The 113964-nt window shown below is 69.2% G+C and carries 98 protein-coding genes and 1 pseudogene (2 of these 99 cut by a window edge); 54 read left to right on the forward strand and 45 right to left on the reverse strand.

Annotated elements, in window-relative coordinates:
- Positions 1-582, reverse strand: partial view of a hypothetical protein gene (locus FHR56_RS07750; RefSeq protein ID WP_237473357.1) — the 5' portion only. It extends 489 nt beyond the left edge of the window; the window shows 582 of its 1071 coding nt (coding positions 1-582); its start codon is at positions 580-582; the stop codon falls past the left edge of the window.
- Positions 583-765: 183 nt separating this feature from the next.
- Between FHR56_RS07750 and FHR56_RS07755 the strand changes: the two genes are divergently transcribed.
- The 4 genes from FHR56_RS07755 (at position 766) to FHR56_RS07770 (ending at position 5816) form a co-directional block, all read left to right on the forward strand.
- Entirely contained in the window at positions 766-2238 is a 1473-nt protein-coding gene (locus FHR56_RS07755; RefSeq protein ID WP_160948181.1) for a DNA-3-methyladenine glycosylase 2, read from the forward strand.
- Positions 2235-2762, forward strand: a complete 528-nt coding sequence (locus tag FHR56_RS07760; RefSeq protein WP_160948182.1) for a methylated-DNA--[protein]-cysteine S-methyltransferase — start codon at positions 2235-2237, stop codon at positions 2760-2762. The genes FHR56_RS07755 and FHR56_RS07760 overlap by 4 nt, the downstream gene beginning before the upstream one ends.
- Positions 2763-2883: 121 nt before the next feature.
- The gene (locus tag FHR56_RS07765; protein WP_160948229.1) at positions 2884-4146 is read left to right on the forward strand and encodes an ectonucleotide pyrophosphatase/phosphodiesterase; all 1263 of its coding nucleotides are present in this window, start codon (positions 2884-2886) and stop codon (positions 4144-4146) included.
- 248 nt (positions 4147-4394) lie between these two features.
- Positions 4395-5816 (forward strand): chloride channel protein, encoded by a 1422-nt coding sequence (locus FHR56_RS07770; protein WP_160948183.1) that lies wholly within the window; start codon positions 4395-4397, stop codon positions 5814-5816.
- A gap of 156 nt (positions 5817-5972) precedes the next feature.
- Here FHR56_RS07770 and FHR56_RS07775 read toward each other — a convergent pair whose 3' ends face one another.
- Complete coding sequence (locus FHR56_RS07775) at positions 5973-6158, reverse strand: 30S ribosomal protein THX (RefSeq protein ID WP_160948184.1); 186 nt, start codon at positions 6156-6158, stop codon at positions 5973-5975.
- A 111-nt stretch (positions 6159-6269) separates the two neighbouring features.
- Positions 6270-6683, reverse strand: coding sequence for a MerC domain-containing protein (locus FHR56_RS07780; protein ID WP_160948185.1), 414 nt, complete (start codon positions 6681-6683; stop codon positions 6270-6272).
- 154 nt (positions 6684-6837) lie between these two features.
- Between FHR56_RS07780 and FHR56_RS07785 the strand changes: the two genes are divergently transcribed.
- Positions 6838-8910 carry a TonB-dependent receptor gene (locus FHR56_RS07785; RefSeq protein ID WP_160948186.1) on the forward strand — a complete coding sequence of 691 codons (2073 nt, stop codon included), beginning with the start codon at positions 6838-6840 and terminating at the stop codon, positions 8908-8910.
- Between the two features lie 55 nt (positions 8911-8965).
- Here FHR56_RS07785 and FHR56_RS07790 read toward each other — a convergent pair whose 3' ends face one another.
- Positions 8966-9298, reverse strand: coding sequence for an SMR family transporter (locus FHR56_RS07790; protein ID WP_010343489.1), 333 nt, complete (start codon positions 9296-9298; stop codon positions 8966-8968).
- A gap of 356 nt (positions 9299-9654) precedes the next feature.
- On the opposite strand from FHR56_RS07790, the gene FHR56_RS07795 reads away from it, so the two are divergent.
- The 4 genes from FHR56_RS07795 (at position 9655) to FHR56_RS07810 (ending at position 16438) form a co-directional block, all read left to right on the forward strand.
- The gene (locus FHR56_RS07795) at positions 9655-12045 is read left to right on the forward strand and encodes a TonB-dependent receptor (RefSeq protein ID WP_160948187.1); all 2391 of its coding nucleotides are present in this window, start codon (positions 9655-9657) and stop codon (positions 12043-12045) included.
- A gap of 353 nt (positions 12046-12398) precedes the next feature.
- Entirely contained in the window at positions 12399-13232 is an 834-nt protein-coding gene (locus tag FHR56_RS07800) for a 2Fe-2S iron-sulfur cluster-binding protein (RefSeq protein WP_160948188.1), read from the forward strand.
- Positions 13219-14220, forward strand: coding sequence for a xanthine dehydrogenase family protein subunit M (locus tag FHR56_RS07805; RefSeq protein ID WP_160948189.1), 1002 nt, complete (start codon positions 13219-13221; stop codon positions 14218-14220). Before FHR56_RS07800 ends, FHR56_RS07805 begins: the two co-directional genes overlap by 14 nt.
- A gap of 22 nt (positions 14221-14242) precedes the next feature.
- On the forward strand, positions 14243-16438 hold the full coding sequence (locus FHR56_RS07810; protein WP_160948190.1) for a xanthine dehydrogenase family protein molybdopterin-binding subunit: 2196 nt from the start codon (positions 14243-14245) through the stop codon (positions 16436-16438).
- A 290-nt stretch (positions 16439-16728) separates the two neighbouring features.
- Here the strand turns inward: FHR56_RS07810 and FHR56_RS07815 are convergent, their stop codons facing one another.
- From FHR56_RS07815 to FHR56_RS07870, 13 genes are all read right to left on the reverse strand, one after another.
- The gene (locus FHR56_RS07815) at positions 16729-17334 is read right to left on the reverse strand and encodes a nucleotidyltransferase family protein (protein ID WP_160948191.1); all 606 of its coding nucleotides are present in this window, start codon (positions 17332-17334) and stop codon (positions 16729-16731) included.
- Positions 17334-18386, reverse strand: a complete 1053-nt coding sequence (locus FHR56_RS07820) for an XdhC family protein (protein ID WP_160948192.1) — start codon at positions 18384-18386, stop codon at positions 17334-17336. Before FHR56_RS07820 ends, FHR56_RS07815 begins: the two co-directional genes overlap by 1 nt.
- Positions 18387-18600: 214 nt before the next feature.
- Positions 18601-18762, reverse strand: coding sequence for a crosslink repair DNA glycosylase YcaQ family protein (locus FHR56_RS20600; protein ID WP_237473358.1), 162 nt, complete (start codon positions 18760-18762; stop codon positions 18601-18603).
- A complete protein-coding gene (locus tag FHR56_RS07825; protein ID WP_237473359.1) occupies positions 18726-19763 on the reverse strand; it encodes a crosslink repair DNA glycosylase YcaQ family protein in 1038 nt (345 codons plus the stop codon). The genes FHR56_RS20600 and FHR56_RS07825 overlap by 37 nt, the downstream gene beginning before the upstream one ends.
- 294 nt (positions 19764-20057) lie before the next feature.
- A complete protein-coding gene (locus FHR56_RS07830; protein WP_017907264.1) occupies positions 20058-20546 on the reverse strand; it encodes a transcriptional repressor in 489 nt (162 codons plus the stop codon).
- 16 nt (positions 20547-20562) lie between these two features.
- Positions 20563-21969, reverse strand: coding sequence for a glutamate--tRNA ligase (gltX, locus tag FHR56_RS07835; RefSeq protein WP_160948193.1), 1407 nt, complete (start codon positions 21967-21969; stop codon positions 20563-20565).
- 166 nt (positions 21970-22135) lie between these two features.
- On the reverse strand, positions 22136-23020 hold the full coding sequence (locus FHR56_RS07840; RefSeq protein ID WP_160948194.1) for a carbon-nitrogen hydrolase family protein: 885 nt from the start codon (positions 23018-23020) through the stop codon (positions 22136-22138).
- Entirely contained in the window at positions 23017-23622 is a 606-nt protein-coding gene (locus FHR56_RS07845; protein WP_160948195.1) for a GNAT family N-acetyltransferase, read from the reverse strand. The genes FHR56_RS07840 and FHR56_RS07845 overlap by 4 nt, the downstream gene beginning before the upstream one ends.
- A 497-nt stretch (positions 23623-24119) precedes the next feature.
- Complete coding sequence (locus tag FHR56_RS07850) at positions 24120-24551, reverse strand: hypothetical protein (RefSeq protein ID WP_160948196.1); 432 nt, start codon at positions 24549-24551, stop codon at positions 24120-24122.
- Between the two features lie 22 nt (positions 24552-24573).
- Positions 24574-25932, reverse strand: a complete 1359-nt coding sequence (gene creD, locus FHR56_RS07855) for a cell envelope integrity protein CreD (RefSeq protein WP_160948197.1) — start codon at positions 25930-25932, stop codon at positions 24574-24576.
- A gap of 229 nt (positions 25933-26161) precedes the next feature.
- Positions 26162-27604, reverse strand: a complete 1443-nt coding sequence (creC, locus tag FHR56_RS07860; RefSeq protein ID WP_160948198.1) for a two-component system sensor histidine kinase CreC — start codon at positions 27602-27604, stop codon at positions 26162-26164.
- Position 27605: 1 nt separating this feature from the next.
- Complete coding sequence (gene creB, locus FHR56_RS07865) at positions 27606-28316, reverse strand: two-component system response regulator CreB (RefSeq protein WP_160948199.1); 711 nt, start codon at positions 28314-28316, stop codon at positions 27606-27608.
- Between the two features lie 61 nt (positions 28317-28377).
- Complete coding sequence (locus FHR56_RS07870; RefSeq protein ID WP_160948200.1) at positions 28378-28905, reverse strand: hypothetical protein; 528 nt, start codon at positions 28903-28905, stop codon at positions 28378-28380.
- Between the two features lie 472 nt (positions 28906-29377).
- Here FHR56_RS07870 and rlmJ point away from each other — a divergent pair, with 472 nt between their 5' ends.
- On the forward strand, positions 29378-30235 hold the full coding sequence (gene rlmJ, locus FHR56_RS07875; RefSeq protein WP_160948201.1) for a 23S rRNA (adenine(2030)-N(6))-methyltransferase RlmJ: 858 nt from the start codon (positions 29378-29380) through the stop codon (positions 30233-30235).
- 33 nt (positions 30236-30268) lie between these two features.
- Here the strand turns inward: rlmJ and FHR56_RS07880 are convergent, their stop codons facing one another.
- The gene (locus FHR56_RS07880; protein WP_160948202.1) at positions 30269-31240 is read right to left on the reverse strand and encodes a YwqG family protein; all 972 of its coding nucleotides are present in this window, start codon (positions 31238-31240) and stop codon (positions 30269-30271) included.
- Between the two features lie 132 nt (positions 31241-31372).
- Between FHR56_RS07880 and FHR56_RS07885 the strand changes: the two genes are divergently transcribed.
- From FHR56_RS07885 to FHR56_RS07935, 11 genes are all read left to right on the forward strand, one after another.
- Positions 31373-31915, forward strand: a complete 543-nt coding sequence (locus FHR56_RS07885) for a GNAT family N-acetyltransferase (protein WP_019797389.1) — start codon at positions 31373-31375, stop codon at positions 31913-31915.
- 121 nt (positions 31916-32036) lie between these two features.
- Positions 32037-35696 carry a transcription-repair coupling factor gene (gene mfd / locus FHR56_RS07890; RefSeq protein WP_160948203.1) on the forward strand — a complete coding sequence of 1220 codons (3660 nt, stop codon included), beginning with the start codon at positions 32037-32039 and terminating at the stop codon, positions 35694-35696.
- A gap of 445 nt (positions 35697-36141) precedes the next feature.
- The gene (locus FHR56_RS07895; RefSeq protein ID WP_019798878.1) at positions 36142-36462 is read left to right on the forward strand and encodes an STAS domain-containing protein; all 321 of its coding nucleotides are present in this window, start codon (positions 36142-36144) and stop codon (positions 36460-36462) included.
- A 13-nt stretch (positions 36463-36475) separates the two neighbouring features.
- Positions 36476-38578 (forward strand): chemotaxis protein CheA, encoded by a 2103-nt coding sequence (locus FHR56_RS07900; RefSeq protein ID WP_184502462.1) that lies wholly within the window; start codon positions 36476-36478, stop codon positions 38576-38578.
- A 52-nt stretch (positions 38579-38630) separates the two neighbouring features.
- Positions 38631-40772, forward strand: coding sequence for a methyl-accepting chemotaxis protein (locus FHR56_RS07905; protein WP_160948205.1), 2142 nt, complete (start codon positions 38631-38633; stop codon positions 40770-40772).
- Positions 40773-40830: 58 nt separating this feature from the next.
- Positions 40831-42825 carry a methyl-accepting chemotaxis protein gene (locus tag FHR56_RS07910; RefSeq protein WP_160948206.1) on the forward strand — a complete coding sequence of 665 codons (1995 nt, stop codon included), beginning with the start codon at positions 40831-40833 and terminating at the stop codon, positions 42823-42825.
- 58 nt (positions 42826-42883) lie between these two features.
- On the forward strand, positions 42884-44800 hold the full coding sequence (locus tag FHR56_RS07915; protein ID WP_237473360.1) for a methyl-accepting chemotaxis protein: 1917 nt from the start codon (positions 42884-42886) through the stop codon (positions 44798-44800).
- Positions 44801-44809: 9 nt separating this feature from the next.
- On the forward strand, positions 44810-45343 hold the full coding sequence (locus FHR56_RS07920; protein ID WP_184502463.1) for a chemotaxis protein CheW: 534 nt from the start codon (positions 44810-44812) through the stop codon (positions 45341-45343).
- Positions 45344-45392: 49 nt separating this feature from the next.
- Positions 45393-46664 carry an EAL domain-containing response regulator gene (locus FHR56_RS07925; protein WP_160948209.1) on the forward strand — a complete coding sequence of 424 codons (1272 nt, stop codon included), beginning with the start codon at positions 45393-45395 and terminating at the stop codon, positions 46662-46664.
- A gap of 12 nt (positions 46665-46676) precedes the next feature.
- Positions 46677-47483, forward strand: a complete 807-nt coding sequence (locus FHR56_RS07930; RefSeq protein WP_160948210.1) for a protein-glutamate O-methyltransferase CheR — start codon at positions 46677-46679, stop codon at positions 47481-47483.
- 28 nt (positions 47484-47511) lie between these two features.
- Positions 47512-48588, forward strand: a complete 1077-nt coding sequence (locus tag FHR56_RS07935) for a chemotaxis response regulator protein-glutamate methylesterase (RefSeq protein ID WP_160948211.1) — start codon at positions 47512-47514, stop codon at positions 48586-48588.
- 269 nt (positions 48589-48857) lie between these two features.
- On the opposite strand, the gene FHR56_RS07940 is transcribed toward FHR56_RS07935, so the two are convergent.
- Positions 48858-49676 (reverse strand): AraC family transcriptional regulator, encoded by an 819-nt coding sequence (locus tag FHR56_RS07940; RefSeq protein WP_160948212.1) that lies wholly within the window; start codon positions 49674-49676, stop codon positions 48858-48860.
- A 187-nt stretch (positions 49677-49863) separates the two neighbouring features.
- Here FHR56_RS07940 and FHR56_RS07945 point away from each other — a divergent pair, with 187 nt between their 5' ends.
- Both FHR56_RS07945 and FHR56_RS07950 read left to right on the forward strand, forming a co-directional pair.
- Positions 49864-51267, forward strand: a complete 1404-nt coding sequence (locus FHR56_RS07945; protein WP_160948213.1) for an MFS transporter — start codon at positions 49864-49866, stop codon at positions 51265-51267.
- Positions 51268-51296: 29 nt separating this feature from the next.
- Complete coding sequence (locus FHR56_RS07950) at positions 51297-53282, forward strand: beta-L-arabinofuranosidase domain-containing protein (RefSeq protein WP_160948214.1); 1986 nt, start codon at positions 51297-51299, stop codon at positions 53280-53282.
- A 148-nt stretch (positions 53283-53430) separates the two neighbouring features.
- Here FHR56_RS07950 and FHR56_RS07955 read toward each other — a convergent pair whose 3' ends face one another.
- Both FHR56_RS07955 and gpmA read right to left on the reverse strand, forming a co-directional pair.
- Positions 53431-53682, reverse strand: coding sequence for an SHOCT domain-containing protein (locus FHR56_RS07955; RefSeq protein WP_160948215.1), 252 nt, complete (start codon positions 53680-53682; stop codon positions 53431-53433).
- Between the two features lie 36 nt (positions 53683-53718).
- Positions 53719-54468, reverse strand: a complete 750-nt coding sequence (gpmA, locus tag FHR56_RS07960; protein WP_019798779.1) for a 2,3-diphosphoglycerate-dependent phosphoglycerate mutase — start codon at positions 54466-54468, stop codon at positions 53719-53721.
- A gap of 231 nt (positions 54469-54699) precedes the next feature.
- Here gpmA and nfi point away from each other — a divergent pair, with 231 nt between their 5' ends.
- Positions 54700-55416: a deoxyribonuclease V gene (gene nfi, locus FHR56_RS07965; protein ID WP_160948216.1), complete on the forward strand. Its 717-nt coding sequence runs from the start codon at positions 54700-54702 to the stop codon at positions 55414-55416.
- Positions 55417-55446: 30 nt separating this feature from the next.
- Here the strand turns inward: nfi and FHR56_RS07970 are convergent, their stop codons facing one another.
- Positions 55447-55839, reverse strand: a complete 393-nt coding sequence (locus FHR56_RS07970) for a hypothetical protein (RefSeq protein ID WP_160948217.1) — start codon at positions 55837-55839, stop codon at positions 55447-55449.
- Between the two features lie 302 nt (positions 55840-56141).
- Here FHR56_RS07970 and FHR56_RS07975 point away from each other — a divergent pair, with 302 nt between their 5' ends.
- Both FHR56_RS07975 and FHR56_RS07980 read left to right on the forward strand, forming a co-directional pair.
- Positions 56142-57011, forward strand: coding sequence for a pirin family protein (locus FHR56_RS07975; protein WP_160948218.1), 870 nt, complete (start codon positions 56142-56144; stop codon positions 57009-57011).
- 354 nt (positions 57012-57365) lie between these two features.
- Positions 57366-57833, forward strand: coding sequence for a hypothetical protein (locus FHR56_RS07980; RefSeq protein ID WP_160948219.1), 468 nt, complete (start codon positions 57366-57368; stop codon positions 57831-57833).
- Positions 57834-57964: 131 nt separating this feature from the next.
- On the opposite strand, the gene FHR56_RS07985 is transcribed toward FHR56_RS07980, so the two are convergent.
- Positions 57965-58825 carry a pirin family protein gene (locus FHR56_RS07985; RefSeq protein WP_160948220.1) on the reverse strand — a complete coding sequence of 287 codons (861 nt, stop codon included), beginning with the start codon at positions 58823-58825 and terminating at the stop codon, positions 57965-57967.
- 536 nt (positions 58826-59361) lie between these two features.
- On the opposite strand from FHR56_RS07985, the gene FHR56_RS07990 reads away from it, so the two are divergent.
- Together FHR56_RS07990 and FHR56_RS07995 are read left to right on the forward strand one after the other, a co-directional pair.
- On the forward strand, positions 59362-61443 hold the full coding sequence (locus tag FHR56_RS07990; RefSeq protein ID WP_184502464.1) for a carbon starvation CstA family protein: 2082 nt from the start codon (positions 59362-59364) through the stop codon (positions 61441-61443).
- Positions 61443-61667 carry a CstA-like transporter-associated (seleno)protein gene (locus FHR56_RS07995; RefSeq protein ID WP_019797654.1) on the forward strand — a complete coding sequence of 75 codons (225 nt, stop codon included), beginning with the start codon at positions 61443-61445 and terminating at the stop codon, positions 61665-61667. The genes FHR56_RS07990 and FHR56_RS07995 overlap by 1 nt, the downstream gene beginning before the upstream one ends.
- Positions 61668-61938: 271 nt before the next feature.
- Here the strand turns inward: FHR56_RS07995 and FHR56_RS08000 are convergent, their stop codons facing one another.
- Positions 61939-62625: an HAD-IA family hydrolase gene (locus FHR56_RS08000; RefSeq protein WP_160948222.1), complete on the reverse strand. Its 687-nt coding sequence runs from the start codon at positions 62623-62625 to the stop codon at positions 61939-61941.
- 371 nt (positions 62626-62996) lie between these two features.
- On the opposite strand from FHR56_RS08000, the gene FHR56_RS08005 reads away from it, so the two are divergent.
- Positions 62997-63764: an ankyrin repeat domain-containing protein gene (locus tag FHR56_RS08005; protein WP_160948223.1), complete on the forward strand. Its 768-nt coding sequence runs from the start codon at positions 62997-62999 to the stop codon at positions 63762-63764.
- Positions 63765-63798: 34 nt separating this feature from the next.
- Complete coding sequence (locus FHR56_RS08010; protein ID WP_160948224.1) at positions 63799-64992, forward strand: XVIPCD domain-containing protein; 1194 nt, start codon at positions 63799-63801, stop codon at positions 64990-64992.
- A gap of 298 nt (positions 64993-65290) precedes the next feature.
- On the opposite strand, the gene FHR56_RS08015 is transcribed toward FHR56_RS08010, so the two are convergent.
- The 5 genes from FHR56_RS08015 to FHR56_RS08035 all read right to left on the reverse strand — a co-directional run bounded on the left by FHR56_RS08015 (position 65291) and on the right by FHR56_RS08035 (position 72592).
- On the reverse strand, positions 65291-65947 hold the full coding sequence (locus FHR56_RS08015; RefSeq protein ID WP_160948225.1) for a hypothetical protein: 657 nt from the start codon (positions 65945-65947) through the stop codon (positions 65291-65293).
- 10 nt (positions 65948-65957) lie between these two features.
- Positions 65958-66455, reverse strand: a complete 498-nt coding sequence (locus FHR56_RS08020; RefSeq protein ID WP_160948226.1) for a sigma-70 family RNA polymerase sigma factor — start codon at positions 66453-66455, stop codon at positions 65958-65960.
- Between the two features lie 111 nt (positions 66456-66566).
- Entirely contained in the window at positions 66567-67811 is a 1245-nt protein-coding gene (locus FHR56_RS08025) for a DUF819 family protein (RefSeq protein WP_160948227.1), read from the reverse strand.
- Between the two features lie 322 nt (positions 67812-68133).
- Complete coding sequence (locus tag FHR56_RS08030; RefSeq protein ID WP_160948497.1) at positions 68134-70203, reverse strand: S9 family peptidase; 2070 nt, start codon at positions 70201-70203, stop codon at positions 68134-68136.
- A 430-nt stretch (positions 70204-70633) separates the two neighbouring features.
- Positions 70634-72592 carry an oligopeptide transporter, OPT family gene (locus tag FHR56_RS08035; protein ID WP_160948498.1) on the reverse strand — a complete coding sequence of 653 codons (1959 nt, stop codon included), beginning with the start codon at positions 72590-72592 and terminating at the stop codon, positions 70634-70636.
- A 423-nt stretch (positions 72593-73015) separates the two neighbouring features.
- Here FHR56_RS08035 and FHR56_RS08040 point away from each other — a divergent pair, with 423 nt between their 5' ends.
- The 3 genes from FHR56_RS08040 to FHR56_RS08050 all read left to right on the forward strand — a co-directional run bounded on the left by FHR56_RS08040 (position 73016) and on the right by FHR56_RS08050 (position 77141).
- Complete coding sequence (locus tag FHR56_RS08040) at positions 73016-74776, forward strand: oligopeptide:H+ symporter (RefSeq protein WP_184502607.1); 1761 nt, start codon at positions 73016-73018, stop codon at positions 74774-74776.
- 521 nt (positions 74777-75297) lie between these two features.
- Positions 75298-75462, forward strand: a complete 165-nt coding sequence (locus FHR56_RS08045) for a hypothetical protein (RefSeq protein WP_160947022.1) — start codon at positions 75298-75300, stop codon at positions 75460-75462.
- A gap of 113 nt (positions 75463-75575) precedes the next feature.
- Positions 75576-77141, forward strand: a complete 1566-nt coding sequence (locus FHR56_RS08050) for an asparagine synthase-related protein (protein WP_160947023.1) — start codon at positions 75576-75578, stop codon at positions 77139-77141.
- Positions 77142-77482: 341 nt separating this feature from the next.
- On the opposite strand, the gene FHR56_RS08055 is transcribed toward FHR56_RS08050, so the two are convergent.
- Together FHR56_RS08055 and FHR56_RS08060 are read right to left on the reverse strand one after the other, a co-directional pair.
- Positions 77483-79465: a S9 family peptidase gene (locus FHR56_RS08055; protein ID WP_184502465.1), complete on the reverse strand. Its 1983-nt coding sequence runs from the start codon at positions 79463-79465 to the stop codon at positions 77483-77485.
- A gap of 218 nt (positions 79466-79683) precedes the next feature.
- A complete protein-coding gene (locus tag FHR56_RS08060) occupies positions 79684-80691 on the reverse strand; it encodes a LacI family DNA-binding transcriptional regulator (protein ID WP_160947024.1) in 1008 nt (335 codons plus the stop codon).
- Positions 80692-80789: 98 nt separating this feature from the next.
- Here FHR56_RS08060 and FHR56_RS08065 point away from each other — a divergent pair, with 98 nt between their 5' ends.
- Genes FHR56_RS08065 through FHR56_RS08085 form a run of 5 tightly spaced genes read left to right on the forward strand, consistent with a single transcriptional unit; the run spans position 80790 to position 85411 of the window.
- Positions 80790-81842, forward strand: a complete 1053-nt coding sequence (locus FHR56_RS08065) for a sugar phosphate isomerase/epimerase family protein (protein ID WP_160947025.1) — start codon at positions 80790-80792, stop codon at positions 81840-81842.
- Between the two features lie 27 nt (positions 81843-81869).
- Complete coding sequence (locus FHR56_RS08070) at positions 81870-83087, forward strand: nucleoside permease (RefSeq protein WP_160947026.1); 1218 nt, start codon at positions 81870-81872, stop codon at positions 83085-83087.
- Between the two features lie 11 nt (positions 83088-83098).
- Complete coding sequence (locus FHR56_RS08075) at positions 83099-84223, forward strand: Gfo/Idh/MocA family oxidoreductase (protein WP_160947027.1); 1125 nt, start codon at positions 83099-83101, stop codon at positions 84221-84223.
- A 19-nt stretch (positions 84224-84242) separates the two neighbouring features.
- Positions 84243-85097 (forward strand): sugar phosphate isomerase/epimerase, encoded by an 855-nt coding sequence (locus FHR56_RS08080; protein ID WP_160947028.1) that lies wholly within the window; start codon positions 84243-84245, stop codon positions 85095-85097.
- A 17-nt stretch (positions 85098-85114) separates the two neighbouring features.
- Positions 85115-85411, forward strand: coding sequence for a cytochrome c (locus tag FHR56_RS08085; RefSeq protein WP_237473147.1), 297 nt, complete (start codon positions 85115-85117; stop codon positions 85409-85411).
- A gap of 100 nt (positions 85412-85511) precedes the next feature.
- Here FHR56_RS08085 and FHR56_RS08090 read toward each other — a convergent pair whose 3' ends face one another.
- The 5 genes from FHR56_RS08090 to FHR56_RS08110 form a co-directional block, all read right to left on the reverse strand.
- Complete coding sequence (locus FHR56_RS08090) at positions 85512-86255, reverse strand: DUF1080 domain-containing protein (protein ID WP_184502466.1); 744 nt, start codon at positions 86253-86255, stop codon at positions 85512-85514.
- Between the two features lie 43 nt (positions 86256-86298).
- Positions 86299-86871, reverse strand: a complete 573-nt coding sequence (locus FHR56_RS08095; RefSeq protein ID WP_160947029.1) for a gluconate 2-dehydrogenase subunit 3 family protein — start codon at positions 86869-86871, stop codon at positions 86299-86301.
- A complete protein-coding gene (locus FHR56_RS08100) occupies positions 86871-88556 on the reverse strand; it encodes a GMC family oxidoreductase (protein ID WP_160947030.1) in 1686 nt (561 codons plus the stop codon). The genes FHR56_RS08095 and FHR56_RS08100 overlap by 1 nt, the downstream gene beginning before the upstream one ends.
- A gap of 30 nt (positions 88557-88586) precedes the next feature.
- Positions 88587-89483, reverse strand: coding sequence for a TIM barrel protein (locus tag FHR56_RS08105; protein WP_160947031.1), 897 nt, complete (start codon positions 89481-89483; stop codon positions 88587-88589).
- Between the two features lie 808 nt (positions 89484-90291).
- The gene (locus FHR56_RS08110; RefSeq protein WP_160947032.1) at positions 90292-90834 is read right to left on the reverse strand and encodes a single-stranded DNA-binding protein; all 543 of its coding nucleotides are present in this window, start codon (positions 90832-90834) and stop codon (positions 90292-90294) included.
- A gap of 279 nt (positions 90835-91113) precedes the next feature.
- Between FHR56_RS08110 and FHR56_RS08115 the strand changes: the two genes are divergently transcribed.
- Entirely contained in the window at positions 91114-92112 is a 999-nt protein-coding gene (locus tag FHR56_RS08115) for a polyprenyl synthetase family protein (RefSeq protein WP_160947033.1), read from the forward strand.
- 239 nt (positions 92113-92351) lie between these two features.
- Here FHR56_RS08115 and FHR56_RS08120 read toward each other — a convergent pair whose 3' ends face one another.
- From FHR56_RS08120 to FHR56_RS08140, 5 genes are all read right to left on the reverse strand, one after another.
- Complete coding sequence (locus tag FHR56_RS08120) at positions 92352-93155, reverse strand: dienelactone hydrolase family protein (protein ID WP_160947034.1); 804 nt, start codon at positions 93153-93155, stop codon at positions 92352-92354.
- A gap of 79 nt (positions 93156-93234) precedes the next feature.
- Entirely contained in the window at positions 93235-94671 is a 1437-nt protein-coding gene (gene murD / locus FHR56_RS08125; RefSeq protein WP_160947035.1) for a UDP-N-acetylmuramoyl-L-alanine--D-glutamate ligase, read from the reverse strand.
- Positions 94652-96007 (reverse strand): UDP-N-acetyl-alpha-D-muramoyl-L-alanyl-L-glutamate epimerase, encoded by a 1356-nt coding sequence (gene murL / locus FHR56_RS08130; protein WP_160947036.1) that lies wholly within the window; start codon positions 96005-96007, stop codon positions 94652-94654. The genes murD and murL overlap by 20 nt, the downstream gene beginning before the upstream one ends.
- Entirely contained in the window at positions 96004-96456 is a 453-nt protein-coding gene (locus FHR56_RS08135) for a hypothetical protein (RefSeq protein WP_160947037.1), read from the reverse strand. Before FHR56_RS08135 ends, murL begins: the two co-directional genes overlap by 4 nt.
- Entirely contained in the window at positions 96440-99049 is a 2610-nt protein-coding gene (locus FHR56_RS08140; RefSeq protein WP_160947038.1) for a bifunctional aspartate kinase/diaminopimelate decarboxylase, read from the reverse strand. Before FHR56_RS08140 ends, FHR56_RS08135 begins: the two co-directional genes overlap by 17 nt.
- A 260-nt stretch (positions 99050-99309) precedes the next feature.
- Between FHR56_RS08140 and FHR56_RS08145 the strand changes: the two are divergent.
- Together FHR56_RS08145 and FHR56_RS08150 are read left to right on the forward strand one after the other, a co-directional pair.
- Positions 99310-99551, forward strand: a pseudogene (locus FHR56_RS08145) (PhzF family phenazine biosynthesis protein); the annotation flags it as partial.
- A 41-nt stretch (positions 99552-99592) separates the two neighbouring features.
- On the forward strand, positions 99593-100471 hold the full coding sequence (locus FHR56_RS08150) for a PhzF family phenazine biosynthesis protein (protein WP_160947039.1): 879 nt from the start codon (positions 99593-99595) through the stop codon (positions 100469-100471).
- 98 nt (positions 100472-100569) lie between these two features.
- Here the strand turns inward: FHR56_RS08150 and FHR56_RS08155 are convergent, their stop codons facing one another.
- Together FHR56_RS08155 and FHR56_RS08160 are read right to left on the reverse strand one after the other, a co-directional pair.
- Entirely contained in the window at positions 100570-101175 is a 606-nt protein-coding gene (locus FHR56_RS08155) for a glycine zipper 2TM domain-containing protein (protein ID WP_160947040.1), read from the reverse strand.
- A gap of 235 nt (positions 101176-101410) precedes the next feature.
- A complete protein-coding gene (locus FHR56_RS08160; RefSeq protein WP_019796894.1) occupies positions 101411-101842 on the reverse strand; it encodes an OsmC family protein in 432 nt (143 codons plus the stop codon).
- Positions 101843-102131: 289 nt separating this feature from the next.
- Here FHR56_RS08160 and FHR56_RS08165 point away from each other — a divergent pair, with 289 nt between their 5' ends.
- The 5 genes from FHR56_RS08165 to FHR56_RS08185 all read left to right on the forward strand — a co-directional run bounded on the left by FHR56_RS08165 (position 102132) and on the right by FHR56_RS08185 (position 105035).
- Entirely contained in the window at positions 102132-102530 is a 399-nt protein-coding gene (locus tag FHR56_RS08165; protein ID WP_026143706.1) for an HU family DNA-binding protein, read from the forward strand.
- A 142-nt stretch (positions 102531-102672) separates the two neighbouring features.
- Positions 102673-103377: a tellurite resistance TerB family protein gene (locus FHR56_RS08170; RefSeq protein ID WP_160947041.1), complete on the forward strand. Its 705-nt coding sequence runs from the start codon at positions 102673-102675 to the stop codon at positions 103375-103377.
- A gap of 4 nt (positions 103378-103381) precedes the next feature.
- The gene (locus FHR56_RS08175) at positions 103382-103948 is read left to right on the forward strand and encodes a M23 family metallopeptidase (protein WP_160947042.1); all 567 of its coding nucleotides are present in this window, start codon (positions 103382-103384) and stop codon (positions 103946-103948) included.
- Between the two features lie 94 nt (positions 103949-104042).
- Positions 104043-104345: a DUF3861 family protein gene (locus FHR56_RS08180; RefSeq protein ID WP_160947043.1), complete on the forward strand. Its 303-nt coding sequence runs from the start codon at positions 104043-104045 to the stop codon at positions 104343-104345.
- 93 nt (positions 104346-104438) lie between these two features.
- Positions 104439-105035, forward strand: a complete 597-nt coding sequence (locus FHR56_RS08185) for a DUF1439 domain-containing protein (RefSeq protein ID WP_160947044.1) — start codon at positions 104439-104441, stop codon at positions 105033-105035.
- 132 nt (positions 105036-105167) lie between these two features.
- On the opposite strand, the gene FHR56_RS08190 is transcribed toward FHR56_RS08185, so the two are convergent.
- Both FHR56_RS08190 and FHR56_RS08195 read right to left on the reverse strand, forming a co-directional pair.
- Entirely contained in the window at positions 105168-105713 is a 546-nt protein-coding gene (locus FHR56_RS08190; RefSeq protein WP_160947045.1) for a type 1 glutamine amidotransferase domain-containing protein, read from the reverse strand.
- Positions 105714-105811: 98 nt separating this feature from the next.
- Positions 105812-106279, reverse strand: coding sequence for an SET domain-containing protein-lysine N-methyltransferase (locus FHR56_RS08195; RefSeq protein WP_160947046.1), 468 nt, complete (start codon positions 106277-106279; stop codon positions 105812-105814).
- 195 nt (positions 106280-106474) lie between these two features.
- Here FHR56_RS08195 and FHR56_RS08200 point away from each other — a divergent pair, with 195 nt between their 5' ends.
- The 8 genes from FHR56_RS08200 to FHR56_RS08235 all read left to right on the forward strand — a co-directional run.
- Entirely contained in the window at positions 106475-106933 is a 459-nt protein-coding gene (locus FHR56_RS08200; RefSeq protein WP_019796608.1) for an SUF system Fe-S cluster assembly regulator, read from the forward strand.
- Between the two features lie 15 nt (positions 106934-106948).
- Entirely contained in the window at positions 106949-108391 is a 1443-nt protein-coding gene (sufB, locus tag FHR56_RS08205) for a Fe-S cluster assembly protein SufB (RefSeq protein ID WP_160947047.1), read from the forward strand.
- Positions 108392-108512: 121 nt separating this feature from the next.
- The gene (sufC, locus tag FHR56_RS08210) at positions 108513-109280 is read left to right on the forward strand and encodes a Fe-S cluster assembly ATPase SufC (RefSeq protein ID WP_019797168.1); all 768 of its coding nucleotides are present in this window, start codon (positions 108513-108515) and stop codon (positions 109278-109280) included.
- Positions 109277-110539, forward strand: a complete 1263-nt coding sequence (sufD, locus tag FHR56_RS08215) for a Fe-S cluster assembly protein SufD (protein WP_160947048.1) — start codon at positions 109277-109279, stop codon at positions 110537-110539. The genes sufC and sufD overlap by 4 nt, the downstream gene beginning before the upstream one ends.
- Positions 110536-111786 carry a cysteine desulfurase gene (locus FHR56_RS08220; RefSeq protein ID WP_160947049.1) on the forward strand — a complete coding sequence of 417 codons (1251 nt, stop codon included), beginning with the start codon at positions 110536-110538 and terminating at the stop codon, positions 111784-111786. Before sufD ends, FHR56_RS08220 begins: the two co-directional genes overlap by 4 nt.
- A gap of 146 nt (positions 111787-111932) precedes the next feature.
- On the forward strand, positions 111933-112469 hold the full coding sequence (locus tag FHR56_RS08225; RefSeq protein WP_160947050.1) for a GNAT family N-acetyltransferase: 537 nt from the start codon (positions 111933-111935) through the stop codon (positions 112467-112469).
- The gene (locus FHR56_RS08230) at positions 112466-112798 is read left to right on the forward strand and encodes a non-heme iron oxygenase ferredoxin subunit (RefSeq protein WP_017915885.1); all 333 of its coding nucleotides are present in this window, start codon (positions 112466-112468) and stop codon (positions 112796-112798) included. Before FHR56_RS08225 ends, FHR56_RS08230 begins: the two co-directional genes overlap by 4 nt.
- A 277-nt stretch (positions 112799-113075) precedes the next feature.
- On the forward strand, positions 113076-113964 hold the 5' portion of the coding sequence (locus FHR56_RS08235) for a methyl-accepting chemotaxis protein (RefSeq protein WP_160947051.1). It continues 1292 nt past the right edge of the window; 889 of the gene's 2181 nt are visible here — the first part of the coding sequence; it begins with the start codon at positions 113076-113078; its stop codon lies beyond the right edge, outside the window.

Consider the following 113964-nt stretch of genomic DNA (forward strand, 5'->3'; position numbering starts at 1 on the left):
GTTGTCGCCGGCGGCCAGCACGAACACGCAGGCGCTGTGGCAGACCGAGCCCTCGCGCACCCACACGGTCCAGCCGGACTCGCCGATCGCATCGCCGGCGCGAATCGCCGCCTCGACCTGGCCACCGCTGGAATCGAGGTCGAGCACGCGCTTGCCGATGCCGGTCTGTTTGGCCACCTCGGCCAGGCGTCGCACCATCTCGGCGAAGCCGGCGTTGATCTTGCCGACATAGCGCACCCGCATCAGCCCGCGCTCGCGGCACGGCGCCAGCGCCGCTTCCACCGCGGGCCGGTCCAGCCCGGCCAGCGGCTGGCCGTCGCCGGCCTCGGCGGCATAGTCGGTATCGCAGCTGATGAACGCCTCGCCGTTCTCCAGGGTCGCCTCGTCCCAGGCTTGCGGATCGCGTTTGGGGACGGCCGCGTGCGGTGGCGGTGCCGGCGGCGCGCCGATCGAGACCATGTGCTCGCCGTCGGCGGAGGGGCTGTCGGCGACGGTCCGCGGCGCCGACGCCGGCTGCTGCCCGCAGGCCAACAGGCCCAGGCAACACAACGACAACCAGCAGAGTCTGAACGTAGCGGCCAAGCAGGGATCCAGGGCGAACACGAAAACGCCAGGCGCCAGGCGCCCGTGGACACTAGTCTAGTGCGGCAGCGCGGAGCCTCCCCAACTGCGCCTAAACCGCGGGCGCCGCGGCCATGCGCGCGCGGCGGCATTGCTGTCCGAAAACGGCCAGTGCGCCGCGCCGGGGCCGACTAGACTGGCGCCATGCCCGCCCTCGCCGCCACCGACCACGCCCTCTACGACCGCGCCCGCCAGTCGCGCGATGCGCGCTTCGACGGCGTGTTCTTCACCGCCGTGCGCAGCACCGGCATCTACTGCCGGCCGGTGTGCCCGGCGCCACCGCCCAAGCGCAGCAACGTGCGCTACTACCCAAGCGCCGCGGCCGCCGCAGCGGCCGGCTACCGGCCGTGCCTGCGCTGCCGCCCCGAACTGTCGCCGGAGGCGCAGCAGCACCTGGGCGAAGAGGTCGTGCGGCGTGCGCTGGCGCTGATCGCCGAAGGCGCCCTGCAGGACGCCAGCGTCGCCGCGCTGGCCGCCGAACTGGGGATCAGCGCGCGCCAGCTGCAGCGCCTGTTCGTCGCCCAGCTCGGCGCCACCCCGGCGGCGGTGCACGCCACCCGGCGCCTGTTGCTGGCCAAGCAACTGCTGACCGAGACCGCACTGCCGATCACCCAGGTGGCGCTGGCGGCCGGCTTCAACAGCCTGCGCCGCTTCAACGCCGCCTTCCTCGACGGCTGCGGCATGCCGCCGTCGGCGATCCGCAAGCAGCGCGCCGAGAGCCCCGGCGGCGACCTGGTGCTGCGCCTGGGCTATCGGCCGCCGCTGGACTTCCCGGCGATGCTGGCGTTCCTGCGCAAACGCGCGATCCCTGGGATCGAGCGCATCGGCGAGACCAGCTACGAACGCGTGCTCGGTCCCTGCGAAGCCTCCACCCGCATCCATGTCGAAGCCGATCCGCAGCGCCACGAACTGCGCCTGCACATCGCCGCGGCCGATCCGCGCGCCATTCCCGACATCGTGCGCCGGGTGCGCCGCGTGTTCGACCTGGATGCCGACCTGCGCGCGGTGCACGCCACGCTCGGCGAGGATCCGCTGCTGGCGCGGGCCATCGCCCGGCGCCCCGGGCTGCGCGTGCCGGGCGGCTGGGACGGCTTCGAAGTGGCGGTGCGCGCGGTGCTCGGCCAGCAGGTCAGCGTGGCCGGCGCCGCAACCCTGGCCGCACGTTTGGTCGATCGCCATGGCGCCGCGCGGCCCGGCCAGCCACCGGGGCTGGATCGCGCCTTCCCGACCCCGCAGGCCTTGCGCGATGCGCCGCTGGAAGCGATCGGCCTGCCACGCTCGCGGGCGGCGACGATCCGTGCGCTGGCGCAGGCGGTGCTGGACGGCCGCCTGTCCTTCCGCGCCGGCCAGCGCCTGGACGACTTCGTCGCCCACGCCATCACCTTGCCCGGCATCGGCGCCTGGACCGCGCAGTACATCGCCCTGCGCGCGCTCGGCCAGCCCGACGCCTTCCCGGCCGGCGACCTGGTGCTGCAACGCATGCTCGGCGCAGGCGGCGCGCGCCTGAGCGAACGCGCCACCGAGGCGCGCGCGCAGGCCTGGCGGCCTTGGCGCGCCTACGCGGTGCTGCACCTGTGGCACCTGGCCAACGATCCTCCCGAGGAGACCCGCACATGACCACGTCCCCGCTGTCCTACGACCGCTTCGCCACCCCGATCGGCGAGCTGACCGTCGCCGTCGGCGCCGATGGCGTGCGCCACATCCTGTTCCCGGAGAACCGTTACGACGCCCGCGGGCGCGCCGACTGGATCCACGATCCGGCCCCGGTACGCCCCGCGCGCGAGCAACTGCTGGCCTACTTCGCCGGCGAGCGCGACCACTTCGACCTGCCGCTGGCCCCGCACGGCACCGAGTTCCAGCGGCGGGTGTGGCTGGCGCTGGCCGAAATCCCGTTCGGCGCGACCTGGAGCTACGCGCAGTTGGCGCAGCACCTCGGCCAGCCGCGTGCGGTGCGCGCGGTCGGTGCCGCCAACGGCCGCAACCCGCTGCCGATCGTGCTGCCCTGCCACCGGGTGATCGGCGCCAACGGCGCGCTCACCGGCTTCGGCGGCGGCCTGCCGACCAAGGCCGCGCTGCTGGCGCTGGAGCGGCGCGGCGGCGGCGGCGCGGCCGCCGGCACCACGGCCTCGCTGTTCGGCTGAGCGCCGCGGCACGCGGTGGACCTGCCGCCAACGCCGCGGCCTTGCCGCATCCGTCAGCCGCTGGGCGCGCGGCGGCGCTGTCTTCGCCACGTCACCGTGCGCGCTTTATGATGCGGCGATGATGTCCTCCGTCCTGCGCTCCACGCTCGTCTGCGCCACCCTGCTGCTCGGTGCCTGCGCCTCCGCCCCCTCCACGTCCCCGCACGCGACCGCCGCGGCCAGCGCCGCCGCGCCGGCGGCGCTGCCCACGCCGGTGCTGTTGATCTCGATCGACGGCCTGCGCGCGGACATGCTCGATCGCGGCATCACCCCGAACCTGAGCCGCCTGGTCCACGACGGCGTGCGCGCGCAGTGGATGACGCCCTCCTATCCATCGCTGACCTTCCCCAACCACTACACCATCGCCACCGGCCTGCGTCCGGACCATCACGGCATCGTCCACAACAGCATGCAGGACCCGCTGCTGGGCACGTTCCAGATCAGCGATCGCGCCGCGGTCGGCGATGGCCGCTGGTGGGGGGGCGAGCCGATCTGGGTCGGCGTCGAGAAGGCAGGCCTGCACGCGGCGACCTGGGCCTGGCCGGGCAGCGAGGCGGCCATCCAGGGCGTGCGCCCCAGCCGCCGCCAGGCCTTCGACGCGGACATGCCGCCGAACACGCGGGTGGATCAGGTGCTGGGCTGGCTCGACGATGCCAGCGCGCCGCGGCCGCAGCTGCTGACGCTGTACTTCGAACAGGTGGACGAAGCCGGCCACGACCACGGCCCGGAGTCGCGGGAATACGCGCAGGCCATCGCCAGCATCGATGCCGCGATCGGGCATCTGCTCGACGGCCTGGCGCAGCGTGGCGAACTGGACCGGATCAACCTGGTACTGGTCTCCGACCACGGCATGGCCGCGGTGCCGCCCAGGCAGGTGCTGGCGGTGGAAGAGATGGTGTCGCCGCAGCAGGCCACGGTGATCAGCTACGGGCAATCGGTGGGCATCGCCCCGCGCCCGGGCAAGGAGGCCGCGGCCGAGGCGCGGCTGCTCGGCGCGCACCCGCAGTACGACTGCTGGCGCAAGGGCGAGCTGCCGGCGCGCTGGCATTACGGCAGCAACCCGCGCATCCCGCCGATCGTGTGCCAGATGCACGAGGGCTGGGATGCGCTGCCGCGTGCGCGCATCGCCGAGAAGCCGCGCAGCCTGCGCGGTTCGCACGGCTACGACCCGGCGCTGCCGTCGATGCGCGCGGTCTTCGTCGCCCGCGGTCCGGCGTTCCGCCGCGGTGTCACCCTGCCGCCGATCGACAACGTCGACGTCTACCCCTTGCTGACCCGCCTGCTCGGCATCCCCGCCGCGCCCAACGACGGCGATCCGCAGGCCCTGCTGCCGGCGCTGCGCTAGGGCGGGTCACCAATCCCCGAGCATGCCGCGCCGCGATTGCGCGTGCCTGTGGCAAGGAAGAGCAAGGAAGTGGACGCCCGTCCACGCCCGAGCGATGACGCGGCCACAGGCGGGCGCAATCGCAGCCCTTCGGGTTGGGCCTGGCAGGCGCGCGGCATACTCGGGAATGGGTGACACGCCCTAAGCGCCAGGGCAACGGCGTCGGCGCGCCGACGCCCGCCCGGGGCAACGCGTGCGACAATGGCCGCATGCACTCGCCCGACTCCGCGCAACCACCGCGCCTGCGCCAACTGATCTCGCAGGAGAGCTGGAAGCAGCGCGCCGTGCTGTGGGGCGGCGCGGTGGCGGTGGCACTGGTATCCATCGTCTTCGCCAAGGCCAGCGACGCCGCCTTCCACGTGTTCCAGCGCATCACCGCGCATTCGCCGTGGTGGGCGCTGCTGCTGACCCCGAGCGTGTTCGCCCTGCTCGCCTGGCTGACCAACGGCGCGCTGCGCCCCACCCGCGGCAGCGGCATTCCGCAGGTGATCGCCGCGCTGGACCGCACCGACGACGGCTTCCGCCAGTCCAACCTGTCGCTGCGCGTGTCCGCCGGCAAGCTGATGCTGACCACCATGGCCTTGTTCGGTGGCGCCTCGATCGGCCGCGAGGGCCCGACCGTGCACGTCGGCGCCAGCCTGATGTATGTGTTCGGGCGCTGGTTCGGCTTCCGCGACGCACGCCAGGCCAGCCATTTCCTGCTGGCCGGCGGCGCCGCCGGCATCGCTGCCGCGTTCAATACGCCACTGGCCGGCGTGGTGTTCGCCATCGAGGAACTGAGCGGGCGCTTCGAGCACCACTTCTCCGGCACCCTGCTGACCGCGGTGATCGTCGGCGGCGTGATCTCGCTGGGCCTGCTCGGCGACTACACCTACTTCGGCCGGGTCGCCACCGCCGGCCTGCCGCTGGGCAAGGCGTGGCTGGCGATCCTGCTGTGCGGCGTGGTCGCCGGCCTGCTCGGCGGCGCCTTCTCGCGCATGGTGCTGGCCAGCGCCGCCGGCCGGCCGCGCTGGCTGGGCGACCTGCGCCGGCGGCAGCCGGTGCTGCTGGCCGCGCTGTGCGGCCTGGCGCTGGTGCTGCTGGGCCTGATCTTCGGCGCCGGCGCATTCGGCACCGGCTACGAGCAGGCGCGCAGCCTGGTGCAGGGGCACGCCAGCGTCGGCCACGAGTTCGGCCTGATGAAGCTGCTGGCGAACCTGGTCTCCTACGTCGCCGGCATCCCCGGCGGCCTGTTCTCGCCGGCCCTGGCGGTCGGCGCCGGACTCGGCCACAACCTGGCCGTGCTGATGCCGGGCGTGGACCCGCGCATCTTCGTGCTGCTGGGCATGTGCGCCTATCTCACCGGGGTGACCCAGGCGCCACTGACCTCGGCGGTGATCTCGCTGGAACTCACCGACAGCAGCGACATGCTGCTGCCGATCCTGGCCACGGTGCTGATCGCCCGCGGCGCCTCGGCGCTGGTGTGCCGCACGCCGATCTATCGCGGCCTGGCCGAGCTGTTGCTGGTGGCACCGCCACCGGCGTCGGCGCCGCCCGCCGAAGAGGAAGCGCCGACCTCGCTGGTCGCCGACCTGGCCGGCAGCGACCACGACGACCGCGACGACGGCCCGACCGCGCCACGCCCGCACTGATTGCCGGCGCGTCCCCGGCGCTGGCGCGATCGGCAAGCGCGCCGCCACTCCCGCTTTCGCCGCAAGGCCGCTGCCTGGCGGCGGCCGGGCAGCAAAAAACAGACATAAAAAAACGCGGCGCAAGCGCCGCGTTCTTCGTCGCAACCGGTGGCTGGCTCAGCCGGCCTTGGCGACCGTCTTCTTGGCCACGGCCTTCTTGGCCGCCGGCGCCTTGACCACCGACTTCTTCGCGACCGGCGCACCAGCGCCCACGGCCACCTTGCTCACGCTGTGCGAGCGCGCATTGCCGTAGCTGGCGTTGTAGCGCTTGCCCTTGGCGGTCTTGCGGTCACCCTTACCCATGCTCATCGACTCCTGAATGTATGTGCGAAAACCCCCGCGCGACGCACGGGGTTTGGCGAGGCCAACGCGGTCGGCGCCCTCGCGCAAGGGCGGCAAGCCTACCACGTGCGCTCAGTGGGCGCAGCTTGCGTCGTGCACGTGGCCGTGATTGAGGCGCAGGTTGAGCAGGTGGGCGAGGCCGACCAGGGTGCCGCCGAAGGTCATGATCGCCGCATGCGGCGCCACCGCGTGGTGCAGCGCCGGCACCAGCAGGCCGGCCCACAACGCCAGCAGACCGAGCACCAGCAGGCCCAGCGCCTGCCAGGCGCGGTGCCGGCGATAACCGAGCACCAGGCTGAACAGCCCCAGGCAGGTCACGAACAGCACCAGGCTGCGCTCCACGCCCTCGCCCAGCCACATCGCCAGACCCAGCGACGGCAGCACCGCCAGCGCCAGCGGCAGCACCGCGCAATGCACCGCGCACAGCAGCGAACCGGTGGCGCCGAGGCGGTCGAGCGTGGCGCGCAGATCGAACGGTGAGGACATGACGAGCGGCACGGGTTGAAAGTGTTACGGAATAATATAACATTCGGCCGCCGGCGACCAGCGCGTCCCGTGCCCCTTCCCCGACCGTCCACCGCCGCTGTGCGGTGTCGGCAGCGCGCACGTCGCCCCGACTGTCCCTCCTGATGGAATGCCCATGTCCTCTCACCGTCCCGCCCTGCTCCGCCGTTCCGCCCTGTCCCTGGCCCTGCTTGGCCTGTTGAGCCCGTCACTGGCCCTGGCCGCCGACCCCACCACGGCGACCGCCGCGGCCGACGCCACGCCGCCGGCCAGCGACAGTCGCCACGGCGCGGGCCACACGCACGACCGGCACGTGAAGGACATGGACCAGGTGGTCGTCACCGCCAGCCCGCTGCGCGATGCGGCCGGCGCGCTGAGCCAGCCGGTGGACGTGCTGGCCGGCGAGCGCCTGGACGAAAACCGCGGCGCCAGCATCGGCGAGACCGTGGCCAGCCTGCCGGGCGTGCAGAGCTCCAACTTCGGCCCCGGCGTGGGCCGGCCGATCATCCGCGGCCTCGACGGCCCGCGCGTGGCGGTGCTCAACGACGGCCTGTCCTCGCAGGACGTGTCCACGGTCAGCCAGGACCATTCGCCGGCGGTGGAGCCGTTCCTGGCCGACCAGATCGAAGTGCTGAAGGGCCCGTCGACGCTGCTGTACGGCTCCGGCGCCATCGGCGGCGTGGTCAACGTGGTCGACGGGCGCATCGCCGAGACCCCGGTCGACGGCGTGCACGGCCGTGCCGAAGCGCGCTGGGAAGGCGGCGACAAGAGCGGCAACACCGACATGTTCCGCGTCGATGCCGGCAACGGCAGCGGCCTGTCGATCCACGCCGATGGCGTGTATCGCAACCTGAAGGACTACGACACGCCGCAGGGCCCGCAGCTCAACTCGTTCGTCAAGTCCAAGGTCGGCTCGATCGGCAGCTCGCTGGCCGGCGACTGGGGCTTCGTCGGCGTGTCGATCTCGCGCTTCCGCGACAACTACGGCAACCCGGGCGAACCCGGCGACCCGGCCGCCGGCGAGCGCGGCGTGTCGCTGCAGCTGCACCAGGACCGTTTCGAGCTCAAGGGCGCGCTGAACGACCCGTGGGGCGACGGCAGCGCGCTGCGCTACAGCTTCGGCCACACCGCCTACACCCACACCGAGTTCGAAGGCGCGGAAGTGGGCACCAAGTTCGACAAGCGCGCCAACGAGGGCCGCGTGGAGGCCTCTTTCGGTTTGGGCGGCGGCTGGCAGACCGCGGTTGGCGTGCAGGGCAGCGATTCCACCTTCCAGGCGGTCGGCGAAGAAGCCTTCGTGCCGAAGACCGACACCCGCGCCCTCGGCGTGTTCGCGCTGGCGCGCAACAGCTGGGACCGCGTGCAGGCCGAGGTCGGTGCACGCGTGGACAAGACCAAGTACGAGACCGACACCGGCGTGGACCGCGACTTCACCCCGAAGAGCCTGTCGCTCAGCGGCGGCTTCCGCTTCAATGAACAGTGGCGCCTGACCGCCAACCTCGACCACGCCGAGCGCGCCCCGGCCGAGGAAGAGCTGTTCGCCAACGGCCCGCACATCGCCACCCTCGCCTACGAGATCGGCAACCCCGACCTGAAGACCGAGAAGGCCAACCAGGCCGAACTGGGCCTGATCTTCAAGAACGACTGGGTCGACGCCAAGGTGGCCGGCTACTACAACCGCTACGACGACTTCATCTACATCGTCGACACCGGCGGCCAGTGGTACCACGAGGAAGACAACGACTTCCTGCCGATCCGCCAGTGGACCCAGGCCGATGCGATCTTCCACGGCTTCGAGGGCGAAGCCACCTTCCACCTGGCCAACAACGACAGCGGCGCCTGGGACCTGCGCGTGTTCGGCGACACCGTGCGTGCGCGGCTGAAGGACGGCGGCAACCTGCCGCGCATCGCGCCGGCGCGCTACGGCGCGCAGCTGCGCTGGGACGCCAGCAACTGGCGCGCCGCGCTGGGCGCCACCCGCTACCAGAAGCAGGACAAGGTGGCGGTCAACGAGACCCCGACCGCCGGCTACACCCTGGTCGATGCGCACCTGGCCTATCACATCGACAGCGGCAGCACCGCCTGGGAAGTGTTCCTGGACGGCAACAACCTGACCAACCAGGATGCCCGCGTGCACACCTCGTTCCTCAAGGACGACGTCATGCTGCCCGGCCGCAGCGCCTCGTTCGGCGTGCGCCTGTTCTTCTGATCGGGCACGCTCGCCGCAGCGTGAGGAGGCCGCCTTCGGGCGGCCTTTTCTTTGGCTAATGCGGCGCGCTGCGCGAGAACACGTTGATCACCACCACGCCAGCGACGATCAGCGCCATGCCGACGATCGCCGGCGGATCCAGCGCCTGGCCGAACCGCCACCATGCCAGCAGCGAGATCAACACGATGCCGATGCCCGACCAGAGCGCGTAGGCCACGCCCACCGGCACGCTGCGCAGGGTCAGCGACAGCAGGTAGAAGGCGATGCCATAGCCGCACAGCGCCAGCAGCGTCGGCCACAGCCGGGTGAAGCCCTCGCTGGCCTTCAGTGCCGAGGTCGCGACCACCTCGGCGAGGATGGCCACCAGCAGGAACAACCAGTTCTTCATTGCAGGACGCTCTTGGAAATACGCGCGCGACCATAGCAAGTGCGGCGTGGCGACGATGGCGACGGCGCGTCTGCCAGAGGCATCCGCGCCACCGCACCTGCCCTGGTCGCGCGACACCGTACTGCGCAGCGCAGGCCGTGCATGGCCGTGCGATGGCGGCCTGCGTGGGCAACCTGTCACGCAAACCTGGCGCGTACCGCGCTGCACAACAGCCCGCTCGCTGGACAGGGGTACAAAGAGCGCCGCGCGTTGCCCTCTGTCTCGCGCCGTCGCGGCCGCTGCGACGTGGCCACGCGCTGCACGCGTGCGCCCGCCTGCCGGCCGACCGTTCCGGATGAAGAAAGGAGAGATTCTTCATGCAATTTGCCCCGCTCCGCCAGCTGCTGCCCCTGTCCGTCGCCGCCGCCCTGCTCGCGCCCCCCGCGCTGGCGCAGACCGCCGATGCCCCCGCTGCGCCTGTCGCACAACCCGACGCCACCACCCTGGATACCGTGGTCGTCAGCGGCACTGCGCGCTTCAGCGGCCTGCGCAAGCGCGATGCGAGCTTTTCGATCACCACCGCCACACCCGAACAGATCCAGCAGGCGGTGCCACAGAGCAGCGCCGACCTGCTGAAGATCGTGCCCGGGGTGTGGGCCGAGCCCAGCGGCGGCGGCACCGGCGCCAACATCTTCGTGCGCGGCATGCCGTCCGAAGGCGATGCGCCGTTCGTCACCTTCCAGCTCGACGGCGCACCGCTGTTCCCGCCGCCGACCCTGTCGTTCCTGGAAAACTCCACGCTGTTCCGCACCGACGACACCATCGAACGCATGGAGGTGCTGCGCGGCGGCTCCAGTCCGATCTTCTCCAACGGCCAGGCCGGCATCACCGTCAACTTCATCCAGAAGAAGGGCCAGGACGAGCCGGAAGGCAGCGTGCGCCTCACCGGCGGCAGCGACGCCCTGCGCCGCATCGACCTGTTCGACAGCGGGCCGATGGGCAATGGCTGGTACTACAGCGTCGGGGGCTTCTTCCGCGAGACCGACGGCGTGCGCGACCCGCAGTTCCCCGCCGACAAGGGCGGCCAGTTCAGCGCCACCCTGAGCAAGCGCTGGGACAGCGGCGAACTGTCGTTCTATGCGCGCCACACCGACGACAACAACGCCTTCTACACCGCGATCCCGCTGCTGTCGCGCAACAACGGCCGCGATCTGTCCAGCTTCCCCGGCCTCAATGCGCAGCGTGGCACGCTGCTGAGCGACGATTTCCGCAACGTCACCCTGCCGGTCGGCCCGAACGGCCAGACCATCCAGCGCGACCTCGGCGACGGCCGCGGCGTCAACATCGACGTGTTCGGCGGCGAGCTGAACTGGCAGCTGGGCGACTGGACCATCGCCGACCGCTTCAACGTGATGGGCGGCACCGCGCCGACCTATGCGCTGTTCACAGGCGACGCGCCGCAGCGGCTGGGCGACTTCATCGCCGGCTACGGCAGCACCGGCAGCGCGCGCTATACCAATGGCGGCGGTGCGGCCGATCCGAACCAGCAGGTGCTGGAAGCCGGCTGGTGGTCGGTGGACAAGCGCCTGAACTCCTTCACCAACGACCTGCGCCTGAGCCGCGCACTGTTCGCCGGCAACACGCTCACCGTGGGCAGCTACTACGCCAGGTATACCTCCAACGACACCTGGTACCTTGGCAACACCATGCTGCTGACCGCGCGCAACCATGCGCGGCGCATCGACGTGACGCTGGACGACGGCCGCCAGCCCACCCGCGACGGCTTCACCAGCACCGCCTTCCTGGCCCTGCGGGCGCACTACGAGGGCGAGAACGCGGCGGTGTTCGTCGCCGACGAATGGGAGCTGGACGAGCGCCTGCGCCTGGACCTGGGCGTGCGCTACGAGCGTCAGCACGTCACCGGCACCGTGCACGACACCGCCACCGTCGACCTGGACGGCAATCCGGCCACGCTGTACGACAATGCCACCTCGATCTCGCTGCCGAGCGCGCGGCGCATCGACCAGGACGACAATGCGCTGTCGTGGACCGCCGGATTGAACGTCAAGCTCGACGCGCACAACAGCGTATTCGCGCGGGTCAATTCCGGGGTCAAGTTCCCAGGCTTCGACAACCTGCGCGACGGGCAGACCAAGGTGCAGGACATCCGGCAGTACGAACTGGGATTGAAGTCGGGTGCGGCCAACTACGATCTGTACCTGACCGCGTTCTACAACACCTTCAAGAATTCGCCGTTCCAGGCCTTCCTGGCCAACGGCAGCAACTTCACCACGGTCGGCGATTCGCGCGCCTACGGCCTGGAGGTGGAAGGCGCGATCCGCCCGTTCGGCGGCTTCGAGCTGGCCGGCACGGGGGTGTGGCTGGACGCGAAATACCGCAACTACCGCGAGTACACCGGCAACCAGGTCATGCGCCAGCCCAAGCGCCAGTTCCGGCTGACGCCGAGCTACTACTGGATGCTGCCGTTCGGCGACCTGCGCGTGTTCGCCACCTACTCCTACATCGGCGAGCGCTACGCCGACCTGGCCAACAGCCAGCGCCTGCCGTCCTACGACATGCTCGACCTCGGCGCCAGCCTGCACAGCGGCGAGCACTGGGAGTTCACCGTCAGCGGCAGCAACGTGACCGACACCCTGGGCCTGACCGAAGGCAATGTGCGCGTGCAGGGCGCGGCCACCGGGGGCGTGTTCATGGGCCGCCCGATCGCCGGCCGCCAATACCAGCTGTCGGTGGCGTATCGCTGGTAGCGCCCGCACGTGGCACACGCATGTGCTGCCATCGCCACGGCGCGTGGCACGGCGTCCGCCGCGACAGGCGCGATCGATGCCTGTCGCGGCGGTGACCGCTCCTGCAGAAGCGCTCGACGCCGCGCATGTGCGCCGTTCCCGCTCGTGCGCATCCGCCTGACCGCATCACTGTCTCGACACCCTGCCTTCGCGATCTCTTCGCAATCCCTTCGCGGTACCGCCGCGATGCTGGCGCTCGGGTGCCGATGCGCGCCCCTACGTCGGCGTCGCGATGGCGGCGCCGCTACCCAGGTCGATTCGCTCCATGCTGCGCCACGGCGCGCGTGGTGGTGGTCCCCAGGCAGGAGAGACCGATGCAGCATGACCCCCGCCGTTCCGAGGCCGCGTCCGGCGCCGCCGACAGCGCGCCCGATACCCCGCTGAGCGAGGACGAGGCCGCGCTCGCACGCCGGCTCGGCATCAATGGCCTCTCGCGCCGCGAATTCATCGCCCTGCTCTCGGCCGCGGGCCTGAGCAGCGCGGGTGGGCAGATCCTCTTCAGCGAGGCCGCATTCGCCGCGCCCGTTGTCAAGGCCGCGCCGCCGCAGAATGCGCTGCCGGTGGTCCTGGAGGTCAACGGCCAGCGCCACGCGTTGCAGTTGGACCCACGGACCACCCTGCTGGACGCGCTGCGCGAACATCTGGCACTGACCGGCACCAAGAAGGGCTGCGACCACGGCCAGTGCGGCGCCTGCACGGTGATCGTCGACGGCGAGCGGCGCCTGTCCTGCCTGACCCTGGCCGCACAGGCCGAAGACACCCAGATCACCACCATCGAAGGCCTGGCCGACGGCGAACGGCTGCATCCGATGCAGGCCGCGTTCGTGCAGCACGACGGGTTCCAGTGCGGCTACTGCACGCCAGGGCAGATCTGCTCGGCCGTGGCCCTGCTGAACGAGATCAAGCGCGGCGACGCCAGCCACGTCAGCGCCGACGTCAGCCGGCCGGTCACCGACCTCAGCGACGCCGAGGTGCGCGAGCGCATGAGCGGCAACATCTGCCGCTGCGGCGCCTACCCGAAGATCGTCGCCGCCATCCAGGACGTGCACAGCGGCGGCGCGCCGCGGCCGCTGTCGTGGCGCTATGTCGACCAGTCCGAGCTGACCGCGCTGAAGATGGCCAAGGAGGTGGCGGATGACGCCGTTTAAGTACCAGCGCGCGACCTCGCCGGAGGACGCGATCCGCCGCGTCGCCGCCAACCCGAACGCGCGCTTCCTCGGCGGCGGCACCAATCTGCTCGACTTGATGAAGGAAGGGGTGACCGGTGCCGACGAGATCGTCGACCTGACCCGGCTCAAGGGCCTGGCCGAGATCGCCGAAACTGCCGACGGCGGCCTGCGCCTGGGCGCACTTGCCAACAACACGCAGACCGCCAACCATCCGCTGGTGCGCCAACGCTATCCGCTGCTGAGCCAGGCGATCCTGGCCGGGGCCACGATGCAACTGCGCAACATGGCCAGCAACGGCGGCAACCTGCTGCAGCGGACCCGCTGCGGCTACTTCTACGACACCGCCCTGCCCTGCAACAAGCGCGAACCGGGCAGTGGTTGCGGCGCGCGCGAGGGGCTCAACCGCACCCACGCGATCTTCGGCCACAGCCCGCACTGCGTGGCGGTGCATCCGTCGGACATGTGCGTGGCGCTCGCCGCGCTGGACGCGACCGTGCACGTGCGCACGCCGGCCGGCGCCCACCGCGAGATCCCGTTCGCCGAGTTCCATCTGCTGCCCGAGGCGCGCGCCGACCTGGACAACCAGTTGGCGCACGGCGAGTTGATCGAGTCGATCACCCTGCCGGCGCAGAGCTTCGCCGCGCACAGCCACTACCTGAAGGTGCGCGACCGGGCCAGCTATGCGTTCGCGCTGGTCTCGGTGGCCGCGGCGCTGACCCTGGAACCGGACGGGCGCATCCGCGAAGCGCGCATCGCCATGGGCGGGGTGGCGCACAAACCCTGGCGCGCGCGCGCCGCCGAAACCGCGCTGGTCGGGCAAGCCATCGGCGAGGCCGCCTTCGCCGCCGCCGCGCAGGCCGAGATGGCCGCAGCGCGGCCGCTGGCGCACAACGCCTACAAGATCCCGATGGGCAAGCACGCGATGATCCGCGCCCTGCACCGCGCCAGCGGCAGCGACGCCGCGTGAGCGGCCAACCGGAGAACCGGCAATGAACTACATCGGCAAGGAAATGCGCCGCGTCGACGGCTACGCCAAGGTCACGGGCAAGGCCCGTTATGCGGCGGAATTCCAGATCCCGCACCTGGTCCACGGCTACATCCTCACCAGCACCATCGCCAAGGGCCGCATCGTGCGCATCGACACCCGCGCCGCCGAGGCCGCGCCGGGCGTGATCAAGGTGCTGACCCACCTCAATGCGATCAAGCCGGTCTCCGACGCGGTCAAGAAGAAGGGCGAGGACCTGTCGTTCCGCGCCCTGCTCGACGACCGCATCCATTTCAACGCGCAGCCGATCGCGGTGGTGGTGGCCACCACCTTCGAGCAGGCGCGGCACGCATCGCGGCTGATCCAGGTGGAGTATGCCGCCGAGACCGCGCACACGGATTTCGACGCGCTGCTCGACCAGGCGCACGATCCGACCCCGGAAGACGCGCCGAAACCGCGCGGCAACCCGGCCGCGGCGTTTGCCGCCGCGCCGGTGAAGCTGGAGGCCGCGTACACGATGCCGGTCGAGCACCACAACCCGATGGAACCGCACGGCGGCATCGGCTATTGGATCGGCGACACCCTGACCGTGGTCAACAAGAGCCAGAACGTCTACCAGGACCGCGAACAGTTGGCCGGCTACTTCGGCATTCCGGTGGACAAGGTCAACGTGGTGTCGCTGTTCGTCGGCGGCGCGTTCGGCTCGTGCCTGCGCCCGAACTACTACACCTTCCTGCTCGGTGCGGTGTCCAAGGCGGTCGGGCTGCCGGTGAAAATCGTCTACACGCGGCGGCAGATGTTCAGCGGCCATGGCTATCGCCCGTACTATCGCGTGGAACTGGGCCTGGGCGCCGACACCGCCGGCACGCTGCAGGCGATCCGCTACCGGCACGTGCTCAACACCTCGCGCATCGAGGCGTTCAACGAAGCCATCTTCCGCAATGCGCGCTCGCTGTACGCCTGCCCCAACGTGGAGGATCGCTTCGAAGTGGTGGAAACCGACCTGCCGACACCGCAGGCGATGCGCGCGCCCGGCACGATCAGCCAGATGTTCGGCATCGAGTGCGCGATGGACGAACTGGCCTATGCGCTGAAGATGGATCCCTTGCAACTGCGCCTGGCCAACTACGCCGAGACCGACCCGGACAGCGGCAAGCCGTTCTCGAGCAAGGCGCTGCGCGAGTGCTACGCGCTCGCCGCCGAGACCTTCGGCTGGAGCAAGCGCTCGCATGAGCCGCGCTCCATGCGCGACGGCCGCCTGCTGGTCGGCTGGGGCATGGCCACCGGCACCTGGGCGGCCATGCAGATGCCGGCGCTGGCGCGGGTCGTGCTGAAGGCCGACGGCAGCGCACGGGTCGGCAGTGCCACCGCCGACATCGGCCCCGGCACCTATACGGTGATGACCCTGATCGCCGCCGAGTATCTGGGCATCGACGCCAAGCGCGTGCAGTTCGAACTCGGCGACACGCGCCTGCCCAAGGCGCCGGCGCAGGGTGGCTCGTGGACCACCGCCAGCGTCGGCAGCGCGATCCACGGCGCAGCGCGCGAGATCCGCGGCAAGCTGCTGGAACTGGCCAGGCAGGATGGGCAGACCGCGTTCAGTGGGCTGGACGTGGATGCGGTGGAACTGGTCGATGGCCAGCTGCGCCCGACCGGCAAGCCCGAGGCCGGCCTGGACGTCGCCAAGCTGATGCGCCAGCACGGCCTGCAGGAACTGGAGGTGGTGCACGAATCCAAGCCCTCGGCCGAGCGCAAAAAGTACGCGACCGCCGCACACGGTGCGCAGTTCATCGAGGTCAAGGTCGATCCGGATACCGGCATGGTGCAGGTGACACGGGTCATCGAGGCCACTGCCTGCGGCAAGATCATGAATCCGCTGACCTCGCACAGCCAGGAAATCGGCGGCGTGGTGATGGGCATCGGCATGGCGCTCAGCGAAGGCACCGAGATCGACCATCGCTACGGACGCATGCTCAACACCTCGCTGGCCGACTATCACGTGCCGGTCAACGCCGACGTGCACGAGATCCAGACCATGTTCGTCGAAGAGGACGACACCATCGTCAACCCGCTCGGGGTCAAGGGCATGGGCGAACTGGGCATGGTCGGCATTCCCGCGGCCATCGCCAACGCCGTGTTCCACGCCACCGGCAAGCGCATCCGCGATCTGCCGATTACGCCGGACAAGTTGATCGGCTGAGCGCGGGCGCCCCTGCGCGCCGCGCTCCAGAAACGCGCCGTGCACCCTTCTCCCTCGTAGGAGCGGCTTCAGCCGCGACAGGCATTCCCGTTAACGCCGGTCGCGGCTGAAGCCGCTCCTACAACGGGGCTTCCGGCGGCGTGAGAGGCGACCTTCAGCACGACGAGCGAAGCAGAACGTCCTTCCAACATCGACCGTCGTCTGACGGAAGCCCCTGCTCGGCTGCACCTCGCGCAGCGCAATGCAAGGCCCCGCAGGAACCACCGCAACGCCACGCCCGACCGCAACCGCTACGGATCCAGCCACCCCCGCGCCACCGCCGCCTGCACATCTTCCGGCGTATCCAGATCCAGGGCCAACGCCGGTGCGACGATGCAGCCGAGGCTGTCCGGCGCCAGGGTTGCGAACAACGCGCGCAAGCCCTGGTCGCCACCCAATGGCAGTGTGCGCCAGCGCTGCTGCGCCACCACCGCCGGCATGCCGCGCACGCCGGCGTAGGCGCTGACCGCGCAACCGGAGGCCGCCCGCGCAGCCGCCGCCAGCAGGTCGTGCAGATGCGCCGCGGCCAGTGCCGGCTGGTCGCAGCCGAGCACCAGGCTGCGGGTGATCGCGGCATCGTCGCGTACCGCCGCACGCAGGCAGTCGAGGCTGCCACCCATGCCGGTGGACCAGCCCGGATTGCGCACGCATTCCACCGGCAATCCCTCCAGCAGCGGGCGCAGCGCCTCGGCCTGCGCGCCCAGCACCACCACGCAGCGCGCCGGCGCGGTGGACAAGGCCAGCCGCACGACCTTGCGCAGCAGCGGCTCGCCGTCGCTGGTCAGCGTCTGCTTGGCGCGGCCGAGGCGGCGGCTGGCGCCGGCCGCCAGGATCAACGCCGCGTGCGCCTGCGCCATCAGCCGCCGCCCTCGGCCAGCAAGGGCCGTGCTGCCGCCAGCGCATCGCGATGCGATCGCCGCGGCCTGTCGCTCGCCTGCCCGACCGCGCTCAGCCGCGGCGGCGCCGCCCGGCTGGCCTGCAATTGCGCGGCAATGCTCAGCGCGATCGCCTCCGCGCCGTTGCCGCCCAGGCGCAGCCCAACTGGCGAATGCAGGCGCGGCAGCAACTGCGCGCATTGCGCAGAGCTCAGCAAACGGAACAGGTCCTCGCGCCGCCGCAGCGGTCCCAGCAGGCCGACGAACGGGACCGTGGTGCCGGCCAGCGCATCCAGCGCTTCGCGGTCCAGTTCGAAATGATGGTGCATCACCAGCGCCGCATCGCTGCCGGCGCAGTCGGCCACCGCGCGCGTCGGCGTGCATGCCAGGGCGCGGTCGGCCAGCGCGGCCAACCCAGACCAGCGCGGCCGCTGCTCGACCAGGGTGGTCATCCAGCCCAACTGGCGCAGCAAGGGCAGCAGCAAGGCGGTTTCCGGGCCGGCGCCGAAGACACTGACCCGTGGCGCAGGCGGCACGTACACCTCGCCGACACGCGGCGACGCGGCCGAGACCGTGCGCCACGGCAGGCACCACCGCACCGCCTGCTCGGCGACACTGGCGACGATGCCGCCGTCGGCGTCCAGCGCCAGGGTCAGGCCACCGCGGCCCTGCAGCCAGGCCTGGGCCACCCCGTCGAAACCCGGCAAGGCGTGCAACGGCAACAAGGCCAGGTGCAAGCGCCCCCGGCAACCGGCTGCCGAGCCGGACAGCAGGTCTTCGTCCTCGCGCGTGTCGATCTCCATCCACACCGGCGTACCGGCGTCGGCCGCCTCTGCGGCGCAGCGCGCGATCTCCGGCTCCAGGCAACCGCCGCTCAGCCAGCCCTGCTGCGCACCATCGGCGCCGAACAGGGCCATCGCGCCGGCATGCGCGTAGGTGGAGCCTTCGCGGGCCATCGCCACGGCCAACACCGCGGGCGCACCGCGGCGGCAGGCGTCGAGCGCATCTTGCAGACAGTGGCGGGCAGCGGACATGCGGCGGCCAGGCGAAGGGGGAATCCAGAGCCTAAGCGGCGGCTTGTGGTCGCGAGGTGACCCTCTGGCCGCTCGCAGGCGTCGCGTTCGCGGCGGCGGCGCAGGGAGATCGACGATGCGCGGCGCGGTGCCGCAGTCCGGCGCTGCGCTGCGGATGCGGCACCGCCGACCTTGCGCCACCGGCACGCCACACACTCGCGGCGGCGACGGCCCGCTACGACAGATGGAAGCGCTCGAACCGCTGCAGCGCCGCGTCGATCGTCGCCTGCAGCGCCGCCCGTCGCGGTTCCAGCCAGGTCCATTGCTGGATCAGCAGGCGGCCGGCGCGCCGGTCCATCTTCAGGTCCAGCGCGGCGACGATGCGGTCGCCGACCAATACCGGCAGCGCGAAACCGGCAGCGCGAAGTAGCCCAGCACCCGCTGCGGCGCCGGCACGTAGGCCTCGAAGCGGTGGGTATAGCCGAAGAACTGCTGCAGCCGCTTGCGCTGGATCACCAGCGGATCGAATGGCGACAGCAACAGCGCCCGGGTCGGATCCGGCGGCGGCGGCGTGCTATCCAGCACCTCCGGCTCGGCCCACAGGGCCACGCCTTCCTGGCCCTGCAGATGCACCGGGATCAGGCGCTTGCGCGCCACTTCCGCGGCGATCAACCCACGTACCGCCGGTTTGGCGGCGGTCTCGCCATAGCAGATCGACTCCACGCCGACGATGGCTTGCGCGCGCAGCGCACGCTGCAGCAGGTAACGCGCGTACTGCGCCTCGCTGACCGGACGCGGCCGCTGCCGCCAGCCGAAATGCCGCGCGGCCAGTTCGTAGGTCTTGAGCATGCCGCTGCGCTGGCTGACCACCAGGTCGCCGCTGAAGAAGCCGTACTGCAATGCGGCCCGCGATGGCTTGCGGCTGCCCCAGGGGTGGGTCTTCTCGACCAGCACGTCGTCGTCGATGTCGCGGATCGACAACGGTCCCTCGCTGCGGATCCGCCGCAGCAAGCGCGCGTAGTCCTGCGCATCCACCGTACCCCTGGCATCGGCCTGTGCACGTCGGCGCGCCATCTGCGCCATGTACATGCGGTAGTCGGCGACCGGCACGTAGGCCAAGGCATGGGTCCAGTACTCGAACAGCGACTTGTCCTGGGACTGCGCCTGCTCCAGGTCCTGCTCGCGGTACTCGGGAATGCGCGTATACAGCACATGGTGATGGCTGCGCGCGATCACGTGAATGGTGTCGATCTGTACATAGCCCAGGTGCGCAGTGGCCTGCCGCACGGCCTCGGCACCATCGCCAAACGGTGCCGGCGTGGTCAGCCGCTGGGCGTGCAGCCACAGCGCGCGCGCCCGCGTGGGCGCGAGTGGGACAGAAGCGACGGGAGTGCGCATCGAACGACCTTCCTGGTAACGCGGCAGCGCCGGCCAGGATAGCAATCCCGGATGCGCAGCGCGGGTCGCAGAGCACTCGCCGCACTCGGCCGTCGCGACCCTCGTCGCTCCGATCACCCTAGCCCACGCCGAACCCCGCGCAACATGTCACCGCCACGATTCAAGGCGGACAGGACGTACCCGCGTTGCGGTGATAGCAGGCATTTCGACCGCAACCCATCCGATCCAGTCACGCTCAAATCAAGCGCATGCCTCGCCCCGCGGGCCTGCAACGCGAGGCAATGCAGGCCAGGCTCAACCCGCGCACTTCGCGCACAGCCCGTGCACTTCCAGGGTCTGCGCCTGCGGCTGGAAGCCCAGGGCCTTGGCGCGCTGCTCCAGTTGGCTGACCACGTCGCGGTCCTCCAGCTCCACCGCGCTGTGGCAGCGGTCGCAGATCAGGAACGGCACCGAGTGCTGGGCGCTGCTCGGGTGGTGGCAGGCGACGAAGGCGTTGACCGATTCGAGCTTGTGCACGAAGCCGTTGGCCATCAGGAAGTCCAGCGCGCGGTACACGGTGGGCGGGGCGTCGGCGCCCACGCCCTTGCCCTCGCGCACCCATTCCAGCAGGTCGTAGGCCTTGACCGGGCGCCCGGCCTCGGCGATCAGCCGCAGCACGTTGGCGCGGATCGGGGTCAGGCGCAGACCGCGCTCGCGGCTGACCCGCTCCACCACCTTGACGAAGTCGGCAGCGTCGTGGACGTGGTGGTGCGGCTCGGTGCAGGCGGTCTTCTTGCTGGACATGGCGGTCTCCCGGGAATCAGCTTCCCGCTGGAATCTTGATGAGCGCGGCGTCGATGCGTTTCAAGGCCTCCTCGCGACCGGCCAGGTAGACGGTCTGCGAGATGTCCGGGCTGACCTGGGTGCCGGTGATGGCCACGCGCAGCGGCTGCGCCACCTTGCCCATGCCGATCTCTAGGGCGGCGGCGGTGTCGTGCAGCGCGGCGGCGACGCCCTCCAGGCTCCACTGCGGCAGCGCGGCCAGCAGTTCCCGGGCCTTGCCCAGCGCCAGTTCGGCGCCCGGCTTGAAGTGCTTGGCCACCGCCGCGTCGTCGTAGCTGATCAGCGGGCGGTACCAGACCTCGGCCTTCTCGGCCATTTCCTTCAGGGTCTGCACGCGCTCGCGCAGCGCCACCACCACCTCGGCCGCGGCCGGGCCGGCGGCCGGGTCGATGCCGAGCTTGCGCAACTGGAACTCCAGCTGCGGTGCGATCGTCGCCGGGTCGTCGCTCTTGAGGTAGTGCTGGTTGACCCAGCCCAGCTTGGCCATGTCCAGGCGCGCGGCCTTGGAATTGACGTCCTTCACGTCGAACAGGTCGATCAGCTCCTGGCGCCCGAACAGTTCCTGGTCGCCGTGCGACCAGCCCAGCCGCGCCAGGTAGTTGATCAGCGCGTGCGGCAGGTAGCCGGCATCCTTGTACTGCATCACGTCGGCTGCACCGGTGCGCTTGGACAGCTTGGCGCCCTGCTCGTCGAGGATCATCGGCATGTGCGCGAACTTCGGCACCGGCGCGCCCAGCGCCTGGTAGATGTTGATCTGCCGCGGGGTGTTGTTGATGTGGTCGTCGCCGCGGATCACCTCGGTGATGGCCATGTCCCAGTCGTCCACCACCACCGCGAAGTTGTAGGTGGGGTAGCCGTCGGGACGGAAGATCACCATGTCGTCCAGTTCGCTGTTGGCGATCTCGATGCGGCCCTTGATCAGGTCGTCGAACGCCACCACGCCCTCGGTGGGGTTCTTGAAGCGGATCACCCGGTTGGGATCGTCGCGATACGGCAGGTTCAGTTCGCGCGCGGCACCGTTGTAGCGCGGCTTTTCCTGCCGCGCCATCGCCGCTTCGCGCATGGCGTCCAGTTCCTCGCGGGTCTCGTAGGCGTAGTAGGCCTTGCCCTGCGCCAGCAACTGCTCGGCGACCTCGCGGTAACGGTCCAGGCGCCGGGTCTGGTAGATCGGGCCTTCGTCGTAGTCCAGGCCCAGCCACTCCATCGCCTCCAGGATCGCATCGATCGCCGCCTGGGTGCTGCGCTCGCGGTCGGTGTCCTCGATCCGCAGCACGAATTCGCCGCCGCGGTGGCGCGCCTCCAGCCAGCAGTACAGCGCGGTACGCGCGCCGCCGATGTGCAGGTAACCGGTGGGACTGGGGGCAAAACGGGTGCGGCAGGCCATGGAACGCTCGAAACGACGGGAATCGGGCGATTTTACTCTGCCGTGGCGGCGCCTGCTGGCGCCGCGGGACTCGGGAGTGGGGATTCGGGGTTGGGGCAAGCGGCTTGGTGCCGGGGCGACAGGTCCTCGCGAGCCGGGTGCGCAGTCGATTGCAGGGGACTTCCCGCTATGCGAAGGCGCTCAGCTCCGCGCGGAGCACGGCTGGCGCCAGTTGCCCGCGCCAGTCGCGGTCGTTGGCCACCTGGGCGGTGGCGCGGCTAGCCTCGAACGCGGCGAAATCCAGTTCGGCGATCGCCCAGACCTGCTCGCCGCGGGTCTGCGCGACGATGCCGTCGGCGGGGAAACCGGCGTCCATCGGCGCGTACAGCGTCGCCTCGCCGGTGTTCACGTCCAGCGCCGGGCTCCACTCGGCGACGCCGGCGGTCACCGACTGGGCCACGAAGATGCGGTTCTCCAGCGCCCGCGCCAGGCAGCCCACGCGCACGCGGGTGGCACCGGCCTCGGTGTCGGTGCAACTGGGCACCACCAGCAAGCGCGCGCCGGCCTCGTACTGGGCGCGAACCGGCAGCGGAAACTCGCTGTCGTAGCAGACCGCCACGCCGGCGCGCACGCCCTCGGCCGCGAACACCTTCAGCGCCTCGCCGCCGTCGATCAGGCCGGTGGCCTTTTCGAACCCGGTCAGTTGCAGCTTGTCCTGCCAGCCGTGGCCGCCGTCCGGGGTGAACCAGTAGGCGCGATTGCGGTAGCGGCCCTGCCCGTGGTCGAGCAGGAAACTGCCGGCGACCACGTGCAGGCGGAGGCGCCGCGCCAGGTCGGCAAACAACCTCATGTACGGCGCATGCAACGCCTGGATCGCGGCCAGCGAGGCCGGCAGCCGCGCCGACACCTCGGCGCCGAAGGTCGCGGCCAGCTCCAGCGACAGATACTCGGGCAGCACCGCCAACTGCGCGCCAGCCTGCGCGGCCTCGCCGAGCAGCGCGGCCTGCTTGTCGGCGAAGGCGGCGAAATCGGCGGGCGCGCCGATCGGATACTTGGCGACGGCGACTTTCATGCGGCAGGCTCCAGCGCGCGGGTCCAGAACTCCAGGGTGTGCGGCGTTTCGCCGCGGTCGACCTCGTTCCACGGCAGGTGCATACGCAGCGCCGGCTGCGGCTGGTAGCCGCGCTTGCGCCAGAACGCGTCGTTGCCGCGATAGTCCGGCGGCCGCCGCGGATCGCCGGGCGCCCGCTCCACCGAACAAAATGCGGTCAGGCGGAAGCGACCGAGCGCGCGCGCATGCGCCTCGCGCTCGTCGAAGAAGGCATGGCCGACGCCGCGGCCGCGGTACTGCGGCAACAACACCGATTCTCCGAAATAGAACACCTCGGCCGGGTCGATCTCGCTGCCGGCGAAGGCCGCGGCGAAGGCCTCGGCGTCGTCGGCCAGCGGCAACCCAGTGGAGGCACCGACCACCTGGCCGCTGTCGCGCGCCAGCACGAACACGCTGTCCGGCGAGGCGGCATAGGCGGACAGGTACGCGCGTTCGTAGTCCAGATCGCCGTCGTAAAGGTAGGGCCAGTCGCGGAACACCGCGATGCGCAGCTGCGCGACCGCGTCCAGGAACGGCACGATCCCGGCGCCGCGCAGGCGCTGCATGGAGAGCGGAGAGTGCATCCGTGCACTCTACCGCAAGCGTTTCCCTGGCGCTGCCTGCCTGGCGATGCCCTTGCCCATGCGTCCTTGCTGCGTCCCTGCGTGGGCGTCCTGCCCGTCCCATGACGCACGCGCTTCCTTGCCCTGCCTGCCTGCGACGCCCTGGCGTGTGCGTCCTTGCGTGGACCTCCAGCCCGTCCTGAGACGCAAGCGCCTCCTTGCGCCACCTGCCTGGTGAGGTCCTTGCGTCTGCCTCCTTGCCGCCTCCTTGCCGCCTCCCTGCGTGCGCATCCCTGCGTGCACATCCCTGTGTGCTTACCCTGCGCGTCCTATGACTACGCGTTTCCTTACGCTGCGTGGCCTGCGGCGTCCGCATGTGGCCTTGTCGCTTCCCTGCGCGGGCGTCCTACCCGTGCAGTACCCGGTGGTGGCGTCCTGCCACCGCCGGCATTCCTGTCGTCCATGGCCGATGCCATCCGATCCCCCGCCGTGGCAGCGATCGACGCGGGGGCCCTGCCTCAGCGCCACCATCGGCACAGCAGTGCCGCCTGTGCCGGCAGCACCAGCAGCCGCGCGCGCCCCTGCGTCTCCCAGGTGACGAAGCCGGGACTGGACGTACCGCCGGCGTTCTCCGCGTCCGTGTCCGCGGCCGGATCGCGGCGCACCGCGCGCCAGGGGCAGTAGCGCCACGGCGCGGTGTCGCCGGGCAGGGCCGCACGCGCCTGCACTGCGCCGCCCAGGAACGCCGCCGCGTCGCCGGCCAGGGCCGCGCGGCTGCGTTCGCTCAGGCGCAGCCACAGGGCGCCGCCGCGGTCGGCGGCGGTGACCAGCGCGGCCTGCGCACTGCGCGCCAGCGTCGCCGGCAGGTTGCCGTGATGCAGGCCATGGGTTTCGAATGCGGCAGGAAGCAGTGCCTGCAGGCGACGATGCAGATGACGGTGCGCGACCATGTCCGGTGCTCCTCGCGGCGGCTCAGCGCAGCGACGCGCCGAGCGCGTACCAGTCGATCCGGCGGGTGATCCACATGATCGCGCCGAGGATGCCGAACAGCAGCAGCGAGCCCATCAGCAGGGCGTTGTCTTCCGAGGCCAGCAGCCCGTACAGCGCGCCATACAGCACGGTGAGCATGGCGGCGAAGCCGGCCGCGCGCAGGCGGCTGCGCAGCACCCCGGACAGGTAGAAGAACTGCAGCCCGATACAGGCCGCCGCCGAGACCAGATAGGCCTGCCAGAACGGGATGTGCTCGGACAGGCTGAGCAGCAGCAGGAAGAAGATCGCCAGCGCCAGGCCGACCAGCAGGTACTGCAGCGGATGGATCGGCAGGCGCTTGATCAGCTCGAACAGGCCGAAGGCGACGAAGGTCAGCACCACGAACAGCAGGCCATACTTGCTGGCGCGCTCGGCCTGGGTGTACACATCCACCGGGTCGACCAGATCCACGCGCAACGCGTCCAGCTCCTGGCCGCCGGAGTCCGGAAGCGGCGACGACCCGCGGGTCTCCAGCGCGGACTGCACCTGCGCCTGCGCACCGGTCGCCAGCGACGACAGCGCCCAGTTCGCCTGGAACCCCTGCGCAGTGATGCGGCGCTCGTTGGGCAGGAAGCGGCCGCCGAACAGCGGATGCGGCCACGGCGAACTCAGCGCGATCTGGTTGTCGTCGCCCACCGGCACGATCGACAGCGCCTGGGTGCCGTCGAGCACGAACTCCATCTGCACGTCGTGCAGATCGGTCAACCGCCCCTGCTGCGCATCGCGCAACGCCGGCAACACGGCATGCACGCCCTTGGAGACGCCGGCCAGGCCCCTCGATCCTGGCTGCAGCGGCAGCGCGCGGCCGTCGGTGCGCAGGTTGGGCGTGCCGACCAGGCCGCGCACGTCCTGCAGGCCGATCGCCAGGTACGGCGTTCCGTAGCGACGGCCGTCGACGGCGGCGTAGTCGAGATCGTCGAATTCGGCCTTGAGCCGTGCATGCCAGCTGTACACCTGCACCTTGAACAGGCCGATATGGCGCTGCGACGGCTTCAGTTCGCCCTCCACCTGCAGCCGCCGCGGCGCCTGCAGCACGTAGCCGGTCTCGGTCTCGCGCTTGGTCACGCGCTTGCCGTCGGCGTCGAGCACCGCGACCTCACGCTCCTGGGTCCACGGGATCACCCGCACCGGGCCGAGCAGGCGCTGTTCGCCGGCCTTGCTCTGCGACACCCGCTCCACCGCCTCGTCGCGGTAGTACTGGCGGTCTTGCACGGTGCCGCGAATCATCAGCAGCGGGATCAGCAACAACAGGATCAATCCGCCGATGGTGGCGAATCGCAGGAGCAGTTTCAGGGATTTCATGGCCGCCTCGCGTCTTGAGAGGGCGCCAGGATGCTGCCGCTGCGTGGGCAGGGTTTGAGGCGAATTTGAAGTGGATGTGAAGTGGGAGGAGCCGGGATTGGGGATTGGGGAATCGGGATTGGTGGCCGGCATCCCGTCGACGCGGCGCCCCAACTGTGGGAGGGACTTCAGTCCCGACGAGGGAGCCTCGGCACCCCACTTCACGCGCTCTCGCGCGAATCGACCCGGGTCAGGCCAGCGGCAACGCCAGGCAGGCGACCGCGCCGCCGGTGTCGCGATTGCGCAGGCTGGCATCGCCGCCGTGCAGGCGCGCTACCTCGCGCACGAACGGCAGGCCGAGGCCGGAGCTGCGCTGGCCGGTGGCCGGGCGCGCCAGCGAATAGAAACGCTCGAACACCCGCTCCAGCGCGTAATCGGGAACACCCGGACCGGCGTCCTCCAGCGACACCAGCACGCGCGCATCGGCGCCGCGTTCGGCACGCAGCACGATGACCGCGCCCTCCGGCGAGAAGGCGATGGCGTTGTCGAGCAGGTTGTGCAGCGCCTGGCGCAGCAGGTAGGGATCGCCGGACACCACCAGGGCCGGGTCCAGCGCCTGCACCTCCAGCCGCAGCCCGCGCGCCTGCAGTTGCGGCGCCAGCGCTTCGGCCAGGTCGGCGCACAGCGGCGCCAGCGCCACCGGCTCGCGCCGCTGCAGCCAGCCGTGCTGCTCCACCTCGGCCAGCGCCAGCAGCTTGTCGATGGTCTCTGTGAGGCGCTGCTGCTGCTCGGCGATGTTGCGCACGAAGCGTTGCCGCTCCGGCTCCGGCAGCGGCTCCTGCAGCAGTTCCGCGGCGCCGCGGATCGCCGCCAGCGGGCTCTTCATCTCGTGCGTGAGCGACTGCACGTACTGCTCGACGTACTGCTTGCCCTCCAGCTTGCGCCGCATCGTCTCCAGCGCGCGGCCGAGATCGCCGATCTCGTCGCGGCGCGGCGGTGGCGGAGGCACCGGCGCACCAGCGCTGACCGCCTGCGCATAGCGGTTGAGCCGGCCGATCCCGCGCAGCAGGCCCCAGGTCATCAGGATCCCGATCAGCGCGGAGATGCCGATCAGCCAGGCGCCGCGCAACAGGATGCTGCGCTGGCTGGCGACGATGAACGGCTCGATGCTGCGGTTGGGCTGGGACAGGGTCAGCACGCCGATCAGCCGCCGCTGGTCGGCCGGATCGTAGACCGGCGCGGCCACATGCATCACCGTGTGGTTGGGGTCGCCGTCGGTCTCGGGGCTGGAGCGGGCGCCGTACTCGCCGCGCAGGGTGCGGTACACGTCGTTCCAGCGCGCGTTGTCGCGGCCGATGTCCTGCCCGCGCGAGTCGAACACCACGATACCCGCCGCATCGGTGATGGTGACGCGGTAGTCGACGCTGTGCTTGGGGAAACGCCAGACCATCGCGCGCGGATCACGCCGTTGCGCGGCGCCCAGGTCTTGGGCGAACCGGCCGCTGGCGATGCGCCCGTCCTGCAGATCCTGTGCGGCCATCTGCGCCAGCACGTTGGCCGCGTCCACCAGGGTCGATTCCATCGCCTGGCGCACGCCCGGCTTGACCTCGTTGACGAACACCCGCATCACGAAGAACGCGGCGACGCCGACGATCAGGAAGAAGCCGAGGAACAGTTTCAGCCCCAGCCGCACCTCAGGCCTCCAGCGCGTAGCCGAGGCCGCGGTGGGTGCGGATCGGGTCGTGGACGGCGCCGGCCGCGCGCAACTTGGCGCGCAGGGTCTTGATATGCGTGTCGACGGTGCGGTCGGCGCTGTCGGCGCTGCTGTCCCAGCCGCGGTCCATCAGTTGCGCGCGGCTGAGGATGGCGCCGGGCCGCTGCAGCAGCGCCGCCAGCAGCGCGTACTCGTAGCGGGTCAGGTCCAGCACCGCGCCCTGCCAGCGGATGCGGCGGCCGTCGCGGTCGATGGCGAAATCGCCGTGCCGCTGCCAGCCGGCGTCGGCATCGCCGACCACTACCGCCGGACGCCGCAGCCGCGCCCGCACCCGCGCGACCAGTTCGCGCGGCGAGAACGGCTTGGCCATGTAGTCGTCGGCGCCCAGTTCCAGGCCGAGCACGCGGTCGATCTCCTCGTTGCGCGCGGTCAGGAACAGCACCGGCACCTGGCTGAAGCCGCGCAGCGTGCGGCACACCTCGAAACCGCTCAGGTCCGGCAGGCCCACGTCCAGCACCACCACGTCGATGCCGCCCTCGCGCAGCTGCGCCAGGGCCTCGCGCCCGAGCTGACAGTGGCGCACCTGGTAGCCCTCGCTGCGCAGCGCGTACAGCACGGTGTCGGCAATGGCGGATTCGTCCTCGACCACGAGGACACAGGCGGCGGCAGGCGTGGACATGGCGCGCAGCATAGCCGCCACGCGGGCGCCGCGGCAGTCCATTCCGCCAGCGCCGGCATTGGCCGTCATAGGCTCAGCTGGCGGCGCGTACGCTGGCCGTGCCCGGCGGCGCCGCCAGTTCCACCCGGTTGCGGCCGCCGTGCCTGGCCCGCTGCTGGACTTCGACGACGACCTGTTGCGACAGGTCCGGCAGGCCCATGTCCAGATAGGCGTCGGCGATACCGATCAGGGTCAGCAGCGCCACCCAGCCGCCATCGCGCTGCGCATCGAGGCGGCGCAGGCCCTGCAGGGTGCGCAGCGATTGCGCGTAGCGGCCGGCGTCGCGCGCGCCGAAGGCACGCATGCGCAGGGCCGCCGCGCGCAAGCGCGGGAACCGCTGCGCGTCGGTCAGCGCCAGGATCGTGGTGGCGGGCCGCAGGTAGGCCGGGCGCTGACCGTCGTTGTACAGCGCGTAGGTCTCGCACAGCAGGTACTCCAGGCGCACCTGCACATTGGCATGCGCGACCGCGCCGCGCTCGCCGCGCCGCGCCTGCTCCACCGCTGCGGCCGGCCCCTGCGGGAAGTGCTGGCAATCGAAGGCGTCCAGGCGCGCGCGCCGCACCGGATCGTCGGCCGGCAGCCAGGCGCGCAGGCGCGCAGGCGCGCATGCGCGACACGGTAGGCCTGCTCGTCTGCGGCCATGTCCTTGCCGTGCGCGCCGACATCCTCGATCAATGCATCGAACGCCGCGGCCTGCCCCGCGCGGGGGCGGACGCCTGGTCACGGGCGGCGCGAATGCGGCGAACGGCAACGCTAGCGCCAGGACTCCAAGCAACAGGAAAAAAGGCATCGACCTGCAAACCGTGGCACTCGCCGGCCGCCCACGCGGCACCGGCACTGCGCACCCGAACGCCCCGAACGACGCCTGCGCCCGGATGCACAGGCCCATCGTCCACGCCTTCCTGCCGCATGCCCGGCAGGCGCCACGCGACCGCCAGCGATCGCTCGGCCAGTGTACCGCGGCCACGGACCGTCCCTGCCCGGCGCCGCAGCCAAGCGTGGCCGGCTGGCGTGGCGCCCCGTACACTGCGCGGATGAATTACCGCCACGCCTTCCACGCCGGCAACCATGCCGACGTCCTCAAGCACATCGTGCTGCTGGCGCTGCTCGATGCGTTCAAGCGCAAGGACAGCCCGTTCTTCGTGCTCGATACCCACGCCGGGCGCGGCCGCTACCTGTTCGCCGCCAACGAGGCACGCAAGACCGGCGAGGCGGCCGCCGGCGTGCTGCGGTTGATGGGTCAGCCAACCCTCCCCGAGGTGGTGGAGCGCTACCTGCGCGCGGTTCAGGCCGACAATCCGGTGGGGGCGCTGGTTGCCTATCCGGGCTCGCCGTTGCTGGTGGCGCAGGCGCTGCGCGCACAGGACCGGCTGGCCGCCTGCGAGCTGCAGGCCGAGGAAGCCGCCGAACTCAAGGCGCTGTTCGCCCACGACCGCCGCGTGCAGGTGCACGCCGGCGACGGCTATGCGGCGATCAAGGCATTCCTGCCGCCGAAGTCCGGGGCCAACCGGATCGGCCGCGGACTGGTGCTGATCGACCCGCCCTACGAGGCGCAGGATGCCGAGTACCCGTTGATCGTGGCCGCGCTGCGCGAGACCCTGAGCCGCTGGCCACAGGCGGTGTGTGCGGTGTGGTATCCGATCAAGCAGCGCCGCAGCCTGCAGCCGTTCTTCCGCAAGGCCGCGGCGCTGCCGGTGGCCTCGGCGCTGGTCGCCGAACTGCAGGTGCGCCCGGACGATTCGCCGCTGCGGCTCAACGGCAGCGGCATGCTGCTGCTCAATCCGCCCTGGCAATTCGAGCAGACGCTGGCGCAGGCGCTGCCGCCGCTGAAGGCGCACCTGGGCGAAGCCGGCGCCAGCACGCGCCTGGAGTGGCTCAAGCGCGAGGCGTGAGTTGTCGTCACGCGGCAGCGCGCACGCGCACGCTCAGAAGCAATCCCAGTTGTAGGCGACGCGGCTGAAATCGCCGCGCCGCAAGTCGTCCGGGTCGATGAAGAAATTGGCGACGCCGCTGTCGCCCCACATCATCTCCTCGTCGCTGTCCAACTGCAGCAGCAGGACCTGCCGATCCTGCGGCGTCCGTGGGTCTTCCTGGGTGAACTCCGGGTAGCCGCCGAGCTTGTGCCCGCCCCGGCTCAGCGCATCGAACAGCGCGTCGTCCACCGTATCCTGCGACACCGCGTGGCCGCTGGCGTACGCGGCGGCGACCTCCTCCAGCGGCTTCCCCAGCACCTGCTCGAACCGCACGTCGCTGCTGCCGATGATTTCCTCACCGGCGTCGAACCGCATCGCCCGCGGCCGCGCCGGATCGAACGGCAACGTGTCGGCGGCCGGCAACGGCACCTCGACCTGCCGCGCCGACGCCTTCGGCTGCGGCCAGTACACCACGCGGAAATTGCGTTGTTCGCTTAGCGCAGCCAGGTCGATGCGCGCGTCGCCCAGGTTGGCGCCATAGAAATCGTCGCCGCCGATGAAGAACTGCAGCATGCCCTGGCGCGGATAGCCCGGCAGGGGCGGCATCCGCGCCAGATCGATCTGCGCCAGCAGCGCCAGCGGCTGGCCATCGGCCGCGTGGGGATAAGGCTTGTCGCCGGTCCAGTAGGGGCGCCCGCCGACCTTGCTGGCCAGGCGATCGTCCTGCGCCATCGGCTGCAACTGCAGCTGCAGCACCGGCCGGCGCGTGGCCTGCAGGCGCGCCCGGTACGGCGCCAATGCCCCTGTCGCCAGTTGCTCCGCATCGGCGACAGGGGCGACAGGGGCGGCGCTGGCGGTCGTCGGCGTGGCGCTGTGCTGCATGCGCAGCAGCCAACGGCCGCCGCCCACCAGCAACAGCACCAGCAGCGCCGCCGTTCCCAGCCCGATCGCCGCCGACACGGCAACGGCATGCGATGTCTTCATCGTCGTGCATTCCCTTGGACGAAGCGCCACTTTAGCAAGGCCACCACAGCCGCACACGCGCAGGACGCTGCGTTCACGGACGCAGGTGTCGGCTAATGCGAGAATCCAGGCTTCGTCGAGGATCATACGGCCATGGCTACCCGCAACCGCATGCCTCCGTGGCATGAAACCTTCACCCTGCCCAGTGGGCGCGAACTGTTGATCCGGCCGATCCGGCCGGAGGACAGCGCGCCCCTGCAAGGCGCCTTCGGCCTGCTCGGGCCGACCGAGATCCGCGAGCGTTTCCTGCATTCCACCCAGGAACTGACCGAGGACATGGCGCAACGCCTCACCCATCCCAATCCGAAATCGGAACTGATCCTGGTCGCGGCCGAGCCGCTGCCGCCGGGCGAGGCCGTGGTCGGCGCGGTGGCGCGCGCGGCGATCATCCCGGGCACCCGCGAGGCGCAGTACGCGATCCTGGTCAGCAGCTTCGTCTCCGGCCAGGGCCTGGGCCGGCAACTGATGCGCAAGCTGGTCAAGTGGGCGCGCCGCAAGTACCTGGACCGGCTCTACGGCGACGTGCTCGAACGCAACGTGCCGATGCTGCAACTGGCCGAGTCGCTGGGCTTCCAGCGCATGCCGCATCCGGACAATCCGGACCTGGTGCGGGTGGTGCTGGAACTGGGCAACTGAAACCTCGGGCCCCGGAACCCGGGACCCGGAAAGCCAGAGCTCCGCAGGCAGCTTTAGCTCCTGCTCTTCCGGGTCCCCGGTCCCGGGTCCCGAGTCCCGACCTTGCTAAACTAGTTGGTCCATGCCGCCCCTTCCCTTCCCCGTTCCGCCGCTGCCCAAATCCGGCCAGCTCCGCGCGCACTGGCGCGCTCCCGCCTCCTCCACCGCACTGGCCTGGCACATCGCCTGCGCCGCGTCCGCGCACCGCGGGCCGTTGCTGGTGGTGGCCCGCGACAACCAGAGCGCGCATCAGCTCGAAGCCGACCTGCACAGCCTGCTCGGCGACGACGCCAGCCTGCCGGTGGTGCCGTTCCCGGATTGGGAAACCCTGCCCTATGACCAGTTCAGTCCGCACCCGGACATCGTCAGCCAGCGCCTGGCGGCGCTGCACCGGCTGCCGACGCTGACCCAGGGCATCGTGGTGGTGCCGGTACAGACGCTGATGCAGCGGGTGGCGCCGTTGCGCTACATCGTCGGCGGCAGTTTCGACCTGCGCGTGGGCCAGCGCCTGGACCTGGACGCGGAGAAGCGCCGGCTGGAAAGCGCCGGCTACCGCAACGTGCCGCAGGTGATGGACCCCGGCGATTTCGCCGTGCGCGGCGGCCTGCTCGACGTGTACCCGATGGGCACCGATGCGCCGCTGCGGATCGAACTGCTGGACGAGGACATCGATTCGATCCGCGCCTTCGACCCCGAATCGCAGCGCTCGCTGGACCATGTACAAGCGGTGCGCATGCTGCCCGGGCGCGAGGTGCCGATGGACGATGCCAGCGTGGAGCGGGTGCTCACGGCGCTGCGCGAGCGCTTCGACGTCGATACCCGGCGCAGCGCGCTGTACCAGGATCTGAAGGCCGGGCTGGCGCCGTCGGGCATCGAGTACTACCTGCCGCTGTTCTTCCAGGAGACGCGCAGCGGCGGCGCGCGCGAGGCCACCGCCACCCTGTTCGACTACCTGGGCGAGCACGTGCTGCCGCTGATCGCCCCGGGCGTGGGCGCCGCGGCCGATGCATTCTGGACGCAGACCCAGGCCCGCTACGAGCAACGCCGCCATGACGTGGAGCGTCCGCTGCTGGCGCCGGAGGAGCTGTACCAGGCGCCGGATGCGCTGCGCGAGCGCCTCAACGGGCTGCCGCGCATCGACGTGTGGGCCGCCGACCATCCGCGCATCGACGAGGCGCAGGCCTTGGGCGACCAGCCGCTGCCGCCGCTGCCGGTGGCGGCCAAGGACGCCGCGCCGGCCGCGGCGCTGAAGAGCTTCCTCGACCACTACCCGGGACGGGTGCTGATCGCCGCCGACTCACCGGGCCGCCGCGAGGCGCTGCTGGAAGTGTTGGCGGCTGCGGAACTGAAGCCGGAGGTGCTGCCGAACTTCGCCGCGTTTGTTCCTTCTCCCTCCGGGAGAAGGGGGAGCGAAGCGCCGGATGAGGGTGCGGCGCCTGCGCGGTCCTCATCCAAGAAGGCTGCTGCTTCGTCCGCGTCCTCAACCGCAGCGCAGGCAAAGCTCACTAGCGGTCGTACCCTCACCCCAACCCCTCTCTCAGAGGGAGAGGGGCTTTCTGCTGCGCGCTTCGCTATTGCGGTGGCACCGCTGGACGACGGCTTCGCGCTGGAGGCGCCGCGCATCGCGGTGCTGACCGAGCGCCAGTTGTTCCCCGAGCGCGCCAGCCAGCCGCGGCGCAGCCGGCGCGTGGGGCGCGAGCCGGAAGCGATCATCCGTGACCTGGGCGAGCTGTCCGAGGGCGCGCCGATCGTGCACGAGGACCACGGTGTCGGCCGCTACCGCGGGCTGATCGTGCTCGATGCCGGCGGCATGCCCGGCGAGTTCCTGGAAATCGAATACGCCAAGGGCGACCGGCTGTACGTGCCGGTGGCGCAATTGCACCTGATCAGCCGCTACTCCGGCGCCTCGGCCGAGACCGCGCCGCTGCATTCGCTGGGCGGCGAGCAATGGACCAAGGCCAAGCGCAAGGCCGCCGAGAAGGTGCGCGACGTGGCCGCGGAGCTGCTGGAGATCCAGGCGCGCCGCCAGGCCCGTGCCGGACTGGCGCTGCAGGTGGACCGGGCGATGTACGAGCCGTTCGCCGCCGGTTTCCCGTTCGAGGAGACGCCCGACCAGTTGGCCGCGATCGACGCCACCCTGCGCGACCTGGCCAGCAGCCAGCCGATGGACCGCGTGGTCTGCGGCGACGTCGGCTTCGGCAAGACCGAGGTCGCGGTGCGCGCGGCCTTCGCCGCCGCCAGCGCCGGCAAGCAGGTGGCGGTGCTGGTGCCGACTACGCTGCTGGCCGAACAGCACTACCGCAACTTCCGCGACCGCTTCGCCGACTATCCGCTCAAGGTCGAGGTGCTGTCGCGCTTCAAGAGCAGCAAGGAGATCAAGGCCGAACTGGAGAAGGTGGCCGCCGGCAGCATCGACGTGATCGTCGGCACCCATCGCCTGCTGCAGCCCGACGTGAAGTTCAAGGACCTGGGCATGGTCATCGTCGACGAGGAGCAGCGCTTCGGCGTGCGCCAGAAGGAAGCGCTGAAGGCGCTGCGCGCCAACGTGCACCTGCTCACGCTCACCGCCACGCCGATCCCGCGTACCTTGAACATGGCCATGGCCGGCCTGCGCGACCTGTCGATCATCGCCACCCCGCCGCCGAACCGGCTGGCGGTGCAGACCTTCGTCACCCAGTGGGACAACGCGCTGCTGCGCGAAGCCTTCCAGCGCGAACTGGCGCGCGGCGGCCAGCTGTACTTCCTGCACAACGACGTGGAGAGCATCGGCCGCATGCAGCGCGAGCTGAGCGAGCTGGTGCCGGAGGCACGAATCGGCATCGCCCACGGGCAGATGCCCGAGCGCGAGCTGGAAAAGGTGATGCTGGATTTCCAGAAGCAGCGCTTCAACGTGCTGCTGTCGACCACGATCATCGAATCGGGCATCGACATCCCCAACGCCAACACCATCGTCATCAACCGCGCCGACCGCTTCGGCCTGGCGCAGTTGCATCAATTGCGCGGCCGCGTGGGCCGCTCGCATCACCGCGCCTACGCCTATCTGCTGGTGCCTGACCGCCGCAGCATCACCCCGGATGCGCAGAAGCGGCTGGACGCCATCGCCTCGATGGACGAACTGGGCGCGGGCTTCACACTCGCCACCCACGACCTGGAAATCCGCGGCGCCGGCGAACTGCTGGGCGAGGACCAGAGCGGGCAGATGGCCGAAGTCGGCTTCAGCCTGTACACCGAACTGCTGGAACGCGCGGTGCGCAGCATCCGCCAGGGCAAGCTGCCGGATCTGGACGCCGGCGAGGAAGCGCGCGGCGCCGAAGTGGAACTGCACGTGCCGGCGCTGATCCCCGACGATTACCTGCCGGACGTGCATACCCGCCTGACCCTGTACAAGCGCATCTCCAGCGCCCGCGACAGCGACGGCCTGCGCGAACTGCAGGTGGAGATGATCGACCGCTTTGGCCTGCTGCCGGATCCGGTGAAGCACCTGTTCGCGATCGCCGAGCTGAAGCTGCAGGCCAACGCGCTGGGCATCCGCAAGCTGGAACTGGGCGAGCACGGCGGGCGCCTGGTGTTCGAAGCCAAGCCCAATGTGGATCCGATGACCATCATCCAGATGATCCAGAAGCAGCCCAAGCTGTACGCGATGGACGGCCCGGACAAGCTGAAGCTCAAACTGCCGCTGCCGGAAGCGGCCGACCGCTTCAACGCCGCGCGTGGCCTGCTGACCGCGTTGTCGCCACGCTGAGCAAAACGCGGGCGATCTGCCCGCGTCTGCTCGCATGCGACCGTGAGCTTCCGCCACACGGTCGCGGCACTCATCCCGTGCTGAAAGGCCGCCGCTACATGCGGAGGCGTAGGAGCGCGCCTGCCTCGCTGACCACGCGACGCGACGGGTCTTCACGTGAAGACCGCGGCGGCACGTGCGGTCGCGCAGCTTTTTGACGCCTTCACACCCGCCGTGTTTGGCACGGCACGTGCAACGACCTGGGAACCTACCCCGATCGGCGCGGTTGTGGGATGCGCATCCTGTCGCGGATCTGAACCACTCAGGCCGGTGTGCGGCATGCGAGACAAATGCGTCATTCACTTAAATATTTCCTGACCGCGCCGATATCGCTGGTACCGAAGCCTAAACATGCCCTTCACGGCGTGCCGCCGGCTTTCCATTCGCCCACTGCCGGAGACCCGCCATGCGCTCGACGCCCCCCGATGAACAGGACCTGCCGCTGCAGCTGAGCGTGGACGGCGACATGACCATCCGCCGTGCGGCCGAACTGAAGCCGCTGCTGCTGCCCGCGCTGGAGCATCCCGGCGGCCTGCGCCTGCAGCTGCAGGAGGTGACCGACATCGACGCCACCGGCGTGCAGCTGCTGCTGGCCACCCAGGCCGCACTGCGCGCGCTGGGGCGGCCGTTCCAGCTGGAGGGCTGCAGCACCGCGGTCGGCGATGCGCTGGACCTGCTTGGCCTCGGCGACGCGTTCGAGCGCGTCGGCAACGACACCCTTCACTAATCGGCAGCACGACATGAATCTGGCCCAATTGCTGCAGACCTTCATCGCCGAGAGCCGCGACCTGCTCGAGGACATGGAACGCAACCTGCTGGAAGCCGAGCGCGGCGAAGCCGGTCCCGACGCGGTCAACGCGATCTTCCGCGCCGCCCACACCATCAAGGGCTCCGGCGGCCTGTTCGACCTGGCGCAGCTGGTCGGCTTCACCCACGTGGTGGAGAGCGTGCTGGACCTGGTGCGCGAGCACGCGGTCGCGCTGGATTCGGAACTGATCCAACTGATGCTGGCCTGCTGCGATCACATCCGCGCGCTGGTGGAAGCGGCGGCCGGCGCCGAGGCAGACGAAGCCACGCTGGCCGCCGAGGGCGCACCGCTGCTGGCACGCCTGCAGACCTACCTGCAGCCGGCCGCTGCACCGGCCGCCACGGCGAGCGCCACCGCGACAACGCCGGCAGTACCAGCCGCGCCTGCACAGACCGGCTACTGGCGGATCTCGCTGCAGCTGTTCACCGACGCGCTGCGCTTCGGCAATTCGCCGCTGCACCTGATCCGCTGCCTGCGCAGCCTCGGCAGCCTGGAGGCGGTGCGTACCCGCCACGCGCGCGTGCCGGCGCTGCCGGACCTGGATCCGGAGGCGTGCTACCTGGGCTTCGACATCCTGCTGCGCAGCGACGCGCAACAGGCCGCGATCGAGGACATCTTCGAGTTCGTGCGCGACGACTGCGACCTGCAGGTGTTGGCGGTGGAGCCGAACGGCGATGCCGCCAACCTGGACCTGCCACTGCTGGTGGCCGAAGCCGGCAGCCAGGCCAGCGCCGACGATTTCGCCGGGTTCGAAAGCGCCGCCGCCCCGGAGGCCGCGCCCGCCGCGGCCGCACCGGCCGTGGCCAGCGCGCCGGCCGCGGCCGCGGCCGCGAGCGCCGCCGCCAGCGCCGGCACCGCCAAGGCCGCGGGCGCACGCGGCGAAGGCGGCTCGATCCGCGTCGACGCCGACAAGCTCGACCGCATGATCGACCTGGTCGGCGAGCTGATCATCGCCGTCGCCAGCACCGGCGCCAACGCGCAACGCACCGGCGACGCGCAGTTGCTGGAATCCACCTCGATCCTCGCCGGGCTGGTCGAGGAAGTGCGCGAAAGCGCGCTGCAACTGCGCATGGTCAAGATCGGCGGCACCTTCAGCCGCTTCCACCGCGTGGTCCACGACGTCGCCCGCGAACTGGGCAAGGACATCGTGCTGGTGGTCAACGGCGAGGACACCGAGCTGGACAAGTCGGTGGTGGAGAAGATCGCCGATCCGCTGACCCACCTGGTGCGCAACGCCATGGACCACGGCATCGAACCGGCCGAGGTGCGCCAGGCGCGCGGCAAGCCGGTGCGCGGCACGGTGCGGCTCAACGCCTTCCACGATTCGGGCAGCATCGTCATCCAGATCAGCGACGACGGCGGCGGCCTCAACCGCGACCGGATCCTGGCCAAGGCGCTGGAACGCGGCCTGATCGAACCCGGCCGCCTGCTCTCGGACCGCGAGGTGTTCGCGCTGATCTTCGAGCCTGGCTTCTCCACCGCCGAGAAGGTCACCAACCTGTCCGGCCGCGGCGTCGGCATGGACGTGGTCAAGCGCAACATCGCCGCGCTGCGCGGCAGCGTCGACATCAGCAGCCAGCAGGACGTCGGTACCACCATCTCGGTGCGGCTGCCGCTGACCCTGGCGATCATCAACGGATTCCAGGTCGGGGTCGGCAAGTCGGTGTTCGTGGTGCCGCTGGACGTGGTCGAGGAATGCGTGGAGTTCGCGCCGAACTACCAGAGCGAGTACATCGACCTGCGCGGCAACGTGCTGCCCTACGTGCGCCTGCGCTCGCTGTTCGCGATCGCCGGCGCGCCGCCGGCGCGCGAGAGCATCGTGGTGATCCGCCAGGGCTCGCAGCGTTTCGGCCTGGTGGTCGACACCCTGCTCGGCGAGTGGCAAACGGTGATCAAGCCGCTTTCCAAGGTGTTCGCCCAGGTCAAGGGCATCAGCGGCTCCAGCATCCTCGGCAGCGGCGGGGTCGCGCTGATCCTGGACGTGCCGTCGCTGCTCGGCCAGTTGCAACCCGGCGCCGAATCGCTGGCGGCCTGAGCCGTCGCGCCCGGTCATTCCCCCGCCGCACCCTTCATCAGGAATCCTTGTCATGTCCCAGAACCGGACGCTCCTGTTCACGCTCCCGACGGCCGCCATCGTCGCCGTCGCCTTGCCTGCCGCCGCAGGCGTCGCGGCGCTGGCGCTGCCGCTGGCCGGTGGCCTCGCCTGGACGCTGGTCGCCGTGGCGACGCTGGCCGCCGCCGCAGTGCTGGGCCGCAGCGTACGCGCGGCGCAGCAAGCGGCCGCAGCCGCGCAGCGCGAACTGGAATTGGCCCGCACCGGCCTGCAGGCACTGGCGCTGGGCGAACTGGACCGCGTGGACGTGGCGGCGGCGGGCGGCAGCGAGATCGGCCAGGCCCTGCTCGCCGCGCAGCGGCCGCTGCGGCAGCTGCAGGCCGACGTGGCGCACATGACCAGTGCGCACGCCGCCGGCGACTGCGACGTGATGCTGGACGCGGCAAGCGCCAACGGCGCCTATCGCGTCGTGGCCGGCGACATCAATCAGCTGGTCGGCGGCCATATCGGCCTGTGCAAACAGGCGATCGACTGCGTGGGCGAGTTCGGCCGCGGCAACTTCTCCGCTCCGCTGGCCGCCTTCCCGGGCAAGAAGGCCTTCATCAACGACACCATCGAGCAGGTGCGGCGCAACATGCTCGGCCTGATCGCCGAGATGCGCCGCGTCTCCGAGCAGCACGAAGCCGGCGAGATCGACGCCAGCATCGACGGCGCGCACTTCCAGGGCGACTTCCGCAGCGTGGCCGAGGGCATCAACCGCATGGTCGGAAGCCACATCGCGGTCAAGAAGCAGGCGCTGGGCGTGGTCGCCGAGTTCGGCCGCGGCAATTTCGACGCGGGCATGCCGCAGCTGCCCGGCAAGAAGGCCTTCATCAACGAGACCCTCGAGCAAGTGCGCGGCAACTTCAAGCGCCTGATCGGCGAGATCGCGCGCATGTCCGAGGAGCACGACCGGGGCGACATCGACGTGCAGATCGACTGCACGCACCTGGACGGGCAGTTCTGCGCCATCGGCAAGGCCATCAACCGCATGGTCGCCGCGCACATCGCGGTCAAGAAGCAGGCGCTGAGCGTGGTCGCCGAGTTCGGCCGCGGCAACTTCGACGCGCCGATGCCGCAGTTGCCGGGCAAGAAGGCCTTCATCAACGAGATCATCGAACAGACCCGCGGCAACCTGCGCAGCGTCGGCGACGTGATCAAGGTCATGGGCGCGATGGCCGAGGGCGACCTCAGCCGCCAGGTGCAGGGCCAGTACGAGGGCGCCTTCGCCGACATGCAGCGCTACGTCAACGCCACCATCGACAAGCTCACCAGCATCGTCACCGAGGTCAACGGCAACGCCGCCACCCTGGCCAGCGCCGCCGAGGAACTGTCGGCGACCGCGCAGTCGCTGAGCCAGGCGGCCAGCGAGCAGGCCGCCGGCGTGGAGGAGACCAGCGCCTCGCTGGAGCAGATGACCGGCTCGATCGCGCAGAACGCCGAGAACGCCAAGATCACCGACGGCATGGCCAGCAAGGCCTCGCGCGAGGCCGCCGAGAGCGGCGAGGCGGTACGCGCCACCGTCGCCGCGATGAAGGAGATCGCCCGCAAGATCGGCATCATCGACGACATCGCCTACCAGACCAACCTGCTGGCGCTGAATGCGGCGATCGAGGCCGCACGCGCCGGCGAGCACGGCAAGGGCTTCGCCGTGGTCGCCGCGGAGGTGCGCAAGCTGGCCGAGCGCAGCCAGGTGGCCGCGCACGAGATCGGCGATGTCGCCGGCACCAGCGTGACCCTGGCCGAGACCACCGGGCGCCTGCTCGGCGAGATGGAACCGTCGATCCGCCGCACCTCCGACCTGGTGCAGGAAATCACCGCCGCCTCCGAGGAGCAAAGCACGGGCGTCGGCCAGATCAACGCCGCCGTGGTTCAGCTCAGCCAGACAACACAGCAATCCGCTGCCAACGCTGAAGAATTGGCCGCCACGGCCGAAGAAGTAAGCAGCCAGGCAGAACAGTTGCAAACGCTCATGAGCTTCTTCACCACCGGCGCCACCACCTCCCCGGCACCGGCCCCACAACCGCGACGCCTGCCGATGTCGGCGCAGCGCGCCCCACGCGCCCGCAGCTTCGGTGGCCCGGCGGCCACCGCCCAGGCCGCGCGCCTGGAAGAAGCGGCGTTCGTTTCGTTCTGATCCCTCTCCGTCCCGGCCTGTCAGGCCGGGGACTTTTCACCCGCACAGGTACACCGGCATGTCCAACTCCCTTTCGCTGTCCTCCAAGCTGTGGACCGGTTCGGCCATCGCCGTCGCGCTGCCATTGGCCGCCGCCGCGTGCGGGTTCGCCCTCGGCCTGCCCGCCGGGCAGACCCTGGCGCTGAGCATCGGCGCCACGGTGATCGCTAGCGCGGTGCTGGCCTATACCGTCCACGCCATCACCCGCTCGCTGCGGATCGCCACTACCACCCTGGCCCGCTTCGCCACCGGCAATTTCGAGGTGGTGATGCCCACCATACGCAACGACCAGGCCTGCGAAGTACTGCTGGCGCTGCGCCAGGTGCAGACCGGGGTGCGCCAGATCAACGACGAGATCGTGCGCATGTCCGCGCAGCACGACGCCGGCGACATCGACGTGGTGATCGACAGCCACCGCTTCGACGGCGAGTTCAAGGTGATCGCCGAGGGCATCAACCGGATGGTCGGCGACCACATCGCCACCAAGAAGAAGGCGCTGGCCTGCGTGGCCGAGTTCGGCCGCGGCAACTTCGATGCGCCGCTGGAGACGTTCCCGGGCAAGAAGGTCTTCATCAACGAGATCATCGAGCAGGTGCGCCGCAACATGCAGGGGCTGATCGCGCAGATGCAGCACATGTCCGCGCAGCACGACGCCGGCGACATCGACGTGGTGATCGAGAGCCACCGTTTCGAAGGCGACTTCCGCAGCATGGCCGATGGCATCAACCGCATGGTCGGCGACCATATCGCCACCAAGAAGAAGGCGATGACCTGCATCGCCGAATTCGGCCGCGGCAACTTCGACGCGCCGCTGGACGCCTTCCCGGGCAAGAAGGCGTTCATCAACGACACGGTCGAACAAGTGCGTTCCAACCTGCGCGCGCTGATCCGCGACACCAGCCTGCTGGCCGACGCGGCCGCGGCCGGGCGCCTGGACGTGCGCGCCGACGGCAGCCAGCACCACGGCGACTTCCGCCGTATCGTCGATGGCGTCAACCTGACCCTGGATACGGTGATCGGCCCGCTCAACGAAGCCGGCGCCGTGCTCAAGGCGATCGAGGGCGGCGATCTGACCCGCGTGGCGGACGTGCAGTGCCAGGGCAAGCTGAAGGAACTGTGCGACAGCATCAATGCCACCGTCGCGCGGCTGGCGCAGGTGGTCGGCGAGGTCAACATCAACGCCGAAGCGCTGGCCAGCGCCTCCGAGCAGGTGAGCGCCACCGCGCAGTCGCTGAGCCAGGCGGCCAGCGAACAGGCCGCCGGCGTGGAAGAGACCAGCGCCTCGCTGGAGCAGATGACCGCGTCCATCGCGCAGAACACCGAGAACGCCAAGGTCACCGACAGCATGGCCGCCAAGGCCGCGCGCGAAGCCAACGAAGGCGGCGATGCGGTGCGCTCGACGGTGGCGGCGATGAAGCAGATCGCACAGAAGATCGGCATCATCGACGACATCGCCTACCAGACCAACCTGCTGGCGCTGAACGCGGCGATCGAGGCCGCACGCGCCGGCGAGCACGGCAAGGGCTTCGCGGTGGTGGCGGCGGAAGTGCGCAAGCTGGCCGAACGCAGCCAGGTGGCCGCGCAGGAGATCGGCCAGGTGGCCGAATCCAGCGTGGAACTGGCCGAGAACGCCGGCAAGCTGCTGGACCAGATGGTGCCGTCGATCCGCCGCACCTCCGACCTGGTGCAGGAGATCACCGCCGCCTCCGAGGAACAGACCTCCGGCGTCGGCCAGATCAACGCCGCGGTCGGCCAGCTCAACCAGACCACCCAGCAGGCCGCGGCCAACTCCGAGGAACTGGCCGCCACCGCCGAGGAAATGAGCGGCCAGGCCGAGCAGTTGCAGCAGCTGATGAGTTTCTTCCGGACCAACCAGGTCGTGGCGCCGCGGCGTCCGACCGCCGTCTCCAGTGTCCCGTCCCGCAAGGCGGCGCCTGCGCGCAAACGTGGGTTCGGGGAGGTCGGCCTGGCACTGGTGTCGGCGCCGGACGAAGCCCACTTCGACACGTTCTGATATCCACTTCCACCACACAACACCACATCACTTCCAGGGGATCACGATGTTCACGCACATGAAAATCGGCACGCGTATCGGCATCGGCTTCGGCCTGGTGTTGCTGCTGCTGCTGGGAACCGGCATCTTCGCCACGCTGCAGATGGCCCGCATCAACGGCTCCTCCACGGAGATGGCCGGGAACTGGATGCCCAGCATCCGCAACATCGAGGAGATGAGCGCGAACTTCAACAAGCTGCGCCTGCTCGAAGTGCAGCGGGTCATCGCCACCAGCCCGGCGGAGATGCAAGACTACGACGCGCGCATGGTGCAGACGCTGGACGCGTTCGAGAGCAACCGCAAGACCTACATCCCCTTGATCTCCTCGCCCGAGGAGCGCGCGCTGTACGAGGATTTCGCCAAGAAGTTCGACCGCTACAGCGAACTGCACAAGCAAGTGCTGGCGCTGGTGGCGCAGGCGAAGTCGCAGGAAGCGATGACAGTCCTGAACGGCGAGCAGCGGCAGTTGTACCGCGGCACCGCCGACGCGATCGACAAGCTGGTGGATCTGAACGTCAAGGGCGGCGTGGACGCCAGCGACCGTGGCGACGCGCTGTACGCCTCGGCGCGCACGCTGATCATCTCCACCATCGTCGTGGCGTTGCTGCTGGGCGTGGTCGTGGCGGTCTTCATCGTGCGCATCCTCGGCCGCCTGCTGGGCGGCGAGCCGGCCTACGTGGCCGAGATCGCCAACAAGGTCGCCCAGGGCGATCTGGACCTGCAGGTGGCGGTGCGCGCCAACGACACCGGTAGCGCGCTGTATGCGATGCGGACCATGGTCGAGCGGCTGAAGCTGGTCATCGACGGCCAGCGCCGCGTGGTTGCGGCGGCCAACCGCGGCGACTTCTCCGAGCGCATCGCACTGGACGGCCTGGCCGGGTTCCAGCGCGAGATGGGCCAGGGCCTGAACGAGCTGGCGGCCACCACCGGCGGCAGCATCCAGGACGTGGTGCGGGTGATGGGCGGCCTGGCCGAGGGCGACCTGACCCAGAGCATCGACAAGCACTACGACGGCGCCTACGCCGAAATGAAGAACTACATCAACGACACCATCGCGCGCCTGTCGCAGGTGGTCAGCGAGGTCAACGGCAATGCCGAATCGCTGGCCAGCGCCTCGGAAGAGGTCAGCGCCACCGCGCAGTCGCTGAGCCAGGCGGCCAGCGAGCAGGCTGCCGGCGTGGAGGAGACCAGCGCTTCGCTGGAGCAGATGACCGCGTCGATCTCGCAGAACACCGAAAACGCCAAGATCACCGACGGCATGGCCAGCAAGGCCTCCAGCCAGGCGCTGGACGGCGGCGAGTCGGTGCGTGCGACCGTGCAGGCGATGAAGCAGATCGCGCAGAAGATCGGCATCATCGACGACATCGCCTACCAGACCAACCTGCTGGCGCTGAATGCGGCGATCGAGGCCGCGCGTGCCGGCGAGCACGGCAAGGGCTTCGCGGTGGTGGCGGCGGAAGTGCGCAAGCTGGCCGAACGCAGCCAGATCGCGGCGCAGGAAATCGGCGATGTCGCCAGTTCCAGCGTCGAACTGGCCGAGAACGCCGGCAAGCTGCTGGACGAAATGGTGCCGTCGATCAAGCGCACCTCCGACCTGGTGCAGGAGATCACCGCCGCCTCCGAGGAACAGACCTCCGGCGTCGGCCAGATCAATGCCGCGGTCGGCCAGCTCAACCAGACCACCCAGCAGGCCGCGTCCAACTCCGAGGAACTGGCCGCCACGGCCGAGGAGATGAGCGCGCAGGCCGAGCAGCTGCAGCAGCTGATGAGCTTCTTCAAGGTGCAGGGCACCCCGCCGGCCAGGACCGCGGCGCGGCGTCCCGGCACCGTGCGCGGCCGCAGCGGGCACGCCGGGGCCAAGCCGATCGCGCGCGTCGCCAACGGCCAGCTGGTCCTGGCCGACTCGCTCGACGAAGCCCATTTCGAAACCTTCTGAGACATGGCCATGAACGCTCCCGCTTCGCTCTCACCCTCCGACGCCGGCGACCTGGCGACGGACCAGTTCCTGACCTTCCTGCTCGGCAAGGAAATGTTCGGTGTCGGCATCCTCGGCATCAAGGAGATCATCGAGTACCGCACGCCGACCGACGTGCCGATGATGCCGCCCGCCCTGCGCGGGGTGATCAACCTGCGCGGCGCGGTGGTGCCGGTGGTGGACCTGCAGCAGCGCTTCGGCCGCGCGCCCAGCGAGATCAGCAAGCGCACCTGCATCGTCATCATCGAGGTCGCCAGCGGCGAAGAACGCCAGGTGCTCGGCCTGCTGGTGGACGCGGTCAGCGAGGTGCTTGAGATCGCCACGGCGGACATCGCGCCGCCGCCGGCGTTCGGCACCGGCATTCGCCGCGATTTCATCCACGGCATGGGCAAGGTCGGCGAGCGGTTCGTGATCCTGCTCGCCGCCGACGCGGTGCTGGCGCCGCAGGAGTTCGCCAGCATGGCCGGCCTCGACGCCCACGTGGAAGAAGGCATCGCCGCCTGAGCGGCCTTCGCCGCGCATCGCCCCGCCCTTTCCTCGAAACGGATTTCGCATGCCCACGCCCCCCGACACCGCCGCCCTGCACCACTTCGGCACGGTCCTGGTGGTCGACGACAGTCAGGTCCAGCGCGAACATGCGCTGGCGCTGTGCCTGCGGATGGGCGCGGTGGCTGTGGAAGGCGCGGCCGACGGCCATGCCGCGCTGGCGCGGGTGACCGAGGGTTCGCCGCTGGGGCTGCTGATCGTGGATCTGGAAATGCCCGGCATGGACGGTGTGCAATTGCTCGATGCGCTTGCCCGCTGCGGCGCGCGCGTACCGATCGTGGTCGCCTCGCAGCGTGGCGCGGCCTTGATCGACTCGGTGCTGCAGGTCGGCCGCAGCAACGGCCTGCAGGTGCTGGCGGGACTGGAGAAGCCGCTGCGCGCCGCCCAGCTCGCGGCCGCGGTGCGCGCCCACGCCCCGCCGACCTCGGCGCCGCGGAACGAGGCCGAGGCCCCGGGCGAGGCGACCATGGCCGCGATGCTGCGCGAGGCGCTGCAGCGCGGCGAGATCGAGGTGGCCTATCAGCCCAAGGTCGACATGCGCAGCGGCCGGGTCGGCGGCGTGGAAGCGCTGGCACGCTGGCGCCATCCCAGCGCCGGGCCGATCGCGCCGGACCGCTTCATCGCCGTGGCCGAGCGTGAGGGTCTGATCCATGCACTCACCGCCTGCGTCGCCGACCAGGCGCTGGCGCGGCTGGCGGCGTGGAAGCAGGACGGGTTTCAGCTGACCCTGGCGCTGAATCTGTCGCCGCGCATGCTGCAGGACCCGAACCTGCTCGACGAACTGCTCGGGCTGCTGCGCAAGCATGGCCTGGCGCCATCTGACCTGGTGCTGGAGATCACCGAGAGTTCGCTGGTCTGCGGCAGCGCGCTGGGCATGCTGGCGCGGCTGCGGCTGCAGGGTTTCGGCCTGTCGCTGGACGACTACGGCACCGGTTTCTCCTCGCTGCAGCAACTCACCCGCATTCCCTTCACCGAGTTGAAGATCGACCGCATCTTCGTCCACGACGCGCACCGCAGCCGCAACCTGCGCACGGTCCTCGAATCGGCGCTGGGCATGGCCCAGCGGCTGGGCCTGCACACCGTCGCCGAGGGCATCGAAACGGTGGAGGACTGGACCCTGCTGCAGGAGCTGGGGTGCGACTTCGGCCAGGGCTACCTGCTGGCGCGCCCGCTGGGCGGCGGCGCGCTGCACGCCTGGCTGCTGGAGCACCAGCGCCTGCTGCAGGAACACGGCCCCACCGGCACCGCCAGCGCCCCCGCTTCCCCCTCCACTCACTGACCGGCCACGACCATGACCAGCCACGACACCATCACCGAGCAGGAATTCGGCCGGTTCCAGCGTTTCATCTTCGACGCGGCCGGCATCACCATCTCGCCGGCCAAGAAGGCCATGCTGTGCGGACGCCTGGGCAAGCGCCTGAAGGCGCATTCGCTGCAGACCTACACCCAGTACCTCAAGCTGCTGGAAAGCCGCGAGGGCAGCGGCGAGGTGCAGACCGCCATCGACCTGCTGACCACCAACGAAACCTACTTCTTCCGCGAGCCCAAGCACTTCGATCTGCTGCGCAGCGTCGCCGCCGCGCATACCGGCAGTGCGCCGTTCCGCTGCTGGAGCGCAGCCAGTTCCAGCGGCGAGGAAGCCTACAGCATGGCCATGGTGCTGGACGACACCCTGCAGGGCCGTCCCTACGAGGTGGTCGGCACCGACATCAGCACCCGCGTACTGGAAAAGGCGCGGACCGGCCACTATCCGCTGCTGCGCATCGAGCACATGCCGCCGGCCATGCTCAAGCGCTACTGCCTCAAGGGTCGCGGCGAGTACGAGGGCAGCCTGCTGATCGACCGCAAGATCCGCGACCACGTGCGTTTCCTGCACGCCAACCTCAACGCGGCGTTGCCCAATCTGGGCCAGTTCGACGTGGTGTTCCTGCGCAACGTGATGATCTACTTCAACGGCCAGACCAAGCGCGAAGTGGTGACGCGGGTGCTCGGCGCGCTCAAGCGCGGCGGCATCTTCTGCATCGGCCACTCCGAGAGTCTCAACGACGTCAACAGCGACGTGGTGCAGATCGCGCCGTCGGTGTACCGCAAACCATGAAGGCCGACGTGCCAGGAGGGAACCCCGCATGACCACGATCAAGGCCATGGTGATCGACGATTCGGCGGTGGTGCGCCAAGTGCTGGTCGCCGTGCTCAACGACGCGCCCGGCATCGAGGTGATCGCCGCCGCGGCCGATCCGCTGCTGGCGATGGACAAGATGCGCCAGCAATGGCCGGACGTGATCGTGCTGGACGTGGAGATGCCGAAGATGGACGGCATCACCTTCCTGCGCAAGATCATGAGCGAGCGCCCTACCCCGGTGGTGATCTGCTCCACGCTCACCGAGAAGGGCGCGCGGGTGACCATGGATGCGCTGGCCGCCGGCGCGGTGGCGGTGGTGACCAAGCCCAAGCTCGGGCTCAAGCAGTTCCTCACCGACTCGGCCGAGGAGATGATCGCCACGGTGAAGAGCGCCGCGCGCGCCAACGTCAAGCGCCTGTCGGCGCGTGCGGCACCGGCGCCGGCCGAGCCGGAGATCAAGCACACCGCCGACGTGATCCTGCCGGCGCAGGGCAATCGCCCGCTGTCGCAGACCACCGAACGGGTGGTGGCGATCGGCACCTCCACCGGCGGCACCCAGGCGCTGGAGGAAGTGCTGACCGCGCTGCCGCGGGTCAGCCCGGGCATCGTCATCGTCCAGCACATGCCGGAGAAGTTCACCGCCGCCTTCGCCGCGCGCCTGGACACGCTGTGCCAGATCTCGGTGAAGGAAGCGGCCAACAACGACCGCGTGGTGCCGGGACGCGCGCTGATCGCGCCGGGCGGCAAGCACATGCTGCTGCGTCGCAGCGGCGCGCAGTACTTCGTCGAAGTGCTGGACGGGCCGCCGGTGAACCGGCACCGGCCGTCGGTGGACGTGCTGTTCCGCTCCGCCGCACGCGCCGCCGGCGGCAACGCGCTGGGCATCATCATGACCGGCATGGGCGACGACGGCGCGGTCGGCCTGCTGGAGATGCGCCAGGCCGGCGCGCGCACCGTGGCCCAGGACGAACAGAGCAGCGTGGTGTTCGGCATGCCCAAGGAAGCGATCAAGCGCGGCGGCGCGGAGAAGATCCTGCCGCTCAACGCGATGGCGCGTGAGATCGGCCAGCAGCTGAGCTAGCAACCAACGCGGCTTTGACCGGACCGTAGGAGCGGCTTCAGCCGCGACGGCGCGTTTCCGTAAAAGCGCAGAGCTAACAACCAAAAGCCGCGTTTGCTGTAGGAGCGGCTTCAGCCGCGACGGGCTTTCCCATGGAAAGCCCGTCGCGGCTGAAGCCGCTCCTACGACGCAGGCAGGCTACGCACTGCGACCGCAGCAGCCAACCGACACCCGCGCACCCGCAAAGAAGTGCGCGGCATGCAGCACGCGCACCGCCCCCACAAGCCCCCTCAACCCGAGTTGATGTGCTCCTTGCAGTACAGGCGCCGGTAGGCGCTGGGGGTCATGCCCAGGCGCTGGCGGAACACGCGCCGGAAATAGCCGCTGTCGCTGAAGCCGGCGCGCTGCGCGACCTCGTCCACCGCGCAGGTGTTGACCAGCAGCAGCTTCTCGGCGAAGGCGATGCGCTGGCGGTGGATCGCTTCGGTCAGCGTGGTGCCGAAGCTGCGCCGGTAGATGCGGCCCAGGTAGTCCGGATTGCAGTGCAGTTGCGCGGCCAGCGACGAGGCGGTGAGCGCGGTGTGGAACCGCGTGCCGATCAGTTGCTTGGCGCGGTAGGCCAGCGCCACCCCGGCACGTTCGGAGTCGTGCGGATCCGGCCAGGCACCGGCCACGCATTGCAGCATCGACAGCACGATCGGCTCGAGCATCGGCAGCGTGCGCCGTTCCTCCTGCTCGGCCAGGAACCAGCGGAACAGGCCGACGAAACGCTCCGGATCGCGGATCGCGGTGCGTTGCGGCATCGACAGCGCCACGGCGTGGTCCGCCTGCGCCACGCCCGGTTCCAGTTCGAAATGCACCCAGTAGAACCGCAGATCGTCCGGGAACCGGCCCAGGCCGGCATGCGCGCGGCCGGGCCACAGCAGCAGCGTCTCGCCGGGGCCGACGTGGAAGTCGTTGTCCTGTTCGCGGATCGAGAGGATGCCGCGCTCGACGAAGATCAGCTCGTAGGACTGGATCACCCGTGCCGGATGCGCGCCCACCCCGCGGGAGATGAACAGGCCCCCGTTCTGGACCCGGATCGGGTAGGCGACGGCGAATTCGAGCATGTCGGAAACGTCTCCCCTTGCGCACACGACGCTGCACCGCAGCAATTCAATGAGCGCCACCGCACCTGCGCGGCCCGGCGCCCATGGTCGGAATCGTACCGGTTTTATACCGCACAGACTCTTGTCGCGCTCGCGCGGCCATGCCACTTTGCGCTGGCGCCGGACCGCGCGCGCCAGGAGCCGCCCGTTGAACGCGACCGCCATCGGCCACGCCGCCGCAGACGCCGCACCGGCCGCCGCCACGCCACGCCTGTCGCGCCTGGAGAAGTTCGGCTATGGCCTCGGCGATGCCGGCGGCACGGTGGTCACCTGCCTGATCGCCAACTTCCTCACCTTCTTCTACACCGACGTGTTCGGCCTGACCCCGGCGCTGGTCGGCACCCTGTTCACCGTGCTGCGCGTGGCCGACGCGGTGTCCGATCCGGTGATGGGCTTGATCGCCGACCGCACCCGCAGCCGCTGGGGCCGCTTCCGTGCCTGGCAACTGTGGGTCGCGCTGCCGATCGGCATCGCCTGCGTGCTGACCTTCAGCGCGCCGCAGCTGAGCGCCGGCGCGAAGATCGCCTACGCCTTCGCCAGCTATTTCCTGCTGTCGCTGTGCTACACCGCGATCAACGTGCCCTACTGCGCGCTGATCAACAGCATGACCGGCGACCACCGCGACGTGGTCTCCGCGCAATCCTGGCGCTTCGTGCTGTGCGGCATCGCCGGCTTCCTGGTGTCGGTCGGGCTGCCGTGGCTGGTGCGGGAACTGGGCAACGGCGACGCCGCGCGCGGCTACCAGCTCGGCGTGGGCGTACTGGCGGCGCTGGCGGTGGCGATGTTCCTGTGCTGCTTCTTCGCCGTGCGCGAGCGGGTGCCGGTCAGCCTGCTCGGCGGCGCCGGCATCGGCGCACACCTGCGCGGCCTGCTGCGCAACGACCAGCTGCGGCTGGTGCTGCTGATGTCGTTCCTGCTGATCAACGTGTTCAACATCCGCGGCGGCGGCTATCTGTACTTCATCACCTACGTGCTCGGCGGCAGCAGCGGCTATGCCTCGCTGTTCTTCGCGATGGTGGCGCTGGCCACGGTGCTCGGCGCGATCGTGGTCAACGCGCTGTGCCGCCGCTTCGACCCGCTGGCGCTGTACCTGCACACCAACCTGGCGCTGGCCGCGTTCGGCGTGGCGCAGTGGTGGCTGCCGACCGGACCGGCGCAGCAGACGCTGTGGCTGGGGGTGATCTTCGTGCACTGCCTGGTGCTGGGTTTCGCGCTGCCGCTGCACTTCTCGCTGATGGCCTTCGCCGACGATTACGGCGCCTGGAAGAACCGGGTGCGCTCCTCGGGCATCAACTTCGCCTTCAACCTGTTCTGCATCAAGCTGGCCTGGGCCTCGAGCGCGGTGGTGATCAGCGCGCTGTTCGTCCATGCCGGCTACCGCGCCGGCGCCGCGCAGCAGAGCCCCGCCTCGCTGCAGGCCATCACCCTGCTGGAAACCCTGATCCCCGCCGGCCTGCACCTGCTGCTGGCCGCGGTGATCCTGCGCTGCCGGCTGCGCCGGCCGCTGCTGGCGAGCATCGCCGCCGACCTCGCCGCGCGCCCGGTGCACTGACCTTCCCCACCCTTCAGGATCTGCGCTCCATGCCGCATTCGCCCGTGCCGTCCCCGGAACTCCCGCTCGCCCACCTGCGCATCGCCGACCCGTTCTGGCAGCGCTACCAGCGCCTGGTGCAGGAGGTGGTGCTGCCCTACCAGTGGGACGCGCTCAACGACAACGTCGCCGATGCCGAACCCAGCCATGCTATCGAGAACTTCCGCATCGCCGCCGGCCGCAGCGACGGCGCGTTCTACGGCATGGTGTTCCAGGACAGCGACGTGGCCAAGTGGCTGGAGGCGGTGGCGTACCTGCTGGCGCAGCATCCCGACCCGGCGCTGGAGCGCGATGCCGATGCCACCATCGAACTGATCGGCGCCGCGCAGCAGGCCGACGGCTACCTCAACACCTACTTCACGGTGAAGGCGCCGCAGGAACGCTGGAGCAACCTGGCCGAGTGCCACGAACTGTATTGCGCCGGGCACATGATCGAGGCCGGCGTGGCCTATTACCAGGCCACCGGCAAGCGCGCCCTGCTCGACATCGTGTGCCGGCTCGCCGACCACATCGATGCCGTTTTCGGCCCTGGCCCGACGCAGTTGCACGGCTACCCCGGGCATCCGGAGATCGAACTGGCGCTGATGCGCCTGTACGAGGCCACCGGCGAGGCACGCTACCTGGCGTTGGCACGTTATTTCGTCGAACAGCGCGGCACCACGCCGCACTACTACGACGAAGAGTACGCCAGGCGCGGCCGCACCTTCTTCTGGGGCGGGCACGGCCCGGCCTGGATGATCCAGGACAAGGCCTACAGTCAGGCGCACCTGCCGGTGGCGCTGCAGGACACCGCGGTCGGCCATGCGGTGCGCTTCGTGTACCTGTACGCGGGCGTGGCGCACCTGGCCCGGCACAGCGGCGACGCCACCCTGCGCGCGGCCTGCGCGCGGCTGTGGGACAACGCCACGCAGCGGCAGATGTACCTGACCGGCGCGATCGGCGCGCAGAGCTACGGCGAAGCCTTCAGCGTCGACTACGACCTGCCCAACGACACCGCGTACAACGAGAGCTGCGCCTCGATCGGGCTGATGATGTTCGCCAACCGCATGCTGCAGTTGGCGCCGGATGGCCGCTACGCCGACGTGATGGAGCGGGCGCTGTACAACACCGTGCTGGGCGGCATGGCCCTGGACGGACGCCACTTCTTCTACGTCAATCCGTTGGAAGTGCACCCGCCCACGGTGCACGGCAACCACACCTTCGACCACGTCAAGCCGGTGCGCCAGCGCTGGTTCGGCTGCGCCTGCTGCCCGCCCAACATCGCCCGCGTGCTGACCTCGCTCGGCTACTACATCTACACCCGCCGCGCCGACACCCTGTACGTGAACCTCTACGTCGGCAGCGATGCGCGGTTCGAGGTCGGCGGACAGACCCTGACCCTGCGCCAGCGCGGCGAGTATCCGTGGCAGGACACGATCGCCTTCGACATGGAGTGCAGCGCAGCAGTGGACGCGGCAGTGGCGCTGCGCCTGCCGGACTGGTGCCAGGCGCCGCAGCTGCGGCTCAACGGCGAGCCGGTGGCGATCGACGCGCACCGCCAGCACGGCTACTGCGTGCTGCGCCGGCGCTGGCAATCCGGCGACACCTTGCAACTGCGCCTGCCGATGCCGCCGATGCGGGTCAGCGGACACCCGCGCGTGCGTCACCTGGCCGGCAAGGTCGCGGTGCAGCGCGGACCGCTGGTGTACTGCCTGGAGCAGGCCGACAACGGCGCCGACCTGCATCAGCTGCGCCTGCCGGCCAGCGCCACGCTGCAGACCGTGCCCGGCAGTGGCGCGCTGGACGGCCAGGTGCTGCTGCAGGCCACGGGCGAACGCCTGCACGGCGATGCGGACGCCGCGGCCGCGCCGCTGTACCGCTACGATGCGCCGCCACCGGCGCGGCAGCCGCAGACCCTGACCTTCGTGCCCTACTTCGCCTGGGCCAATCGCGGCGAGGGCGAGATGCGGGTATGGGTGGACGCCAGCGACGGCTGAAGGCACCTCTGCGGGACGTAGCCTGTAGGACGCGCTGGACGTTACCGGGAACGCCCGTCGCGGCCGATCCCGCAAAAGGGGACAAGAGCCGCTCCTGCCGGACAAGCTGCATCCGGACTGCATCGTGTCGGCGCAGCGCCAAGTGCGCTTACAACGTCGCGAGGATCTCCGCGCGACGACGCGCATGCTCCGCGGCGTCGATCAGGCCCTGCGCCTTCAATTGCTCCAGCGCGCGCAGGCGCTGCTCGACCGAGGCGGTGGGCGGCAGTGGCGGCGGCGCCGCGGCCGCCGGCCGGCGCCGCTGGGCGCGGATCGCCAGCCACACCACCACAGCGATCAGCAGCGGGAAGGCGAGCACGACCAGGAGGACGAGCCAGTGCCAGATGCTGAATCCACCCATTGCGTCCTCCTGTCGGCCGCGCGCCGGGCCTGGCGCTTACTTCGCCTTGCCCTGGTTGGCCACCGCCTCGGCCGCCTTCTTCGCCGCTTCCGGATCGCCCAGGTAGCGGTAGGACTGCACCTGCAGGGTGTCGTCCAGTTCGAACAGCAGCGGGATGCCGGTGGGGATGTTGAGCTCGAGGATCTCCTCGCGCGACACGTCGTTCAGGTACTTGTACAGCGCGCGCAGCGAGTTGCCGTGGGCGGTGACCAGCACGGTCTGCCCGGCCTTGAGCTGCGGCGCGATGGCGTCGTGCCAGTACGGCAGCACGCGCTCGAGCGTGGTGGCCAGCGACTCGGTGGCCGGCAAGGCGTTGCGGTCCAGGGTGGCGTAGCGGCGGTCGTGCAGCGGATGGCCCGGATCCTCGGCGTCCATCGGCGGCGGCGGGATGTCGTAGGAGCGGCGCCAGATCTTGACCTGGTCCTCGCCGTGCTTGGCCGCGGTCTCGGCCTTGTCCAGGCCCTGCAGGCCGCCGTAGTGACGCTCGTTGAGGCGCCAGCTCTTGTGCACCGGCAGCCAATCCTGGTCCAGTTCCTTCAGCGCGCCCTGCAGGGTGTGGATGGCGCGCTTGAGCACGGAGGTATGGGCCACGTCGAACTGCAGGCCCTCCTCGCGCATCAGCCGGCCGGCGGCCACGGCTTCCTGGCGGCCCTGCTCGGTCAGGTCCACGTCGACCCAGCCGGTGAAGCGGTTATCCAGGTTCCACTGGCTCTGGCCATGGCGCAACAGTACGAGTTTGCGGGTCACTGCGACGGTCTCCGTTGGGGGATGCATGGGTGGTGCAGCCCTGGATTGTAGCTGGTGGCGGGGATTCGGGATTCGGGATTCGCAAGGGCCTGGTTCTCCAGCGAGTGAAGCGGCCAAGCGCCACCTGATCGCCAGAGCCGCGCGGGAAGCGCCTTCAACGAATCCCCAATCCCGAATCCCCAATCCCGGCCCTCCACACCCCAGCCACGACCGCAGCGCGATCATTTACGCATGGAGACTTCCAAGCACCCCGTGTTCGGCGACTGGGACGGCAGCATCGTGCAGGCGCGCGCGCTGCAGGCGACGCTGGCGCGCCAGGTCAGCCTGCAGGACGAGGTTCCCGACCCGCCGCGCTGGCTGGCCGGCTTCGACGTCGGCTTCGAGGACGACGGCCAGGTCACCCGCGCCGCCGCGGTGCTGCTCGATGCGCAGACCCTGCAGTTGCACCAGGCCGAGATCGCCCGCGTGCCCACCTCGATGGCCTACGTGCCCGGCCTGCTCAGCTTCCGCGAACTGCCGGCGCTGCTGGCCGCGCTGGGCCTGCTGCGGCAGCGCCCGGACCTGGTGTTCGTCGATGGCCAGGGCATCGCGCATCCGCGCCGGCTCGGCATCGCCGCGCACTTCGGCGTGGTCACCGGGCTGCCCAGCATCGGCGTGGCCAAGACCTTGCTGGCTGGCCGCTTCGAGGAACCCGGCGCGCAGGCCGGCGACCACAGCCCCATCGTGCACCGCGGCGAAGTGGTCGGCTGGGCGCTGCGCAGCAAATTGCGCTGCAATCCGCTGATCGTTTCGCCAGGCCACCGCGTTGCCGTGGACAGCGCGCTGCACTGGACCCAGCGCTACCTGCGCGGCTACCGCCTGCCGGAACCGACCCGGCTGGCCGACCGGCTGGCCTCGCGCCGCGGCGAGATGCCGGCGCCGGCCGCGGACACCCGATCGCTGTTCTGAACCGGGCGCTGCGGCCGGCAGCCGCGTCGCTCAGCGGTTGCTGATGTTGATGCCAGTGTCGACGATCTGGATGTACATGCCCGCCGGACGCGGACGCGCGAGGAACTGGAGATTGACGCTGGCGATGCCGCTGGCGGCGGCGCAATTGGCGGTCGACATGCCGATCGCCGTGTAGCGGACATTGGTGCGCAGGGTCGGGCCGGCGATGCGATGGCCGTTGGACACCGCATAACAGCCGGCGCCCTGTCCGCCGGTGACCAGCAAGGCCTTCGCGTCCCACAGATCGTTGATGATCTCGGTGGGCACGTTCATGTCCGGCACGCCTTGCGCCTGGGCGGAAAACCCCGCGCAGGCGATGAGGGCCAGGCCAAGGCGCGCCCAGACCGGGCGGCGACAGCGGATGTGCGATGCGACATTCTTCATGTGTGTACTCCGTCGGGGGAAGAGGGATCGATGCAGCGCCACGGGCCGTGCGCGCGTATGACCGGCCACGACGCGCGCCGATTATTCACAGGCCATTTGCCGCGTCGCAGACAAGACGCGCGCGCAATTCGCACTATGCGATTCCGGGACACCGGCATAACCGCGCGACATAGCGCGAATGCGCCGCGGATCGGCCCGCCGCGCATGAGCGCATGCGGGACAGTCCGTCTTGCCATGGCGCCGCACCGCAGCCGCCGCGCATGCGAAGCTTCGCTTCCGTTTTTGCGACTGCGAGCGCCCGCATGCCCACCCTGATCGCCCCCCGCGTCCACGATATCGGCGGCTTCGAAGTGCGCCGCGCCGTTCCCAGCGTGCAGGCGCGCAGCGTCGGCCCCTTCGTCTTCATCGATCACATGGGACCGGCGGTGTTCGAGCCGGGGCACGGCGTGGACGTGCGCCCGCATCCGCACATCGGCCTGGCCACGGTCACCTTCCTGTGGTCCGGCGAGATCGGCCACCGCGATTCGCTCGGCTCGGACCAGGTGATCCGCGCCGGCGACGTCAACTGGATGACCGCCGGGCGCGGCATCTCCCACTCCGAACGCACGCCGACCGCGCTACGCGCGCATGCGCACCCGCTGCACGGCATGCAGACCTGGGTGGCGCTGCCGAAATCGGCGGAAGAGACCGCGCCGGCGTTCTACCACCACGCCGCCGCCAGCCTGCCGCAGCAACGCCGCGACGGCGCCTGGCTGCGGGTGATCGCCGGCCGCGCCTACGGCGAGGAATCGCCGGTGAAGGTGTTCGCCGACACCCTCAACGTGGCACTGGATCTCGACGCGGACGCGGAACTCGACCTGGACGCCCGCCACGCCGAGCGCTCGCTGTACATCCTGGAAGGCGAGGCGCAACTGGATGGCGTGAACATCCCGGCGCGGCATCTGGTCCTGCCCGAGCCGGGCGCGCGCGGTCGGCTGCGCGCCAAGACCCCGCTCAAGGCGATGCTGATGGGCGGCGAACCGCTTGATGGGCCGCGCCACCTGTGGTGGAACTTCGTCTCGAGTTCGGTGGAGCGCATCGAGCAGGCCAAGCAGGACTGGCGCGAGGGCCGCTTCGGGACGATCCCGGGCGACGACCAGGAATTCATCCCGCTGCCCGAACCGGGCCGCTGAGACCCCAATCGCCGCCACAGCAGAGCGGCCCGTGCGGTCGCCATCGCTCCCTCTCCCGTCCCTCGTCCGCCGGCGCCGCATTCCATAAAGACCTGCCTGTCGGCGCAGCGAGGCGGGTGCGCCACGCCATACCGCGCGTGCGGATATTCCCGGAATCCGCATCCCAATTGTCAGCGCGGCTGCGCTGGGCTATGGTGCAGACGCGGCCGCGCACGCGTGGCCGCGCACGGGACACGCACTGCGTCGGGGATGCACTGCCGGGATCCCGCACAGGATGGGCGCTCCCGCAGACGACGCCACAGGCGTGCGTATGGATCGAACGCGTCGCATCGCGGCGTATGGGGAACATCGCGAATGAAGACATTCTTGCGCAAGGCGCTGCTCACCGCTGCGGCGGCGTTGCCCGCCGCTGCCGCCATCGCGCAGCAGGCCCAGAACTGCCCCCCGCTGCCGCCTCAGAGCACGCTGCAATGGAGCGAGCGCAGCGACAAGGGCTTCATCGTCTGCCGCGCCAGCGATGCCAGCGGACGGCAGGTGCTGGGCATGATGCTCACTGCGCGCGACCCGAAGATTCCGCTGCAGCGCACGCTGCGCGAGGAAAAGGGGGCCATCGACGGCGAGCAGGTGTATTGGTACCGGCCGGACCTCGGCGGCGCCGACCTGCCGGGCCTGGCCTCGCGCCGGATCGCGGTGGCGGAACTGAAGAAGGGTCAATTCGCGCAGGTGTGGATCGACGCCGCCGACACCCAGGAACTGCAGACCCTGCAATCGCTGGTGCAGGGCCTGGACATGCGCCAGTCGAGCCTGGCGCTGGAGCGCTGAACCCGGCAGCCCGAGAGATCACGTAGGAGCGGCGTCAGCCGCGACAGGCGTTCCCGGGAACGCCCCGTCGCGGCTGAAGCCGCTCCTACGAGCAAACAAACCCTCGCACCAGCGACAGTGCGAATTACCCCTCAGAAGCGCCCTTCCTGGAAATCCACGAAGGCCTGCATCAGTTCCTGGCGCGTGTTCATCACGAACGGCCCGTGCCGCGCCACCGGCTCGCGCAGCGGCCGGCCGGCGACCAGGATCAGCCGTGCGCCCTGCGCGCCGGCCTGCAACGGCAGCAGGTCGCCACCGCCGAGCACCGCGAGCGTCTGCGCGGGCAACATGCGCGCCGCCTCGCCCTCGCCCAGCGCCGCCTCGCCCTCGAACATATAGGCGAAGGCGTTGTGCCCGGACGGCAACTCGAACGCCCAGGACGCGCCAGCGTCCAGCGCGATGTCCAGATACAGCGGATCGGTGGCCGGCTGCGCAATCGGGCCGTGCACCTCGCCGACCTGGCCGGCGATCACCTTGACCGTCACCCCCGGCGCCGGCTGCACCACCGGGATGCGTTCGGGCGCGAACTCCTGGTAGCGCGGCGCGGTCATCTTGTCGCGCGCCGGCAGGTTCACCCACAGCTGGAAGCCGCGCATGCGCCCTTGCTCCTGCTCCGGCATCTCCGAATGCACCAGGCCGCGACCGGCGGTCATCCACTGCACGCTGCCCGGGGTCAGCAGGCCCTCGTTGCCGTGGTTGTCCTTGTGCCGCATGCGCCCGTCGAGCATGTAGGTGACAGTCTCGAAGCCGCGGTGCGGATGGCTCGGGAAACCGCCGATGTAGTCCTCGGCACGATCGGTGCCGAACTCGTCGAGCAGCAGGAACGGATCCAGCTCGGGCAGCGCCCCGCCACCGATGACGCGGGTCAGCTTGACCCCATCGCCGTCGGCGGTGGCGTGGCCGCGGATGGCGCGCAGGATGCGCGCGGGGACGACGGTGGTGGAAGCGGTCATGGGACGATCTCCTGATGAGATCCCCACCATGGGTGCCACCGCCAGCGCGGCCAACCGTGCCCGGCGCAACCCATCGTTCCATCGCCTGCAGCGGCCCCCTTCTCCCCCCCGGGAGAAGGGGCCCCGAAGGGGCGGATGAGGGTGCGGGCGCAGCCTCGTGCAGCATCCTGTGCACGGGCTCGTCCTGCGAGGGCTTCGCTCCGTACCCCCACCCCAACCCCTCTCCCGAGGGGAGAGGGGCTTGAGCATCCTGACGCCTCCTTCTCCTGTTCGAGGCCATGAACCCCCTTCTCCCCCGGGAGAAGGTGCCCCGCAGGGGCGGATAAGGGTCCGGGCGCAACCTCGTGCAGTGTCTGGGGGCACAGGCTGGTTTCGCGAGAGCTCCGCCGCACCCACCCTCACCTCACATGCCCCTCCCCCGGCAAGAGAGGGCCAGCTGTCTACGACCAAAGTACTAGCCCCGTGGCCGTCCCCACCATTGACCCCCCACGCCATCGGGGCGACCCTTGCACGCATCTCGTGGGGGAGCGTTCTGCATGAAAGGGTTTTCCAAGCTGGCCTGGGCCGCACTCGCCATCCTGGCGGCGTTCTGCCTGGGCACCATCGCCCTGCGCCGCGGCGAACACATCAATGCGCTGTGGATCGTGGTGGCCGCGGTGTCGATCTACCTGATCGCCTATCGCTTCTACAGCCTGTTCATCGCCGACAAGGTGATGCAGCTCGACCCCACCCGGGCCACGCCGGCGGTGCTCAACAACGACGGCCTGGACTACGTGCCGACCAACAAGCACGTGCTGTTCGGCCACCATTTCGCCGCCATCGCCGGCGCCGGGCCGCTGGTCGGGCCGGTGCTGGCCGCGCAGATGGGTTACCTGCCCGGCCTGCTGTGGCTGGTGGTCGGCGTGGTGGTCGCCGGTGCGGTGCAGGACTTCATGGTGCTGTTCCTGTCCAGCCGCCGCAACGGCCGCTCGCTGGGCGACCTGGTGCGCGAGGAGATGGGCCAGGTGCCTGGCACCATCGCCCTGTTCGGCGCGTTCCTGATCATGATCATCATCCTGGCGGTGCTGGCGATGGTAGTGGTCAAGGCGCTGGCGGAAAGCCCCTGGGGCATGTTCACGGTGATCGCGACCATGCCCATCGCGATCCTGATGGGCGTGTACATGCGCTACATCCGCCCCGGCAAGATCGGCGAGATCTCGGTGGTGGGGCTGATCCTGCTGCTGGCGGCGATCTGGTTCGGCGGCAAGGTCGCCGCCGATCCCACCTGGGGACCGGCCTTCACCTTCACCGGCACCCAGATCACCTGGATGCTGATCGGCTACGGCTTCGTCGCCTCGGTGCTGCCGGTGTGGCTGCTGCTGGCGCCGCGCGACTACCTGTCGACCTTCCTCAAGATCGGCACGATCATCGCCCTGGCGATCGGCATCCTGGTGGTGATGCCGGAGCTGAAGATGCCGGCGCTGACCCAATTCGCCGCCAGCGGCGACGGCCCGGTGTGGAAGGGCGGCCTGTTCCCGTTCCTGTTCATCACCATCGCCTGCGGCGCGGTGTCCGGCTTCCATGCGCTGATCTCCTCGGGCACCACGCCCAAGCTGCTCGCCAACGAGTCGCACATGCGCTACATCGGCTACGGCGGCATGCTGATGGAATCGTTCGTGGCGGTGATGGCGCTGGTGGCGGCCTCGATCATCGACCCGGGCGTGTACTTCGCGATGAACAGCCCGGCCGCGGTGATCGGCGCCGACGTCGCCTCCGCCGCGCACCACATCAGCACCACCTGGGGCTTCACCATCACCCCGGAACAGCTGACCGCCACTGCCGCGGCGATCGGCGAACCCACCATCCTGCATCGCGCCGGCGGCGCGCCGACGCTGGCGGTGGGCATCGCGCAGATCCTGCACCAGGCCATCCCCAACAGCAGCGACGCGATGATGGCCTTCTGGTACCACTTCGCGATCCTGTTCGAGGCGCTGTTCATCCTCACCGCGGTGGACGCCGGCACCCGCGCCGGCCGCTTCATGCTGCAGGACCTGCTCGGCAACTTCGTGCCGGCGCTGAAGAAGACCGAGTCGTGGACCGCCAACATCATCGGCACCGCCGGTTGTGTGGCGCTGTGGGGCTACCTGCTGTACACCGGCGTGGTCGATCCGTTCGGCGGCATCCAGACGCTGTGGCCGCTGTTCGGCATCTCCAACCAGATGCTGGCCGGCATCGCGCTGATGCTGGGCACGGTGGTGCTGTTCAAGATGAAGCGCGACCGCTACGCCTGGGTGACCGCGGTGCCCGCGGTGTGGCTGCTGATCTGCACCACCTATGCCGGCCTGATCAAGATCTTCGACGCCAACCCGTCGCAGGGTTTCCTGGCGCAGGCGCACAAGTTCCAGGACGCCATCGCCAGCGGCACCGTCACCGCACCGGCCAAGTCGGTGGCGCAGATGCAGCAGATCGTCACCAACGCCTACGTCAACACCGGCCTGACCGTGCTGTTCCTGTGCGTGGTGTTCGCGGTGCTGGTCTACGCGATTAAGACCATCCTCGTCGCCCGCCGCACCCCGCAGCGCAGCGACCGCGAGACCCCGTACGTGGCCTTGCAGCCGCACCAGATGGCGGACCTGTAATGGGCGGCGCACTGGTTCCGATCGGGCAATACCAGGCGCACCGCCGGCTGTGGCGGCGCCTGGTGCAGACCGCGCGCCTGTGCTGCGGCATCCCCGACTACGACAACTACGTGCGGCACATGCTGGAAAAGCATCCGGACCGGCAGCCGATGGACTACAAGACCTTCTTCCGCGAGCGCCAGGAGGCGCGGTATGGCGGCAAGAGCGGGTTTCGGTGTTGTTGAAAGGCCGGGATTGGGGAGTCGGGATTGGGGATTGGTGGCGGGCGCCTGAAGGCGCCTGACCATTCGACCGGATCACACGGCGGCTCTCGTTCTGAACGCGGCGATGCCCGGCAATGGCATCGCCGCGTCACTGTTGTAGGAGCGGCTTCAGCCGCGACGCATTACCGGTAACGCGTCGCGGCTGAAGCCGCTCCTACGGAGAAGCATGCGGATGCCACGCACTCGCGGGGCTACTCCCATTCCCCAATCCCGATTCCCCAATCCCGGCTCTTCAGGCCGCCGCGGCGCGCACCAACGCCGCATAGGTCTGCGGCAGCTCGCGCATGTGCTCCATCACCGCAGCCACGCCGAGCTGGCGCAGGGTCGCGGCGTGCCCGGCGGGAATGTGCGCGGCACCGGTAAAGCCGATCACGGTCATGCCCGCGGCCAGCGCGGCGCTGGCGCCGGTGGCGCTGTCCTCGATCACCAGGCAGCGTTCCGGCGCCACCTCCAGCGTGCGTGCCGCCAGCAGGTACACGTCCGGCGCGGGCTTGGGCCGCGCCACCATGTCGGCACTGAAGATGCGCTCGCCGACGCGCTCGCGCAGGCCCGCGCGCGCCACCGAGGCGACCACGCTCTCGCGCATGCTGTTGGAGGCGACCGCCAGCGGCAGCGGCAACGCCAGCAAGGCCTCGCGCACGCCATCGATCGGCTGCACTTCCGCGGCGATCAGCGCTTCGGAGCGCGTGCGGATCTCCTGGTACAGGCCCGGCGGCAGGTCCAGCGCGTACTGCCGCTGCACGCGCTGCACGATCTCCTGCGCGGTGAGGCCGAAGCTGCCGGCCAGAAACTGTTCCAGTTCGACCCGCGGCACATAGGCGCCCAGTGCGTCGAGCATGACCCGGTCGGCCAGCACTTCGCTGTCGACGAGCACGCCGTCGCAATCGCTGATCAACAGGTCGAAGGGGGTCGCCGTCATCGCGCGCTCCTGTGGGGAAACACCCATTATGCCGCTGGCCACATGTCCCTCGCCTGTGCGGCGCTTGCAGCCGCAGCAGCGCGACCGATCCTTGGATGCAGTGGCGCATGCAACGCACATGCATGCGGCACTGCCCGCACGCCCTGTACGTTCACCCTGCCCGTTCGCCGCCGCGACCACGTCGCAACGGCATCCTGTCCGGCAACCGTTGGTTTCTGGTTAAAGCAGCGATCACCCGAGACGACGCCGCCCAAGATCCGCAGACCGCGTCACAAAACTGCCGCGAAACCCCGGCGATCGGCTGCTAGCATCGGCAACGGCGCCAGGACACGCGCCGTCATCCAGGACCGCGACCAGGAAAGGAGCCTTGCATGCGTACGCCCGTCCCCGCCCTGATCGCACTCGCGACCTCGCTGTTCTTCTCGGTCAGTTGCGCCGCACAGTCCGGCGCCAAGGAGCATTCCGCCATGTCAGCCTCGCTGCAGGATCATTCGGTCGCGTTCCGCGACCCCGCACTCGCCGACATCGCCGCCGCCATCGCGCGCGGCGATGTCGCCCGCATCGCCGCCCTGGCGCCCAGCACGGACCTGTCCGCGCACGGCGACCAGCACGTCACCCTGCTCGAATGGGCCATCTGGAACGAACAGCCGCGCGCGCTGGCGGCGCTGCTCGACGCCGGTGCCGACCCGTCGCTGCCGGGCATGGATCAGGAAACCGTGGTGCACATGGCAGCCATGGCCAAGGATCCGCAGTACCTGCAGATCCTGCTGCAGCACGGCGCCCCGGTCGACCCGGTGAGCGCGCGCGCGAACTGGACGCCGCTGTTCCGCGCCGTGCAGAGCAAGCGTGATGCGCAGATCGAGATGCTGCTCAAGGCCGGCGCCGATCCGAAGCGGGTCGACGCCACCGGCAACTCGCTGCTGCACCTGGCCGCGCAGAGCAGCGCCGGCAATCCCTGGGTGCCCAAGCTGCTGCAGGCCGGGGTCGACCCGAGCCTGCGCAACGCCCAGGGCAAGACGTTCCAGGCGTACTTCTTCAACACGCCCGAGCGCCTGCTCAACGCCAGCGCGCAACAGACCCGAAACGCCGTGCGCGATTGGCTGAGCGCCCACGCCATTCCCCTGGAAGCGGCCCGCTGATGCGGTCGGTCGCCACACTCGCACGGAGCCGCGCATGAACCAGAGCGATCTTTCCCTGTCTGATCCGTCCACCGCGTTCTCCGAGTCCGTCCGCGGCCAGCAGCCGCAGGCGGTGGACCGGCAACTGCCGCCGCTGCTGCAGGACCTCTACCACACCGCGGCCGAGCGCCGCGCCGGCGGCGCCGAGACCTTCGCCGCGCTGCCCGATGGCTGGTCGCGCATGGACGACGCAGCGCTGCAGCGCGCCGGCATCGACCCGAGCCTGCAGCACGACGCCAAGAGCGGCTTCGATGCCGCGTTCTACCGCAACCCGCAGGGCAACGTGGTGCTGGGGTTCTGCGGCACCGACGAACTGAAGGACTGGAAGCACAACCTCGGCCAGGGCCTGGGCTTTTCCGACGCGCAATACGCCTCGGCGATCCAGCTCGGCAGCCAGGCCAAGCAGGCCTTCGGCGACAACCTGCTGATCTCCGGACACTCGCTGGGCGGCGGCCTGGCCGCGGCCTCGTCGATGGTCAACGACGTGCCCGCGGTGACCTTCAATGCCGCCGGCGTCAACAACAAGACCCTGGAGCGCGAAGGCCTGGACGCCGACGCCGCCAAGGCCTATGCCGCCGACGGCCTGATCCGCGGTTATCACGTCAAGAACGAGCTGCTGACCTACCTGCAGGAGGACAACCTGCTCACCCGCGGCCTGATGCCCGACGCCGCCGGCCGCCAGATCCAGCTGCCGGAACCGGATCCGCTCTCGTTCGGCCAGCGCCTGATTCCCGGCATGATGCTCAAGCATCGCCTGGACCTGCACGGCATCGACTCGGTGATGAAGGCCGAGGACCTGGCGCAGCAGCAGGGCCAGGCGCCATCCGGCACGCTGTCCACCGGCAGTCGCCTGTTCAACGACGCGGTGGTGCAGTTGGACGGGCAACGCGACCGGCTCGGCCTGCACGACGACGCGGCCTTCCTCAACACCGCCGCCAGCGTCGCCGCGCGCGCCGGCCAGGACGGCCTGCAGCGCATCGACCAGGTCCTGCCCAGCCGCGATGGCGACCGCCTGTTCGCCGTCCAGGGACAGCCGGAGAACCCGGCGCACCTGCGCAGCCAGGTACAGACCGCGGCCGCGGCCCACGAGCCGTCGCAGGCCAACGTCGGCCAGCTGCAGCAGCAGAATACGCTGCAGGCGCCGCCGCAACAGCAGGAAGAACGGCAGCGCAGCGTGGCGATGCAGTAGCCGCCAGGTGTCGCAGCGCGGCAGGCGTCCTGGGAGACGCCTGCCGACATCCACTACGACGCGCGGTATCGCGATGACGCCGCAGACGTTTCGGCAGCGGCGAACCGCGGCAGGCCTTCGCGCCGCAGGATAGACGCCGCGAGACGTTCCACTCGATGCGCCACCTTGCGACGCGTCGTGCTCCTGAGCACGACGGCCGGCATCTGGCCGCATCGAGAGCATCGCCGCCCTCGCCTGACCGCGCAGTCGATGCAATCGCCCATGTCAGCGTTGCCCGAGCGCAGGCCCGCGACGGATCTCACGCGGCTGGGCCGGGGCGTCCATCGTCAGAACGCGCTTCGTGCAGGTCGCACAGATCGCGCTCGATCTCGGCCAGGCGCCGATGCTGCGCCGAGCGCTCGAACCATGCCGGCCAGCGCAGCGATGCCGCGACCAGGACGACCGAGACCGCCAGCCCGGCCAGCAGGTTCGCCAGCACCACCGCCGGCCGCAGCGCCCACAGATCCACGCCCGCGGCGTACAGCAGCAGGCCCAGCGCCGGCACCCACATCACGCCGCCGCACGCGAACAGCACGCGATCGCTGCGCAGCCGCGCGCGGCGCGCGCGCACGATCGCCTGCTGGCTGTCGGCGATCGGACCGGCGTAGTCGATCGCGCCGATGCGCCGCAACTGCACCGCTGCGGTCGCCAGCAACGCCAGGCCGTAGCCATGCAAGGCAAGGCCGTAGGCGACCAGATGCCAAGTCCCCCAGTGCTCGGTCCAGGCCGCCCCGCCCCACAGGCTGAACAGCAGGCCGATCGCCAACTGCAGCAGTTGCGCGCCTGCCAGCAGGCGCACGCGCCGGCCGATGCCGTGCAGCCCGCGTGCGCGCTGCAGCGCATCGCGCTGCGCCGCCTGCCGTTCCATCTGCCGGCCGTAGTCGATCCAGGCCGCCTTGAGTTCATCGAGTTCCATTGCCGTCTCCTCAGTGACCGCCGGTGGTGCGGCGCAGTTGATCCTTGATGCGGCCCAGGCGGGTCGCCACGTTGCCCTCGCTCGTGCCCAGCACCTCGGCGCATTCGCGTTGGCTGCAGCCGTCCAACTGCAGCAACAACAGCGCGCGATTGACGGGCGACAGCAGGCGGATCGCCTGCTGCAGCAGCGCCACGCGCTGACGCGCCTCGATATCGACGTCCTGGGCACCCATCGCGTCCGGCACGTCCTCGGCCGCCACCTCGCGGTCGCGGTGGCGGCTGCGCCGCTGGTGCGAGATCGCCACGTTCAGCGCGACGCGGTACATCCAGGTGGAAAACGGCCGCGCCGGATCGTAGGACGGCCAGGCGCGCCACAGCGCGGCCGCGATCTCCTGGGCCAGATCCTCGCGGTCGTGGTAGCCCAGGCCATAGCTGGCGGCGATCTTGTAGACGATGCCGCGGTGCGTGCGCAGCAGGTCGGTGAAGTCGGAGGCGGCGCGGGGCGACATGGCGGTCCCGTTGGAGAGGTCGTTGAGGTGATACGCACCAGCGGGTAAAACCTCACACCGGCCGCAGTTGCCGCCGCAGCAAGCGGCGGCCGACCGTCACGCAGCCGCGGCTCAGCCGGCGCCGGCCATCGCGCGCAGCACGATGCCCACCACATAGGCCAGATAGGTGCCGGTGGCGTAGCCCATCGTGCCCAGCAGCACGCCGACCGGCGCCAGCGCCGGATGGAACGCGGCGGCTACCACCGGGGCCGAGGCCGGGCCGCCGACATTGCTCTGCGAGCCGATCGCGAAATAGAAGAACGGCACCCGCAGCAGCTTGCCCAGCGCCAGCAGCAGCAGGACGTGCACGACCAGCCAGATCAGGCCGAGCGCGAAGATCCAGGGGCGATCGAACAGCGCCAGCAGGTCCATCTGCATGCCGATGCAGGCGATCAGGAAGTACAGCAGCAGCGTGCCGATGCGCGAGGCGCCGGCGCCCTCAAGGGTGCGTGCGCGGGTGAAGCTGAGCAGCAGGCCGAAGGTGGTCGCCAGCACCACCACCCACACGAACGGCGAGCCGAGGCTGAACTGCTTGGCCCAGCTGACGTTGGCGTCGAACCACGCCGCCGCCGGCGTGGCGATCGCATGCGCCAGGCCGACCGCGCCGAAGGCGACGCCGACGATCAGCATCAGGTCGGTGAGGCTGGCCACGCGTTCGTGCTGGGCCTGGAACTGGGCGATGCGCCGCTTGAGCTCGTCGATGCCGCGGGTATCGGCGCCCGTGCGCGCGTCGATGGCCGGCGCACGCTGCGCCAGAAAGATCAGCAGCGCCATCCACACGTAGCCGACGCCGACGTCGACCACCGCGAATTGGCCGAAGGTGGTGGCATCGACCTGGAACACTTCGCGCATCGCCAGCATGTTGGCGCCACCACCGATCCAGCTGCCGGCCAGCGCCGCCATGCCGGCCCAGGTGTCGCCGGCGACGGTGACCGGGTGCAGCCACTTCATGATCTGGAACGCCGCCACCGCGCCGAGCATGATGCTGAAGGACGCGCCCAGGTACATCGCCACCAGCTTGGGCCCCAGCCGCAGGATGCCTTTGAGGTCGACGGTGAGGGTGAGCAGCACCAGCGCCGCCGGCAGCAGCACGTCGCGCGCGACCGGGTTGTAGAGCGAATTGTGCTGGCCGTCGATCAACCCGACGGTGTTGTAGATGCCCGGAATCAGGTAGCACAGCAGCAGCGCCGGCACGATGCCGTAGAAGCGCTTCCAGAATCCCGACGGCCGCGCCGCAGTCCAGAACACCGCGCCCAGCGTGGCGGCGATCAGGCCGAAGATGACGATGTCGTTGGTGATCAGGGGCGTCGAGGGCATCAGGCTGTGGGGCGGGGATTGGGGATTGGGGATTGGGGATTGGCGGCTGGCGGTGAAACAAGGATCGAAAAAAGCAGCAAATGCGCGCGAGTTCGCAAGGTGGACGCGCTGCAAGCACCCTGTTTTTGTGGAAGGGGCTTCAGCCCCGACGCTTTAGCGGTAAGGCGTCGGGGCTGAAGCTCCTCCTACAAGGGCGCTCGGATTACCGGGATCGCGGGAAAATCCCGAATCCCGAATCCCGAATCCCGAATCCCCAATCTCCAATCCCGGGACCTGGGCCATGACCCAGGATGGGGCCCGGAAACCCGAGCCCCAGGTCCCCTCACTGCCCGATATGCTGCTTCAGCCAGCCGTTGACCGTGTCGTGCCACATGAGGCTGTTCTGCGGCTTCAGCACCCAGTGGTTCTCGTCCGGGAAGTACAGGAACTTGGACTCGATGCCCTTGCGCTGCAGCGCGCCGAACGCAGCCAGGCCCTGCTCCATCGGGATGCGGAAATCCTGCTGGCCATGGATCACCAGCATCGGCACCTTCCACTTGTCCACGTGCAGGATCGGGTTGAACTTCTCGTAGCCGGCCGGGTTCTGCCACGGCGTGCCGCCGTTCTCCCACTCGCTGAACCACAGTTCCTCGGTGGCGTAGCCCATCATGCGGTTGTCGAACACGCCGTCGTGGTCGACCAGGCACTTCCACGGCTGGTTCCAGTTGCCGGCCATCCAGTACACCATGTAGCCGCCGTAGCTGGCGCCCAGCGCACAGGCCTTGTCGCCGTTGAGGAAGCCGTACTGCTTCTGCGCCGCGGCCCAGCCCTTCTGCAGGTCTTCCAGCGGGCGGTCGCCCCAGTGCTGGCTGATCGCATCGGTGAAGGCCTGACCGTAGCCGGTGGAACCGTGGAAATCGATCATCACCACCGCGTAGCCCTGCCCCGCGTAGGTCTGCGGGTTCCAGCGGTAGCTCCAGCCATTGCCGAAGCTGCCCTGCGGGCCGCCGTGGATCAGGAACGCGACCGGGTACGTCTTGCCTTCCTGGTAGTTGTACGGCTTGACCACGTAGCCGTGCACGGTGTCGTTGTTCCAGCCCTTGAACGAGAACTGCGCGTAGTCGCCGAACTTCACGTCCGGCAGCATCTCGCCGGCGCTGGGGGTGATGGCGCGCGGGTGCTGGCCGTCGGCATCGGCGACCATGATCTGGTCGCCGCTCTTGAGGCTGTTGCGGGTGAAGGCCAGGGTGTTGCCGGCCAGCACCGGCGCGCCGACGCTGCCGTCGGCCGCCACCGTGCGGACCTTGCCGCTGGCCACGTCGACCGCGAACAGCGGATGCTGGCCCATGTCGTCGGCGGTGGTATAGACGGTCTTGCCGTCGGCCGAGAGCACGATGTCGCCGGCGGAACGGTCCCACTGCGGGGCGATCTCGCGGCTCTTGCCGCTGGCCACGTCCATCGCCATCAGGCCGAAGCGGTCGGCCTCGAAGCCGGGGCGCTTCATCGCGCGGTAGAACAGCGTCTTGCCGTCGGCGGAGAACACCGGGCCGGCATCCCACGCCGGGTTGGCCGCGGTCAGGTTGAGCGGCGCGGCCTTGCCGGCGGCGTCCAGCCGGTACAGGTCGAAGTTGGTCGACCACGGCTCCTCGCGGCCGGCCACGCGCACGCTGGCGACCAGCGACTGCCCGTCCGGCGCCCAGGTGTAGTCCTCGCTGCCGCCGAACGGCTTGGAGGGGATGTCGCCGGCCAGGGTCACGCTGACCGCCGAGGCGCCGGCGACCGGCTTGGCCTTGGCGCCGGCCGGCAGCGGCGCGACGAACAGGCTGTTGCGACGGCCGTCGTTCCAGGTGTCCCAGTGGCGCACGAACAACTGGTCGAACACCACGCCGGTGGCCTTGGACTGCTTCTTGGCGTCCAGGCGCTTCTGCGTGCAGGCCAGGTCCGAGCCGCAGTCCTGGAACACGCCGGCGCTGAAGGCCACGCGGTCGCCCTGCGGGGCGATGCGGTAGCTGTCCACGTCCAGCGCGAAATCGGTGAGCTGGCGCGGCGCGCCGCCGGCCAGCGGCAACGCGTACAGCTGCTGGCGGCCGGACTTGGCGCTGAGGAAGTACACGGTCTTGCCGTCGGCCGACAGCTCCGGCGAGTTGACGTTCCAGCCGTCCGGGGTCAGCCGCTTGGGCGGCGCCGCATCGCGGGTGCGCAGGTCGCGCAGCCACAGGCTGGTGCTGGACTTCTCCAGCGCCTTGTCCATCTGCCGCTTGGCGAAGATCACCGTGCCGCCGTCGGGCGTCAGCAGCGGCGAGGACACCCGGTCCAGCGCGACCATGTCGCGGACATCGAAACCGCGGGTGGCGGCCAGCGCGGGCAGCGCGGTCAGCAGGGCCAGGGGCAGCAAGGCGTAGCGCAGGGTCATCGGGTGTCTCCGGAACACGGCAAAACGTCGATGGTAGGGGCCGTGGTGGGCGTGGCGCAAAGGACTGAAGTCATGGAGGGGCTGGGATTGGGGAATCGGGATTGGGGATTGGTAAGCGCGAGGCGCTGGCTCGGCTGGAACTACGAGGACCCGCACCGGCCGGTGACGGACGGCGGGCGGACCGCGATCCTAGGTACGCGCGACTGGAAGTGCGGTGGATCGGGATTGACCGGAGCTGGCCTCGGGCGGAGGCGCGTAGGCAAGCCCCCGCATCCGAGCGCGATTCGGTCATGCGTCTAAGCGATGCACGCGGCACCAGGCAGCTGGTGAGATCTGATGGGATCGGCACACGGAGGGACTCGGCCGCAAATGCGAAGCCCGGCGCGGGGCCGGGCTTCGGATGTTGCGTTGCGGGAGGCGGTTGCGCCGGTTACGCGCGCGGCGGGGCCGCCGCTTCGCCCTTGCGGCCGGTGCGGTACAGCAGCCAGCCGACGAAGGCCAGCAGGGCCAGGCCATACCACTGGTTGAGGTGGAACGCCTCCGGCAGCGCCAGCACGTCGGCGCGGCCCGAGGCCACGATCGGCACCGCGATGGCGATGCCCATCAGCGCCTCGCCGGTGATCAGGCCCGCTGCGAACAGGGTGCCCGGACGGTGCACGCGGTCGCGGCCCTCTTCGTCGTCGGCGCGGATCTTGTGGAAGCGCTCGACCAGATGGGTCAGCAGGCCGCCGAGGAAGATCGGCACCATCAGCTCCAGCGGCAGGTAGATGCCGATCGCCGCGGCCAGCACCGGCACGCGGAAACGCTTGCCGGTCTTCTTCAGCCACTCGTCCAGGGCGATGATCGCCGCGCCGACGCCGGCGCCGATGCCGATCATGGTCCAAGGCAGTTCGCCGCCGAACAGGCCCTTGGCCACCGCCGCCATCAGCGTGGCCTGCGGCGCCGCCAGCGCATTGGGATGCTGCGGCGTGGCCGCACCGATGCCGTAGGCCTGGGCGAGCAGGTTCAGCACCGGCGCCATGATCAGCGCACACGAGAACGCGCCGATCGCCAGCATCAGCTGCTGCTTCCACGGCGTCGCGCCGACCAGGTAGCCGGCCTTCAGATCCTGCAGGTTGTCGCCGCCGACCGCGGCGGCGCAGCAGACCACCGCACCGATCATGATCGCGGCGACCGCACCGATCGGCGAATCGCGCCCGAGCAGCAGCACCAGCACCGCCGAGGCGAACAGGATGGTGGAGATGGTGATGCCGGAGACCGGATTGTTCGACGAACCGATCAGGCCGGCCAGATAGCCGGACACCGAGACGAACAGGAAGCCGGCGACGATCATGATGATGGTCATCGGCACGCTGACGTGCCACTGGCCGACGATGGCCTGGTACAGGCCCAGCAGCGGCAGCGTGCACAGCAGCAGCGCCATCAGCATCCACTTCATCGGCAGGTCGCGGTCGGTATCGGCCACCACGCCACCGCCGGTGCTCTTGCGCGCGGCGGCGAAGCCGCTCTTGACACCCGACAGCAGCGACTTGCGCAGCGAGAACAGGGTCCACACGCCGCCGATCAGCATCGCGCCCACGCCCAGGTAGCGCACCTTGGCCGACCAGATGCCGAACGCGGCCTCAGCCGCCGGCGCATTGGCCAGGCCCTGCGCCAGCGCCGGATCGGAGCCCATGAAGAACTGCTGGTACAGCGGAATGGCCAGATGCCAGGACAGGATCGAGCCGGACAGCACCACGATGCCGACGTTGAGCCCGACGATGTAGCCCACGCCCAGCAGTGCCGGCGACAGATTGGTGCCGACGTAGCCGACCATCTTGCTGCTGCCGATGTAGGCGGCCTGGGCCCAGGTATCCGGGATCACCTTCAGGCCGCTGGCGGCGCCGAGTTTGACCAGCCCGCCGATCGCCGCCGACAGGCCGAGGATCTTCAGCCCCGGCCCGGGATTCTCGCCGGCCTTGAGCACTTCCGCGGCGGCCTTGCCCTCCGGGAACGGCAGCGGATCCTCGACGATCATCGAGCGCCGCAGCGGCACCGAGAACAGCACGCCGAGCAGGCCGCCCATGCCGGCGATGCCCAGCACCCACCAGTACTTGAAGTCCGGCCAGTAGCCCATGATCACCAGCGCCGGGATGGTGAAGATCACCCCGGCCGCGATCGAGGAACCGGCCGAGGCGCCGGTCTGCACGATGTTGTTCTCGAGGATGGTGCCGCCGCCGAGCAGGCGCAGCACCCCCATCGACACCACCGCCGCCGGAATCGCGGTGGCGATGGTCAGGCCGGCGAACAGACCGAGGTAGGCATTGGCGGCGGACAGCACCACGGCCAGCACGATCGCCAGCACCACGGCACGGAACGTGAGCTGGCGCGGCGCGGCAGCGTTGTTCATGGTTACCCCTGAAACGACAAAAACGCTTTGCACGCTAGCGTCTGGGGCGGGGCAAGTCCAGCCTAATGGCACCCAGCTTGTGGCACATGCCTGGGGGGCGGGGATTGGGGCGTTGGGATTGGGGATTCGCAAAGACAGCGGCAGTTGCTAGCCCCTCTCCCACCGGGAGAGGGGTTGGGGTGAGGGTCCGGCGGCACGCGGCGCCCCCCGCAATTGACTGCCCTGCCCGACCCTCATCCGCCCCTGCGGGGCACCTTCTCCCGATGGGAGAAGGAACAGCGAGCAGCCCCTCTCCTACCGGGAGAGGGGTTGGGGTGAGGGTATGCGCCCGCCGAACCGTCCATGCCGCGCACCGCCATTCGAGCGAGCGCCGGCGCCCCTATACTCCGCCGCTGCCTTCCTGCACCGAGAGCCGCCGTGTCCGTGTCCTCCCTGCCGCTGCGCGACGCGCGCGACGATTTCCTCGGCCATCCCAAGGGCGTCTACGTCTGCTTCTTCACCGAAATGTGGGAGCGCTTCTCGTTCTACGGCATGAAGGCCCTGCTGTTGCTGTACCTGACCAAGTACCACCTGTTCGGCGACGACGCCGGGCTCGACCTGCTCGGCGCCTACGGCGGCCTGGTGTACTGCGTGCCGGTGCTCGGCGGACTGCTCGCCGACCGTTGGCTGGGCATGCGCAAGGCGGTGGTGTTCGGCGGCCTGCTGCTGGTGCTCGGCCACATCGGCATGGCCTTCGAGGGTCACGCCGCCACCCGGATCAACGGCCAAGTGGTCCGAGATACCGCATCCCTGGGCGTGACCTACCTGTCGCTGGCGCTGATCATCATGGGCGTGGGCTTCCTCAAGCCCAACATCTCCACCATCGTCGGCAAGCTGTACCCGGCCGACGATCCGCGCCGCGACGCAGGCTTCTCGCTGTTCTACGCCGGCATCAACCTCGGCGCATTGTTTGCCTCGCTGGTGTGCGGCTTTCTCGGCGAAGCCTACGGCTGGCGCTACGGCTTCGGTGCGGCCGGCATCGGCATGCTGCTCGGCCTGGGCATGTTCCTGTGGGGCCAGAAATACCTGCACGGCCACGCCGAACCGGCGCAGCCGGCGCTACTGCGCGAGCGCGTGCTCGGCGTGCCGCGCGAATGGGCGATCTATCTCTGCGCGGTGCTGGGCGTGTTGCCGGTGGCCGCCTTGATGTGGGCCGCGGCCAACGGCGCCTTCAGCCTGGGCGGGGAAATCTCCCTGGCCCTGCTGCTGATGCTGCTGGTGCTCGGCGCGGTGCTGCTGTGGTTCGCCTGGTTCACCGGCACCCAGTGCACCGCGGTGCAGCGCCAGCAGATGATCGCGCTGATGGTGCTGATCGCGATGGCGCTGGTGTACTTCACCCTGTACGAGCAGACCTACGGCTCATGGGTCACCTTCACCGACCGGTTGATGACCAAGGACATCGTGCCGTCGCTGGTGATCCGCGGCGGCACGCCCCTGCCCTGGTCGATCGCCTCGCTGCTGCTGGCGCCGCTGGGCTTCGTGCTGGCTGCCTCGCTGTCCGACCGGCGCCCCGGCTCGTCGGCGCCGCGGTTGCTGTTCGTCGGGGTCAGCGCCCTGATGCTGCTGTTCCTGATCCGCGACTGCCTGGTGCTGCCGCAGACCGCCGGCTCCCTGACCTACCTGGGCGCCCTGTTTCTGGTGCTGCTGGCACCGCTGTTCGCGGCGCTGTGGGCATGGCTGGCGCGGCGCGGGCGCGAGCCATCCAAGCCGGCCAAGTCGGCGTTAGGGCTTCTGCTGGCCGGCCTGTCCTTCGTGCCGCTGGCACTGGCCGCGCAACAGGTCGGCGCGACCGGACAGATGGCGAGCGTGTGGTGGCTGGTGCTGGCCTATTTCGTGCTGGAGGCCGGCGAGATGTGCCTGTCGCCGGTCGGCCTGTCGGCGGTGACGCAACTGGCGGTGCCGCGCGTGGTCAGCCTGATGATGGGCACCTGGTTCCTGGCCACGGCATTCTCCGAGGCGCTGGCGGCGCTGTTCGGCAAGCTCGCCGCGATCGAGGTCCCGGACGGCCAGACTCTCAACATCGCCGACGCCGCGGCCAAGTACGCGCACCTGTTCTGGCTGCTGCTGTGGATCGGCGTGGGCTGCGGCGTACTTGCCTTCCTGGCCGCGCCGCTGCTGCGGCGGATGATGCACGGGGTCCGCTGAGCGGTTGCGTCGCCCGAGCGGCGACGCAACCGGTTCACATCGACGCGGCGCAGTTCGCATGGTCAGCGACGACAGCGGCAATAAGTGCTGCGAGTCATGCTGATCCTCAAATCCAACCACAGCCAGTGCAGCGGCGATGCATCCCACTGGAGCGGCCATGGTCAGGCACAGGCGCTCACGGTTTGGCTGACGCGCGCACCGCCTGCGTGTCGCCCAGCGACTCAGCATCCAGCAGGCGAGTGTAGAACGCGCGGCGGTGCTCCCTTCGGCCTAAACCCATGGCCACCCGCCGAAGATACAGCCTCCCGGTCGGCACACGGCATCCGTCAGCGCCGCCTTAATGCGTATAACGATGTATAGGCGCATTGTCGGCACATAAAATGCAGCCCTGCATTCGAATCACCCAACTCACTATTTTTCGCGTGAAACCCTAGAGGCCGAAAAACCTTGTCTTGCCATAGGCACGGTGCTAGCTTCTGGCTCGTCGCCGCATGACGACATATAGAAAAAGGAGCTTTGTGATGAAAATCCAAGATGGCAAGCTTGAGAAGGAAGATTCTCTCTCCAATCCTTTCGCTATCCAGCTCGACGAGCCCATGCAAACTATCGCAGCGCCCGGCGTCTGCGAGATGAAGCCTTACCTCGGCGACGATTCTCGCTGGTACTCCACCCAGCCAGGCGGCTAACGCGAAGGCAATTGGATCAAGACGTCGCGATAGAGAACGCCGCCATCAGGCGGCGTTCTTTTGTTCGAAAACGCGATCACCATACGACAGCGTCCTCAGGCAGACGAGCCTCCATGATCAAGGGCAACATCGCCTTTTCCGACCTCGAGCAACCGCCGCTGTGGCAGGCCAACACCCTGTGTCTCGGGAAAAGCCGGATCGCCCCCTACTGTCACTCTGCTGTGGAAACCGTCGTGGTCCGCACACAGGGACAATGGTTCGCCACGGTGCGCGAACGTTGCACGGATGTCGAATGGAAAAAAGACGATACGGGCATACTGGTCGATGCCGATCGATTCAACCAGCTCTACAAAGAGGCGTTACTATGGCCGCTCGACTATCTCATGATCGAAGTGGCGCAGGCCGGATGCCGATTGAAGTTGCGCGCCGGCCTGCTCGGATCGGCGCCAGTCTACTGCCGGGTCTCCGATGGCGCAGTAGAAATCTCCTACGATCTGGCCGACTTTTTTTCCCGGCCCACCACCATCGACCTGGAGATGGCCAGCCGGCGTCTCGCGCTTAGCGCAGCGTATTCCGCCAGGCAATTGTGCTCGGGCGTTCTGATGCTGACAGAACGCGCCACCCTTTTCGCCGAGCCGGGCAAGGTCCGTTACGTCTATCCCTCGCCAGCCGAAACCGTCGCGCCTTCCGATGAAGCACTGATCGACTACGGCATGGAGCGATTCGGGCAACTGTTGCATCGCGCGGTTTCGATTCGACCTGCGTCGACACAGGTGGCCGTCGAGTTGAGTGGGGGCATGGATTCGGCGACCGTCGCGTGCGCGTTGACGCGATCGCAGCACAACATCCTGAGCCTGGGAATCTTGCTCGATCAGGGACACAGTCAAACCCAGACCGAACGCCGCCGCCTGCTTGTCGAAACGCTAGGTCTTCGCGACACCGCCGTGAATATCGACGCGTTCCCGCCAACGCTCGATCTACAACCGAGCGCGCGTCGACCGGACTATCCCCTTGCCGAGTTCTACCTCGAGGCATTCGAAAGCGTGTGGGACCGTGCTCAAGCGCAGGGCAGCGATCGGCTTTTCACCGGCGTTGGCGGAGACCAGCTGTTCCCGACGTACCGGAATGAGGAACGCTCCAACGGCAGCAGTCATGGCAGTGTGGCCGCAGAAGCCAAGCGCCGCGCGGAATTGTTGTTGACGCCCCGAGCGCTCAATGCATCGCGTTCGGTCAATGGATTCGATGCTCCCGCCGGCCCCTTATCTGCATCGGTGTTGGCATCGAGCATGTGCCAGGCTCCCTACCTGCTTCGGCGAGGCCTTTGGCCGGTCAATCCCCTAAGCGATCCACATCTGGTTGCCTTTTGCCGGGGCCTGCCCCTCGAGTGCCGTCAAGATCGAGAAACGATGTGGCGCTATTTACGGGCCAACGTAGGCGACATATTTCCACGGGATTATTGCAAGGAAACGTTCGCTCACGTGCTCCCCGAGTTGATCGCACATCACGCCAGGACGATCGCCATGCAACTGAGCGAGTGCGCCCTTGCCGACCTGGGCCTGGTCGACCGAGACGCCGTACTGCAACTGCTGGACGAACTGGTGTCGACACGCGCGCGTCCGCTGACGGCGCCGTTGATCTCGTTCCTTTGGCTGGAGCGCTTCGTTCGTCAGTTTGCCTGACAACCACGTTCAGCAGGCCTCGCAGCCGCTGTCCCGGCGTGCAGATGCGGCTGCACGACGACGCAAAAGCGGCCGTCGGCAGTGATGCTGGGCGGGTTTTTCACCTCGCAAACAACCTGCGGCATGTGCTGAGCAGGGGCGCCGAGGATCGCGACTCAGCCCCGCAATGCCGACGTGCGCGCCATCCACGACAATGACGGCGGCAAGACCTCCAAGTGCCGGTTACTTGCACTGAGCTACTGCTCCACCCGCATCAGTGCGATCCGGACGCACCGGACCGCGCTGATGCCGCACTGCTGTAGCGCATAGGACCTCGGCGCGGCTTGTCAGGCGCCGATCACTTACTGCTTGGTAGGCGCCGGCGCCGCCTGCGCACCACCCAACGACTTGCTCAGGAACGCCAGCAGCCGGGTGTAGAACTCGCGTCGATGCGCCTCGGTGTAGAAGCCGTGGCCCTCGGTCGGGACGTACAGCGTCTCCACCGGCACGCCCGCCTTCTTCAGCGCGGCTTCCATCTTCTTGGAGTGCTGGATGGGCGCAGTCTGATCCTCGCCACCAGCAGCAAGAAATACAGGTACCTTGATCTTGTCGGCCAGGTTCACTGGTGAAATCGCCGCCAATTCGTTGCCCGTCCCCATCCAGTCACGCAGAAAGTTCTGGCTGGAATCGCGCAGCTGGGCATCACCCCTGACATACATCATCGGCAGGTCGTAGACGCCGACATAGCCTGCCGCGCAGCGATACAGTGTCGGCTCCTTGGCCACGCCCATCAACGACGCATAGGCGCCATAGCTGGCACCGTACATGCAGATGCGCTGCGGGTCGGCGATGCCCTGGTCGATCGCCCAGCGCGTGGCGTCGGTGAGGTCGTCCTGCATCTTGCCGCCCCACTGACCGGCGCCCGCCAACTGGAACGCACGCCCGTAGTTGCTGGAGCCGCGATAATTGACCTGCAGCACCGCGTAACCGGCGCTGGCCAGGATCTGTGCGTCCTCGTCGAACATGCCGTTATCGAAGATCCCGAACGGCCCGCCATGCGGCATCACCACCATCGGCACCTTGCCGGATTTGGCCGCCGCCGGCAGTGTCACGAAGCCGTGCAGCGCCAGACCATCCCGCGCCTGCAGCGTGATCGGCCGCACCTCCGCCAGCTTCGGCGGCTGCAGTGCGGCGCGGCGCGCGAACACGAAATCGGCCTTCTTGGCGACGGTGTCGAACAGGTAGAACTCGCCCGGATTGCGCCCGGACTGCACGTTGACGAGGTTGAGCCGGCCGTCGCGCGTACTGGAGGTGACGTACACCGCCTGTCCCGGGAAGGCCGCTTCCAGCGAACGCTGGGTCTTGGCTTCGGGCGAATTCGTATCGAAGAACACGCTGCGTGGCGTGTCGCCAAGTACCTCGATCCCGACGGGGACGCGGGAGCCATGGCGATACATGATCGCGAAAGGATCGGCTAGGGTATCGCGCGCCACTACCTTTCGCTCGCCAGTGTCTACATTCCAGGACTCGACCGCATCGCTACCTTTAGCCTGCTCGACTTGAAGGAAGGCGACACGCCCATCCTCAGAAAAGCCAATCGGCGTCTCTACGTGATGACTGACGCTTTCGTCATTGATCAGCTTCCAGTCACTGCCCTGCGCATCGCGGTAGAACAGTTTACTGGCGTTGTCCGCATCGGCGCCCCAGGCAAAACGCACTTTGCCTTGGCCATCGGAAAAAAATTTCGCCCTACGGACGCTCGGCGAACCGACCAATGCGCGCCTGCGGCCGCTGTACACATCCATGACCTCGGTGCGGCTGTAAGGATCCTTGCTCACGCTGAAGGGGCGCACACGAATGATGACATTACGATCATCGCCGGGCAGCGGCCCAACCATGTCGGCAATGACATCTTCCACCTTCTTGGTCTGAATCAGCGTACCCGGCCCGTTGCCGGTCACGCGCTGGCCCACCAACAACTCCGCCGCGCCGCCGTCGGCGTTGATCGCGAACAGTTCTCCGGTCCCCCAGGGCCGGTCCCGCTGCCCGATCTTCTGGACCATGTTGAACAGCACGCGCGTGTCGTTGACCCACACGAAATCGGAGACGTGCGTGTTCTTCTCCATCGAGAAGCTGCCGACGATCTTGTTGTCGGCACGGCGCATGATCGCCAGCGCGGTGCGATCCTCCAGGGGCACCGTCGCGGCGTAGTACTCGCCGGTGGGCGACAACTTCAGTGTTTCCACCTGCTCCTTGACCAGGTACGGCGCCAGATCCACCTGCGCCCACGCATTCCCCGCTCCCAGCAGACACAACAACGCGACTGCGTGCAGTCCCCTTTTCATTCCTTGTTCCCCTGTTCCTGTTGGCGTGACGTACGCGTGAAGTCTAATCCAAGCGCTGCCGCTGGCGCACCGGAACCCCGGGCGCCGACCTCCAGCGACGTCACGGCCGAAAGCCAAAAAGGGCGTGCAGCCTGGAGGCCGTACGCCCGTCCTCTGCCACGGAAACGGAAACGGAAGCGGGCACCGATCGAACCGATCGCCCCACATCCCGCGGTCGCCTACCCCCTCGGCGCCGCGGTCGACCCGCGCACCATCAAGCGGAAATCCAGCGTCTGCTGCAGCGGCACGTCCCCCCGCTCGATGATGGCGAGCAGCAGGTTGACCGCGCGGACCCCGATGTCGCGCATGGGCTGCCTGATGGTCGTCAGCGGGGGCGTGAGGTAACTGGACGATGCCAGGTCGTCGAAGCCGACGATGGACAGGTCGTCCGGCACGCGGATGCCCAGGTCCCGACAGGCCGCCAGGGCACCCAGTGCCATCTGGTCGCTGAAACAGAAAATCGCGGTCGGTGCGGGCGCACGGCCCAGGAGCGCCACCGCAGCCGCATGGCCGGATTCCACGGAGAAGTCGCCCGGCACGACGGTCAGGCTGCGCAGGCGGCGGTGCGCCTTGGCGCAGGCCCGGACCCCTTCCAGGCGTTGCTGATGCAGGGGATTGTCGGGCGGGCCGCCCACCACGGCGATCCGCTCGTGCCCCAGGCCATACAGGTGGTCCATCACGGCGCGCGCGGCGGCCGCGTTGTCGATGTGGACGCTGGGAATCCCCAGCGCCGGATCGAACTCGCAGCCGTTGACCACCGGCGCAGCCGCGCCCTGCTGCTTGACGATCTCGCGCGCCGTCGGCGGGAGGCGGTGTCCGAGCACGATCAGGCCGTCGGCCTCGTTGCGCCGGAGCATCTGCGCATAGCGCTCCTCGCGGTCGGGCTGGTGCTGGGTATCGCCCAGCAGGACGGCGTAGCCGACCGCCTGCGCGGCGTCTTCCGCGCCCTGCAGGATCTGCGCAAAGAACGGATTGGCGATGTCCGGGACGGTGACCAGGAGCTTGCCGCTGCGCTGGGTCTTGAGCGTCCTGGCCACCGTGTTGGGGACATAGCCCAGCGCGGCGGCGGCCTGCTCGATGCGCGCGCGCGTGGCGGGCAGGACTTTCTCCGGCCGGGAAAGCGCCCGCGACACCGTGCCGGCGGTGACGCCGACGTGCTTTGCGATGTCGTAGATGGTTGTCGCCATGAACTGAGCTCTTCTTCTTTCTGCTGTGCAGTGCACAACGGGTCTTGCGGGAGGCCCATGCTAGGATGATTCAATCGATTGCATGAGGTCGAATCACGTTGAAGACGCTCAAGGGTCCAGCGCTGTTCCTGGCACAGTTCATCGCCGACACACCTCCCTTCAATCGCTTGGACACGCTGGCCGAATGGGCCGCGGGCCTGGGCTATTCTGGCCTACAAGTGCCGACCAGCGCGCCCCACCTGTTCGATCTGGCCCAGGCCGCGGACAGCCAGGCGTACTGCGACGACCTCGCCGGCATGCTGGCCGGGCACGGCCTGCAGATCACCGAGCTGTCCACCCACCTGCAGGGGCAACTGGTCGCCGTCCACCCCGCCTACGACAGCCTGTTCGACGGATTTGCGCCGCCGGACAAGCGCGGCAACCCCGCCGCACGCCAGGCCTGGGCGGTAGAGCAACTTCAGTTGGCCGCCAAGGCCAGCCAGCGCCTGGGGCTGACGGCGCATGCCACGTTTTCCGGCGCGCTGGCCTGGCCTTACTTCTACCCCTGGCCGCAACGCCCGCCTGGCCTGGTGGAAGAAGCCTTCGCCGAACTCGGCCGGCGCTGGCGCCCCATCCTGGATGCCTTCGACGCCTGCGGCGTGGACCTGTGCTTCGAGATCCACCCGGGCGAGGACCTGCACGACGGCGCGACCTTCGAGCGCTTCCTGGACGTGGTCGATCACCATCCGCGCGCCAAGATCCTGTACGACCCCAGCCACCTGCTGCTGCAGCAGATGGACTACCTGGGTTTCATCGATCGCTACCACGCGCGCATCGGCATCTTCCACGTCAAGGACGCGGAGTACCGGGCCAGCGCGCGCAGCGGCGTCTATGGTGGTTACCAGGACTGGATCGATCGTCCGGGGCGGTTCCGGTCGCTCGGGGATGGTCAGGTCGATTTCAAGGCGATCTTCTCGAAGTTCGCGCAATACGATTTCCCGGGCTGGGCGGTGCTGGAGTGGGAGTGCTGCCTGAAGCACCCGGAAGATGGCGCACGCGAGGGTGCGGCGTTCATTCGCGACCACATCATCCGCGTGACCGAACGCGCCTTCGACGACTTCGCCGGCAGCGGCGCCGATCCGGCATCGCTGCGCCGCATGTTGGGGACCTGAGCCATTACCGCCCTGGGAGGGGACGTCATGACGCACACCATGTCGCGCTTGGGCGCGATGATGTTTCTGCAGTTCTTCATCTGGGGGGCCTGGTTCGTGACCCTGGGGACGTACCTGGTGCAAGGCCCCCTGCAGGCCAGCGCGAGCCAGGTGGCGACGGCGTTCCTCAGCCAGTCCATCGGCGCCATCGTCGCGCCGTTCCTGGTCGGCCTGATCGCCGATCGCTACTTCGCGGCGCAGCGCATCCTCGCACTCCTGCACCTGGCCGGCGCCGTGCTCCTGTGGCTGGCGTCCACGGCGACAACCTTCGGCGTGTTCTTCGCCTGCGTGATGGGCTACATGCTGCTGTTCATGCCGACGCTGGCACTGGCCAACAGCGTGGCGATGCGGCACATGCAATCGCCGGAAAAGCAGTTTCCACCGGTGCGGGTCGTCGGTAGCGTCGGCTGGATCGTGGCAGGCGTGTTGATCGGCTGGCTGGGCTGGGAGCAGGCGCATCGGCTCGAGCTGACGTTCCGGATGGCGGCAGTGGCGTCGCTGGCCTTGGGCCTGTATGCCTTCACCCTGCCGCACACGCCGCCCCTGGCGCGACAGCGCGATGCCGGGCTGGGGCAGATCCTGGGCCTGGACGCGCTGCGGCTGCTCAAGTCGCGCTCCTATCTGGTGTTCTTCCTGGCGTCCATCGCCATCTGCATCCCGCTGGCGTTCTACTACAACTTCACCAACCCGTACCTCAACGATCTGGGCGTGCGCGGCGCGGCCGGCCTGCAATCGCTGGGCCAGGTGTCCGAAGTCCTGCTGATGCTGGCCATGCCGTTCCTGTTCGTGCGGCTGGGAGTCAAGACGATGCTGGCGGTGGGCATGGCGGCGTGGGTGGTGCGCTACGCGATGTTCGCCTTCGGCGATGCCGGCGGCGGCTTCGCCCTGCTGGTGATCGGCATCGTGCTGCACGGCATCTGCTACGACTTCTTCTTCGTCACCGGACAGATCTACACCGATGCGCATGCCGGCCCCGCCGCGCGCAGCAGCGCGCAGGGCTTCATCACCCTGGCCACGTACGGCGTGGGCATGCTGATCGGCACGTTCCTGTCCGGCGCGGTGGTGGAGCACTACACCACCGCGACGGGCCCGGACTGGCAGCGGATCTGGCTGTTCCCGGCCGGCGTCGCGCTGGTCGTGCTGGTCGCCTTCCTGCTGCTGTTCCGCGACCGGCCCGCCGTCGCGGCCGCCCCTTCCGCGTCTTGAGGATCCCACCGATGCGCAAGCTTGGAATCGCCATCGTCGGCACCGGCATGATCGGCGCCGTGCATCGTCGTGCGGCGCTGCTGGCCGGGGCCTCAGTCCGCGGCGTCGCCGCTTCTTCCCCGCAACGCGCACGCGAGGTCGCCCAGTCGTGGGATGTCCCGCGCGCCTATCGCGATATCGAGGACGTGGTCGCCGATCCGCAGGTGCAGGTCGTGCACGTCTGCACGCCCAACCATCTGCACCGCGCCATGGCGCAGGCGGCGCTGGACGCCGGCAAGCACGTGATCTGCGAGAAGCCGCTGGCGACGACGCTGGAGGACGCCCGGGCATTGGCGGCCTTGGCCCGCTCGGCCGGACTGGTCGCCACGGTGCCCTTCGTCTACCGCTACCACCCGGTGGTCCGCGAGGCGCGCGCCCGCATCGCCCAGGGCGAACTGGGGCCGCTGCGCCTGATCCACGGCAGCTACCTGCAGGACTGGCTGCTGGACCCCGCCAGCAACAACTGGCGCGTGGACCCGGCGCTGGGCGGCGCGTCGCGCGTGTTCGCCGACATCGGCTCGCACTGGTGCGACCTGGTGGAATGGGTGAGCGGCGAGCGCTTCGCCGAGGTCAGCGCGGCGTTCGCGACCGTCATCGCCGAGCGCGGCGCCAACACCGGGCAGAGCTTCACCACGCCGGCGGCCGGCGGCGCGATGCAGGCGGTCGCGAGCGAAGACGTGGCCATGGCGATGCTCAGAACCGGCGCGGGGACGCTGGCCGCGCTGACGGTCAGCCAGGTCTCGGCGGGCCGCCGCAATCGCCTGTGGTTCGAGATCGATGGCGCCAGCGCCAGCGTCGCGTTCGACCAGGAGGACGCGGAACGGCTGTGGATCGGCCGGCCCGACCAGCGCGAGGAAGTCTTCGTGCGCGGGCCGGGTGCCGGCAGCGCCGAACAACGCCGGCTGGCGACGCTGCCAGCCGGTCACGCGCAGGGCTACGGCGATTGCTTCGAGGCGTTCGTCGCCGACACCTACCGCGCCATCGAAGGCGAGCGGCCGGACGGCCTGCCCAGCTTCGACGACGGGCTGCGCTCGGCGCTGATCGTCGATCGCGTCATCACATCGGCCAGGACACGCGGCTGGACATCCATCGATTGACTCCCGGGAGGACTTCTTGATGAACACACCGACACGCAGATCCGCAACCCTCGCATTGCTGCTCCTCGCTGCCCTGCCCGCCTTCGCCCACGACATCGCCGGTCCGCAGGCGCCCATCGCGGTGCAGATGTACACGCTGCGCAACGCCGGCTCGCTCGACCAACAGTTGAAGATCGTCCATGACGCGGGCGTGGGCGCGGTGGAAACGGTCGGCACGCAGAACATCGGCGCGGTCGAACTCAAGCAGCTGCTGGACAAGTATTCGATCAAGGCGATCTCCTCGCACGTGCAGTTGGCCGATCTACGCAAGGATCTGGACGGCGCGGTGGCCTTCAATCGGTCGATCGGCAACACGACGCTGGTGGTGCCTTACCTGGACCAGAGGGAGCGGCCCACCGATGCCGCAGGCTGGACCGCGCTGGGCAAGGAGCTGGGCCAACTCGCGAAGCGGGCACGCGCCAAGGGCATGCGCCTGGCCTACCACAACCACGACTTCGAACTGGTCGACTTCGATGGCAAGACCGGCCTGGAACTGCTGTTCGCCGCGGCCGGCCCCGATCTGCAGACCGAGCTGGACCTGGCCTGGGTCGCGCGCGCGGGCTACGACCCGGCGGTGATGCTGGGCAAGTTCAAGGGCCGCCTGTTCGCGGTCCACGCCAAGGACAATGCACCGAAAGGCCAGGCCAAAGACGAAGGGGGCTTCGCCGCCGTCGGCCAGGGCGTGCTGGACTGGAGCGCGATCCTGCCTGCCGCGGCGGCCAGCGGCGTGCAGTGGTACATCATCGAGCACGACCAACCGCGCGATCCGGCCACCGTCATCAAGACCGGAGCGGCGTACCTGCGCGACCACCTGCCCGCCGCCACGCCGCGTTAGTCCTAAAGGAGGCCTGCTTGAAAACGATCCTGACGATGGCCGTGGTGCTGCTGGGGACGACGCTTGCGGCCACGGCGCGGTCCAAGGACGACCCGACGGCCGGCGCGCAGCTCTACGCAACCCACTGCACGGCCTGCCATGGCGCGAATCGCGCGGGCGTCCCGCCCACGTTCCCCGCGCTGACCGACGTGGGCAAGCGCCTGCAGCCCGCGCAGATCAAGGAGAAGATCCGCAACGGCGGCGGGTTGATGCCGCCCTTCTCGCAGTTGTCCCAACAGGACGTGGACAACCTCGCCAGCTTCCTGGCGCACTAGGGCGTATCGCCATTCCCACGGATGCCGCATCGGTCATGGCCGGCGGCTTGACCGGACTGGCCGTCGGGTCAAGCCGAGCGGCGCCGGCCACGCGCCGGCGCTACAACTCGCGTACCCAGATATTGCGGTAGCTCACCTTGGAATCGTGCTCCTGCAGCAGGATCGGCGCGCAGGCATGCGGCGCGTACGACGGTGCGCCGATGTACTCGGTCTTGCCGGACAGCACGGTGTCGTTCTGCACCAGGACGCCGTTGTGCAGGACGGTGATGCGGGCCGGTGACGTGAGACCGCCACCCTGCGAGAAACGGGGCGCCTTCCAGATGATGTCGTACGCCTGCCACTGGCCTGGCGCACGCGAGGCATTCACCAGCGGAATGGCCTGCTTGTAGATCGCACCGGCCTGGCCGTTGGCATAGGTCGGGTTGTTGTCGCTGTCGAGCACCTGCAACTCATAGCGTTCCTGCAGGAAGATGCCACTGTTGCCGCGCTGCTGGCCTTCGAATCCGCGGGTCGCGGTGGGCGTGCGCCACTCCACGTGCAACTGGATGTCGCAGAAGCGCTGCTTGGTGCGGATGCCCTTGCTGCCCGGCACCACGGTCAGCGCGCCGTCGGCGACGGTCCAGGGTGCGCGTCCGCCCTGCTCAGACTCCCAGGCCGACAGATCCTTGCCATCGAACAGCACGATCGCATCGGAGGGCGCGCCGCCCGGGGGCGTGGCCACGATCGCAGGCACGGGCTTCCACACTTCGGTCTTGGTCGGGTCGCGTGCGGGATCGCCGTCGGCCTGCGCGAATGCAGGCGCCGCGGCCAGCAGGCAGGCGGCCATCAGCAGGGGTCTGGTCATCGTGTTTCCAGGAACGGGAGGAAGGGCCAGGCGTGGCGGTCCATCAGCTGGTTGCCCAAGCGGGCGTGCCGGGAACATAGGTGGTGTCCTCGTAGCGGCCCGGCACGGCGACGTAGCGCAGCACGTCGTTCGCGCCGACCTGGGAAGTGAAGAAGCCGAAGATGGTCAGCTGCTTGAGCATCGTGAAGGGATGCGGCATCGCGTCCGCCGCTTTGGCGGTCCCGGTGTCGGTCAAGTCGATGATGTGTTTCCTGGCTTCCGCATCCAGGGCGCGCAGCAACTCGGTGCGGGCCTGTGGGGTGAGCGACACGAAGCGACCGCCGGCACGTTTGTCGATCTCGGCCAGGCCGGCGCGGAACGCCGCCTGCTGCCGGGCGGTGTAGCAGTCGGTGACGAATTTGGCCATGAACGCGCCGGCGCCGGCGTCCTTCGCCCCCGGCGTCTTGGTCCGCGGCAGGATGGTCTCGGCGATCTCGTCCAGCGTGGCGACATCGGTGACGGAGAAGAGCGCCTTCGCCCCCGCGACCGGCGCCTGTGCCTGGACCAGCGCGGGCAGGCCCACCATGGCCGCACCCGTGGCGGCGACGATCATCTTCAGTAGTTCGCGGCGTTCCATCACAGGTTCCCCGCTTTCAGTTCGCGCACGGCATGATCGGCGGCACGTGCGGTCAGCGCCATGTAGGTCAGCGAGGGATTGACGCAGGCGCTGGAGGTCATGCAGGCGCCGTCGGTTACGTAGACGTTCGGCGCGTCCCAGACCTGGTTGTACTGGTTCAGCACGGAGTTCTTGCGGTCCCGGCCCATGCGCGCGGTGCCCATCTCGTGGATACCCTTGCCCGGCGCGTAGTCGGCATCGTGCATCTTCACGTCCTTGACGCCGGCCGCCTCCAGCATCTCGGCGGCATCGGCGGCCATGTCCTTGCGCATGGCCTTTTCGTTCTCGCGCATCGCCACGTCCATCGCCAGCACCGGCAACCCCCATTTGTCCTTGCGCTGCGGGTCCAGGCGGATCGTGTTGTCGTGGTGCGGCAGCATTTCGCCGAATCCGGTCATGCCGATGCGCCAGTCGCCCGGCACGGTCAGCGCTTCCTTCAGGTCCGCGCCGATGTTCAGTTCGGCGATCTCGCGCGACCAGCCGGTGCGGCTCGCGCCGCCCTGGTAGCCGAAGCCACGCAGGTAGCCGCGCTTGTCTCCGGCGACGTTGCGGAACCGCGGCACGTAGAAGCCGCAGGGACGCCGGCCGAAGTAGTACTTGTCGTCGTAGCCCTCGACCCGGCCAGAGGCACCGGCGCCGAAATGATGGTCCATCACGTTGTGCCCGAGCTCGCCGGACGACGACCCGAGGCCACCGTCCCAGACATCGGTGGCCGAGTTCATCAGCAACCAGGTCGAATTGAAGGAGGACGCGTTGAGGAAGATGACACTGGCCGTGTACTGGTAGGTCTGCCCGCTCTCGGCGTCGATGATCTCCACGCCGCGCGCACGCTTGCGGTCCTTGTCGTAGAGCACCTCCTTGACGATCGAGAACGGCCGCAAGGTCAGGTTGCCCGTCTTCATGGCCGCCGGCAGCGTGGCCGCCTGGGTCGAGAAGTAAGCGCCGAAAGGACAGCCCAGGATGCACTTGTTGCGATACTGGCAGTTGACGCGGCCTTGCTCGACCTTGGGCTGGGTGATGTTGGCGGTGCGCGAGTGGATCAGGTGCCTGGTGCCGCCAAAGGCCTTCTTGATCCGCGCGGCGACGTCCTTCTCGACGATGTTCAACGGGATCGGAGGCAGGAACTCGCCGTCCGGCAACACGTCCAGTCCCTCGCGCGTGCCGGCGATGCCGGCGAACTTCTCCACGTGGTCGTACCACGGTGCGATGTCGGCGTACCGGATCGGCCAATCGGTGGCGATGCCATCCTTGAGGTTCGCCTCGAAATCCAGGTCCGACAGGCGATAGCTCTGCCGTCCCCACAGCAGCGAGCGGCCGCCGACGTGATAGCCGCGGAACCAGTCGAACCGCTTGATCTCGGTGTAGGGCGATTCCTTTTCGTCGGCCCACATCCCCTGCAGGTTCTCGACCAGGCCGTAGTCGCGCATCAGCACCGGATAATCGGCCTTCATCGCCTGGGTCGGGCGGTTGCGGTGCGGGAAATCCCACGCCTCCTTCATCGCGTTGACGTAGTCCTTGACGTGCTCGATGTTGCGTCCGCGTTCCAGCATCAGGACTTTGAGTCCCTTCTCGGTCAGTTCCTTCGCCGCCCAACCGCCACTGATTCCCGAGCCAACGACGATGGCGTCGTAATGATTGTCTGCCATGGGTTCTACTTCACCTGGGTGGATATCGTTTCAGACGTCGCAGAGGCGGATCGCCTCGCGCAGCGAGCCGACGGGATCCGGTGCCGCAGGAACGAATTCCTGCGCCAGATAGCCGTCGAAACCGGTATCGCGGATCGCGCGACAGATGGCGGGATAGTGGAGCTCCTGAGCGTCCCCGATCTCGTGCCGGCCCGGAACGCCGGCGGTGTGGTAATGCTTGAAGAACGCGTGATGCTTGCCGATGGTGGCGATGATGTCGCCCTCCATGATCTGCATGTGGTAGATGTCGTACAGCAGGCCGAAATGGTCCGAGCCGATCCGCCGGCACAGCTCGACGCCCCAGGCGGAGTGGTCGCACAGGTAGTCGGGATGATCGACCTTGGAGTTCAGCAGCTCCATCACCAGCACGACGCCGCGCTTCTCGGCATGTCCGAGGATGCGCTTGAGCCCGACTTCGGCATGGGCCAGGCCTTCCTGCGGATCCATGCCATTCCGATTGCCGGAAAAACAGATGAGGTTGCGATAGCCGGCATCGGCCACCAGGTCGATGTGCCGCGTGTAGCGCTCGACGAGCTCATCGTGGAACTGACTGCCGGCGAAGCCCTTGTCCAGACCGATCTCCGCGCCGTTGCACATCGCGCTGTACACGCCATTGGCCTTCAGCGTGGGCCAGTCCGCCGGCCCAACCAGATCGATGGCGGCGAAACCGATGCCCTTCACCACCTGGCAAAGCTGTGCGACGGACAGCGGCGGAAACGTCCAGCGGGCGACGGAATGCTTCAGGTTGCCCCTGAGCGGCGTGGCCGCAGCACGCGCCGGCAGCCTACCCGCCACCCCAAGGCCAAGGCTTCCAGCTATCGCCAAGCGCAGCGCGTCTCGCCTCGTGAACCCCGAGGCCGGCGCCGGTCCGATCGAATGGATAGACATCCACCTTCCGGCCTCCCAACCGGTGTCAAACGCTGACGAATCGCCGCGATTCAATCGATTGAACCATACGGGAGGGAATGACTTTTTTGCAAGACGCGGTGCACGAAAAGCCATGCTGCAGGGCACAACGCCTGTGGCGCTGATCGCCGCGTGACGGTGATGGAGTTTGGAAGGCGCACGGAGGTGGCCAAACAGATGTGCAGCGAAAAGCTGGCTGACATGCGTGTGAACATGCACACGCAGCGAAGCATGGCGACAAGCCGGTAAAGCCGTGTTCCCACGGCACTGGACGGCATGCAAGGTGACTGGGATGACGATTGCGACCGAAAGAGCTTCAGAGCATCCCCGCCACGCTGCTACGCGCATTCATGGAACACGAGCGTGGTGCAGCGACGAGTGCCTCCTATGTGCTTCTTCGTAGGAGCGGCTTTAGCCGCGACAGACCTTCCCGGGAAAGCCGTCGCGGCTAAAGCCGCTCCTACGACGCTTGGTCCGTCCGGCCACGCCGGCCTGCCGTAAGCGACGGCATGAACCCGGCACGAGACGCCGCGCAAAGGCGGCGCGCGAAGCGACGGCGCGCGAAACCACGTTGGCGATCAACCTGATTCGGCGAAGGCGAGAACGCGGGCACTCGCCGCGTGCATGCACGCTTCGGCCCACCCGATGCCCATCGCCCATCGTTTACACCATCTCGGCGCAGAACACAGAGCCCAGGCCGGCAGAAAGGAAAAAATCTCGTGCAAAAAGAAAAACCCCGGCAAGCACACTGGCTTACCGGGGTTTGTCTGCATCGCAGAACCACTAAAAATCAGAACGGGATATCGTCGTCCGCAAAGTCGTCCATCGGCGCGGACTGCTGCGGGGCCGGCTGCTGCCGGCGCGGGGCATAGTCCTGCCCGCCACCACCGCCACCGCCGCCCATGCCGGAGCGTTCCTGGCGCGGCGGGGCCGAGCGCTGCGGACGGTCGCCACCGCCCATGCCGCCGCCACCGCCCATGCCGCCGCCACCGCCTTCGCCGCGGCCGCCGAGCATCTGCATCTCGTCGGCGACGATGTCGGTGGAGTACTTCTCCACGCCGTCCTGGCCGGTGTACTTGTCGTAGCGGATCGAGCCTTCGACGTAGACCGAGCTGCCCTTGCGCAGGTACTCGCCGGCGATCTCACCGAGCTTTCCGAAAAACACCACGCGATGCCACTCGGTGCGTTCCTGCTGGTTGCCGTCGCGGTCCTTGCGCACGCTGGTGGTCGCCAGGCTGATCCGGGTGATGGCCATGCCGGCCTGGGTGTACTTGGTGTCGGGATCGTTGCCGAGGTTGCCGACGAGGATGACTTTGTTGATGCCGCGGGCCATGAGCTGCTTCCGTCTGGGGTCTCCGCGGCCGGGAGCACGCGGAGCGGTAAAGAAGATTTCGGGGAGCAATCCTAACATCGCCGGGCTGGAGCGGCCTGCGCCAGGCGCCCGCGGGCACCCCGGAAAACGCCGCATTGGCCTGTCGGAATCCTGCCGGGGCGCCGCCCACAGGGCGCGCGGACCCAGGCGTGGCAAGCCCTCCGCCCCCTGCCCCGGCCCGCAGCGGGACGGATGTGGCCGCGCAGCCTATACTTTGCGCACGTTTCCAGTCCTGTCCGCATGAGCATCGCCGAATCCCTCAGCCCCGCCCTGGGCCTACCCCAGATCCAGATGCTCGCCGCGCCGGACATGGCCGCGGTGGACGCCCTGATCCGCCGCCGCCTGGCCTCGGACGTCGTGCTGATCAACCAGATCGCCGACCACATCGTCTCCGCCGGCGGCAAGCGCCTGCGGCCGATGCTGGTGGTGCTGGCCGGCCGCGCCTGCGGCGCCGGCGGGCCGATGCAGCACCAGTTGGCGGCGATCATCGAATTCATCCACACCTCGACCCTGCTGCACGACGACGTGGTGGACGAATCGGACCTGCGCCGCGGCCGCAGCACCGCCAACGCCCTGTGGGGCAACGCGCCCAGCGTCCTGGTCGGCGACTTCCTGTATTCGCGCAGCTTCCAGCTGATGGTGGAGCTGGACAGCATGGCGGTGATGCGCCTGCTGGCCGACACCACCAACCGCATCGCCGAGGGCGAGGTGCTGCAGCTGTTGCACGTGCACAACCCGGACACCGACGAGGCCGCCTACCTGCGCGTGATCGAGCGCAAGACCGCGGTGTTGTTCGCCGCCGGCACCCGCCTGGGCGCGCTGGCCTCCGGCGCCAGCGAGGACGTGCAGGAGCGGCTGTACGACTACGGCATGCAGCTGGGCTATGCGTTCCAGATCGCCGACGACGTGCTCGACTACACCGCCGACGCCGCCGACCTGGGCAAGAACCTGGGCGACGACCTGGCCGAGGGCAAGGCCACGCTGCCGCTGATCCACGCCATGGCGCATGCCGACGACGCGACCCGCGCACGCCTGCGCCAGATCGTCGAACAGGGCGACGCCAGCGCGATGCCGGAGGTGCTGGCCGCGATCGAGGCGAGCAGCAGCATCGACTACAGCCGCCGCCGCGCGGCCGACTACGCCACCGCCGCCGAGCGCGCCCTGGACGGCCTGCCGGAGAACGAGGCCGTGGCCGCCCTGCGCGGACTGGCGCGGTACGCGGTGTCGCGGAAGCATTGATCGCCGGCGCGCTGCGCGCGCCGGATTGGGATTGGGGAGTCGGGATTCGGGATTGGTTAAAAGCGGCTTGTCTGAGATCCGACGCACGCACCGCTGGATCACAGACCAAGTCAACGGCGCACACGCCTTAGATCTGGTTACGCAGTGGAATTGGCAAAGCGCGATGTACCGCTTTTGCCAATCCCCAATCCCGCCAAGCGCGCAGTGCGAGGCACCTCCCGACTCCCGGAGGCACCTCCCTAATCCCGCCCGAAGCGCTCCTCGAAGAAATCCTCGAGCATGCGATAGGCGCGCCTGGCCGCGCGCGGGTTGTACTGGCAGCCCGGCGGGCTGTTGGCGTCGGCTTCGGCGAAGCAGTGCACGGCGCCGCTGAAGTTGACGAACTGCCAGTCGGCGCCGGCGCGGTTCATCTCCTGCTCGAAGGCGACGATGTCGTCGCGGCTCACGCTCTTGTCGTCGGCGCCGTTGAGCACCAGCACCGGTGCCTTGGCGCTGCCCGCGGCCGCCGGGGCGGCGGTGCCCAGGCCACCGTGCAGGCTCGCCACCCCGGCCAGCGGCGCGCCGGCACGGACCAGCTCCAGCACCGTGGTGCCGCCGAAGCAGAAGCCCACCGCGCCGATCCGGGCCGGATCCAGCGGCGCCTTGCCGGCCTGCGCCTTCAGCGCCGCCACCGCCGCCAACGCCCGCGCGCGCAGCGTGGCCGGATCCTTCTTCAACGCGCCGGCGAACTGCCCGGCCTCGGTATCGTTGGCCGGTCGCTTGCCCTTGCCATAGACATCGGCCACCAGCACCACGTAGTCGTCGCCGGCCAGGCGCTTGGCCTTCTCCACCGCGGAGTCGTTGACGCCGCGCCAGTTCGGCACCATCACCAGGCCGGGGCGCTTCTCGTGCTCGGCATCGTCGTAGACCAACACGCCGCTGAAACTGTCCTTGCCGACCTGCCATTCCACCGGCTTGGCCTGCATCGCCGCCAAGGCCGGCAGCGGCAGCGCCAGGGCCAGCCCGAGCAAACCGGTCCACCGCATCATCGAACGTGTGCGCATCGCCCTTCTCCCGTGGGAACCCGCGCGGGAGTGTACGCAAGGCGCCGCCAGCGCGATGTATGCGCCGAGGCGCCGAGGTTCAGGCGATGCCCAACCCCGGAATGGCGCTGATCGCGTCCGGGTCGAAGCCGGCCAGCGCGGCGAAATGGCGGCCGCGCGCCACGTAGTCGCGGTAGGCGCCGAAGCTGGGCGCACCGGGCGACAGCAGCACCACGCCGCCCTGCTCGCCCAGTGCCGTGCGCGCCAGCGCCACTGCTTCCGCCAGGTCGGCCGCGGCATGCAGGCCGAAGCCGGCGCCGGCGGCCAGTGGCGCCAGCAGCGCATGGATGCGCGGACCGTTGGCGCCCAGGGTGACGATCTCCAGCGGCGCGCCACCGTCGCGCATGTGCGCGGCGAAGTCCTCCCAGTCCAGGCCGCGATCGTGGCCGCCGACCAGCAGCGCGATGCGCCGCCCGCGGAAGCACTCCAGCGCGGCAAGGCTGGCATGCGGCGTGGTGCTGATCGAGTCGTTCACATAGGTCACGCCGTCGCGCGTGCCCAGGGTCTGCAGCCGGTTCGGCAACGGCCGGAAGCGATCGGCCGCCGGCGCCAACGCCGCCGCGTCCAGGCCCAGCGCCTCGATCGCGGCCAGCACCGCGCACAGGTTGCCGCGGTTGTGCCGGCCCGGCAGCGGCGCCTGCGCGCTGTCGTACACCGCGGTATCGCCGCGGTAGACCACCTCGCCGCGCATGTGCCAGCCGTCCTCGCGGTTGAACCAGCGCACCTCGCTGTCGGGCAGTTGCAGGCTGGCCAGCTGCGGATCGGCGGCATTGAGCAGGGCGATGCGCGGCCGCGCGTGCGTCACCAGTTCGAGCTTGTCGGCGATGTAGCGCGCCTGGCTGCCGTGCCAATCCAGATGCTCGGGGAACAGGTTCAGCACCAGCGCCAGCTGCGGCCGCGCGCCGCTGCGGGCGACGTCGCCGGTCTGGTAGCTGGACAATTCGATCGCCCAGTACTGCGGCGGCGGCGTGGGCGCCAGTACTTCCAGCAGCGGCACGCCGATGTTGCCGACCAGGCCAGTGCGGTGGCCGCCGGCGCGCAGCAGGTGCGCCAGCAGCGCGGTGGTGGTGCTCTTGCCCTTGGTGCCGGTGACGCAGACGCTGCCGGGCACCACGCCGTCCGCGCCGGCGTGCTCGGCGAACCACAGCGCGGTGCCGCCGACGAAGCGCGTGCCACGCGCGGCGGCGGCCTGCGCCTCGGGCCGGTACGGACTGATCCCGGGCGACTTGATCACCACATCGAACGCAGCCAGGCGCTCGGCGCTGGCCTCGGTGTCCACGTGCAGGTCGGGATCGTGCAAGGCGGCGATCTCCGCCGCCTCGTCGGCCGAACAGAACACCGTCAGCGGCAGCGGACGTCGCGCTTCTCCGTTCCCGGCCCCCGATTCCCGCCCTCGCACCGCCGCATAGGCCGCACGGCCCTCGCGGCCCCAGCCCCACAACGCGACGCGCTGCGCCTCAAACTGCGAAATTCGCACGCACGCGTTCCCACAGGTCGGCCGGGATGCGGTGCTGCGCGTCCAGTTCCAGCAACGGTTCCACGCGCAGGTCGGCGGGGTCGAGCTGCGGCTGGATCTCGCGGATGAAGCGCGCCACCAGCGCGTCCTCCTTCCATTCCGCGCGCGCCGCCAGCGCGGCCATCGCCGCACGCGATTCGCGGCCTTCGCCGACGCACTCGAACGGCTTGTGGTCCTGGAACTCCAGCAGCGCATCGAAGCCGCCGGCCTGGCCGGCATCGTCGAGCAGGTTGCGGCCGAAGATGCGCACCAGCCGCGTCTTGGGCATGAACGGCGCCAGCGCCAGGAACACGAAATGGCACTTCGGGCAGACCCCGCACCAGCGGTGCGCCGGACGCTCGCCGAGGATGTGGAAATTGCGGTTGCAGCTGGAGAAATGCGCGTCGTAGTGGTCGGTCTTGGCGAACTGCCGCGCCACCGCCAGTTCCGACAGCGGGCGCAGCAGCGAGTAGTAGCGCAGGTCCGCGGCCACGTAGCGCTGCACCTGCGTGCCGAACGCCTGCTCGAAGGCCCAGCCCTTGGACCACTGGTGGTTGACCTCGCCGGTGCCGGCGATCTGGCTGCCGTAGCTGGCCGAATGTTCGTTGGAGAACACCACCTGGCCGGCGTCGTGCAGGACCGCGGCGAACACCAGGATCGCCGAATTCACCGCGGTCACCGGGATGTGCCCGTTCCACGCGCCCTGCCGGTTCAGTTCGAACAGCTCCGGCGCCAGCGTGCGACCGATGTTCAAGGTCGGCAGGCCGGTGCGCTCGGCGCAGGCGCGGATCAGCTGCGAGCCGCCGATCCAGGTCACCGTCTGCGCCACGCCGGCCGCACGCAAGGCCTCGATGCTGACCAGCGAATCCTTGCCGCCGCCGATCGCCACCAGGGCTTGGTCGCGCAGCCCCAGCGCCACCGCATCGGCCACGCCGGCCTCGGCGGCTGGGAAGCGGATGCGCCCGCGCAGGTCCAGGCCGTTGCGATAGGCGAACTCGCCCAGGCCGTGCAGGTACACGCTGTCCAGCAGCGCGGCGGTCTCGGCATCGATCGCGTAATCGTCGATGACGATGCGCGGCGGCACCGCCGCCTTGTAGTAGCTGACGCCGGCGATCAGGTGCAGCAGGCGCAGGGCGCGCTGCGCCGCCTGCGCGCGCGCCGGATCGAGCGCGAACGGCGCGCCGGGCACGGTGATGGTCTCCACCAGCTCCGGGCCGTCGTCAAACGCATAGACCAGGCGCGCCACGCCGCTGTCGGCGTCGAAGCCGCAGCGCACGAAGCGGAAGGTGGCGATCTGCTGTTTGTCGAAAGCGGTCATGGACGTCCTGCAAGCACACGGGTGTGCCGCAGGTAGCGGCGGCACAGAAGAAATTCGATCATCGAAAACGGCAAGGCGGCCCACAGCAGCGGCAGGCAGCCGAATACGAAGGCCATCAGCAGCAATTGCCCATGCTGTCCGGCCGGCACCGACGCGGCAGAGGCCGGGACGGCCACCAGCACATACAGCGCCAGCGCCGGCAGGTAGGCCAACGCGGCCAGGAGCGAGGTGCGCAGGGCCAGCGCGCCGGTGCTCGCCGCGGGCCCGCGGCGCTGCCAGCGCAGCGCCAGCCCTGCGCCGATGGCAGCGGCGGCCAGCGCCGGCAACGCCCACTTCAGGCTGTCGGTCCACGGCAGCGACGTGCCGGACTGATCCACCGCGGTGGCAGCCGCCATCGCAAACGCGCCGGCCACGGCGCTGCCCGCGACGAACTCAGTCCGTGCGCGCATCGATCGCCTCCTCGCGGGGCAACTCGCGCTGGTTGTAGGTGCTGGCCATGCTGTAGCCGTAGGCGCCGGCGTCGGCGATCAGCATCACGTCGTCGGGCGCGGTGCCCGCCGGCAGGCGCCGGCGTTTGCCGAACACGTCGCTGGATTCGCAGATCGGCCCGACCACGTCGAACACGGTCTCGGCCGGCTGCTCGAGCCGGCTCAGGTTCGCCACGTCATGCCAGGCGTCGTACAGCGCCGGACGGATCAAGGTGTTCATGCCAGCGTCCAGGCCGACCCGACGGATGCTGTCCTTCTCGATCACCTGCGTGGCCCGGGCCAGCAGCACGCCGCATTCGGCGACCAGGTAGCGGCCCGGCTCGATCGCCAGGCGGAACGCCGGATGCACGGCCTTGGCCTCGGCCAGGCCCTGCGCGAAGGTGTCCAGGTCGAACGGCTCGTCGTCGGCGCTGTACGGGATCGGCAGGCCGCCGCCGATGTCGATGACCTCGACGCTGCCGATGCGCCGCGCGAACCCGGCCAGTTCATCGCACATGCGCCGCCAATGCTGCGCCGTCTCCACGCCGCTGCCCAGGTGCGCGTGCAGGCCGACGATGCGGATATCCAGCGCGCGCGCGGCCTCGACGAACTCGTCGACGCGGGTCGCCGACAGCCCGAACTTGGAGGCCTTGCCGCCGGTGTTGACCTTCTCGTGGTGGCCGTCGCCATGGCCCAGGTCGATGCGCAGCCACAGGCTGCGGCCGCGGAACAGCTCCGGCCAGCGCTGCAGCGCCTCGACGTTGTCCACGGTCACGGTCACGCCCAGCGCGAACGCGGCTTCGTACTCGGCACGGGGCGCGAAGCTGGGGGTGAACAGCACGCGCCGCGGCGACAGCTCCGGCACGATCTCGAACACCCGGCGCAGTTCGCCGTGCGAGACGCACTCCAGGCCGAAGCCCTCCTCGACCAGCGTTTGCAGGATGGCCGGATGCGCGTTGGCCTTGATCGCGTAGTAGCGCTGGTCCACCGCCGCGATCGCCTTGAGCGCACGCGCGCGCTCGCGCAGCGTCGGCAGGTGATAGACGTAGCGCGGCGTGCCGGCCTCGGCCAGGCGCAGCAGATGCGCGCGCTCGCCCTGCCACCACGGTACCGGCCGCGGCCGCACGGTGCCGGCGATCTCGCGCCAGCGCGGACCGAACACCTCGGTCTCCTCCACCGGCATCGCGCCGCTGTCGATCAGTTCGGCGTGCAGGATCGGCAGCAGCCCGTCGGCGTCGGTTTCGTCGATGACGAAGGTCAGGTTCAGGTCGTTGGACGACTGCGAGATCATGTGCACGCGCTCCTTGCCGAACGTGGCCCACACGTCCGAGAGCTTGTGCAGCAGCGAGCGCATGCCGCGCCCGACCAGGGTGATCGCCGCGCACGGCACGATGATCTTGACCCGGCAGATCTCCGCCAGATCGGCCGACAGCGCCGCCAGCACGTCCGTGTTGACCAGGTTCTCGCTCGGGTCCAGCGACACGGTGACGTTGGTCTCGGCCGAGCCGATCAGGTCCACCGACAGCCCGTGCTTCTTGAACAGCGCGAACACGTCGGCCAGGAAGCCGACCTGCTGCCACATGCCGATGCCTTCCATCGACACCAGCACGATGCCGTTGCGGCGGCTGATCGCCTTGACCCCGGGCACGGTGCGGGCGTTGCCGTCGATGCTGGTGCCGGGCAGTTCCGGGCGCTCAGTGTCCAGGATCGCCATCGGCACGCCGCCGTCGCGGCACGGCTTGATCGAGCGCGGGTGCAGCACCTTGGCGCCGGTGGTGGCGATTTCCTGCGCCTCGTAGTAATCCAGGCGGGTCAGCAGGCGCGCATCCGGCACCTCGCGCGGATTGGCGCTGAACATGCCCGGCACGTCGGTCCAGATCTCCACCCGGCTGGCGCCGAGCAGCGCGCCGAAGTACGCCGCCGAGGTGTCCGAGCCGCCGCGGCCGAGGATGGCGGTGCCGCCGTCCTCGTGCCGTGCGATGAAGCCCTGGGTGATCAGCATGCGCGTGGGCTGGGCGACGAAGCGCGCGCGCCACTGCGGATCGGACTGCCACTGGCAGGACACCGACAGGCGCCGCGACCAGGCGCTCTGGTTCGGCTGCGGCGGCAGCGCGTCCAGCCACTGCCGCGCATCCATCCAGCCCATGTCCAGGCCATTGGCGCGCAAGTAGGCCGCGCCGAGGGTGGAGGACAGCAGTTCGCCCTGCCCCAGCACCTCGGCCTGCCAGTCCAGCGTGCGCTCGGCTGCGCGCGGATCTGCGAGCAGGCCGCGCAGCGCCGCCAGGCGTTCGCCCAGCACCGCCTCGGCGTCCAGCTCCAGTTCGGCCAGGAAATCGCGGTGGCGCTGCTCCAGCGCGGCTACGCGCTGCGCGCTGTCGGCACTGCAGTCGGCGATCGCGGTCAGCTCGTTGGTGACCCCGGACAAGGCCGACACCACCACCAGTACCCGCGCACCGGTCTCGTCCGCGCGTTTTTTCGCCAGCCTTCCAATCGTGTCCCAGCGATGACGACGCGACACCGAGGTGCCGCCGAACTTGAGGACGATCCAACGATCGGCAGGAGAGGAAGCTGACATGGAGTGGGGTGTCTGGAGTGTGGGGAAAACGCCCGAATGCTCGGGCGGAACCCCCGATTCTACTGCCAACGGCGCGCCGGTGAGCGAGCGCCGCGACCAGCGACTGGACGGCGTTTCCGCCGGTCCGGTTGGGCAATCCACTGGTCGTGGTGCTCGGCGCCGTCGACCTGGACGCACGGCGCATGCAGCGCCTGGGCCTGGCCGAACCTGCCGGAGACGGGCTGCCCACGTTCGCCTTCAGCGACATGCACGAACACCAGCTGACGGTACGCGCCTTCGTTCCCGGCGTCGGCGTCGCCGAGGACCCGATCACCGGCAGTGCCAACGCGCTGACCGCCGCCATGCTGGCCGCGCAGGGACGACTGCCGGGCCGTGGCGGGCGCTGCGTCGCCAACCAGGGACGCGAACTGGCCCGAGACGGCCGCGTCGAGCGCTTGGTGACGGGGCAGAAGTGTGGATCGGCGGCCTCGTACAAGCGGTGATCGTTTGTAAGATCGCTTGATAAGCTCCGGCCTCCCCCACCGCAGTCCGGAGTTCCCCGCCATGGCCGCACGCCGCTTCTTCCAGGTCGATGTCTTCTCCGCCCGCGCCGGCAACGGCAATCCCTTGGCCGTGGTGCTCGATGCCGATGGCCTGGACGCCGCCACGATGCAGACCATCGCGCGCTGGACGCGCCTGCCGGAAACCACCTTCGTATTCGCGCCGACGCGGCCGGACGCCAGCTACGGCCTGCGCATGTTCAGCCCGCAGAAAGAGGTACCGTTCGCCGGCCATCCCAGCGTCGGCACCGCGCACGTCGTGCTGGAAGCGGGCATCGCCACGCCACGCGACGGCGTGCTGGTCCAGGACGGCATCGCCGGCCTGCTGCCGCTCCGGGTCGACGTGGACGCTGGCGTGCGCAGCATCGCCATCCGTACCCCGCGCGCGCAGGTGGCCGAGATCGCCGATGCCGCCGATCCGCGCCTGCAGGCGGCGCTGCGCGGCTGGGCTCTGGGCGCGCTGCCGCCGGTGCGCATGGACGGCGGCCGCTGCTGGTGGCTGGTCGAAGTGGCCGACGAAGCCGCGCTGCGCGCGCTGGCACCGGACTGGGACGCGATCGCCGCCCTGGCCGAAAGCACCGCCAGCATGGGCGTGTTCGCCTACGCCCGCGCCAGCGGCCAGGCCTATGCACTGGCGGTGCGCGCTTTCGTCGGCAACGGCCGGCGGTTCGAGGACGCCGCTTCCGGCGCCGCCAATGCGGTGCTGGCGGCATGGCTGGACCACAGCGACGCCCTGCCCGGCCACGGCGGCCGCTATGTCGCCAGCCAGGGTCGCGAGGTCGGCCACGATGCGCTGCTGACGCTGCACGTGGACGCGGCCGGCGAGGTGTGGTCGGGCGGGCAGGTGCAGACGGTGATCGAAGGCCACATCGACTGGCCCTGATCGCCGTCGGCCGCCGCGCCCGTCTGCAGCTGCGGACGGGCGCGCAAAACAAAGGGCGCCTCGCGAGGAGGCGCCCTTTAAGTCAGTCAGGCGGTACGTCAGTCGGGCAGGACGTCGACGCGGACGCGGATGCGGTCGCCCGGAGGCGAGGCGGTGCGGGTGTGGTAGTAGCGGCCGCCGTATTCGTAGGTCACGTCGTAACCGTCGACGCGGTCGTAGCGTTCGGTCCGATAGGACACCGGATCGCATTCGCGGACCACGCCGCCACCGTAGCCGCCGCCATAGGCGCGGGTATTGGTGTCGTAGATCGAGCGGCCGGCCAGGCTGCCGAGCATGGTGCCGACCGCGGTACCGACGAAACGGCCATTGCCGCCGCCGACGCGGCTGCCCAGCACGGCACCGGCGATACCGCCGACCACCGAGGAGGCGGTGCGGCCGCCATCGGTGCCGCGGTAGCCGTAGTCGCTGGCGTAGCTGCCGGAGGCCGGACGGTCGTAGCAGCGCTCGGTGGTCTCGCGCGGACCATTGACCTGCACCAGGATCGGATCGGCGCGTACCACGCGCGCGTATTCGTAGGTGCCGGACGCATAACCGCGGTCGCGGTAGTCGTCGTAGCGGGTGTAACCGTAATCCTGCGCGGCGGCGGAGCCGATGACGCCGACAGCGAGCGCAGCGGTCAACAGACGGGTCGAGAGCTTGTTCATGGCGATGGTTCCAAGCGCGTGGATCGCGCGACTGCATGCTCGATCCGACGCGGTGAAACCAGACTGAATTGGGATCGCCGCGGCACGCGCATTTAGCGTTGCGACAGCTAGGCACTGCATCGGGCGCTCGTGCCAGAGAGAGAAAAAGCGCACTGCGTGCCGGACATCGTGCCGGTGGCGCTGCAGGCGCGATGTCCACAATGGCGGCCCGGCCTGCTGCCGGACCGCCTCGGGCTCAGCCGAGCTCCGCTTCCAGGCTGATCGGCACCGCACTGAGCGCCTTGGACACCGGGCAGTTCTGCTTGGCGTCGTCGGCCAGCTCGCGAAAGCGCGCAGCCTCGATGTTCGGCACCACGGCCTTGACCTTCAGGCGGATCTGCGACAGTTGCGGACCGCCTTCCATCGACAGGTCGACGTCGGCGCGCGTGTCCAGCGCGGTCGGCGGGAAGCCGGCTTCCGTCAGCTTGGCCGACAGCGCCATGGTGAAGCAGCCGGCGTGCGCGGCGGCGATCAGCTCCTCCGGGTTGGTGCCCTTCTCCTCGCCGAAGCGGCTGTTGAACGCGTAGCGGGTGTTCTCCAGCAGGCCGCTCTGCGGCGTGTGCAACCGGCCCTGGCCGGTCTTGAGATCGCCTTCCCAATGCGCGGTGGCGTGACGCGAAATGCCCATGCGAGGCTCCTGTCGGTGAGTGGAACGCGGACCATAGGCCAGGCGGCGTTATGCATGCGTGCTCCTGCGCGGCCATCGCGTTGGCCGCGCGCGCCGTGGCAAGGACCCGCGGCACCCCGCGGATTTGCCGGTTCCGGCGCCGCCCGCCGACAGAAAACTCCGCGTTCGCGGCGAATATTCGTGCTTTTTTGCTTCCGGCCTATTGGCGCGGCGTAGCACATGCCCTACATTTCGCCATGCCGACGGGGTCGGCGCGACCCAAAACCACCAAATACGGAATCAGGACATCATGGCAAAGACCGCAAAAAAGGCTGCCCCGAAGAAGGCAGTGAAGAAGGTAGCGACCAAGGCCGCCGCCAAGCCGGCCGCTCCCAAGCCGATCAAGGACGTGCTGAGCAAGTCCGCGCTCGTGGCGCACATCGCCGAGACCAGCGGCGTCATCGCCAAGGACGTGCGCGCCGTGATGGCCTCGCTGGAGCATGCCGTGGCCGGTTCGGTCAGCAAGAAGGGCGCCGGCTCGTTCACCCTGCCGGGCCTGCTGAAGATCACCGCCGTCAGCGTGCCGGCCAAGCCGAAGCGCAAGGGCATCAACCCGTTCACCAAGGAAGAGCAGTGGTTCGCCGCCAAGCCGGCCACCACCAAGCTCAAGGTGCGCCCGCTGAAGAAGCTCAAGGACGCCGCGCTCTGAGCAGCGTCGCCTGATCCAGGCAAGCACATCGACGAGACGGCTTCGGCCGTCTCGTTTTTTTTGGCCGCCTGCGCATTCGGGTTGACGGCCCGCTAAGGCTGCGGCGGCTATACCGGTGCTTCCCTTCGACAGGATCACCTGCATGAAACTACAGGGCTTTCTCGACCAACTGCTGCAATCGGCGCAGGGCGCCGCCGGCCAGGCCATGGGCAAGACCGGCACCGCCGCTCCAACCGCACCGGCGCAGCAGGCCGCCGGCGGCCTGGGCGGCCTGCTCAACGCCGACTTCGGCAAGGGAGCCCTCAGCGGCGGCGCGCTCGGCCTGCTGCTCGGCAAACACCGCACCACCCGCAAGCTGGCGACCTACGGCGGCCTGGCCGCGCTGGGGCTGATGGCCTATCGGGCCTACGGCGACTATCGCCGCCAGCAACTCGGCGCCGCCGCACCCGAACCGCAGACGCTGGACCGGCTGCCGCCGCTGGAAGTGGAACAGCACAGCCAGGCTGTGCTGCGCGCGTTGGTCGGCGCGGCCAAGGCAGACGGTCACCTGGACGAACGCGAACGCAGCCTGATCGAAGGCGAGTTCGCCCGCCTCCATGGCAACGACGCCGACGTGCAGCAGTGGCTGCATGCGGAACTGGAAAAGCCGCTGGATCCGGCCGAGGTGGCGCGCGCGTCGACCACCCCGGAGATGGCCGCGGAAATGTACCTGGCCAGCCTGCTCGCCGCCGACGCGCAGAGCTTCATGGAGCGCAGCTACCTGAACGAACTGGCACGGCAGCTCGGCATCGACGACGCCCTGAAGCAGCGCCTGCAGGAACAGGCCGCGACGCTGCACGCGGACTGAGCGCATGACCGCTGCGTCCGCGCCTTCGCCTGCGCAGCGCCTGCGCCGCGAATTGCTGCGCGCGGCGATGCTTGCCGCGCTGGCGGTGGCTGCCGCCTGGGCCTGGCGGCATCCGTGGGCGCAGCGCCTGCGCGTCGGCTGGGAGCTGGCCCGGGCGCCGGCGCCGACTGCGCTGCACATGCCGGTCGAAGGGGTAGATCCGCGCCGCGTCGCCGCCACCTTCGGCGCGCCGCGCGGGCGCGACCGCCAGCACGCCGGCGTGGACATCTTCGCCAAACGCGGCACGCCGGTGGTGGCGGCCACGCGCGGCATCGTCGTGGCCATCGCCGACCGCGGCCTCGGCGGCCGCCAGGTCTGGGTGCTCGGCCCGGCTCGGCAGCGGCACTATTACGCGCACCTGGAGACATGGGCGCCGGGGCTGCAGGTCGGCGACCTGGTGGAACCCGGCGACCCGCTTGGCGCGGTGGGCGACAGCGGCAACGCGCGCGGCACCCCACCGCATCTGCATTACGGCATCTACGCCGAGGGCGGCGCCTACGACCCGTTGCCGCTGCTGCGCGCCGGACGCTGAACGGAAGCACTGGAACAGAGCGTCGCGGGCAGCAGGCTCGTGGTGGCGCCTGGCCGCGCCTATCTTGGAGGCACACACCGCGTGCGCCACTGCCATGACCGCCTCCCAACGCTACCGCGTCACCGTCACCCCGATCCAGGACGACGGCCTGCCCTGCCAGGGCCGCTGCACCATCGAACTGGAGGCACGCTGCCGGCAGGACTGGATGCGCCTGCTGGAGGCGGCGCAGCGCCAGCCGGGATTGCGCGGCGACGAGCGCGCCGCGCTGATCGTCGGCACGCAGTTGCTGCGCAGCCTGGGCGAGCGCAGCGACGGCGAGGCGCGCGCGCTGCTGGCGCCGTTGCAGCCGGCGCTGGATGCCCTGCTCGCGCGGCTGGCGCCTGCGCCTGTCGCGTAAGGCCGCGACGCGGGGAGCGCAGCGATTCCGCTAATCGCGCATTCACCGCCCGCGGTTATGGTGAAACCCCTCTTCATTGCCAGGGCCCGCTCGATGACCTTCCGCCAGTTCACCCTGCGCGCCGCGGCGCTGCTGCTGCTCGCCACCGCCGCCCAGGTCCAGGCCGAGCCGACCATCCAGGGCCGCCAGGTCAGCGTCGGTGCCGCCGACGTGCAGCACTATCTCGACGGTAGCTTCCCGCAGACGCACAAGGCGCTCGGCGGGCTGATCAAGATGACCGTTCGCGACCCGAAGCTGAGCCTGCCGCCGGGCGATCGGCTGAAGATGCAGTTCGACCTGAGCATGGCCACCGGCGGCGGCGCGGCGACGCCACTGGGGCAGGTGCTGCTGACCAGCGCGTTGCGCTACGACCAGCAGAGCCAGAGCTTCCACCTGCAGTCCCCCACCATCGACGACTTCCGCCCGGCCGCCAACGGCGGCAAGCTCGACGCCAACACGCGCGAACTGCTCAATGCCTGGCTGGAGGACTATGCGCGCAAGGAGCCGATCTACAAGCTGGATCCGCGCCTGACCGCCATGCTCGGCGACGTGCAGATCCAGTCGGCCGGCGTGGAGAACGGCGCGCTGGTAGTGCGTTTCAATCAGGACATCAGCAAGCTGGTGCCCGCAGGCATGCTTCCCGGGCAATAACTTGCGCATGCCGGCGACGGCCGTCCGGCACACCGCGCACGCAAAAAAACGGCGGCCAAGGCCGCCGTTTCTACGTCGATCGCACTTCGGCCTACGCCACCAGCATGGCGGCGCAGGCGCACCGCCGCGGACTCAGCCCAGCGCCTTGGCCACGGCCTGCGCGAATGCCGGGATGTCGTCCGGCTTGCGGCTGGTGATCAGGTTGCCGTCCACCACCACCTCCTGGTCCTCCCAGCGTCCACCGGCATTGGACAGGTCGGTCTTCAGCGAGGGCCACGAGGTCACCTGGCGGTCGCGCACCAGCCCGCTCTCGGCCAGCAGCCACGGACCATGGCAGATCGCCGCCACCGGCTTGCCGGCACTGGCGAAGGACTGGATGAAGGCGATCGCCGTGGGCTCGGTGCGCAGGTTGTCGGGATTGATCACCCCGCCCGGCAGCACCAGCGCGTCGTAGTCGCCGGCCTGGGCCTGCTGCAATCGCTTGTCCACCGGCACGCTGTCGCCCCAGTCCTTCTTGTTCCAGCCGCGGATGCTGGTGGCCTCGCCCGGCGCGATCACGTCGACCTGGGCGCCCCAGGATTCCAGCAAGCGCTTGGGCTCCTGCAGTTCCGATTGCTCGAAACCGTCGGTGGCCAGGACAGCCACCTGCTTGCCGGCAAGGGAAGGCATTGCACTCATGGGACACTCCTCGAATGGGGGAACACCCACCCTAGGAGCGCCGCGGTGGCAAGGCCGTGAACCACGCGTCGGCGCGGCGTGCACGGCTGGACGTGACGCTAGCGCTTGGGCTGCAGCATGGTGCCGGTGCAATTCCTGGCACCGCAGCGGCATTCCCAGATCTTCTTCAGCCGCGGCGTGTGCCGCTCGGCCAGGGTGATGCCGTAGTTGTAGGTGAGTTCCTCGCCGGGCTTGATGTCGCGCAGCGCCTCGATCACCACCTTGTCCTTGCGGCGGTCCTCGCCCTCGGCCTCGACGATCACTGCCTCGCAGTTCGGCGCGCAGCTGTGGTTGATCCAGCGCGCGTCGTTGCCCTCGTAGTTGGCGTCGATCACGTAGTCGTCGCTGAGGGTGAACAGGAAGGTGTGTCCGGTCTCGACGTCGCCGGCCTCGTCGCGGTCGACCTCGGCGTGGGTGCGGCGGCGGCCCTTGTACTCGATGACCCGCTCGCCTTTCTTGAGCGGCAGCACGGCGAACACGCCGTTGCCATGGATGCGGGACTTGCGGGCGGCGATCTTGCGGGGCATGCGGCGATCCGGACAGGAAAGCCTAGATTCTGGCGCACATCGCCCGCGATCCCAAGCCCGCGCGTGTCAGGCCGTCAGACGCCACCCCGGCGAGGCCGAATCGCCACGATCGAAAGAAAAGATGAACGGCCGGGTTGGACCCTGCGGAGCAAAAGAGTACAATTTCGGTCCGCATTGAAATTCGACCGTGTCGCCATGCTCCGCGTCACCAAGCTCACCGATTACGCCACCGTCGTCCTGACCGTGCTCGCCGCGCGTCCGAACGAAGTGTTGAGCGCGACCGAACTGGCCGAGCAGGCCGGGCTGGAGTCGCCCACGGTGAGCAAGCTGCTCAAGCCGTTGGCCCAGGCCGGCCTGGTCGAAGGCCTGCGCGGCGTGCGCGGCGGCTACCGGCTGGCGCGCCCGGCCGACGCCATCACCCTGATCCAGATCGTCGAGGCGATGGAAGGCCCATTGGCGATCACCGAATGCAGCCACCACGGCAGCCAGTGCAGCATCGCCCAGACCTGCGGCGTGCGCTCCAACTGGCGGCTGATCAACGACGTGGTCGCCGACGCGCTGCGCGGCGTGACCCTGGCGCAGATGCTTCACCCCCTCCTCCCCTCCGGCGATCCGAAACGGCGTCCCATCGCCGTGCGGTTCGCGACCACCTGACCTGTAGGCAGCCCGATGGCCACCGAAAACGCTGAAATCCTGGAACGGCTGGGACGTCGCTACGACGCCGGCTTCGTCACCGACATCGAATCCGATTCGTTCCTGCCCGGCCTGAACGAGGACGTCGTGCGCGCCCTGTCCGTGAAGAAGGACGAGCCGGAATGGATGACCGAATGGCGCCTGGCCGCCTACCGGCACTGGCTGAAGATGCCGATGCCGCACTGGGCCAAGCTGGACATCGCACCGATCGACTTCCAGGCGCTGAGCTACTACTCCGCGCCCAAGGGCCCGAAGTACGCCTCGCTGGACGAGGTGCCGAAGGAATTGCTGGACACCTACGACAAGCTCGGCGTGCCGCTGCACGAGCGCGCCAAGCTCGCCGGCGTGGCGGTGGACGCGGTGTTCGACTCGGTTTCGGTCGGCACCACCTTCCGCAAGGAACTGGCCGAAAAGGGCGTGATCTTCTGCTCGATGTCCGAGGCGATCAAGGAACACCCGGAGTTGGTCAGGCAGTACCTCGGCAGCGTGGTGCCGGTCGGCGACAACTTCTTCGCCGCCCTCAACTCGGCGGTGTTCTCCGACGGCAGCTTCGTGTTCATTCCCAAGGGCGTGCGCTGCCCGATGGAGCTGAGCACCTATTTCCGCATCAACGCCGGCCACACCGGCCAGTTCGAGCGCACCCTGATCGTGTGCGAGGACAAGGCCTACGTGTCCTACCTGGAAGGCTGCACCGCGCCGATGCGCGACGAGAACCAGCTGCACGCGGCGGTGGTCGAGCTGGTGGCGCTGGAAGACGCCGAGATCAAGTATTCCACCGTGCAGAACTGGTATCCGGGCGACGAGGAAGGCCGCGGCGGCATCTACAACTTCGTGACCAAGCGCGGCGAGTGCCGCGGCGCGCGCAGCAAGATCACCTGGACCCAGGTCGAGACCGGTTCGGCGATCACCTGGAAGTACCCCTCGTGCGTGCTGCTGGGCGACGACTCGGTGGGCGAATTCCACTCGGTGGCGCTGACCCATCATCGCCAGCAGGCCGACACCGGCACCAAGATGATCCACGTCGGCAAGCGCACCAAGAGCAAGATCGTCAGCAAGGGCATCAGCGCCGGTCGCGGGCAGAACACCTACCGTGGCCTGGTCAAGGTGGAACGCAGCGCCGAGGGCGCGCGCAACTACACCCAGTGCGACTCGCTGCTGATCGGCAAGCAGTGCGGCGCGCATACCTTCCCGTACATCGAGGTGCGCCACCCCACCGCGACCGTCGAGCACGAGGCCACCACCTCCAAGATCAGCGACGACCAACTGTTCTATTGCCGCGCGCGCGGCATCGACCAGGAGAACGCGGTGTCGATGATCGTCGACGGCTTCTGCAAGCAGGTGTTCCGCGAACTGCCGATGGAGTTCGCGGTGGAAGCCAAAAAGCTGCTGGAAGTGTCGCTGGAAGGCTCGGTGGGCTGACGCCTGCGAAGCCGGGAATCGGGAATGGAGAATCGGGAATCGGTTCTCTTCCCGCATCTTTCCGCTGCACCTCTACCTGCTCTTCCCTATTCCCCATTCTCGAGTCCCGATTCCCAATATCATGCTGACCATAGACAACCTCCACGCCTCCGTCGCCGGCAAGGACATCCTCAAGGGCCTGTCGCTGCAGGTGAAGCCCGGCGAAGTGCACGCCATCATGGGCCCCAACGGCGCCGGCAAGTCCACCCTGGGCAACGTGCTGGCCGGCCGCGACGGCTACACCGTGACCGACGGCAGCGTGCGCTTCGACGACGCCGACCTGCTCGAACTGGAACCGGAGGAGCGCGCCGCCGCCGGCCTGTTCCTGGCCTTCCAGTATCCGGTGGAAATCCCCGGCGTGAACAACACCTACTTCCTGCGCGCCGCGCTCAATGCGCAGCGCAAGGCGCGCGGCGAGGCCGAGCTGGATTCGATGCAGTTCCTCAAGCTGGTGCGGCAGAAGCTGGCGGTGCTGCACCTCAAGGACGAACTGCTGCATCGCGGCGTCAACGAGGGCTTCTCCGGCGGCGAGAAGAAGCGCAACGAGATCTTCCAGCTGGCGGTGCTGGAACCGAAGCTGGCGATCCTCGACGAGACCGACAGCGGCCTGGACATCGACGCGCTTAAGACCGTCGCCGAAGGCGTCAACGCGCTGCGTTCGCCGGAGCGCGCGTTCGTGGTGATCACCCACTACCAGCGCCTGCTCGACTACATCAAGCCCGACGTGGTGCATGTGCTGGCCGATGGTCGCATCGTGCAGACCGGCGGCCCCGAGCTGGCGCTGGAGCTGGAAGCGCACGGCTATGCCTGGCTGAAGGAGCGCGTGGCGCCCGAGGCGGCGGTGCAATGAGCGCCCTGCTCGACTCGCTGGCCGCCGCGTTCCACGGCGATGGCGCGCGCCGCGCGCCGCTGGAGCAGGCGCTGCGCGACGGCCTGCCCGGCGCGCGCAGCGAAGCCTGGAAGTACACCTCGCTGCGCGCGCTGGAACGGCGCAGCTTCGCGCCCGCACCGCAGACGGCACCGGCAGTGGATGCGGCACTGCTCGACGGCATCCCGGCACCGCGCCTGGTGTTCGTCAACGGCCGCGCCAGCGATACGCTGTCGGACCTGTCCGGCCTGCCGGCCGGGGTGGAGCTGCAGCGCCTGTCGACGATCCTGCAAAGCGGCGACGATGCCATGCGCTTCCTCGGCCGCCGCTTCGAGCGCAGCGACGAGGTGTTCGCCCGGCTCAACGCTGCCCTCGCCGACGAAGGCAGTGTGCTGCGGGTGGATGCCGGCGTGCGCGTGGCGCAGCCGCTGCACCTGGTGTTCGTCTCCACCGCTGCCGATTCCGATCTGGCCTGGCACCATCGCCACCTGATCGAACTGCGCCAGGACGCGACGCTGGCGCTGGTCGAGCATCACCTGCATGCCGGCGACGCCGCGCACCTGAGCAACAGCCTGGCGCACGTGCACCTGGCCGCCGGCGCGCAGCTGACCCACGCCCGCGTGCAGGACGAGGCGGCCGGCGTCACCGCGCTGCTGCGCACCGACGCGGTGCTGGCGCGCGACGCGCAGTACCGGCGCATGGACCTGGAACTGGGCGGCGCGCTCGCCCGGCACGAACTCAACGTGCGCCTGGAGGGCGACAACGCCCGGCTGGTCGCCAACGGCGTGCTGCTCGGCAATGGCCGGCGCCAGCTCGACACCCGCCTGGGCATCGAGCACATCGCCCGCGACACCGCCTGCGAACTGCTGTGGCGCGGCGTCGCCACCGGGCGCAGCCGCGTGGCCTTCCATGGCGGCATCCAGATCCGCCACGGCGCCGACGGCACCGACGCGGCGCTGTCGAACAAGAACCTGCTGCTGTCCGCCGACGCCGAGATCGATACCCAGCCGGTGCTGGTGATCGACGCCGACGAGGTCAAGGCCGCGCACGGCGCCACCGTCGGCCAGCTCGATACCAATGCATTGTTCTACCTGCGCTCGCGCGGCCTGCCGCAGGAGCGCGCGCAGCAACTGCTGACCGCCGCGTTCTGCCGCGAGCCGCTGGGCGCGCTGGAGCCGGCACTGAGCGAAGGCTTGCTGGCACGTCTGGAGCGGGCGCTCAGCGCCGCAGGCGTGGCATGAACGGGCCCGCTGCGCACACCGCCACGCCGCAGGCGCCGGACTGGGACGCGGTCCGGCGCGATTTCCCGCTGCTGATGCGGGAAGTGCACGGCAAGCCGCTGGTGTACTTCGACAACGCCAACACCGGGCAGAAGCCGCTGCAGGTGATCGCGGCAACCGACGCTTTCTACCGCCGCCACAACGCCAACGTCAGCCGCGCCGTGCACGCGCTCGGCAGCGAGGCCACCGAGGCCTACGAAGGCGCACGAACCCGGCTGGCGCGGTTTCTCAACGTGCGTGCCGACGAACTGGTGCTGTGCAGCGGCGCCACCTTCGCGCTGAACCTGGTGGCGTACTCGTGGGCACTGCCGCGGCTGCGCGCCGGCGACACCATCCTGGTGTCGCGCATGGAGCACCACGCCAACATCGTGCCCTGGCAACTCGTCGCGCAGCGCACCGGTGCCACGGTCAAGGTCGCCGAAATCACCGCCGACGGCGCGCTCGACCTGGACGCGCTGCGCGCGGCGATGACCGCCGACGTCAAGCTGCTGGCCCTGGCCCACGTCTCCAACGTGCTGGGCACGGTCAACCCGGTCCGCGAGATCTGCCGCGAGGCGCGCAAGCGCGGCATCGTCAGCGTCATCGACGGCTCGCAGGCGGCGCCGCACCGGCCGCTGGACGTGGCCGCGATCGGCTGCGACTTCTACGCCATCACCGGCCACAAGATGTGCGGCCCGACCGGCACCGGCGCGCTGTGGGCGCGGCGCGAGCACCTGCAGGCGATGCCGCCGTTCCTGGGCGGCGGCGAGATGATCAAGGAAGTCAGCTTCGACGGCACCGTGTTCAACGACCCGCCGCACAAGTTCGAGGCCGGCACCCCGAACATCGCCGGCTTCGTCGGCCTCGGTGCGGCGGTGGACTATCTGCAGGCGATCGGGCTGCAGCATGTGGAAGCGCGCGAGAGCGAACTGCTCGCACACCTCACCCAGGAACTGCAGCGGATCGACGGCCTGCGCCTGTTTGGTACCGCACCCGGCAAGGCCGCGGTGGTCTCGTTCCTGATCGAGGGCGCGCACGCCCACGACCTGGCCACCCTGCTCGACCTGGAAGGCGTGGCGGTGCGCTCCGGCCAGCACTGCGCGCACCCGCTGCTGCAGTTCTACGGCGTCGCCGCGACCTGCCGCGCCTCGCTGGCGTTCTACAACACGCACGAGGAGATCGAGCGCTTCGTGGCGGCGTTGTTGAAGGTACGCAAGCTATTGGGGTAAAGCCAGGACCCGGGACTCGGGACCCGGGACCCGAAAAATCAAAAGCGACACTTCAGGCCAGATCCGTCTCTGTACGAAATGGCAACGCTTTTGCTTTTCCGGGTCTCGGGTCCCGGGTCCCGGCTTCTCTCCGGCATAATCCCCGCATGCACACCCTCACCTTCCGCACCGCCACTGTCGACGATCTCGACGCCATCGCCGCCCTGGTCACCTCGGCCTATCGTGGCGACAGCAGCCGCGTCGGCTGGACCACCGAAGCCGACCTGCTCGACGGCAACCGCATCGACCGCGAGGTGCTGCGCGCCGACATCCTGCGCCCGCGCAGCCTGGTGCTGCTGGCCGAACGCGATGGCGCGCTGGTCGCCTGCGCGCACGTCGCCGACGAGGACGGTGCCGGCTATTTCGGCATGTTCTCGGTGCAGCCGCAGGCGCAGGGCGGCGGTCTGGGCAAGACCGTGCTGGCCGAGGCCGAGCGCATCGCCTGGCAGGAGTGGCGGTTGCCGCTGATGCGGATGTCGGTGATCGACCTGCGCGAAGAACTCATCGCCTTCTACGAGCGCCGCGGCTATCGCCGCACCGGCATCAAGAAGCCCTTTCCCTACGGCGATGCGCGCTTCGGCCTGCCCAAGCGCGAAGACCTGCGCTTCGAGGTGCTGGAAAAGCCGCTGGGCGGTGCTGCATGAGCGAGACCTGGACCTTCGTCTGCGCCGACGGCGAACTGCTGCCGGGCGAAATGAAGACGGTGTGGGACGAGGTGACCGACACGCCGATCGTGGTGTTCAACTTCGACGGCCAGTTCTATGCGCTGGAAGACCGCTGCAGCCACGAGGACTACGAGCTGTCCCCCGGCACCTTCGACCCTGCTGCCGGCAGCATCGAGTGCGTGCTGCACGGCGCCCGCTTCGACGTGCGCGACGGCCGTGCGCTGTGTGCGCCGGCTTATGGTCCGGTGCCGAAGTTTCCGGTGAAGTCCGAACACGGCGGGCTGTGGACCCGCGACGACCGCGGCTGAGCGCGCGGCGCGCGCGCCCCTATCCCAATACGGTTGTGCCGCGGCGTGTTTCGCCGGACAGCATGCGCCTGTCGCCTCATTGCTCCTGCGCGCCCACCAAACTCAAGCCCTTCAAGCACTTGGCGTCGCTAAAGATCTAGCGGCAGCGTGCCGCTATGTCTGTAGACAAATGAAGTTCTGCGTCTCAATTGTCATTGAAGTTTATTGCAAAAGAAAATTTATTTAATCGAAGGCCGCCACACACCGCTTCTGGACCGCATTCTCACGAGGAATTCCCATGACCGCCTTCCTGCAGCGTTTCAACGTCAGCCAGCGCCTTTCCGCCGCCTTCGGCATCCTGATCCTCATCTCCGGCCTCCTGGTGATTGCCGGGCTGATCACCATGACCGGCGCGCGCAAGCAGCTGGACATCATCGTGCACGGCAACGTCAAGAAGATCGAACTGTCCAGCGGCATGCTGGATGCGAACTCGGCCATCCTGATCGCACTGGGCGCGTACGCCAATCATTCGAGCGCGGACGACACCGCAAGTTCGCTGGCGCTGATCCAGCGCGAGCGCGCGCATTACGACGAGGAGCGAAAGAGGCTCTACGCAATGCCGACCACCCCGGCTGGCCAGGCCCTGCGCACGGAGATCGATCGTCTGCAGAAGATCGCGCGGCCGTTGAACAACGCCGTGATGGAAGCGGCCGCCGCGGGGGATTACCAGCGCGCGCAGACCCTGCTGCGTGAACAGTCGCGCCCTGCCACGCTGGCATGGCAGGCCAAGATCCGCGAGAACGTAGCCCTGCAGCACCGGCTTAGCGCCGAGGCTTATGACGCCGCGGTGAGCCACCTCTCACGCGGCCGGGCGATGCTGATCGGCGGAGGCATCGCGGCCGTCCTGGCCAGCAGCCTGCTGGCCTGGCTGATCACCCGTAGTCTCACCGTGCCGCTGAGCCGCGCCACCCGCGCCGCCGAGGCCATCGCCGACGGCCGCCTGGACAACGACGTGAGCACCGACGCGCGCGACGAACCCGGCCGTTTGCTGAGCGCGATGGACCGCATGCAGACCCAGCTGCAGCGTTTCTCCGGCGAGACCGCGTTGATGATCGAGCTGCATGCCGACAAGGACATCAGCCACCGCATGCCGCAGGATTTCCCCGGCGTGTACGGCGAACTGAGCA

The organism is Xanthomonas sp. F10 (assembly GCF_014206815.1).
Lineage (GTDB): Bacteria > Pseudomonadota > Gammaproteobacteria > Xanthomonadales > Xanthomonadaceae > Xanthomonas_A > Xanthomonas_A indica.

Bases quoted from the DNA above. Each gene is read 5' to 3' on its own strand.
- FHR56_RS07755 (WP_160948181.1), top strand. From the start codon at position 766: ATGCCCGCCCTCGCCGCCACCGACCACGCCCTCTACGACCGCGCCCGC.
- FHR56_RS07760 (WP_160948182.1), top strand. From the start codon at position 2,235: ATGACCACGTCCCCGCTGTCCTACGACCGCTTCGCCACCCCGATCGGC.
- FHR56_RS07765 (WP_160948229.1), top strand. From the start codon at position 2,884: ATGTCCTCCGTCCTGCGCTCCACGCTCGTCTGCGCCACCCTGCTGCTC.
- FHR56_RS07770 (WP_160948183.1), top strand. From the start codon at position 4,395: ATGCACTCGCCCGACTCCGCGCAACCACCGCGCCTGCGCCAACTGATC.
- FHR56_RS07775 (WP_160948184.1), bottom strand. From the start codon at position 6,158: ATGGGTAAGGGTGACCGCAAGACCGCCAAGGGCAAGCGCTACAACGCC.
- FHR56_RS07780 (WP_160948185.1), bottom strand. From the start codon at position 6,683: ATGTCCTCACCGTTCGATCTGCGCGCCACGCTCGACCGCCTCGGCGCC.
- FHR56_RS07785 (WP_160948186.1), top strand. From the start codon at position 6,838: ATGTCCTCTCACCGTCCCGCCCTGCTCCGCCGTTCCGCCCTGTCCCTG.
- FHR56_RS07790 (WP_010343489.1), bottom strand. From the start codon at position 9,298: ATGAAGAACTGGTTGTTCCTGCTGGTGGCCATCCTCGCCGAGGTGGTC.
- FHR56_RS07795 (WP_160948187.1), top strand. From the start codon at position 9,655: ATGCAATTTGCCCCGCTCCGCCAGCTGCTGCCCCTGTCCGTCGCCGCC.
- FHR56_RS07800 (WP_160948188.1), top strand. From the start codon at position 12,399: ATGCAGCATGACCCCCGCCGTTCCGAGGCCGCGTCCGGCGCCGCCGAC.
- FHR56_RS07805 (WP_160948189.1), top strand. From the start codon at position 13,219: ATGACGCCGTTTAAGTACCAGCGCGCGACCTCGCCGGAGGACGCGATC.
- FHR56_RS07810 (WP_160948190.1), top strand. From the start codon at position 14,243: ATGAACTACATCGGCAAGGAAATGCGCCGCGTCGACGGCTACGCCAAG.
- FHR56_RS07815 (WP_160948191.1), bottom strand. From the start codon at position 17,334: ATGGCGCAGGCGCACGCGGCGTTGATCCTGGCGGCCGGCGCCAGCCGC.
- FHR56_RS07820 (WP_160948192.1), bottom strand. From the start codon at position 18,386: ATGTCCGCTGCCCGCCACTGTCTGCAAGATGCGCTCGACGCCTGCCGC.
- FHR56_RS07825 (WP_237473359.1), bottom strand. From the start codon at position 19,763: ATGCGCACTCCCGTCGCTTCTGTCCCACTCGCGCCCACGCGGGCGCGC.
- FHR56_RS07830 (WP_017907264.1), bottom strand. From the start codon at position 20,546: ATGTCCAGCAAGAAGACCGCCTGCACCGAGCCGCACCACCACGTCCAC.
- gltX (WP_160948193.1), bottom strand. From the start codon at position 21,969: ATGGCCTGCCGCACCCGTTTTGCCCCCAGTCCCACCGGTTACCTGCAC.
- FHR56_RS07840 (WP_160948194.1), bottom strand. From the start codon at position 23,020: ATGAAAGTCGCCGTCGCCAAGTATCCGATCGGCGCGCCCGCCGATTTC.
- FHR56_RS07845 (WP_160948195.1), bottom strand. From the start codon at position 23,622: ATGCACTCTCCGCTCTCCATGCAGCGCCTGCGCGGCGCCGGGATCGTG.
- FHR56_RS07850 (WP_160948196.1), bottom strand. From the start codon at position 24,551: ATGGTCGCGCACCGTCATCTGCATCGTCGCCTGCAGGCACTGCTTCCT.
- creD (WP_160948197.1), bottom strand. From the start codon at position 25,932: ATGAAATCCCTGAAACTGCTCCTGCGATTCGCCACCATCGGCGGATTG.
- creB (WP_160948199.1), bottom strand. From the start codon at position 28,316: ATGCTGCGCGCCATGTCCACGCCTGCCGCCGCCTGTGTCCTCGTGGTC.
- rlmJ (WP_160948201.1), top strand. From the start codon at position 29,378: ATGAATTACCGCCACGCCTTCCACGCCGGCAACCATGCCGACGTCCTC.
- FHR56_RS07880 (WP_160948202.1), bottom strand. From the start codon at position 31,240: ATGAAGACATCGCATGCCGTTGCCGTGTCGGCGGCGATCGGGCTGGGA.
- FHR56_RS07885 (WP_019797389.1), top strand. From the start codon at position 31,373: ATGGCTACCCGCAACCGCATGCCTCCGTGGCATGAAACCTTCACCCTG.
- mfd (WP_160948203.1), top strand. From the start codon at position 32,037: ATGCCGCCCCTTCCCTTCCCCGTTCCGCCGCTGCCCAAATCCGGCCAG.
- FHR56_RS07895 (WP_019798878.1), top strand. From the start codon at position 36,142: ATGCGCTCGACGCCCCCCGATGAACAGGACCTGCCGCTGCAGCTGAGC.
- FHR56_RS07900 (WP_184502462.1), top strand. From the start codon at position 36,476: ATGAATCTGGCCCAATTGCTGCAGACCTTCATCGCCGAGAGCCGCGAC.
- FHR56_RS07905 (WP_160948205.1), top strand. From the start codon at position 38,631: ATGTCCCAGAACCGGACGCTCCTGTTCACGCTCCCGACGGCCGCCATC.
- FHR56_RS07910 (WP_160948206.1), top strand. From the start codon at position 40,831: ATGTCCAACTCCCTTTCGCTGTCCTCCAAGCTGTGGACCGGTTCGGCC.
- FHR56_RS07915 (WP_237473360.1), top strand. From the start codon at position 42,884: ATGAAAATCGGCACGCGTATCGGCATCGGCTTCGGCCTGGTGTTGCTG.
- FHR56_RS07920 (WP_184502463.1), top strand. From the start codon at position 44,810: ATGAACGCTCCCGCTTCGCTCTCACCCTCCGACGCCGGCGACCTGGCG.
- FHR56_RS07925 (WP_160948209.1), top strand. From the start codon at position 45,393: ATGCCCACGCCCCCCGACACCGCCGCCCTGCACCACTTCGGCACGGTC.
- FHR56_RS07930 (WP_160948210.1), top strand. From the start codon at position 46,677: ATGACCAGCCACGACACCATCACCGAGCAGGAATTCGGCCGGTTCCAG.
- FHR56_RS07935 (WP_160948211.1), top strand. From the start codon at position 47,512: ATGACCACGATCAAGGCCATGGTGATCGACGATTCGGCGGTGGTGCGC.
- FHR56_RS07940 (WP_160948212.1), bottom strand. From the start codon at position 49,676: ATGCTCGAATTCGCCGTCGCCTACCCGATCCGGGTCCAGAACGGGGGC.
- FHR56_RS07950 (WP_160948214.1), top strand. From the start codon at position 51,297: ATGCCGCATTCGCCCGTGCCGTCCCCGGAACTCCCGCTCGCCCACCTG.
- FHR56_RS07955 (WP_160948215.1), bottom strand. From the start codon at position 53,682: ATGGGTGGATTCAGCATCTGGCACTGGCTCGTCCTCCTGGTCGTGCTC.
- nfi (WP_160948216.1), top strand. From the start codon at position 54,700: ATGGAGACTTCCAAGCACCCCGTGTTCGGCGACTGGGACGGCAGCATC.
- FHR56_RS07970 (WP_160948217.1), bottom strand. From the start codon at position 55,839: ATGAAGAATGTCGCATCGCACATCCGCTGTCGCCGCCCGGTCTGGGCG.
- FHR56_RS07975 (WP_160948218.1), top strand. From the start codon at position 56,142: ATGCCCACCCTGATCGCCCCCCGCGTCCACGATATCGGCGGCTTCGAA.
- FHR56_RS07980 (WP_160948219.1), top strand. From the start codon at position 57,366: ATGAAGACATTCTTGCGCAAGGCGCTGCTCACCGCTGCGGCGGCGTTG.
- FHR56_RS07985 (WP_160948220.1), bottom strand. From the start codon at position 58,825: ATGACCGCTTCCACCACCGTCGTCCCCGCGCGCATCCTGCGCGCCATC.
- FHR56_RS07990 (WP_184502464.1), top strand. From the start codon at position 59,362: ATGAAAGGGTTTTCCAAGCTGGCCTGGGCCGCACTCGCCATCCTGGCG.
- FHR56_RS07995 (WP_019797654.1), top strand. From the start codon at position 61,443: ATGGGCGGCGCACTGGTTCCGATCGGGCAATACCAGGCGCACCGCCGG.
- FHR56_RS08000 (WP_160948222.1), bottom strand. From the start codon at position 62,625: ATGACGGCGACCCCCTTCGACCTGTTGATCAGCGATTGCGACGGCGTG.
- FHR56_RS08005 (WP_160948223.1), top strand. From the start codon at position 62,997: ATGCGTACGCCCGTCCCCGCCCTGATCGCACTCGCGACCTCGCTGTTC.
- FHR56_RS08010 (WP_160948224.1), top strand. From the start codon at position 63,799: ATGAACCAGAGCGATCTTTCCCTGTCTGATCCGTCCACCGCGTTCTCC.
- FHR56_RS08015 (WP_160948225.1), bottom strand. From the start codon at position 65,947: ATGGAACTCGATGAACTCAAGGCGGCCTGGATCGACTACGGCCGGCAG.
- FHR56_RS08020 (WP_160948226.1), bottom strand. From the start codon at position 66,455: ATGTCGCCCCGCGCCGCCTCCGACTTCACCGACCTGCTGCGCACGCAC.
- FHR56_RS08025 (WP_160948227.1), bottom strand. From the start codon at position 67,811: ATGCCCTCGACGCCCCTGATCACCAACGACATCGTCATCTTCGGCCTG.
- FHR56_RS08030 (WP_160948497.1), bottom strand. From the start codon at position 70,203: ATGACCCTGCGCTACGCCTTGCTGCCCCTGGCCCTGCTGACCGCGCTG.
- FHR56_RS08035 (WP_160948498.1), bottom strand. From the start codon at position 72,592: ATGAACAACGCTGCCGCGCCGCGCCAGCTCACGTTCCGTGCCGTGGTG.
- FHR56_RS08045 (WP_160947022.1), top strand. From the start codon at position 75,298: ATGAAAATCCAAGATGGCAAGCTTGAGAAGGAAGATTCTCTCTCCAAT.
- FHR56_RS08050 (WP_160947023.1), top strand. From the start codon at position 75,576: ATGATCAAGGGCAACATCGCCTTTTCCGACCTCGAGCAACCGCCGCTG.
- FHR56_RS08055 (WP_184502465.1), bottom strand. From the start codon at position 79,465: ATGAAAAGGGGACTGCACGCAGTCGCGTTGTTGTGTCTGCTGGGAGCG.
- FHR56_RS08060 (WP_160947024.1), bottom strand. From the start codon at position 80,691: ATGGCGACAACCATCTACGACATCGCAAAGCACGTCGGCGTCACCGCC.
- FHR56_RS08070 (WP_160947026.1), top strand. From the start codon at position 81,870: ATGACGCACACCATGTCGCGCTTGGGCGCGATGATGTTTCTGCAGTTC.
- FHR56_RS08075 (WP_160947027.1), top strand. From the start codon at position 83,099: ATGCGCAAGCTTGGAATCGCCATCGTCGGCACCGGCATGATCGGCGCC.
- FHR56_RS08080 (WP_160947028.1), top strand. From the start codon at position 84,243: ATGAACACACCGACACGCAGATCCGCAACCCTCGCATTGCTGCTCCTC.
- FHR56_RS08090 (WP_184502466.1), bottom strand. From the start codon at position 86,255: ATGACCAGACCCCTGCTGATGGCCGCCTGCCTGCTGGCCGCGGCGCCT.
- FHR56_RS08095 (WP_160947029.1), bottom strand. From the start codon at position 86,871: ATGGAACGCCGCGAACTACTGAAGATGATCGTCGCCGCCACGGGTGCG.
- FHR56_RS08100 (WP_160947030.1), bottom strand. From the start codon at position 88,556: ATGGCAGACAATCATTACGACGCCATCGTCGTTGGCTCGGGAATCAGT.
- FHR56_RS08105 (WP_160947031.1), bottom strand. From the start codon at position 89,483: ATGTCTATCCATTCGATCGGACCGGCGCCGGCCTCGGGGTTCACGAGG.
- FHR56_RS08110 (WP_160947032.1), bottom strand. From the start codon at position 90,834: ATGGCCCGCGGCATCAACAAAGTCATCCTCGTCGGCAACCTCGGCAAC.
- FHR56_RS08115 (WP_160947033.1), top strand. From the start codon at position 91,114: ATGAGCATCGCCGAATCCCTCAGCCCCGCCCTGGGCCTACCCCAGATC.
- FHR56_RS08120 (WP_160947034.1), bottom strand. From the start codon at position 93,155: ATGCGCACACGTTCGATGATGCGGTGGACCGGTTTGCTCGGGCTGGCC.
- murL (WP_160947036.1), bottom strand. From the start codon at position 96,007: ATGACCGCTTTCGACAAACAGCAGATCGCCACCTTCCGCTTCGTGCGC.
- FHR56_RS08135 (WP_160947037.1), bottom strand. From the start codon at position 96,456: ATGCGCGCACGGACTGAGTTCGTCGCGGGCAGCGCCGTGGCCGGCGCG.
- FHR56_RS08140 (WP_160947038.1), bottom strand. From the start codon at position 99,049: ATGTCAGCTTCCTCTCCTGCCGATCGTTGGATCGTCCTCAAGTTCGGC.
- FHR56_RS08150 (WP_160947039.1), top strand. From the start codon at position 99,593: ATGGCCGCACGCCGCTTCTTCCAGGTCGATGTCTTCTCCGCCCGCGCC.
- FHR56_RS08155 (WP_160947040.1), bottom strand. From the start codon at position 101,175: ATGAACAAGCTCTCGACCCGTCTGTTGACCGCTGCGCTCGCTGTCGGC.
- FHR56_RS08160 (WP_019796894.1), bottom strand. From the start codon at position 101,842: ATGGGCATTTCGCGTCACGCCACCGCGCATTGGGAAGGCGATCTCAAG.
- FHR56_RS08165 (WP_026143706.1), top strand. From the start codon at position 102,132: ATGGCAAAGACCGCAAAAAAGGCTGCCCCGAAGAAGGCAGTGAAGAAG.
- FHR56_RS08170 (WP_160947041.1), top strand. From the start codon at position 102,673: ATGAAACTACAGGGCTTTCTCGACCAACTGCTGCAATCGGCGCAGGGC.
- FHR56_RS08175 (WP_160947042.1), top strand. From the start codon at position 103,382: ATGACCGCTGCGTCCGCGCCTTCGCCTGCGCAGCGCCTGCGCCGCGAA.
- FHR56_RS08180 (WP_160947043.1), top strand. From the start codon at position 104,043: ATGACCGCCTCCCAACGCTACCGCGTCACCGTCACCCCGATCCAGGAC.
- FHR56_RS08185 (WP_160947044.1), top strand. From the start codon at position 104,439: ATGACCTTCCGCCAGTTCACCCTGCGCGCCGCGGCGCTGCTGCTGCTC.
- FHR56_RS08190 (WP_160947045.1), bottom strand. From the start codon at position 105,713: ATGAGTGCAATGCCTTCCCTTGCCGGCAAGCAGGTGGCTGTCCTGGCC.
- FHR56_RS08195 (WP_160947046.1), bottom strand. From the start codon at position 106,279: ATGCCCCGCAAGATCGCCGCCCGCAAGTCCCGCATCCATGGCAACGGC.
- FHR56_RS08200 (WP_019796608.1), top strand. From the start codon at position 106,475: ATGCTCCGCGTCACCAAGCTCACCGATTACGCCACCGTCGTCCTGACC.
- sufB (WP_160947047.1), top strand. From the start codon at position 106,949: ATGGCCACCGAAAACGCTGAAATCCTGGAACGGCTGGGACGTCGCTAC.
- sufC (WP_019797168.1), top strand. From the start codon at position 108,513: ATGCTGACCATAGACAACCTCCACGCCTCCGTCGCCGGCAAGGACATC.
- sufD (WP_160947048.1), top strand. From the start codon at position 109,277: ATGAGCGCCCTGCTCGACTCGCTGGCCGCCGCGTTCCACGGCGATGGC.
- FHR56_RS08220 (WP_160947049.1), top strand. From the start codon at position 110,536: ATGAACGGGCCCGCTGCGCACACCGCCACGCCGCAGGCGCCGGACTGG.
- FHR56_RS08225 (WP_160947050.1), top strand. From the start codon at position 111,933: ATGCACACCCTCACCTTCCGCACCGCCACTGTCGACGATCTCGACGCC.
- FHR56_RS08230 (WP_017915885.1), top strand. From the start codon at position 112,466: ATGAGCGAGACCTGGACCTTCGTCTGCGCCGACGGCGAACTGCTGCCG.